This is a genomic window from Roseofilum reptotaenium CS-1145, from assembly GCF_028330985.1.
Taxonomy (GTDB): Bacteria; Cyanobacteriota; Cyanobacteriia; order Cyanobacteriales; family Desertifilaceae; genus Roseofilum; species Roseofilum reptotaenium.
Genome location: NZ_JAQMUE010000079.1, coordinates 115,344 through 230,686, shown reverse-complemented (window position 1 = coordinate 230,686; position 115,343 = coordinate 115,344). Strand labels below are relative to the sequence as shown.

The following is a 115,343-nucleotide window of genomic DNA, read 5'->3' as shown; positions in this document are numbered from 1 at the left end:
GTCGATCGCACTGGAACTTACGTCATCGATCCCCAACCCGATGAAGTCTCTTCGTTCTCCGAGGGACGAGCCTGGATTGTCCAGGAAATCGAGCCAGGAAAGCCCCGTTACGGCTTTATCGACAAAAATGGCAAAATTGTCATCGAACCCGTTTATGAGGAAGTAAAAGCCTTTTCTGAAGGGCTGGCGGCGGTTAAAATGGATGGACTTTGGGGATATATTGACCCCTCTGGAACAATGGTCATTGCACCCCAATTTCAGCACGCTCAACCCTTTTCTGAAGGTCTTGCAGGCGTTCAGGGAGAAAGCACTTGGGGCTATATTAATCCCCAAGGAACCTGGATGATTGAAGGGGGATATCATGTGCCCGAATTTGCCCAAGTTCAGCCGATAGAACCGTTTGCCAATGGGTTAGCACTTGTGCGAATTGGCGATCGCGCTACTCTACAAGATCGCCAAGCTAATTTTATTCTTCCCCTAGAATTTGTCAACATTGCTGGCGTTGGTGATGGTTTAGCATTTGTGAATCTTGGAGGACGGTGGACAACGGAGGTGGCGGGTACAAATCGTCCCGCGAATTATCCTCAGCGCTCCGTGATGACGGGAGGCCGTTGGGGTTATGTGCAATTGCCCAGGGATTAAACCCCGTTTGGGAAAGGGGCAACTATACTGGGTGTCCAACTTGCCCCTCTTTAACCTCTCCTTGAAAGGTATAGCAGTGAAAGAGTTGATTAGGACAGTGAGGTTATGGTTTGAGGCAATAGGCAATAGGCACGAATCGCAATAGAAAATGTCCTAACTCTCCCTTTCTCTGCTATAGTATGGAAACTGCCAGGGGTTGACTCTTTTGACTCCATTTCATCCAGCAATTTCTGAGCAGCCGCTAGAATTTCCCGATCCCAATCTGCTCCTGCTTCGAGTAACTTTTTCTTCAAAGGTGCTTCGTAAATTTCTGGATTGCGCTCATGTTCTTCTAACACTATTTCCGCCTTCAGTTCCCCAGCAAACTTGCGCTTAATCAACGCCTTCAGCCCTTGATAAGTATCGGGTGCAACATCACCGCCGCCTTCGCTGTACTAGCCACTAACGCTACCATAATTAAAGTAAGAGGCTCCATATTTTCTCTCCCATCAGATTAATTATCTACAATTCGCTGCTTCTCCCATTCTGCTCGTTCTGTCATCTAAATATCCCCATCTTCTCCATCACATATAACTGTAGGGTGCATCAGTAATGCACCCCTTGAACAGATTACCGCTTACGGAAATTAACAAAACCGCCGCCATCACGCCATCCATTGCGCCATCCGCCATTGCGGAAACTACCCCCATTGCGCCATCCACCATTACGGAAACTGCCCCCATTGCGCCATCCACCATTGCGGAAAACATTGCGAAATTGTGCCAGATCTTGGCTCCGTTGTGTCTCAGATGACAGGGGATTGCTTTCTAAATCCAGTTGGTGTTCTCTATTTTGCAAAGTTTCGGTTAATCGGTTTAATCGCTGTTCGAGATCAACGTTAGCGCTAGAGAATTCAGATAAATTACCGGTAGCATTGGCTGGTGAAGCACTTAACGTGGATAACGCTAACAAAAACCCGACTAATCCAGTGGTTGTTGTGACTTTCATACTCTCCTCTGGGTAAAGATTAGACTTCTTGCAGAAGTCAGGGAATAGGTATAAGAATACAAGATTACTGTATTAGCATTCATTTTATACTTACTTATTCGAGGGGGCTATCGCTTACGGAAGTTAACAAAACCACCACCGTCACGCCACCCGTTACGCCATCGGCCAGTATTGCGGAAATTGCCCCCATTGCGGAAACTATTGCGAAACTGGGCAAGATCTTGAGGATAGTCGAGAGTAGAAGATAACGAGTTTGTTTCTAACTGTTGTTCCCGATTTCGTAAAGTATCCGTTAATCGATTTAAGCGCTTTTCCAGGTTAGGGGACGTGCTGGAAGATGAGGATAAATTTCCTGTACTCTGAGCCGGTAAAGCACTTAATGTGGATAGGGTTAATAAAAACCCAACTAATCCCGTGGTTGTGCTAATTTTGATGAATAACTCCTTTGCATAGAATGCTTTGAAAGGATAGTATTGGCTAGATTAGGGGGTAAACTAAGACGCGATAAGACTCTGCATTGCTTGCGCGATCGCATAAATTAACGGTGCTAACGCCAGTGCAGGCAAAAATGATGCAATTCGCAGTTTACCAATATTGAGCAAATTCAAGCCTAAGCCTAACATGATAATTCCGCCGACTCCAGTCACCAGGAAAATTTGCGGGTCGTTGCTTGGGTCAGGTAAGATTTGAGTCAGGCTACCCGCTAGTAAGGAAATGCCCCCTTGAAAGATGAGGATGGTGATGATGGAAAACCCTACTCCAATCCCATAACTTCCGGTGAGTGCAATCGAGATTAACCCATCCATCGTTGCTTTGAGCGCCAGCAAGCTATCGTCACCCGTGAGTCCATTATTAATCGATCCAATCAACGTTAAAGGACCGACACAAAAGAGTAAACTAGCTGTAACAAACCCTTCTGTAAACCGTCCCCCTCCGCGAAACCAAATCTTGAGTTGGGAACCAATGGCATTGAGTCGCTCTTCAAGTTGCCACCATTCTCCCAATAAGCCACCCGAAGTTAAACTAAGCACCGCTAGCACGACCCCATCAACCTGTCCCGCTTGCGCTTGAGTTAAACTTCCAGCCATACTCATCCCCAAATACAGGGTAATCAATCCCATACCTTGAGTAATCGTGGATTGAATGCGTTGGGGCAATTGATTTTTCAGCAGTAACCCTAACCCAGTTCCCACCAATACGGTTGCCACATTCATCCAGGTTCCACTGGTTTTTAGCCAAAAATCAAACATCAGATTTAACTAACTCACTGACTGTCCAATTAAGATATCATGACTTGTAGCAATTACCCATTACCACGTGAAGCGCGGTAATTAATTTGGCTGGCGTTGCCAAATCAATATCTCGTTATTCAAACCTCCAGAAATGAGTCTTTGGTCGTTGGCACTCAGACCGAGAGAAATGACATAATCTGAATGTTTCTTTACGGTGGATTGTAACTGACCAGTCTGTACATTCCAAAACCGAATTGTCTTATCCCAACTGCCACTAATAAGGGTTTGGTTATCTTCTTTGAGCGCTAAAGACCAAACGCCATCGGTGTGACCTTTGAGGGTTCGTTGTAATTCCCCTGTGGCTAAATTCCAGATACTGATGTCTCCTTCTCCCCCTGCACTAGCGAGGGTTTGACTATTGGCACTAATGGCTAGAGCGAGAACAGATAAACGATGGTTTTCAAGAATATTGACTAACTTGAATGTGGGCAACTCCCATACACGAATGGTGGTATCTTGGGAGCCACTAATCAACCATTTGCCATTGGGAGAAATGGCTAAGGAACTAATTAATCCTTGATGACCGGGAAGGGTTTCTATGGTTTCATAGGTGTTCAAATTCCAAATGAGAATCTGTTGATCCCATCCTCCAGAAACAAGGGTTTGACCATCGGGCGTTATAGCTAAAGCAGAAACGGCATCTCGATGACCGGTGAGGTTTTTTTGTAGCTCTCCAGATTGGAGATCCCAGAGCTTAATGGTGCGGTCTTCACTGCCACTGATGAGGGTTTTACCATCAGGGGCGATCGCCAAAGCATTGATGGCTTTTTGGTGACCTGTTAAGGTGTTAATTGGCTCTCCAGTGGTTAAATTCCAGAGAACGATCGCCCCATCACTATGGCCACTGACCAGGAGTGCATCCCCTAACGAGGCGATCGCTACTGCACCTAAAAAGCCCCCCTCCCGTTGTAGCGTTTGGCTTAACTGATACCCTCCTGCAACAATAGCTTCAGTCGCTGGAGCTGGGGTTTCACTCAGCACTGCCCTAGAATCAGATGCTGTCGGAGTCGGTTTTTCCGCGCTCTCCCACCAGGTTAAAACTTTATCCAGTTTAATCCCTGTGGCCACTACTTGATCCGTATCTTCGACTAATTGAACCAACCGGTTAATACCAATCACTTCCCCTCGTTGATTTAAAACCGGGCCGCCACTCATGCCCACCCGCACCACATTAGTATAATTTAATGGTAATTGTGTTTGATCCACCCCTTGTAGCAATTGCACAAATTCCCCTTCGGTATTCACAAAAATCCGTTGACGAACCGATCCCCCAGACCGTGGCCAACCGGCTACATAAGCTAGATTTCCTACTTCTACTGCTTGCGGGTTACCGATGTCTGCGGTGCGATAGGTCATTTCACTATAGAAGGCCAGCACGGCAATATCTTCTCCAGGCATTCGCAACCGATGGGAGGGCCCTACCTGATAGCGATCGCCATCGGGAGTAATAATGGTATAGTCTTCCGGTTGATCCACCACATGGGCATTGGTGACCACATAATAAATCTGATTTTCAGTAGCGAAAATCACACCGCTTCCGCCCTGGGGGCCTTCGATGCGAACCGTAATTTCTGAAGCAATGCGGTCAATTACTGGGTTGGCAAGACTGGGAAGGCTAAGAGTTAGGCTAGGGGCGAGACTCAGAAGAGCAGCAGAGAGAAAACGAGTATACATTTCAATTAAAAATTTTTGTAGTTCAGGTGGGAAATTATCGTAGGTGGGCAGGAGAATAAGCGATAGAATTCAACGTATATAACCCAATTCTGCCCACCCTACCTGGTATTTAGACGCTGTTGGAAACGGATAATTACAGCTTGAAAAAATGGCCATTGATAATATTCAAACATGAGCCAAGCCACCAGGAATAGATGGGTAAAGAAGGTTAGCCCAGTCCAAAACAAGGGAAACCATGCGCCGCTACTTTCGGGATCGGGCGGAAAGAGATAAGAGCCTAATCCAATTAGAATGGGAGGTAAGAGGATTAGGGGAACACTTAACAGCCAGAGAATTTGCGATTGATCGCCCGATCGCATCATCGCAACGTTAATCCAATTTTGACCCGTCCAGTACCAGGAAAAGGGGCGATCGCCATCTGCCAACTGAAGGGTTTGCTGTTGCAGATTTGCACTAAAGATATGACGGCAAAAGTTACAGGCAAAGGCATCCATCAACGTCAGTGCAGAAATCCTTCCATGGCGACACAGAGGACAGGTGTAGGAGTCATGAGTATTGAGCATGGCAATTAAAAGTTTTTGGCTTTTCTGGTTCACTAGGGGATCAGTAAACGGGTAAACGCGAGTTACATTAGAGGTAATGGGTAATTCTAGATATTTATGGAGTTTGAGTCTGGGTGATTACGGGCGATCGCTGATAGTTTTGATAAATTCCTTACCATTTTCTTCTAAGACCACAATTGGATTACCACTAGAGGCAATTTCAATTCGTTTCACTCGTATTGTGCCATTCGATAAGGATTCTCCAGCCACCACATAGCGAGAGGTCGGTTCATCAGGAGCCTTAAGAATTGCCCGCATTCCATCCGGCAGCTCTGCCACTCCTGTTACTTTTACAGATTCTGCTCCCGATGGTGTTACAGGACTCGGAGTTGGGATAGGCTGCACTTGAGCGACTTCAATCGTTTGGGGAATGGCTTGGACGATGGGATTGGGTTGTACCGTCGGCAATTGGGGGGATGGAATTGGGTTGGGAGCCGGTAAAGGAATAACGGGTAAGGGTTGAACCGGGGAGGGGGCTGGGTTGGGTTTGACTGTCACTTGTGGGGTTGGAGTCGGTGGAGCTTGTGTTACGGTAATCTGACCCGGAGTCACAATAGGATGGGTGTCTAAGGGGCTGAAGGGGTCCCGCTGTCCTTCTTTGAGTTGTGCTAACCGTTCCTCAGCCGAGGTTGAAGGGGTTAATTGGGGAATTTGGGCTAAGATTTGGCTCTTCTGTTTGGGCGTAACCTGGGGAGAAGGAGGAGGAGTAATAGCAACTTCTGACTCGATTACAGCATCCTCTTGGGATACCTTGGGCCCACTACAGCCCACTGTCCAGAGTAAAGAAATGCTGATGGTACTCATCCACAGGAAGCGATTCATTGTTAGATCTCCCAATCTTGCTCTTCTCATTCAGAATACCGCCTCTTGCCTGAATTGCAACGTAGTGGGGAGCATGGGGGAAGACGGAGGCACGGAAAGGTTCCCTATTGCCCTTTCCTATAAGTTTTGTAACGATTTCCCCAATTTTGCATAAAATAGCCGTCTTTTTTCTGAGATCTCTTATAGAGACCCTTGTTAATGCTCTGAAATCCCATCCGAGGAGGATGGGATTTTTTCTACTCAAGAGGAGGTAGTTCCATGTTCTGGCCGATCGCCCTTTTTGCTATCATTGTCTTTTTCTGGACACAAGAAACCTTAGTTGAGAAACCGCAGAAGAAGAAAACCCCAGAAGAAAAACTGGGAGAGGCGATCGGCGAATATCTCCAGTCAGGGATTAGAATTCGCACAGAAGAATCTCAAGATAAATAGTCCGTAGTAATCCCCTGTTCTTGGAGAAAGGTTTGTACCTGTTTAGCCGTCGGCTCAGGCGCGATCGCTCCAGGTTCGACAGTAGTTAGAGCGCCAACGGCTGCTGCATAGGTCACAATTTCCTTAACCTTCTGGGGATCTTGTAAGCTGGAAATCTGGTATCGATTCAGTTGATGAATCCAACCCGCTACAAATCCATCTCCTACTCCGATGGTATCCTTTACCGATACGGCAAAAGCCGGTACACTTCCTTCTCCTTCTCCGATCGCATAATGGATCGGTTTTTCTCCCCCGGTAACCACCACACCCTCTAAATCAGGAAATCGGTCTCGGATAGCCAATGGATCGGTCATATCCAATAAAAACTCGGCTTCTCGATCGCTAACTTTTACAAAATCTACTTGAGCTAATAAATCATAAATTAAGGGTTTGGCTTGCTCGGGATCGGGCCAAAAAACTGGTCGCCAATTCACATCGACGACCAGTTTCAGGTGATATTGATTAGCAATCTCTAACGCTTTATGGATCGCTTCCTGGGTTTGGGGATAAGCCAGCTCTAGGGTTCCCAGGACTAGATATTGAGCGTCTCTAAATAAATCTATAGGGAGCAGGGCAGCATCAAGATAGGCATCCGCGAAGGCGGTTGTATCTGTCTCTCCAAAGCCCGCAAAATAGCGATCGCCATTATAGGAATGAATTACATAAACCTGTCGGGTGGGGGCACTAGCATGTCGTTGAATGCCTTGGATATCAACCTGCTGTTCTTGGAGAAAATTCACCAAGCTATCTCCCGCCTCATCCGATCCAACACTCCCAATAAACGCTGATGGCGTACCCAACTTGACTAACCTACACGCTACATTAGCAGGAGCGCCGCCTGGATATGGAGTCCAGGACTTAACTTGATCGTAGGGAAGTCCAGCTTTGTCAGCCAGACAATCGAATAAAAGTTCACCTAAGCACAGAACCTGAGCTGTATTCATAGAAAATTTTGCCGTAAGCCTAGAACCCTCAGTGTACTACTATTCCCGGTTATTATCACCAGGAGGATTTTTCCTCTAGCGGGGATCATAAGCTAGTTCTAGCGATCGGACTGATGAAGATTTTTCTGTTGCTGGGCAAACCATCAAAAATGGTTCAGCTTAATCATCAATCAAGATCGCAATAGCAAAGATAGAATCTAAGTTATAGTTTAAGTAGATATACTAAAGCCAATATGCTTTCCCTTAGTAGAGATCCATAATCACTATGACTGTTAGCGAACCAATGAAATCCATATCCCTCTCCGACCGTGAAATTCAGGTGGTAGAACTGGTGGCCATGGGATTAGCCAACCAGGATATTGCCGAAAAACTCGAAATCAGTAAGCGCACGGTAGATAATCATATTAGCAATATCCTCAAAAAGACCAAGACTGATAATCGGGTGGAATTAGTTCGATGGGCAATGAAATGGGGTAAAGTATGCATAGATGAGGTCAATTGTTGCATTTTACCCGCTGATCCGACACAATCCGAAGACGTATAAATGTCATCTTTACCTATGAAACCCCAATCTGCATCTATCCTGGATTCGGCTGTAAATCAGAAACGCAGAAACCTGAGTTGGCCGAAGTTGCCCCTAGCGGTATACCGTGAAGTTGCAGCCCATTTACGTCAAATTGATGGTGTGAATACGGGGCTGTATTCCCAATCTAGCTCGGAGTTTAATTATTATTTAAGCCAGGTTGGGAGTATGTGGCTCGAATACCCGGAAGATCTCGGAGCTGAGGATTTGGCCCGTATCGATCAAATTTTGGCGTACTATAGCGATCGCTATGGTGTCTGGAAATCAATTGACGAAAACTAATGGCACAACTGCAAGGTATACGAGGAACCCGCGATATTCTGCCGGATGAGGTAGCCAGATGGCAGTGGGTGGAAGCAATCGCCCGGAAAGTTCTGGCTCAGGCTAGATATCAGGAGATTCGCACGCCTATTTTTGAGCAAACGGAATTGTTTGCCAGGGGAATTGGGGAAGCGACGGACGTGGTAGGCAAGGAAATGTATACCTTTACGGATCGCGGCGATCGCTCAATTACCCTGAGACCCGAAAATACGGCAGGAGTGGTGAGATCCTATATTGAGCATAATCTCAGCTCGAAAGGCCTTCAGCGTCTTTGGTATATCGGGCCCATGTTCCGGTATGAACGGCCACAGGCTGGACGACAGAGGCAGTTTCATCAATTGGGTTTGGAGGCAATAGGGAGTGCCGATCCGAGGGCAGATGCTGAGGTAATTGCCATTGCCACCCAAATCCTTAAATCTTTGGGTCTAAAGTCCCTCAAATTAGACCTCAATTCTGTCGGCAACCGGGAAGACCGCGTTCAATATCGTCAAGCCCTCGTTGATTATCTTACGCCCTATAAAGAAGAGCTGGATGCAGATTCCCAAGATCGTTTAAACCGCAACCCTCTGCGGATTTTAGACAGTAAGGACAAGCGCACCCAAGAAATTATCCAAGATGCGCCCAGTTTATTGGAGTATTTGGGGGACTTCTCCCGCAATCATTTTGGGCAGGTGCAAACCCTACTGGCTGATTTAGGCATTGACTATGACATTAATCCTCGTCTCGTCCGAGGACTCGATTACTATACCCATACCGCCTTTGAGATTCAATCCGACGATTTAGGGGCCCAAGCCACTGTTTGTGGAGGCGGACGCTATGACGGATTGGTCACGGAATTAGGCGGCAAAGAGACCCCAGCAGTCGGTTGGGCTATGGGATTAGAGCGATTAATGATCTTGGTGGAAAAACTGGCTCAAGTTCCAGAATCTACCCTAGATTTTTACCTGATTTCTAAGGGAGAACTAGCCCAGCGCCAATCCTTGAAACTGGCTCAGGGGTTGCGCGAAGCTGGATTTTCTGTGGAACTAGACCTGAGTGGCGCAGCGTTGAAAAAACAAATAGCTCGTGGCGACAAAAGTGGCGCGATCGCCTGTCTGATTTTAGGCGATCGAGAAGCCGAACAACAAGAAGTGCAACTCAAGTGGATGTCCGCCAAAGAACAACAAACCCTGGAACAAAGCGATCTGTTAAACAATACGCCTTATTTACGTCAACAACTCGATAAGCATTGTTAGGGGCGATCGGAACCCGATTAAACCCGTTGTCGTCGTTGTTTTTTGAGGATCTCAGGATTAAACTCACTAATCCTGATAATACTTTTATATACTATAAGCATCGCCTGTTCAGTCAACTGAAAGAGGTACAATGGAGAATCTAAATTCAATAGCAAAAGAAGAACAGTACATCAGCAATGTAAGCTCAGGTTCTGAATGGAATCGAGAAGAGCAAATGATCAAAAATCAAAAAGCGATGGAAAGTCTTAAAGCGATGATGGCTCGGAATCGTCGAAAGGAAACAACTAAGAAAGGTTTAGAATTTTGGCGATGTGTTTATCAAACCATCAAGAATCATCGTCCTGTTGGACAAAAGCTATTTTCTGAGAATAATGGAAATTAGATGATAGTTTTTATAAATATAGCGTTTCTCTCTTCTATGAGGTACAGCTTGAAGCCTTAGAACCTAAGCCATACAAGCTATTGCAAAGCAAGCCTATTGCCTATTGCCTAGCGCTTCGCGCTATAGTTCTATCTTAAGTGTGCTTTAGATCTGTTATACAGAGCAGTAAAAATTGGGTCAGAGGCTCAGTCTCAAGGATAGCCGACAGCGCCTCGCGAAGCCCTAGATATCGATCTAATTATTGCCGCTCACTACAAAATATTAAAAGAAGAATATCCTGGGCATTATGTGGTAATTTCCACTAAAGACATTAAACATTTGAGTCTTTTTTCTGAAGCAAGAGATTGGAGAGTAATAAAATTATAATATAAGGTGTTATTGCCATTTGAAATAACTATATTTTTGAATTATTCATTACTATGTCTGTGATTCCTCCGTACCTGATCATCTTTACCATTGCCCTAGTGATCCTTCCTTCTCTAGGTGCAATTCTCTTAAGGATGGCACTCCATCTCCATCTTACCGTTCTTGCCCAAAAAGTTCGGCGACTGATTCACTGGCAACCTCTCAACCGTAAACCAGAAATTATTGAATATGTAGAACAACGGTATGCAGAATCGATTGCTCGGTTAGAACACGTCAATACTGGAGCGCTGATTGACCAAGTATATAGTCAAGAGCAAATTCTGTTTTTATCCTGCGATCAAATTGAATATTTAGGGCGAATTTTACCCAACTTGTTATTATCTGTTGGTTTGCTGGGAACATTTATTGGGATCACCTTAAATCTGACGGCTTTAAGTGAAACCATCAGTAATACCACGGCCATTGATATTAACAGCTTACTGGAAGCTCTGCAACAACCCTTACAAGGCATGGGAATTGCCTTTTTTACTAGCCTAGTCTCCATTTTGTTTAGCGCCGTCTTAACCGTCGTCAATGGACTGTTTAATACCGCGATCGCCAAAACCAAATTTGTTGATTCCCTTGAAGACTATCTCGATAATGTTTATCTGCAAACCTTAGAAAACAATACCCGATTTGACCGCATCATTCAAGGAATGAATCACTCTTTTGAAGGATTTCTTAACCGATTTGGTCAAATGGTGAGTGCTTCTGTAGAATTAGCCCTCAAAGAAAAAATGGAAGAGTTGGCGATTGAAAATCATCGTGCCACAGAACTGGCAGAAAAAGTTTATAGTCGCTTAACGGAATCTACGTTAACCATTAGTCAAAGTACCGAAGAATTTAAGCAATCGGCCGATCGCTTCTTAATCGTCGCTCAACGATTAGAAAACAGTCCTTTCCCTCAAAGTCTCACTGCAGCCACGAATACGTTAGGAGCGCTTCAGCACAGTTTTGATCAATCGATTAACAGTTTAACGACTTCTGTACAAACCATTGAAATTGCTGCCTTAGAATTACAAAGTTATAGCAAACGATTAGCAAAATTTGGCGATCAAATGAGCCAAAGCTATTCTACGTCCCTAAAAGTACTGGAAAGCCAACAACAGAGTCAGCAATCTATTCAGAATATGATGGCTCGATTACAAACCGGAACTCAGGGATTTGAAATGGCGGTAAAAGCAGTGGATCAACTGCAACGACGCACGATTGCGAAAGCGGAAGATTTAGATGAGTTGCAAGCGGAACTGAAACAAGTGGTCATTGCTTTAAATCAAGTGACTCGTGTTATTCAACAAGGATTGGAAAATTTTCGCACTCAGGTGACGACTTCAGCACAGATTCAAGATAATATTCAACAAATGAAAGAAACGCAGACCGAGCTGCTGAGACTGCGCCGCGCTTTAGAAAGTACAGGGAATAGGCAATAGGCAATAGGATAAATTTGGTTGTACCCATTACCAGCGCGAAGCGCTCTATATTATGACTCGTCGTAAATATCGCAATATAACGACTCAAGAAGATCTGAAAATTTGGACAGCGTTTACGGATTTGATGTCCAATGCCTTTATGATCTTAACGTTATTTTTGCTCTTAGCGTTAATTAAATCATTCTTTCTGAAGTCAGTTTCTGATGCCAATGTTACCCGTTCCCAAGAATTAGAGTCCCAATTAGCGAATTTGCAGTTAGAGTTAGATAGCCGAACCAGTGCAGTACAAGGGTTAGAAGGTCAAGTTGCGAACCTGCAAGATCAATTGCAACGACGGGAAAATGTGGTGCAAAAACTGCAAGGGGAAATTGAACGGTTAAAATCGCCTCCGGTGATTGTTTTACGGGAGTCGCAATCGAGAAGTTTTCCGTCTGGTAGTGCAGAACTTGCGCCAGATTTTCAACAGTACATTTTAGAGGGTTTGGTAACGCAAATTGAAAGTTTTGCCCAAAATTATCAGGGCTATGTGGTGGAGGTGATTGGTCATACGGATGGTCAAGAAAATAGTGGCAGTGCGAGTAATTTAGACCGAGTTTTAGAGGATGTGGTGGAAGGAAGTGCGTCGGTTTCTCGGTTGAATCCGGGATCGAATGCCGATTTAGGGTTGATGCGTGCGGTTGCGGTGGTGAAGGTGTTGCAAAGTAATCCCCGTTTGCGATCGATGGGGTTACAGTTTAAGGCGTATTCTGCGGCTCAATTGTATGGGGTTTCAGGGAATTTTTCGCCGACGAATGGTGGGGATAATCCCAGTCGCAGACGGATTGAGATTCGGTTTACTCCTCCTGCGGTGGAGCGGTGATGGGGAGATGGGGACGCTCCCTTCGACTCCGCTCAGGGAGCTGACTGGGACAGGGGGCGTTTTAATGATCGAGTGGGCTTTTTTCAGGTTTCCGTCACAATAGAGGGGGAAGCGTGTTTGTTGAGCATAGATGGAGATGAAGGAAATGGTAACGACAACGACGGAATTTAAGAGTGTGTATGGACCGGTGGTTTCTTGGCGTTATGGGCGATCGCTAGGCATAGACCCGATTGGTCAAACTTCGGTTTGTTCATTTAATTGCGTCTATTGTCAGTTGGGAGAGATTGAGATTGTGACGCAAAAGCGAGATATTTATGTACCTACAGAAATGATTTTGGGGGATTTACAAGAGTTTGCACCTTGGGATGTGGATGTTGTGACGCTCAGTGGCAGTGGTGAACCGACATTAGCGTTAAATTTAGGGGAAATTTTGCAAGGGATCCAGGAAATGACCCAAAGACCGACGCTGGTGTTAACTAATGGTACGCTGTTGGACGATCGCCAGGTACAAGCAGATTTACGATATTGCGATCGCCTTTCCCTTAAACTAGATGCTGTTACTGCTAAACCTCTCAACCGCGTCAATCGTCCCGTAGACAGCTTGAATTTAGAACAAATGTGGCAAGGAATGCTCGACTTTCGCCAACAGTATGCCGGTGAAATTGGCGTACAAACCATGATTTTGACTCTTTGGGATGCAGAAACTCGCCATCAGTATATCGAGATGATGAAAGCCTTATCTCCCGTAGAAATTCAACTCAATACTCCGTCTCGTCCAAAACCGGTCAAACGGCAATTAGATGGCCGGGGAAATCATTATGATGAACGGTCTTATGAGGTGAAACGCTTCAAATGTGTGGAGCAGGACGTCTTGCAAGCGTTTGCTGAAGAAATCGAGCAAGAGACGAACATTCCCGTGCGCTATCGAGGGTAACGAGGATTATCTTGTCTGATATTCAGTTCACAATGGGTTATTCAAATTATAGGAAAGCAATTACCAGGATTTGGGGGGATTGCTTTCCGTCCGAAACAGTAAGTTCTAAAAGTTTCTACTTGGATCGGCCATTAAATCAAACTTGACGAATATAGTACGCCATTCTTTGACCGTGAGGTTACCTTTTTGAGCGAGGCTATACTCTTGCTATGCGGTACATAAATGGCGGTTTTTAATGATAGCCAGAATAGCTCAAAGCTAGATTGAGTATGCTATTCACTCACCCCATTCCCCCATTCCCCCATTCCCCCACTACAGCGCTCCGCGCTGTAAAAAAATGCCCTAGGGAAGAACCATCACTCCATAGCGATCGCGCACATCTTGAGTATCATTGATTGCCCAACCTTGCCATTCCACCCAAGCATGGGCGGCGAATTCTCCCTGTTGCTGTTGTACTCCAATGCGTAATTGGCTTTCAATTCCCTGGTGACGTAATAAACTCCAGAGGACGAGGGACTGTTGCAAGCATTTTGCCCAAGGTTGGCAATACTTAGCAGCTAATCGTACAGCCTGATTTACTTGTATGACGCGATTGACTAGATTATCCCCAGTTTCCACATTCTCTGTTAATGGGAAGAATTGGAATAAACGGGTTTGAGTGGACTTAAATCCCCACCATTTTAGGGAAAGGGTAACCACAGGTAACCAGAACAGAGCCTGCAATAAGAGCGATTTTACTGCGCCATCTAGACTCCAGAAACTGGAAAATTTCTGCATCCCTAACTTCAACACATTCATCTTTCTAGCACCTAACCTAAAATCTATTCTTCTCCCATCTCTTGCTGCAATAGTGTCTCTAGCATGGGAACTACAGCAGGTAAGTGATTTTCAATTGTATTCCAGACTAACCTTTGCTTGACTCGAAAGTATTCGTGAGTCATCACATTTCTCATATCCCCCATTAAACGCCAGGGAATTTGAGGATAGCGAGACTTGATGCTATCGTTAACGTTGATTGAAGCCTCACCAATTATCACAAAATTGTAAAGAATTCCGTGTAAAACAAGATCTTCCATGTCTTCAAACTGCTCATAACTCATGCCCGCAGTTGCTTGTTGAATGCGGGCGATCGCATCTAGAATATCTTGTATCCGTAGTGGCCATGCTCTAGAAGGCACGAATCACCTCCTGGAGAACCGGTTCTCGCAAATGTTCTCTCAAGGCATCTTCTGTGCCTAAGTCTATATCACAACCAAACAGATCTTCTAGATAGTGTTGCAGGCGAAATAAGTCAAACAAACTCGCTTCTATAGAAAAGTCTACGAGAAAGTCAATATCGCTATCGGGTCGTGCTTCGTCTCTAGCGACTGAGCCAAATAAATCAAGAGACTTGACTCCTAATGCCTCTAGTTCTTGCCGATGATTGGCTAAAGTTGCCAGTACCTGTTCTTTATTCATCCTGAGTTAAAGTATGGGTATATCTATTGTCTTAGCACAATCTTTGCTTTACGCTAGGCCAAGGTTCCCCGATTCTCGACAAAACCGATACAATCAAGAGAAAATCTTTGCCCACAAGCCAAACCAATTTTTAATTTTTTCGGCTGTCGCTGACATGAAAATTTTTAATTTTTAATTGATCTTATGAGCCAAAGTCCCAGAAGTTTAAGCGCGATCGCCATTCGTCGGCATATCGGAACCTTGATGTTAACCGTTGCGGTTATCGTTGTCGGTTTTTTTGCCCTCAGTCAGCTCCCCGTTGACCTCCTCCCTGCCATTACCTATCCCCGGATTGGGGTGCGCGTTGATACTCCTGGTCTGGCTCCTCAAGTAGCGGTAGATGAGGTGACTCGGCCCCTAGAAGAAGGATTAGCTGCCACTGAAGGGGTCGTGCAAGTGTTTTCAGAAACTCGTGAAGGTCGGGTTTCCCTCAATCTCTACTTCGACCCTGGTAGTGATATTGACCAAGCTCTCAATGATGCTACGGCGACTCTGAATCGCACGATTAACCAACTGCCAGACGACTTGGAGCCACCGCGCATCTTTAAGTTTGACCCATCCCAACTACCGGTGTATGAATTTGCGCTGACTTCTGAGGGATTACAAGGAGTAGATTTACGGGTATTTGGCGATCAGGAATTGGCGCGGGAACTGACCGTAGTCCCTGGAGTTGCTGGGGTAGATGTCTCTGGAGGACTGCAAGAGGAAGTGCAGGTGAATCTGGACTTGAAACGGATGACGAGTTTGGGCATAACCATTAATGATGTGTTGGATAATTTGCGCGATCGCAATTTAGACAGTTCTGGAGGACGACTACGAAATATCCCTACCGAGAGCCTCACCCGTACCATCGGTCGCTTTGCAAACGCCCAAGATATCCTCAATCTCTCCTTTGAACTGAGTGATTCTCCCTCATCTCGCCAAGTCTATCTACGGGACTTTGCCCAAGTGATTGATGGCACAGAACGACAACAGGTATTGGTTTCCCTGAATGGGATTCCAGCCGTTAAAGTGAGCGTGCAAAAACAGCCAGAAGCCAATACGGTACAAGTCGTTGACGCAGTGAAAGCCAGGATTGAGGAACTGCGCTCTGGGGGCATTATTCCTGATGATATGATTTTGACCTCGACATTGGATGAATCCCGATTTATTCGCCAATCGATTCGCAATGTGGTGATTGCGGGATTAACCGGATCGGGTCTAGCGGCGATCGCCGTTCTCCTATTCCTAGGTTCCCTCCGACAAACTCTGATCGTCATCCTCGCTATTCCCCTGGCAACCCTCACTGCCATTATCCTCATGTTTGCCTTTGGTCTCTCCCTCAACGTCTTCAGTTTGGGAGGACTTGCTTTAGGGGTGGGTATTGTCGTAGACAACTCCATCGTGATGCTGGAAAACATGGTTAGCCAACATCAGGCTCTTCGACTGCGCTCAGAGCGTCCCCTGAGCGGAGTCGAAGGGGACATCGATCTCCCCATTTCCCCCTATCTGGAAGCGCAAAAAGCCGCCTCACAACTCGAATCTGCGCTCTTAGCCTCCACTTCAACTAACCTGGTTGCCGTCTTACCCTTCGTACTCATTGGGGGATTCTTCTCATTGCTCTTCAATGAACTGATCCTCACCATTAGTTTTTCCGTTGCCGCGTCCCTGATTGTGTCCTTAACCGTGGTTCCCATGCTCACTTCCCGGTTATTGCGCGTGCGACGCTCCAGCGGTTTAGACAAAAGGGGCCCCTTACGCTGGTTTAACCAGCAGTTCCTGTTGATTACAGGGGGCTATGGACGGATATTAAGAGGGGTGATTCGAGTCCGAATTCTGGCGATCGCGTTAGCGGTATTGATTCTCGGTTATGGTAGCGTTCGCCTCGCTGCTGACATTCCCCAAGAAATTCTTCCCAGAATCAACACCGGACAAGCGCGTTTATTTGCCCAATTTCCCCCTGGAAGCAACCTAGAAACCAACCAGAAAGTGATGGAAGCGGTCGATCGCATTCTAGTCGAACAACCGGAAACCGAATATGCCTTTACCACCACTGGCGGATTTCTGTTTGCCAATCTCACTATTGAAAATTTACTGCGATCGAGTAGTACCATTACCCTCAAACCGGGCAGTAATGTCCAGGCGTTTGTCGAAAACGTTCAACGCGAACTCAATCAACTGAATCTCGTTAATATTCGCCTACGCTTATTTCCGGATGCAGTGCGGGGGTTAATTTTAAATAATTCCCCCGTGCGCGGCGATATTGATGTGGCGATCGCCACATCTCTCGGCCCCGATGGGATTGAAGACCCAGATATTCTTGCTCAAGCCGGTCGCCAAGTTCTGAAAGCCTTAGATGAAAACGTGACCTTAGCCCGATTTCGCCCCGATGCTGACCCCTCGCAACTAGAAGTCCAAATTCGTCCCGACTGGGAAAGAATGGCCGATTTTGGGGTCACTGCACAAGAGTTAGGGACAACGTTGGAAACGGCTATCTCAGGAACCGTTCCCACCCGGCTACAACGGGGTAATCGTTTAGTGGATATCCGCGTACAACTCAACCGAGAGGCGTTACAGAGGATTGATGAACTCCGGCAAATGCCCCTGTTTTCACAAAATAATGGTTCGACTCCGCTCACCAACCCCCGTCCCATTCGTCTACAAGATATAGCGAGTTTGGATAAGGGAACAGCACCGGCAGAAATTCAGCGCGTGAATGGGCGATCTGTCTTTTTTCTAGTAGGAAACTTGAATCAGGGGGAGAGTTTAAGTGACGCTCTAGCGGAAGTTGACACAGCTTTAGAGAATCTAGAACTCCCTCCAGGGGCGCGAGTTTTGCCGTCGGTTGCCGCCGAATCGAATCAACAACTGCAAGAGGCGATCGCTATTTTGGGCAGTTTGGCGGCGTTCCTGGTGTTTGTGGTCATGGCAGTTCAGTATAACTCTTTAATCGATCCCTTGGTGATTATGCTCACGGTTCCCCTGGCTCTCGCGGGGGGAATTTTAGGATTGTACCTGACGGAAACGGCGATCGGGGCTACCGTATTAGTCGGTGGCGTTTTATTAGTGGGAATTGTGGTCAATAATGCCATTATTATGGTTGAATTAGCCAATCAAATTCGCGCCGAATCGGGATTAGATTATCGTAGTGCCATTTTAAGAGCCGCTCCCCAACGATTACGGCCGATTTTAATGACGACTATTACCACAGTGTTAGGTTTATTTCCCTTGGCTGTAGGTTCAGGAGAAGGGGGAGAATTTTTGCAACCATTAGGCGTGGTGGTGTTTTCGGGCTTATCCTTGGCCACCCTGTTAACCTTATTTATGATTCCCTGTTTCTATGTGCTGTTGCACGAAGATATTGGCGAGAAATTGTTGAGATTGCCGAAAAAGTAGATTATTATGAACCATAGTTCAGTCCCTTGATAGATAAGGAGGTAAGAGCCAATGGCCGATCTGAATGATTCTCTGCTCTCAAGAATTACATTTGATCGCCAGATTTTTGGCAGTAAGCCCATTATTCGAGGAATGAGAATTTCCGTGGCTATGATTTTAGAATTGTTGGCAAAAGGGGCATCAATACCAGAGATTTTAGAGGATTATCCTGACCTGGAAATGGCTGATATTTATGCTGCTCTGTTCTATGCCTATCGTCTCATCAATAGCGAAGAAATAGTGGAGCGATCAGTAGCATCATAAATCATGAAATTTTTGCTCGATGTCAATGCCAATGGTTCTTTATCCGATTTTTTGAAAGATTTGGGATATGATGTTGCTTGCGTTCGGGATGTCGATCGCAGTATGAGTGATGGTGACATTTTGGATTGGGCTGTAAGAGAACAGCGTATTATCATCACCACAGATTCTGATTTTGAACAACTGATATGGCTACAAGATTAACGTCATTGTGGAGTTTTACGGTTAGAAAATCTCCCGCGTTCCAAAAGACTCTCTCTACTGCAAGATGTTTTAGCTAATTACGATCAAGAGTTAGAAGCGAGATCAATTGTTATTGCTACTGAACACAAAATTCGGATTCGCAAGAAATTAAGCTTCAAGGAGGAATCCTGAATAATATAGAGTCCGAATAATCGGTTATGATATCAAGTCCGAACTATTCCCTAATGCGCAGCACTGTATGCTCCGGGTTCGGGTTGGAAGGGAGCAATTTTTTCCCTTACATTTACTCCTAATTGCTCTAACATTGTTCGGAGTACCGGGTCAACTTCTAAACGTAAGTAGTCTGGAGTGATTTCGACAGGAATATGACGATTTCCGAGATGATAGGCTGCTCGCAGAAGACCGATCGCCGTTTCCGAGGTCACTTCTAATACGGGTTCCGGTTTGGCGATCACTTGCACCAGGGTATCGGCGATCGCCGTTTGTAAAAGGTCGCCATTTTGGAGAACCGTTCCCCTCGGTAATCGTAACTCAACCGTTACCCCGTCCGGAGTTTCCGTCTGATAGCGACTGCGAGTACGCTCCCAAGCAGTTAAGGGAAGGGTAAAGGCAATTTGGGAATCATCCAACTGCAAACAGCGCTGGGTCAGGGTAATTGAGGTCATGGGGGAGTGGGGGAGTGGGGGGATAGGGAGATGGAGAAGCCTAATTGTGAATTCTAATATCACATCCGTTTATTTAGGGCGATCGCATCACAACCATTGTAGAGACAACCCACGCCTTATCTCTACAGTACGCATTTGTAGGGGTGATTCATGAATCACCCCTACATTGAGGATTTTATATAAAGTAGTTGATCGCGGCTTCGGCGATCGACTCGCTGCCGGTTTTATCCAAAACTACATCCGTTCTGGGAGGCGTAGGCACTTGGTGTAAAAAGCTCCAATCTCCGCTAAAGAAAGCTTCTGGATCAATAATCTGATGTCTGCCGTAATCTTGCAATCCTTCCATTAAAACCGGGGTTTCGGCAAAGCCGTCTCGTGTTAAAGAAGCAATGGGAGTTCCTAAGCGCAAGGCCTCCGCAAATGTACTATATCCCGGTTTAGAGATCAGGCGATCGCAAAGGGGCATAAAATCGACTGGCCGATATTCATATCCCCTCGCTTTAATCAAATTGGGTAGATCGGGAGCTTGGGCATCGAAGGTGATAAACCGCCAGTCGGGAAACCCCTTGAGGGTATCATAGGGAATCGCTTGCAAGCTTAACCCGCCAAATGTTAATAATACCGTGCGTTCTTTGGGAGCAGAAATTTGGAACTGTTGGCGCAATTGCTCCACAGTCGATCGAGGCATCCCCCCGGTTAACCCTACATCAACCATTTCCAGAAATGCACTCATGGGTTCATGAATCGGTAGCCGAAACAGGCGATCGCACTGGCGATAACTATTGCTAATCCAATCGGCGATCTCAAGAAATTCACCTCCCCAAGGACGATAAATAAAATCCCAGCCAAAATTACCCATCATCCAACAAGGAATTCCGGCACTATGGGCAATCTCTATGGCTAAATGGGGCAAATCAGCTAATACTAAATCAACCCGATTTTGGCGAATGAAATTCACTTCTCCGGCAATAATGGAGTGTTCATTTTTGCGAATCTGTTTCAGTTTCTCTAGAGTCTGTTCTTTATCCATGGTCAAGCTGTCGGACTGAATCACCCCCACATCAAACCCCCTGGGACGGTGGATAAAGTCAACCGAAATATAGGATTCGAGTAACCATCGGGGAACAGTAGTCACTAAAATGAGGAGAATTTCAGGATTACGTTGCGCGATCGCGGCGGCAACTGAGGCCATCCTCACGGCATGACCAAAACCATGATTGGTGATTGCCAGATATAAAGTAGGTCGAGACATGGAATCAATGAACAATGAACAATGAAATAATTAACAATGATTGCTCGTTCTATCCTAAGATTCTCAGGGCAAGTTTAGAGGGATTTGAGTTAACTTACCCTGAGCGAGTGTGACTCAAGAATAGGGGGTTCAGGTTGGCTCGGATAGCAGGGGTTTGTCTTGGACAATGAACACGGAACAGGAAGCACGATGAACGACATAATTACTGACACTACCGAGTAGTACCTCAGCAACTTCATGTCTTCCCCTACGTCCCACGACAATTAAATCTGCACCCCAGCTTTTGGCTAGATCGCAGATCCAACGTCCAGTATCACCCATTTTCCATTCCCATTCACAGGAAACACCTGCTTCTTGAGCGCGATCGCAATAGCAAGTGAGCCATTGACGAGTCTGTTCCGTTTCCTCTGCCATCTGTTCTTGTACTGCTTGGGAAAAGTTAGTTAAGGTATGGCCATAGGGACCAACGTAGGTAAACAGACTACTTTCTTCCAAGCCGAGACGGTGAAAGAGCATCATTTGAGAAGAAAACTGTTGCGCTAGAGCTAACCCTTTCTCAAAAACGGTTTCTGCTTGAAGGGAGCGATCGAGGGCAACTAAAATCTTTTGATAAACCATTTTTAAATCTGTACTTAAAAACCTTCATTTAGATCATGGCACTGTTTCAGGTACAATACCAAGGGTCAGCTACAACAATTAACCGCTCACCTCTAGAAGCAGTGGAAAGGAAGTACGCAAAGAATTGAAAGAATTGAAGGAATGACCCATGGCTAACCCGCAACTCCGTTTGATGATCCTGTCCTTTCCCCTTACAAGTTATCTTTTGCTAGGACGGCTCTTATTAACGCTGATCGATCTGAGTTCTCACCTGAGTGCAAAATTGTGGAATTGGGCGATCGCCGATCGGCAACAGTACTCTTACTCTCTCAAAAATGACCGAGGATTGATTTTAGGGTTTCCCCTGGCATTTCCCTTACTCTCTCTTCTAGCGCTCAGTTCCCTGTTATGGTGTACGGTTTTGGTACTGTTGAAGGTGGGTAAGCGCGATCGTCTCTTGGAGCAGGTACAAAAGTTGCTTGGCGATGAATCGCTGTTTGTGATTGCACTTCCGGCTGAGTGTTATCACTGGCTCGAAGGATTGGTAACGGGAGTGTTTGAGGCGATCGAGGGGTTGATGACTCCGGGAATATCAGCCGAGTTCTTGGAAGTCGTGCCTGTGGAAAATAGTGTTGTTCCTGAACCTGCTGTTGTGGAAGCGGTTGAAGAGTCAACACCAGAACCCCAAGCTGCTGTCTTATCTTCTGCTGCTCCAGTTTATCCAACTAACCCGAATGTTCCCTTGCGTTCAGAAAGTGGTATAGATTATACTCGACTTCAGGATTTACTCGCGGATCGTAAGTGGAAAGAAAGCAATCAAGAAACCCTCGGTCTGATTTTACGGGCAACTCGACGAGAAAGTGATGGTTGGTTAGATGCCCTGAATTTAGATGAGTTACCTTGTACAGAATTAGACACTATAAATGAACTTTGGATGGCCTATAGTAAAGGCAAATTTGGCTTAAGTGTGCAATCTCGGCTCTATGAACAGGTGGGAGGAGATTATGGTCAGTTTTGCGATCGCATTGGCTGGCGTAAAGAGAGTCAATGGACAAAGCCGACTGAGTTAAACTATACGGATAATGCGCCTCCAGGTCATTTACCTTATCTGGGATCGGCGATCGGTTATTCCCTACTCAGTCATAAACTCAAAACCTGTGGTATTCAATAAAGTCAGCGATATGGTTATTGCAGCACCAGAACCTCAAGCAACCGTACAACCCAAGGGCGAACAACGGGTTGTTTTTCGTGGTATCACGTGGGAGAACTATGTACACATCCTCGATCAACTGCCTCAATCCAGAGGTTCTCGTCTAATCTATGATGATGGAGTTCTAGAGATCACTATGCCCTTAGAAGACCATGAATTTGCCCGGTGTTTAATTGAGCGATTTATTGTGGTTTTGGTTGAGTTGTTGGGTCTTTCCATTAAGACCATGGGATCGACAACCATGAATTATCCCCTGTTAAGAAAAGGAGCAGAACCGGATAGTGCCTATTATTTTCAAAATCAGCCGTTGGTGAAAGGACGCAATGTGAATTTTGCCCAAGATCCGCCCCCAGATTTGGTGGTTGAGGTAGATATTACCCACACGGATATTGCTAAGAATGAATTTTATGCTCGTTTGGGTGTGCCAGAGTTTTGGCGTTTTGATGGGCAGGTGTGGCGGATTTATACTCTGAAGTCTGGGGTATATGTGGAAGTGGAGCAAAGTCCAACGTTTGCCGAAGTGCCGAAGGAGTGGTTATACCAGTTTTTAGCCACAGCAAAAGAAGATGAGATCGGGGCAATGCGAGAGTTGAGGGGACGCTGGCAGGAAGCAACCAATTCCTAGAGAACACGACTATGATGAACCTAAGAACTAGGTCTATTATGGTAATGGGTAATGGGCATGGGTCACAAGTTAAGGTGGTAATATCAAATCTAAAAAATAACGCTACACATCACAACCATTGTAGAGACAAGGCATGCCTTGTCTCTACACTACGCATTTGTAGCAACCATTTAACGATTTGATATTCCCCATTCCCCATTCCCTATTCCCTTATAAGAGATATTCCGAAAACCCCGTGAATTCATTCCGGGGATGAAGGATGAGAGCAGGTTAAAAGCAGCCTGTAAAACTTGATTCTTACACGAGAGCGTGATAAGATTAATGTATTGGTGCGCTCAGAAGAAATAATAGTTTACGAATTCAAAATTAAGGCAAAACCAAGCCAATACACAGCCATCGATGAAGCGATCAGAACGGCCCAATTCATCCGTAACAAATGCCTATGTTATTGGATGGACAGATTAGGCAATTCAAGAAATGATCTAAACAAATATTGCGCTGTGTTGGCTAAAGAATTTAGTTTTGCTAAAAATTTGAACAGTATGGCTAGACAGGCTTCTGCTGAACGTGCCTGGTTTGCGATAGAACGTTTTTACGAAAACTACAAGAAGAAAAAAACCGGCAAGAAAGGATATCCTAAATTTAAGAAATATTCTCGCTCAGTCGAGTATAAAAATTGTGGATGGAAGCTCCTTTCTCCCAAGCGAATCAAGTTTACCGACAAAAATGATATTGGAGAGTTAAAACTCGTAGGAACTTCGGACTTGGGGCATTATTCTACCGCTCAAATCAAACGCATTAGATTAATTCGGAGAGCAGACGGATACTATTGTCAATTCTGTATTAAGGTAGATCTCAAGATTGAATTAGAACCGACTAATCAAATGGTTGGGTTGGACGTAGGGCTTAAATATTTTCTGGCTGATTCAAATGGACATACTGAGCCGAATCCTAGGTTTTATAGAGAAGCAGAAAAAATGCTCAAAAGGGCCAATCGCCAGAAGTCCAAAAAATACCGTAAAAACAAGAAACCTCAATCCAAAAATTATCACAAGGCTAGAAAAAGGTATGCTCGGCAGCATTTGAAAGTAAGTAGGCGGCGAGAAGAACATGCAAAAAGAATTGCCGGTTCCGTTATCCACTCTAACGATGTGGTTGCCTATGAAGATTTGAATATCGCCGGCCTGGTTAGAAACCATAAACTAGCCAAGTCGATAAGTGATGCAGGATGGTCGCAGTTTCGGCGGTGGTTAGAATATTTTGGGGGTAAATACGGAAGAGTAACGATTGCAGTTCCTCCCCACTATACCTCTCAGGAATGTTCCAATTGTGGCGAAATTGTCAAAAAGACCCTATCAACTCGTACTCACATTTGTCCACACTGCCAATATGTGGAGGATCGTGACATTAACGCGGCGAAAGTAATTCTGCAACGTGGATTAAAAATACTCTGGGGCACAGAGGAATTTACGCTTCAGGAGAGAAGCCCTCTTGGTGAGTTGGAGAAATCCTGCCCTCTTACGGCATCTCGATGAATGAAGAATCCCCGCGTCTTCAGACCGGGGAGTGTCAAATTTCAGCATCTTTGTACCATTCTTCCAACTGTTGTTGTTGGGTACGGCGGGAGGGACGGCGATATTTTTTGGTATTCAGTTTAGGCTCGTAAGTATTGTGACCTTTACGCTTCAGGGTAGATTCAGGATCGGCTTGGCGATCGCGCTGTTCTTGACGGGCGATCGCCTCTTGCAAAAACATGAGATAATGTTCGTAGCGCTCCCAGTCTCCTCGAATTGCACAATCCGGTTCTTCCCGATGCAAACAGTCACTAAATTGGCAATGATCGACCTTCATGAGCGCCCGCACTTCTGGAAAATAATCTCCTAATGCTTCTGGAGGATAGTCTACATCCGGCTGATTAAATCCGGGGGTATCCGCCAAAAGTCCGCCACTAGGTAACTTAAATAACTCCACATGACGAGTGGTGTGTCGTCCCTTTTGGAGCTTTCCAGACACTTTCCCTACCCGCAAATGGGCATTGGGAATCAAAGTATTAATTAAACTTGATTTTCCCACCCCAGAAGGCCCTGCAACAATCGTGACTCGTTGCGCTAGCTGTTGCTCGAGTTCTGCTAACCCCTGTCCACTCACCACACTAATGAACAGAGGCACATAACCCCATTGTCCTAAGCGGTGACACCATTCTTCTTTCCACTCAGTTGAAACCAGGTCACTCTTGTTTAAACAGAGACATAAACTCAATGATGTTGATTCGCCTTTGACGAGAAACCGGCTGAGTTGATAGGGGTCGAGACTGGGTTGATCGACAGAAAAAACCAGTAACAGTTGATCCGCATTGGCTACAGGAGGCCGGGATAACTCGGTAGTTCGGGGATAGACTTGGGCGATCGCCCCCCGCAAACCCGACCAATCTGGATCTTCCACCCGCACGCGATCGCCCACCATCACCCGTTGACCAATCTTCTTCAGGCGCGATCGGCGAGTACACAACAAAGGAGTTCCTTCTTGCTCATCAAGCTGAACTTGATAAAAATTGGCTTGAACTGCCAACACCGTACCCACCCAAACCTGATTCATTGTGGAGGCAGATTTTCCGGATCTGATCGCCGAACTTGCAGCCGGAAAAACGGCTCCTCTTCATCCTGGGTTGACTCTTGTAGTCCTTCAATCGGATAACCTGCCATTTTCAGGCTATCCGGAACCTGCTCAATGGGTTCCCCTGCATCTAACCACACTTCCAATAGGGAACCGGGAGCCATTTTTTCCAGTTGTAGCTTCGTGCGGACAAAGTTGAGGGGACAAGGTGTCCCCCGTAAATCCAGTTGAACATCAGGAGTACCTAAATCAGTCTGGGGACTCATTTATTAAAAATCCCTCCGAACAACCCACCTCCCTTATCTTGGCGATCGCCTCTTAGGCGTTCCAACTCCTTCAAATGCTCCTTCTCATCTGCACTCAACTGTTTAGGATTAGGAATGTCCACCACCACCGTAATTAAATGATCTCCACGGCTTACGGGATTTCCCAGCCGAGGAACTCCTCGATTTTCCAGCGTCAACACCGTATTCGGTTGTGTTCCTGCCGGAATAGTCAATTCTTCCGTACCATCAACCGTTGTCACCTGGACGCGAGCACCCAGGATCGCCTGTAAATAACTCACCTTCATTTCCGAAAGCACATTAATACCATCCCGCCGGAAATCCGCATCCTCATTTACAAACAAATAAACATACAAATCACCAGGAGGTCCACCCTGCTGTCCCGAATCTCCCTCATTAGACACCCGCAGTCGAGTCCCATTATCCACCCCAGCAGGAACATTAATCTTCAACTTCTTCGTAACCTGCTTATTCCCGCTACCACCACAGTCATTACACTTATCCTGAATCACCTGTCCTTGACCATTACAAGCCGGACAAACCGATACCTGAGTAAAGCTACCGAAAGGCGTGCGAGTCGCTCGGCGGATTTGACCTGAACCGCCGCAGGTTTGGCAAGTCACCGGTTTAGTCCCCGGTTTCGCTCCCGAACCGTTACAGGTTTTACAGGTTTCTAAATGATTAATCCGAATCTCTTTCTCACCACCAAAAATGGCTTCTTTGAAGTCCAACTTCAAATCCAATCGTAAATCATCACCTCGGACTGGGCCTCGTCGTCTTGCCCCTTGGGTTCCTACTCCACCACCAGAAAAGCCATTGAAGAAGCTCTCAAAGATATCTGCAAAACCCATATCGCCAAAGTCCCCAAAACCAGGGCCTCCGGCTCCACCACTTACACCTTGTTCACCAAAGCGGTCATATCGAGCTTTGATCTCTGGTTCAGAGAGAACTTCATACGCTCGGTTAATTTCTTTGAACTTGTCTTCAGCTCCGGCTTCTTTGTTAACATCCGGGTGATATTTTCGCGCCAACCTACGGTAGGCTCGCTTGATCTCTTCTTTGTCTGCTTCGCGGGAAACACCGAGAATTTCATAGTAGTCGGCCATAGGGCGCTCTGTCTTTCGGGGATCTCTCAACAAGTGGGCATATAGAACTGCACACTATTATAGCGGTCTCTTGGGGTAGAGACCGCTTAGTTTTCTCTGAATTTTAAGGAGGAGGTGGAAAAATTTGAGGCTTTACTCAATTTCTTCATAATCCGCAGAAACGGTTTCATCTTCCTCATCAAAGCTAAAATCCTCTTCTTCTTGCTCCGATTCTACCGAACTTTGCAGGGTTTCTACTGCCGAATCAATCACCGTTTCCCCTTGGGTGAAGTCCTCGACAGCACCTGAACCTGCATATACGGATGAACCAATGGTAAATAGAATTTGTTGTAGGGCATTCATTTGCTCTTTAACTGCTTCCACTGAGCTATCTGGAGCCTCTAAACTCACCCGCAGTTGCTCAATCCGTCCTTGAGCTTCCACTTGCAGATCTTCGGGAATTACGTCTCTATTTTGTTCTAAGGTGGAATAGTAACTCTGGAATAAACCCTCAGCTTGGTTTTTTAGTTCAGCTAATTGGCGGCGCACCCGGTCAGATTCGGAATAGACTTCCGCTTCCATGCGCATTTTTTCTATTTCGGTCTGACTTAAACCACCCGTATTGGTAATTTCGATACTTTGTTCTCGTCCGGTTCCTTTGTCTCTTGCTGATACTTTGAGGATACCGTTGGCATCAATTTCAAAGGAGACTTCAATTTGAGGTACACCTCGCGGTGCGGGAGGAATACCGGTCAGTTGGAATTTCCCCAGGCTTTTATTATCAGCGACCATGGCTCGTTCCCCTTGTAGCACATGGATTTCTACTGAGGTTTGGCCATCGGTGGCGGTCGAGAAAATTTGGGTTTTACTGGTGGGAATGGTGGTATTGCGTTCAATAATTTTGGTGAATACTTCACCCAGGGTTTCAATGCCCAGAGATAGGGGGGTGACATCCAGGAGCAGGAGGTCTTTAATTTCTCCTCCCATGACTCCTCCTTGGATGGCAGCACCCAGAGCTACGGATTCATCGGGGTTAACGGAGCGGTCTGGTTTTTTGCCACCAAAGTATTGGGAAAGGGCTTCTTGAACGGAGGGGATGCGAGTGGAACCGCCGACTAAGATGATGCGATCGATATCTTCTTTGGTTTTATTGCCATCTTTAAGGGCTTGTTCTACCGGTTCTAAGGTTCCCCGAATCATGTCTTGGGCTAACTCTTCAAATTTAGAGCGGGTTAGCTCCATTTCTAGATGTTTGGGGCCAGTTTCATCAGCCGTGATGAAGGGCAAGTTGATGGAGGTTGCCGTCATATTTGAGAGTTCGATTTTGGCTTTTTCAGCGGCTTCTCGCAACCGTTGGAGGGCCATTTTATCTACCGATAGATCGATCCCTTCTTGGTCTTTGAATTCTTCGATCATCCAGGTGACGATGCAGTTATCGAAGTCGTCGCCGCCTAAATGGTTATTTCCAGAGGTGGCGACGACTTCAAAGATGCCATCACCGAGTTGGAGAATGGAGACATCGAAGGTTCCGCCACCGAGATCAAAGACGAGAATGAGTTGTTCTTGGTCTTGTTTGTCAAGACCGTAGGATAGGGCAGCAGCAGTGGGTTCATTGATAATGCGTTGGACTTCTAAACCAGCGATGTTCCCCGCGTCTTTGGTGGCTTGCCGTTGAGCATCGGTAAAGTAGGCAGGAACGGTAATGACTGCTTCGGTAACGGGTTCTCCCAGGTAGTTTTCCGCGTCCTGTTTGAGTTTTTGTAGGATCATGGCGGAAATTTCTTGGGGGGTATAGTTACGCCCTCGCACTTGCACATCGACCGTGCTATCGCGACCTTGGATACATTTGTAGGGGACGCGGGAGCGTTCCATTTCCGTGTCGTCCCAGCGCCTACCGATAAACCGTTTGATGCTATAGATACTGTTTTCGGCGTTGGTGACAGCTTGGCGTTTGGCCAGTTGACCGATCAGGCGATCGCCAGCTTTGCCAAAGCCGACCATACTGGGGGTAGTTCTGCCACCTTCTGCATTGGAGATCACAACAGGTTGACCTCCCTCTAATACCGATACACAACTATTGGTTGTGCCTAAATCAATCCCAATAACTTTTCCCATGTTAAGCTGCCAGATGTTGAAGTTAATAACGGCATAATTGGTGATTTATAAAGGGATCACCGATCAAGTTGGATATGGACTTGACATTGATGTGATTTCCCCTTTCTTTACCGATTACCGTTAATTTTAGATCACGGTTTTAGCTCTCACTCTCTTCGGCTTCCGGTTCGTTCGTTTGTTCGGTTGCGTCCTCGACTGGGAGTGCCGGTTCGTCTTCTGGTGCAGCGGCGACCTTAACCATGGCGTGGCGTAATACTCGGTCATTGAGAAGATAGCCTCGCATCAATTCTTCAGTCACCGTGCCTTCAGCATATTCTGAGGTTGCCTCTCTCATCACCGCTTCATGGAGATTGGGGTCAAATTCTTTCCCTTCTGCTCGCATAGGAGAAACACCAATGCGTTTGAGACAGTCTACTAATTGTTTGTAGACACTTTGATAACTTTTGTGAATTGTCATTTCCCCCTCATTTTGGGGTTTAATTTGCGATCGCGCCCGCTCAAAGTTATCAACCACTGGTAGCAATTCTTGTAGGGTCTTACACTTGGTCTGATCTTCTAATTCCCCCTTTTCTTTTTGTGTCCGTTTGCGGAAGTTATCAAAGTCAGCTCCTAAACGTTGGTATTGAGCTTTAACTTCCTCGTAACTCTGTTTTATACTGTCTAATTCCAATTCCTTACTGGCTAAGACTTCGGCTAGCAAGGCCGCTTGTGCAACATCCGCTTGATGGGCTGCTGGATCAGGTGTCTCTGAAGGGGGTTCTGAAGATGGATCTATTCCTTCAGAAGCACTATCTTCCTGAACTTGGGCCGGTTCTGTTCCATTGTCCACTTCCGGACTAGAGGTTTCTGGCTCTTGTGCAGAAACACTAGCTGGATTTTCTGCCTGATTCAAGAGGTCTTCGGGGTTGGGATTCTGAGAAGTTTCTACTGGCTTGGACTCATCGATCATTGGGGTTAACCTAATCTGACTCGCTACATCATGCAATCATTACTCCGGGAAAGATGCTGAATCTTCATCCATCACGGAGCTTAGTTTTTTAGCTTATCCTGTCTTTTGACGGTTTGACGGGACGATGGAAGAAATATTTGGCTTAAGTTTTGTTCCAGAAGCAGATCTCAAGCTGGTCGTTTCCTTTCACCATTGGGTAACATGCATAATAGTAGCATGGAAGGATTAGCTGCAAGCACTCTCTATGCTATTCCTCAGAAATCCGTAGTTTCTTGATGAGGCTATCTTAAATTAATTCATATTTAGAGGAGATCTCCACCCCCCATGACCAAATCCCCCATCTCGTCACGCCGACAGCAATCTAAAGCCTTAATGGCTGTTGCGAATAATCTCTCTCCCTTTGGCAATAAACTGGTACAGTCTGGCTTTATTGAGAAAGATGATATGGAAAAGGCTCTGGTGGAAAGCCGGAAAAATAAGCGATCGCTGACCGATTTAATAGAACAACTCACCGGTAAGCAACTTTCCCCCGATCTAATTCGCCAGTACAAAAAGCAACAGCTTTTTGAACTTAAAATTCTATACGGTGTTGATTCCCTCGATCCGGAAATTAATGAAATTGATACGAATCAGGTCAATGAACTCATTGATACCTTGATTCCGTTGGATCTGTGTCGCCGTTACCAATTGGTTCCCCTATCTAAAAATAATGCCAATCCACCTGCTGTATTAGTGGCATTGGTCGATCCAGATAACTTAGCCGCTCAGGATGACCTGAATCGAGTCTTGCGTCCCCAGGGACTCACCATGAATCGCATGGTGATTACCCCAGAAGATTTTCAAGCAATTATCTCCAAGTATCTAGACGAACAAGTTAAAAAAGCACCCGATCCCAAAAAAGTAGATTCTAAACAGTTAGAAATTGATATTAGCCAATTTGGGGATGTCGATCTTGAAGAGGGTGAGAATGATGAAGTCTCGGATGCTGACTTGAATAAAGCACTCGGAGATGCCGAAAGTGCCCCAGTGATTAAGGCGGTTAACCAGATTCTGGCGAAAGCGCTATCGGATGGAGTCTCCGATATTCATGTAGAACCCCAGGAGGAAAACCTCCGGGTTCGCTTTCGTAAGGATGGGGTCTTGCAACAGCCCTTTCCTCCCTTTCCGAAGAAGATTGTCCCAGCCATTACATCCCGATTCAAAATTATTGCCGATCTTGATATTGCTGAACGACGTAAACCCCAAGATGGTCGGATTCGGCGGATTTTCCAAGGTCGTAAAGTAGACTTCCGGGTGAATACCCTGCCAGCTCGTTATGGTGAAAAAATTGTACTGCGGATCTTGGATAACTCCTCGACGCAGTTGGGTTTGGATAAGTTGATTACCAGTCCAGAAACCCTAGAAATGGTGCGAGATATGGCTTCTCGGCCCTTTGGATTGATTTTGGTCACGGGGCCCACTGGGTCAGGTAAATCCACCACCTTGTATTCGATTTTAGCTGAACGTAACGATCCTGGAATTAATATCTCAACCGCTGAAGACCCAATTGAATATGCCCTGCCAGGAATTAACCAGGTGCAGGTAATTCGGGAAAAAAATATGGACTTTTCCGCTATTCTGAGGGCGTTCTTGCGGCAAGATCCGGATGTGATTCTGGTGGGGGAAACGCGGGATAAGGAAACGGCGAAGACAGCAATTGAAGCGGCACTCACAGGACACTTGGTATTGACGACATTGCATACTAATGATGCGGCTGGTGCGATCGCCCGCTTAGATGAAATGGGAGTAGAACCGTTCATGGTCTCTGGGGCACTTCTAGGGGTCGTTGCCCAACGGCTGATGCGACGGGTCTGTAGTGAATGCCGTATTCCCTATACCCCAACTCCAGAAGAACTCTCTCGCTTTGGTTTATCAGCAGCTAAAGAAGGAAATTTAACCCTCTATAAGGCCAACACTATCGCTCCCGATGAACGAGCTGCCTTAAGAGAACAAGGAGAACTTTGTCCTAAATGTAACGGTGTGGGCTATAAAGGACGCTGTGGGGTCTATGAACTCCTGCGGGTAACCGAAAATCTACAACTGTTGATTAACCAAGGCGCACCCACGGAACGCATTAAAGAAGCAGCCGTTGAAGAAGGTATGGTCACCCTGTTAGCCTACAGCTTAAACCTGGTGCGTGAAGGATCGACTACTCTGGAAGAAGTAGAGCGGGTAACCTTTACCGATAGTGGTTTAGAGGCAGAACTCAAGGCCAAACGAAAAGCGGGGTTAACCTGTCGAGTCTGTGGAGCTGGACTTCAACAAGAATGGATCGACTGCCCCTATTGTATGACCCCGCGTTTTAGTGATTAATCTTACTCTTTTCTAGCCAGAGAATTCTGGCTTAATGTTAAATTTTACCAACAATTGAGGAAAAAAACTGATGAGTTATATGATTGAAGATGTGATGGAATCCTTGGTTGAACAAGGAGGCTCGGATATGCACATTCAAGCGGGTGCGCCGATCTATTTTCGCATTAGTGGTAAATTAACCCCCCAGCCTCAGTTTGGAGAACAGCTTGATGGCCCAGATTGTCAGCGGTTGATCTTTTCGATGCTCAACAATAACCAGCGTAAAGATCTAGAACAAACCTGGGAGTTAGACTGTGCTTATGGGGTCAAAGGACTATCTCGGTTCCGGGTGAATGTGTATCGCGAACGGGGCTGTTATGCGGCTTGCTTGCGGGCATTAGCGTCCAAAATTCCTAATTTTGAGAAGTTGGGCGTTCCGGAAATCATGCGGGAAATGTCAGAACGACCTCGGGGTATGGTTTTGGTGACCGGACAAACTGGATCGGGTAAAACAACAACTATGGCAGCGATTTTGGATTTGATTAATCGCACCCGTGCTGAACATATTCTGACGGTAGAAGATCCGATTGAGTACGTCTTTCCTAACATTAAAAGTTTGTTTCACCAACGGCAACGGGGAGAAGATACGAAGAGTTTCTCTAACGCCCTTAAAGCCGCTTTGCGGGAAGATCCAGATATCATTCTGGTGGGAGAAATGCGGGACTTGGAAACCATTGGTCTAGCTGTATCGGCAGCAGAAACGGGGCACTTGGTCTTTGGAACTATGCACACTAACAATGCGGCAGGTACGATTGACCGGCTATTGGATGTGTTCCCTCCGATTCAACAGCCCCAAATTCGGGCCCAAATGTCGGGGTCGATGGTGGGGGTTTGTTCCCAAAACTTGGTGCAGAAAGTTGGTGGTGGACGCTGTGCAGCTCAGGAGATTATGGTGAATACGCCGGCTATTGCCAACTTGATTCGGGAAGGAAAAACGACTCAAATTTACTCAGCGATTCAAACGGGTGGGAAAATGGGGATGCAAACCATGGAGATGGCTTTGGCAAAACTGGTTAATGATGGGAAAGTCTCCTACGAAGATGCGATCGGTAAATGTAATAAAGTCGATGAGTTAATGCGTTTGGTTCAACCGGCCAAACAAAAACTCTAATCTTGCTTTGAATCTCAATGTGCCCACCCCAATGATTTCAAGAATAATGAACCATGCCTGAATTTGTTGCTGATGTTCGAGACTCGATGGGAAATGCCAAGCGAGAAACTGTTAAAGCAGCCTCTCTTGGTGCAGCGCGTGCTGAATTGCTCAGTCGAGGTTTAGAGGTAGGCGAAGTCAAAAAAGCCCCACTGTTTGGCATTGACTTTGCTAACCTTGACATGGATGAGTTAAACGAAAACTTTGCTGCAGCGACGGCTAGTGTCACCGTAAAAGATAAAGCTATCTTTTCCAGGCAGTTTTCCGCGATGGTTAATGCTGGCGTGGGAATGGTACGCTGTCTAGGCGTTTTAACCGAACAATGTGAAAACCCTAAACTCAAAAGGGCATTGAAACAAATTTCAGCGGAAGTGCAAGAGGGGTCAAGTTTATCTGAGTCTATGGGTAAACACCCGGATTGCTATGATGACCTCTATGTAGCCATGGTTTCAGCCGGGGAAGTTGGGGGGGTACTCGATGATGTACTCAACCGTCTAGCAAAGTTATTGGAAGATTCGGCTCGGTTGCAAAACCAAATTAAATCAGCCATGTCTTATCCAACAACGGTAGGGACTCTTGCTGTGATTATTTTTGTTGCCTTAACGGTATTTTTGATTCCTACATTTGCCAATATCTTTGCCGATATTGGGGTGGAATTACCGGCATTTACACAGATGATGCTCCACATTAGTGCATTTCTAACTTCTCCGGCAAAGTCAGTGACCCTATTAGTCATCTTAATTGTTGCTAAGGTGTTGTACGATAACTGGTACAAAACCCCTCAAGGCAAAAAAATCATGGATAAGCAATTCCTGAAAGTGCCTTTATTTGGGGATTTGATTAAAAAAACGGCAACGGCTCGCTTTTGTCGCACATTTGGAACTCTATCCCGTGCAGGCGTTCCTATTCTCACTTCTTTGGAAATTGTTCGGGATACTTCTGGAAATCAAACTATTGCCGATGCAGTGGAAGCTTCCCGCCAAGAAATTCAAGGGGGAGGGATGATTAGTACAGCTCTTGACCGCTATAAGGTATTTCCTGCCCTAGCTATTCAAATGATTAGTATTGGGGAAGAAACGGGACAAATTGACCAAATGCTGATGAAAGTCGCTGACTTCTATGAAGATGAAGTCGAACAAGCGGTCAAAGGGTTAACCAGTATGCTCGAACCCGTTATGATTGTAGTGATCGGGGGTATGGTAGGTTCAATTTTGTTGGCAATGTACCTACCCATGTTTAAGGTGTTTGAAACCTTGTAATGTCTGGAATGATAACGGGGAAGGCGATCTGCATGATGGGTTAATTTCCTGTTATTTATTATACTCAATATAATTATAAGACGATGCCAATTAAAAAATCCCATTATGAAGCCCTATTAGCAGAATACAGTAATCTCAAGTCGGCGATCGCCTTGTTGCGCCAGTATCGCCCCTATGTAGAATTTCTGCCGAGTCTCCGACGACCAGAAGAGAGCTTAATTTCTATCCCCTTTCCTATTGTGGATTTAAAACCGAGAGAAATCATCTCTCAAGGGATTCATCAGCCTCCAATTGGATTAACACGGCTCCCCTGCGATCTGGGTTTCTTAATGTGCGATCCAGAGTGGAAAATTAAGACTGGGGTGGAAATTTTTGTCTTTATTCATCGGCCAGGTGAAGATTTTTCCGATCTCTTGGGACGATGGCGACAAACTCAAGTTTGGTTAGATGGGGATTATCAGTGGGTTATGCCTCTGAATTCTTCTCATATTATTAGTGAAGGTGCGGACAAGATTTTGCCTATTTTTCTCCTATTTCTAGAAACACCTGAACGAATTAAACGGGGGTTGAAAGGTGCTGGACTCCCGTTTTTAGTCCAGAATCCTTCCCTTTTACTTGAAGAAGATTCAATCGAACTTCAACTGGAGAATTTAGATGCACAATCTTATGATATTTAAGCTCGGACTTGTTAAGCTGAATTATTCGATAATTTTGAGCAAAATAGGGACATAATCTTCTCCTGGAAAGATTACAGTAATGTTAGGAGGTATTTTACTGGGTAGATTCCGTTGAGCGAGGAGTAAATGATTGCAACTTTGAAGTAGCATTAAATTAAGTCCCCAGTCATCTCCAGTTCCCCTAAAATCTGTCCGTAAACCTACAATGGGTAATTTCTTAGCGTAGGCGAATCCAACTTCAAAGCAAGTCCCAGAATCTGCGTCTGCACCATCTAAAATAACTAAGACTAGATGGGAATGATTCAGTCCATATAAACAGCGCTTAAATATCTCTTCAGTTTGAGTCAAGTCTTTGGCTTCTTCTTGAGGTAAGAAGACAGCATGTCCTGCTGATTTTAATCGTTGGGCTAATTTAGCGTTAAAGTCTTGCTCTGCTTCTGTAAATAATGGGGCAGCAATGTAAATCCAAGAGGGTCGATCAAGCATGAATGTGAAAAAATATTTAGTTAGGGTAGTTTATCATTGATTCAGGGAATTGGATATCAGTCTCTGCTACTTTTCAAAGTCCTATCAAGTAGGACGTTTAACCCGATTTAAAAGAACAGTCGAGACTTGAAAACTGCATAGTCATTGAGTAGATAATGCCTTGATGATGGGTTTGACTGGGGATGAAAATGAGGCTAGCATTGAATTGATTTTTTTATATCTTTGAGAATAGATTACAACATTTTATCCTCTTTTTTTCGAGATTAAGCGAACTTTCAACACTTCTAGCTCATCACCATGTCCGATCAACCCCGTACCCGCCAAGAACTCTACGATCGCATTCGCAAAATGGGTCGTGAAGCCTTCATCCTTGAAGAAATGATTCGCTATGGATTTTGGCCCGAACAGGGAGAACTCCCCCAAGATCCAGCCGATGAAATTCGCCGTCGTTCAGAACTGTATCGGCAACTGACTGAGCTACGACAAAAAAACCGTCAACTGCAAGATGAACAAGCCATCCGTCGGCAGTTGCGAAAACAACGGTTAGCAGAATCTCGCCGGAAACGGGAAGAAACGAAACAAAGACGGGAAGAGGAAAGACAAGCAAGGGCACAAGCTTGGCAAGAGCGTCAACAACAGGAGATTGTTTATTTAGGGGAAGAGGTTTCTGGGGGTTTAGGAGAGCAGCAGAGCAACCCCTCAGAACTCGATCGCCATGGACTACCTCAACTAGCAACAGCCGCCGATATTGCCCAAGAAATGGGGATTACATTGGGCGAGCTAAGGTTTTTTGCCTTTGACCGGAAAACGGCGACTGTATCCCATTATATCCGCTTCAAAATGCCTAAAAAGACGGGGGGTGAACGATTGATTTCTGTGCCCATGCCTCGATTAAAACGGGCGCAATACTGGATTTTGAGTCAGATTTTAGAGAAGATTCCGGTTCATGAGGCGGCCCATGGCTTTTGCCGCGATCGCTCCATCATTACGAATGCCAGCCACCATGTGGGAGCAGAAGTGGTGATTAATTTAGACCTTAAAGACTTTTTCCCCTCTATTTCCTATCGCCGGGTGAAAGGTTTATTTCGCTCCTTGGGCTATTCGGAAGCTGTGGCAACTATTTTGGCTCTAATCTGTACCGCCCCAGATGTGGAAGAAGTGAGCTTAGATGGCCAAACTTATTATATTGCCCTCAATCAACGGCATCTTCCCCAAGGATCTCCAGCGAGTCCTGCTATTTCTAATCTCATTTGTCGTCGTTTAGATAAACGCTTAACCCAGATGGCGGATGAACTGGGCTTTACCTATACCCGCTATGCCGACGATCTGACCTTTTCGGCTTCTGGTGATGTCCTCAGAAATATCTGTAGAATTTTGCGCCGTACAGAATCACTTATTAATTACGAAAGTTTTACCCTCCATCCTGAGAAAACGCGGATTTTGCGCCGTAAATCTTGCCAACTGGATGTTACGGGAATTGTGGTCAACGAAGGGTTAAATATAGACCGCAAAACCCTCAAGAAATTTCGCGCTACCCTACACCAAATTGAAACTCAGGGGTTAGAAGGTAAACATTGGGGACATTCTAGGAATGTGTTGGCTTCAATTCAAGGATTTGCCAATTTTGTGGCCATGGTGAATCCAGAGAAGGGCGCTCAATTTCAAGAGCAAGTGGGTCGCATTCGTCAAAAGTATGGACGAAATTGACGCTCATCCAGCTAACGCGGAGCGTATAGCTGGAGATTTCCCATTCACAGACACTTGACTAGCTCAAGGGGTGACAAAGCAGCTCCCAGATCGCTATAGCAACCTTTTTTGATAGCATTTTGCTCAAAACGTCAACTGAAATGAAAGGTCGCCATCACATAAGCATAACATTAGCTTATCCCTCTTCTGTCAAACTGGGAAAACATTTGTCTTGAGTGAATTCTAGAACTCTTGCAGTATCGGCGATCGCGACAATTTTTCCTAACAGAAGCTCAAAAATCCAGTCAGATCAGTACATCTCTCTCTCCATAGGGGATACAGCGATCGCGATTTCCGAAAGTGACAGAAGGGGGATAATCTAACTGTCCTAACCAACTCTTTCTCTGCTATATTTATGGCAGAGAAAGAGTTGGTTAAAAGTGAGTATCTCAGAAACTGTGGGGAACTTCAAAAGCGCTTAAGCAAGTCAAAAAAAGCCAGTGAAAAGGAAGGGTGACAAATGCTATATTGGCTAAAAACAGGTAAATTATCGACACGAAAAGAACTGAATAAAAGGCTATACAGAAATGAAGCAACAATTCTCGTCGGTTTAAAAAAAGTATAGAAAGGGTGGAACAAGGGAACTATTAGAAGTCAAAAAAGTATCAGGAAAAGAAAGAAAAAGCAAATCAGCCTTAAAAGTCAAGCTGAGACGGCAGAACTGTAAAGACCTGAAAAGCCTACAGAAAAGTCTTTCACAAGTCCTTGAGGACTTCGATAAGGTAAAGATCACCTCGATTACTGGATGGGACTACTTGGTTGATGCCTTATTAAGCTACGCTTAATAGAGAAATGGTATCAGTGAAAGCAGGCTATTATATAGCCACAGAAAATATCTGAGCCGATCGCCCCAACGATCCGGATACAATGTAAATTTGCATCCGATCGCCAAATGCTGATATGACCACCCTAAACCCTTCAGCGCAACAAAAAATTGCCTCACTCCAACATCAAGCGGTTTCCCTACTTCTCTATCAAAATGTACTTCATAATGAAGTCGGGCAAGCCTTTCTGAGCCTCTTAGACCAACTCAATCAACCCGAACCCAATGCCCTGGAGTGTCTCAAGGCATACGGTCATTGGTTTAGAACCCTAGCGCATGTGCAAAAAAGTTGGTCAGATTATCTGCTGGCGCAAATTGTCCGAGACCATAACCCCTTTACGAGCCAAGTGCAACACCTCGCCTTAGCTAAAATTCCCAGTCCTCTGATCGCTGCAGCAAGACAGGATTTACAGACACTACAAACTCTCTGTCAAGGAGAACCTCCAGTGCTGGAACAGATCGGGTTGTGGGTGCAATGGGTAGCCGATCTGCCAGAACCTCCAGTTTCCTGGATCATGGACTCTTCTGCTCACCCTCTGCTGGGAAAAACTCAAAACTGGCCGGATGCCCTGCCGGAATTCATCCGTTATTATCAAAACCATGGAACTGGAATCTTCGGTGAATATCGAGCCTTGCGCTGGCAGTCGGGAGAATTAAAAGGTATCTCTTATCCCGATCGCATTCAACTCAAGGAATTAGTGGGATACGAAGAACAAAAACAAGCCCTCTTACAAAACACCAAAGCCTTACTTGCTGGTTCTCCGGCGCTTCATGTCCTCTTATATGGCAGTCGCGGCAGTGGCAAATCGTCTTTAATTAAAGGATTACTGCATCAGTATGATAGCTTACGCTTAATTGAAGTAGCCAAGTCCGACCTGAAAGACTTACCCGACATTGTCGAACGGCTGCGGAATCTGCCGCAAAAGTTTATTATCTTTGTTGACGATCTCTCCTTTGAAGAAGATGATGATGCCTTTAAGTCTCTAAAAGTTGTCTTAGAAGGCAATTTAACCGCCAGACCCGATAACGTCATTGTTTATGCCACCTCCAACCGTCGTCACTTAATTCGGGAATTTTTTGGAGATCGCCCCCGTCCTCAAGATGCCGAAGAGATTCACTATTGGGATACAGTACAAGAAAAGCTATCGTTTAGCGATCGCTTCGGCTTAACCCTCACCTTTGAACCTGCCGATCAAAGAACCTACCTGCATATGGTGAAACACTTAGCTGCCCTCAATCAAGTTTCTCTCACGGGTGCAGAATTAGAATACCAAGCCTTACAATGGGCAACCCGCCATAATGGGCGCTCTGGCAGAACCGCACGGCAGTTTATTGACTTTATTAAATCCCAAGGCAATAGCACGAGCAATTAGATCGCCAATAATAACGTTGCTTGATTTTCTTGGCCTCCGTTACCGTCAAAAAAGCCAACAAAAACGGCCCCTTGTCCGGACAGCAGCGAATAGGAGATAGTGATAGGCAGTTCATTCACCAGTCATCAACCCAGACAGGCCACAGTATGCTCTTTTCTCTACTTACTCGGCTTTTGCTGTGGCTGCTGATTGCAGTCATTGCTTACGCGATTCTCCTGCAATGGATTCCCAAGAAATATTATACCTGGTTGGGGGGAATCCTGATTTTTACCCTGATTATCCTTACCTTCTTCAATCCCAGTGCGGTAGTGGTGGCCGACATTTGGAGGTTGTGTGTCTTTCCCCTCACGCCCCTAGGACTCTCTATTACCCTAGTTTTATCGGGGATGTTGCATTTCAAAGGTAACGAAATTGCCAAACCCGGAAAAACACTGCTCTGGTCTGGGTTCGCTATTTTGGTCCTCTTTAGCCTGCCCTTGGTTGCCTATACCTTGGCGTATCAGGCAGAATCAGAATCTGTCAGAAGTACGCAACAACGCTATCTGAACTGTCAAGCCGCTTGTCCAGTTCCCCTGATGGAACAAGCCCGAATTATTGTTCTCTTGGGTCAAGATACAACCCAAGCCGTGACAACCGAAAAGTATCGCCATGTGCAATTGAGCGATCGCGGTAACCTGATTTTTCATACTCTAGAAATATTTTGGGCCTCCGTTTCCCAAAATCAAGACCCACAAATCATTGTCACCGGACGCTCTAGAGTAGAGAGTCTTACACTTACCGAAAATACGAATGAAGCCCAAGATATTGTCAACTTACTCCAGCGTTTTGGAGTCCATAATTCTAATCTCCAACCCATTTCTCAAGGAGATAATATCTATCGTGCTGCCCTACAAGTGAGCAAAATTCTCGAAGTTCAAGGATTACAAGGAACCCCGGTTATTCTAGTCACCTCTGCCTTACAAATGCATCGCGCAGAGCTAACCTTTGCCGAGTTAGAAATCAAAGTAATTCCCAGCCCTACAGACTTCATTACTATTCAAAATGCCCCGATGTGGAAAAAAATCACCTTAGCCGATATTATTCCCAGTTCCCAAGCCCTCACTTTAAGTACGAAAGTCACCAATGAATACTTGGCTCTGATCTACTACTTTTTACGGGGATGGCTCTCCCCCTTTATCTAAATGGAACTTCTCTCCTCTGGAGGAGTACAGCTTGAAGCATTAGACCCTAAACAATACAGGCTATTCCCTATTCCCTATTCCCTAGCGCTTTGCGCTAATCCCCTATTCTGTCTCGTCGTGTTCAAAAATAGCTCCTCTTTGCAACAGGGAATCGTGCATCGCTTCTGTTAATCCTGGATTATCCTTAAATCGGGTATCGTGAACCTTGGCTTGATCGAGGATAATATTAGTCAGATCGGATAGCACAATACCTGCACCAGTTAAGTCAGCTCCAGTAAAGTTTGCACCTGTTAACTGGGTATCGCTGAGGTTAGCATTACTGAGATTAGCCTCAGTAAAGTCAGCGCCGCTTAAGTTAGCTCCACTGAGGTTTGCGAGAGCTAAACTGGCGCGGTGGAAGTTTGCCCCTTCTAAATGAGCATCACTAAGATAAGCGCCACTTAAGTCTGCACCACCAAAGTTGGCATTTTGGAGATTGGCACTACTCAAATCGACATCACAGAGTTCTGCTCCGCGCAGATAGACGCGGCAAAGATTAGCTTCGCTCAAGTCCAAACCGTTTAGGTTAGTGCCTAAGAGTTTGGCTCCGGCTAAGTCTTGAGCGAGGTTTAAGCCAGCAATTTCGGCAAGTTCTTGGAAGTTGTCGGTGTTGGCGGTGGTAATTTGGGTAATGAGAGCTAACGCAGTTGCTCCGTCAAAGCTAGGTTGATGGCTCGGTGGCATCTCCACTGCCCCTTGAGATTGCCAGAGGGTACGACTGATGTAGGGTTGCAGTTGTGATTCTAGTAGTATGAGGGCCAATTTTTGTTCGGCGATCGCCACTTGATTCGGCGTTACTTGATGGAGCCATAACCCTTCTGCCCCCATAATTTGAAGATCCGTAGCCTTCAGAGAAAACGTAGCTTCCAGCACTCCCTGACTAGAAGTGAATTGAATGCGCCCCCACTTACATCGAGCGATCGAACCGGCTAATATCTGTCCTGATTTCAGTGGAGTTAACGTCCAGATGGGATTTTCGGGGGTTCCAGAGGCGATCGCCTGCGCTCCAATACCGCTCAAATCTGGCTCCTGCACCGCTTCTGAACACCAAATCCCTTCTTTCAATCTCAGCGCTAATTCACCCCCCGTCAAGCCAAATTTCAGTTGGCCATTTCCCAAAGGTTCCCATCGATCGCCGCAGGTTATACTCAAATACAAATCATACTCTTGTCCCTCTCCCGTAGACTCAGAAAGGGACACAACAGACCACTCTATACATAGAACTTCTGGATATCGATTCTCAGTCAACGGTTGGGACATAAAGCTTGCTCTTACTCATTCAACCTGTCATTGTCTCACGCTTTGCTCCTCAATTTACTATTCCCTATTTCCCATCACCTTACTCAGCACTGCCTCCAATACATCGATCACCCGATTTAAGGCAGACTCATCTTGTAAACTAGATAAGACAAAACTGGTTAACCTCGGTTCCACAGGATCAACCGGGAGAGATAGCCCAATTGAACTAAACTGATTTCTTAAATAATTCCATTCCTTCTTTTTATCAAAAGGGGGTAGGATAGCATAGCTTCTAGACGACACCTGAAGCACCCCATCAATACTAATACTAAAAAACTCACTCATCTGAGCATTGGGAGCATTCGATGGACACACCCAAACCGAAAATCCACCATAGGTATCTCCCATGCCCCATTTAATTCGCAGGGGCTTATCTTGGATTACCCAATCATACAACCGGCGTACAATTTGCGCCTCTTCCTGACTCTGTCGGGCCCCATATTCATAGAAAAATGATGTTTGATCCCAACGCCTGCGCTCTAGCGCCGTACTGGACTTTTTCTGCTGGGATTCGGCTGTTTTACCAATCACGCGGGGAACCAAGGTTTTTAAACCCGTTTCACTCACATATTGCTTCACTTCTAAGGCTAAAATTTCCAAGGGTTCCATTTGGGGATTAAGAAACTCAATCATCACCCGAAACTCTGGAGAAACTTCATCCGAGACAAAAATCAATCTGACTTTGCCAGCTTGTAGATGGGTTTTGACTTTCTGCCAGAATTTTTCTTCATCCACATCGGTTCCTAAGAAAGATTCAAACACCTGTTCTGGATCTCGCCCTTGCTCGCGACAATTGAGTTCAAATTGGGCAATGACCGATTCTACGGGCCAGTGTAAAGGCAGTTGGGCAGCATACTCTAACATTTTGCCCATCATTTCCCGGCGCGATCGCTTGCTATCCTCTTTCTGAATGGCAACCAAAGTAGGAATACCATCTTGATCCACAAATAGGTGATCTAAAGACCAGCTATTATCATCTTCCTCGTCTAGGGTGGAGGTGATTTCACGAGTAATCCCTAACCACCATCTAGGGGTAGATCGATCGATCTGATCGCCTGCTAAAAGATTAGGATATTTTTCAATTAACTCTTGCAGGCGCTCTTCTGAATCATAGGATTGTTCCATCATCTCTACTAAATGATCCTCATCCTGAATCAGATAAATTCCCCCACCCATGAATTGTCCTCTTTAGATTACAACTTGGCCAGTAAACACCGATTGAGCCGGCCCGGTCATGTATAGTCTATCGTTTACAGCCCACTCAATGTCGAGATCGCCGCCTGGCAATTCTACTGTCGTGCGGCGATCGCACTTCTTAGAGAGTACTCCAGCAACCACCGTTGCACAAGCCCCTGTTCCACAAGCTAAGGTGATCCCAGCACCTCGCTCCCAAACGCGCATTTTCACCCGGTTGGAGGCTAGAACCTGTACAAATTCCGTATTAATCCGTTCTGGGAAAACTGGATGATGTTCAAATTGGGGGCCAATTTTCTCTAAGGCAATTTTCTCCACATCCTCCACAAACGTCACGCAATGGGGATTTCCCATACTCACACAGGTCACTAACCAGGATTGTCCCGCCACTTCCAATGCCTGATCTACCACCGGATCGCTCCCCGATCCCAAGGTAGTCGGAATCTGTGCCCCTCCTAACCGAGGAATGCCCATATCCACCGTTATCTGACCCTGTGACCCCAGTTTAGGAACCATTACCCCGGCTAAAGTAGAAATCTGATATTCCTGCTTTCCAGACCCATCTAGCTGGGCTACAAACTGGGCAAAACAGCGAATCCCATTGCCACACATCTGGGGTTCCGAACCATCGGAATTAAAAATCCGCATGGTGTAATCCGTCCCCTCCTGTCCAGGAAGAGCAAAAATCACTCCATCAGCTCCAATGCCAAAATGGCGATCGCACAATTCAACCGCTTGCTCTGGTGTAATCAAAGGTTCCTGAGTTCCCCGATTATCCAGCAAAATAAAATCATTCCCCAATCCCTGATACTTCGTAAATTTGAGTTCCATAACCTTACCCTACTCAATGTTCATTATGGTAATTGGTAATGGGCAACAAGGGATCTTCTCCATCTCCGTGTCTCCCTACTCCCCCTCTCCCATTTTCAGACATCCCTTGTTAAACTTTGTTCGGGAGGCCATGATTCCCAATTAAACCTTCATTTTCCCTCTAACTATGTCCGAGTTCGATACGAGTTTACCCAGTGTTCGCAACATCCAGAACTTCATCCAAGAAAAAAATGAAGTTGAACTCAAATTAGTCACCGACGATCTAATTGTAGGCAAGATTGTTTGGCAAGATGTCAACTGTATCTGCTTGATGGATCACTATGAACAACCCACTATCGTCTGGCGACAAGCAATTGTTTTTATAAAACCTAAACCCTAAGTCCTTATCCTTACACTTGAGTTCCCTAAACCCCCGATCGCTCGATGAACATCTTCACCCGATATCAATCCACCCTGCTTACCCTAGTCTCTTGGGCAGCCCTCAGCCAGCCCCTCCAAGCTTTACAGGTTCGGGTTAATCCCCAATCTGCCCAACTTGGAGATACCATTTCTGTACAAATTCAGGTTACCAGCCCAGACTCCCCCACCGTACAGATGGGAAATACAACTTACCCCGTATTTCCCTTAAGTTCCAATCGATATCGGGCCTTAATTCCATCGAGTCCCTTAGATAATCCTGGGACTTGGTCGATTCAGGTTCGAGGAGATGGAAAAACCGAAACCGTTAGAGTAGGAATGGGCAATCGCACCTTTCCTACCCAAAGCATTTGGTTATCCGAAAGCGATGCTGCTCTTGAAGGAACTGACCACGAATTTGACAGCGTAGATGCATTCAAGAGCCTGGTTACTCCCCAAAAATTCTGGAACGGACCCTTTTTGCGCCCCAGTTCAGGGTATGTTTCCACGGTCTTTGGCGTTCAACGCTACTATAACGGCGAATTTGCTGACAATTACTACCATCGGGGCGTTGATTATGCCGCAGCTACCGGTTCTCCGGTCATTGCCCCTGCTGCGGGCATCATTTCCCTCGTGGGTAGAGAAGTCGATGGGTTTGAAATCCATGGAAACACCATTGGACTCGATCATGGCCAGGGAATCTTGAGCATTTTTATCCATCTCCACACCATTAACGTGCAGGAAGGACAAAGGGTGGAAGCGGGTCAAGTCATTGGTACAGTAGGATCTACCGGGGCTTCAACTGGCCCTCACCTACACTGGGGACTCTATGTAAATGGTGTGGCTGTCGATCCTGTGCCTTGGCGCTATGAAGGCATTGAATAAATCCATTAATCTTCAGAGGTTAGAATATTTCACAAGATTAAAGGGATCCGGATCGTAGAAATTCTTGGGGCAAACTGGGGGAAGATGGATGAAAAGTGTATCGTTAATGGTGAGCAAGGAAACTGTGGAGTAGATCAGCCTTATGAGTATCCAAGAGATTGTGGAACAGGCCCTCAAGGATGGCTATTTAACCCCAGCCATGGAAGCTGAGGTGGGGAATATTTGTGATAATGCCTCAGAGCTATCCATTGAGGAATACATGGCTTTAGACCGGTTAATGGGATGTTTATTGACTGGTGAAGTTGTGGCGGTTCCCCGGAAGCAATTCATTAATGTGATGGAAGAATTAGTGCTAACCGAGTCCATGACTTGTGTAGCGGCGATCGAAGAAAAAGAAGGAATTAAACTAGATTTGGGAGATGTGGCGGCCTATGCTCTCAACCGCCTACCTCCTCTATATGCTACGACCGAAGAAGGGGCCCGCTATCAACGGGATCGAGCGAAACAAGAGCTAATGGGTTTAATTAAGCAACAAGTTGGTGCGGCTATTTCTAAGAACCAAGAAAAACCTCAAGAACCCGAACGGCAAGCCCTGGGTAAAACGGATAACGTTCTTTCTCAGGTCAGCCATTTGTTACAAAATTATGCACAGACTTACGAGAAAAAGCCTCAACCTTTGGAGTAATCTGTGCTTTAATCCTAGGGATAATGCCCTGTTTCAGGTAAACTAGGGAGAGATTGAACGGGAACTTAGAGCAAAACCTCACGTCATGTCTAGACTGGAGTGTTTAAGCACTAATTCTGTCCATGAGTCAATCTGTTTCTTTATCCTGGTCAACGGTTGGGGCAGGAGTTCCTCAAGCACCTGTGCAGCCCGAAAAACTCTCAAACACTGATCTTATTGTGCGCTGTCAGGCCGGTCTTCGCCCTGATAAATTGGCATTTGCTGAATTGGTCAGGCGATATCAATCCCATGTCAATCGGATGCTCTATCACTTGGCTCCAGATTGGCAAGACCGGGCAGATTTAGGTCAGGAAGTCTGGATTCGGGTCTATCGTAATGTGAAGCGTCTGAACGATCCGGCTAAGTTTCGCGGATGGTTAAGTCGGATTACGACCAATTTGTTTTATGATGAACTCCGCAAGCGTAAACGGGTAAGACCCCCAATTTCTTTAGATGCCCCACGCCGGTTTGATGATGAGGAGATCAGTTGGGAGCTTCCGGCTGACGATCCAGGCCCAGAAGAGAGTCTAACCACAACCGAGTTTTACGAACAATTGCAACAGGCGATCGCCGATTTGCCAGAAACGTTCCGCACAACGATTATCCTGCGGGAAATCGAAGGGATGGCCTATGAAGAAATTGCTGACATTACCGGTGTGTCTCTAGGAACGGTAAAATCTCGGATTGCTAGGGCGCGTCAACGCTTACAAGTCCAACTTCAGAAGTATCTCAATAGCTAAGAAGAAAAACTGACCCGTTCAGACTTTGTGTTGAGAAATCTTAAGATTAATTGGAAACTTAAATACCCCTTTTAGGATCATTAGGTGTACACTATCTTGGGTTAGTCACTAAGTGTGATCTTGAGTTTATCAACTTGGTAGGTGACCCCCTATGACTCCTCACTTTGATTGTCAACCCCATTCCCAGAAGGAGGGATATTTATCCCATCTGACTTCCTGGAATGACACCAACCCCAATTCACATATGGGTGTACCTGATATGTTAAAACGCGATCGCTTTGAACTGCTCAGTGCCTATCTTGATGGCGAAGTCAGTGCTTCGGAAAGCAAACAGGTGGAAGAATGGCTAGACAATGACCCTACGGTTCAATGTCTCTATCAACGCCTGCTTAAACTTCGTCAAGGCTTTGAACTGTTGCCCACTCCTCCCCAAGAGCAACCCGTGGAGGATATGGTTACTCAAGTGATGGGCCGCTTAGATCGACGACCCAAACGCACCGCCCTTTTATGGGGGACAGGGGCGATCGCTGCTGCTGCAGTGGCAGCCCTATCTACAACCTTTGCGAATTCTAACCAACTGTTCCCCCAAATAGCGGAAACCCCGACCTCGCCAGCTCTGATGCGTATTGCCCTCGATCAACCCCTAATTGATATCCCTAAATCGGATAACAATCCTTTGGGAATGCCTAATGCAACAGGCGATCTTCATCAAATGCTCCAGAATGACCGCTAATCAGATACGGGAGACCAAGAGCCATTGAGTAACTCCACTCCCCCGTATCCCTCAATCTTCTCTACACTCATCACGTAGACTAAAGCATCACCCAGAGGTTCACCCGTTGGTCGAAAGACAGGCATCAACTGGCGTAGATATCGATTGTCCTCTAAGGGTGAGTCGGGGTGATAGCCCTCTAATTGATCGAGCTGATTGAGCAGGTGTGAATCCTGAAAATGGAGTACATATCCTTCAATCCGGTTCGTTCCTACAGTCAGGCCTGGATAACCCATGGGTAGCAAAAATAAACGACCCCAGGCGATCGCCTGCTCTTCTTTGACGATACGCCCTTCGCAATAGCGCTGGTAATTCACTTCACCGGGCTTGAGGGTCCCATAAACGAAAACTTTGAACATTTGCTTGAGCTAAGTATTAATACACTCCTTTCTAGTACAGCATATTTAACCACACGAGAACGATGTCCCCTATAGGGTTCTCCGTTGAAATCAGCCATTCTTATGCAAATGCTCGGAAATTGTTACATTAATTTACATCAAGAATAACCTACAATGAGGGCATATTCGCCCATTCAGTAAGGATAAAATACCATGTCAGTTATCGCCGTCATCGATTACGATATGGGTAATTTGCACTCGGTTTGTAAGGGACTGGAGAAAGCCGGTGCAACCCCCAAAGTAACCGACCTAGCTACAGAAATACACCAAGCAGACGCTGTGGTGTTACCGGGGGTAGGGGCCTTTGATCCAGCCGTGGAGCATATTCGATCGCGGAACTTAGAAGAGCCGATTAAAGAGGTGATCGCCAGTGGGAAACCTTTTCTTGGTATTTGCTTAGGATTACAAATCCTCTTTGACTACAGCGAAGAAGGACAGCAACCCGGTCTAGGTATTCTCCCTGGAGCCGTCCGTCGTTTTCACTGGGAGCCGGGAATCACTATTCCTCACATGGGATGGAATCACCTCCACTTTACCCAACCGGATATTCCCTTATGGGCGCATTTATCGACCACTTCTTGGATGTATTTTGTCCATTCCTACTATGTCGATCCCCAGGATAAAGCGGTCTGCGGAGCAACAGTGACCCATGGAACTCAATGTGTAGCAGCGGCGATCGCCAAAAACAACCTCATGGCTGTTCAATTTCACCCCGAAAAATCCGACCGCGCTGGACTACAAATTCTCTCTAACTTTGTCGAACATGTCCGGTCTCAAAGCCCAATTTGCGTTTAATCTCACTAATCTTCAAGATTAAGAACGCACTCACGTATTTTAGTCTTGAAACATCACATCTAGTCTGTTGATTTTACAGCCAAACTATTGTGTTACCTCTGGTCGTTAAGGAAAACACCCTTTTTACCTTTAAATTCTGGTTAAATGACCAGATTCAAGAGGGAATGAACTACAAACAGGAAATGTTTTGTCGGTTATACACTCTCCGCCCCCAATTCCGGGCCCAACTCTATCAGTTTGGCTGTAAACTCACTTACAATGGAACCCGCGTAGTGATTAGTATTACAGAACAGCATTGCAGTTTGTGGGTGAGCTTACGAGACCCCATTGTCAAAGCTGTTCTCATTGATGGACTCTCTTTGGATTTGCCCAGTCCCCTGAAAGAGGATGACTTCCCCGATACCCTACCGCCATCCTAGAAGCCAAGAGAACAAAGCTTGCCGCTAAAACGTTAATTTTGTCAATTAACTTAACCTAATTGCCCCTCCCATTTCAGGCAAAGTGAGTTAACTTAACAGAAAATAGACTGCAATTGAGACCATTAACTGAATCCAATTGGTAGTTGAGTCTGATATTCTACCCTAGTAGAGTTCACTTACAAAAACCACTACATTTTCGTGTTTTTGTAGTATGGCAAAGCCAACCCTAATTTTTCCTCCCCTTGATGTCACGCTCTGGTTAAAATCCAGTACTGAGATCATTGATCCAACCTCTAGCTGGAAGTGTCTTACTCTCCCAGTTCGCTGGTGTCGGATCATTAGGGGAACCTCACTAAGAGGAGGTTCCTTGGTCCTCCTCTTAGTGAATATGGGGTGCTACCCCCCATACTCATTTGATGAGAGAAAACGATCTAATTTTCTCCAATCTGACCCACAGATCCCTCAAGTATTGTTAAACTTGAAAGGTTTGTTGGTAGATAAGGGTGAACAAAAACTCACCAACACAATTTCTCAATTTCATTTCTTAAGATATTTATAAGGAGCATGAGGAACGCGGCATGACCCAGGCTAAAAACCTACTCCCAACCCTCGAACCCCCCGAACTTGAAGAGGAACTGTATGCAATAGAGGAGGACGAACTAGAAGATTATCTAGATACTACTCCGGATGAGGAAGACGGTAAGTCTGGCAAAGTTCGCTCGATACGTCGAAAGACCCAAGTCAAGAAAAAGCATTATACAGAAGACTCTATTCGTCTGTATTTACAAGAAATTGGTCGGATTCGATTGTTAAGGGCTGATGAAGAAATTGAACTAGCCCGTAAAATTGCTGATTTATTAGAATTAGAGCGTCTGAGAGACGATTTAGAAGATGGGCTAGAACGAGAACCGAGCGATGCAGAATGGGCGGAATCGGTGGGAATGCCTTTGCCCCAGTTTCGCTATCGTTTGCATCTGGGAAGACGAGCTAAAGACAAGATGGTACAGTCCAACTTGCGTCTGGTGGTTTCGATCGCCAAAAAATATATGAATCGGGGTTTATCTTTCCAAGATTTGATTCAGGAAGGGAGCTTAGGCTTAATCCGAGCAGCCGAGAAATTTGACCATGAGAAAGGATATAAGTTCTCGACTTATGCCACTTGGTGGATTCGTCAAGCAATTACGCGGGCGATCGCCGATCAATCCCGTACGATTCGCCTTCCGGTTCACCTCTACGAAACCATTTCTCGGATTAAAAAGACCACGAAACTCCTCTCCCAAGAAATGGGACGCAAACCCACCGAGGAAGAAATTGCAGAACGCATGGAAATGACTATCGAAAAACTGCGGTTCATTGCCAAATCTGCACAACTGCCCATTTCTCTAGAAACTCCCATTGGTAAAGAAGAAGATTCTCGTTTAGGAGACTTTATTGAATCGGATGGGGAAACACCAGAAGACGAAGTTTCTAAAAGTTTACTGCGGGAAGATTTAGAAGGAGTTTTGGGAACTCTTAGTCCTCGTGAGCGGGATGTCTTGCGTCTGCGCTATGGCTTAGATGATGGACGCATGAAAACCCTTGAGGAAATTGGACAAATCTTTAATGTGACACGGGAGCGGATACGGCAAATTGAGGCGAAAGCCTTGCGTAAATTGCGCCATCCCAACCGCAATAGCATTTTACGGGAATATATCGGCTAGATCTAGACCTTAATATTCACTCTGACAGACGGCAAGTATTAACCTGCCGTCTTTGTTTATATAGCCACAGCCAAGGGGGTTAGGGCAGACCTCAAGCGATCGACCCTAGCATCCATAATCTATAAATCTATTGCTTATTCCCTATTCCCTAGCGCGTAGAGCTATAGCCCCAAAATCCCCAGAACTCCATCACTAGAAACCAATTGAATTCCTAGAGCAACCACAAAGCCAAGCATGGCTAAACGGCCATTCCAGATTTCTGCTTGGGGGGTGAAGCCGACCTTCCAAGCGTTACGGTTGGGTAAAGTTTCACGATCTTCCATAAATTAAAGTCCTCATTGACGCTCAAATTGTTGGTGTAAATAAATATTAACAAAATGAGAAAGAGTTGGCTGTACTTTTGATTTAGATTCAGAAGTTCTTATGGTTTTGATCGTCAAGGGGGAAAATTGCTAATCCCGTTTGGACAGAAAATAGGTGCATTTGTTCAGGAATCATAGAAAACCAGAGGGTTTCCCCGATCTTGATGGAGCGCGGTTGAGACAATCTCAGATTAAGAATTTGAGTTTCTTCTGGGAGACTTCCCGAAAGTAAGGTTTCATGACCAAGTTCCTCGACTGCTTTCACCTGAATCGGTAAATTTTTAGGTGCGGGAGCGCTTTCCTGAAGGTGTTCTGGGCGAATGCCTAAAATTAGGGAAGACTCCCCTAATTTCTGTAAGGGGTATTGCCACCTTTCTGGTAAGGTCAAGCGAAATTGGGGATGCCGTAATAGAAGGGGGGCAGACCACTCGACGGGTATAAAATTCATGGATGGAGAACCAATAAATTGGGCGACAAACTGATTGGCGGGACGATGATAAAGTTCTAAGGGTCGAGCCACCTGTTGCAGTTCTCCTTGATTCATGACTGCGATGCGATCGCCCATTGTCATTGCTTCTACTTGATCGTGAGTTACATAAATTGTCGTTACTCCGACCTGTCGCTGTAATTCCACAATCTGCGATCGCGTTTGTGTCCGTAACTGAGCATCTAAATTAGATAAGGGTTCATCCATGAGGAAAACATGGGGATTTCTGGCGATCGCCCGTCCCAAAGCTACCCGTTGCTTCTGTCCCCCAGATAACTGCTTCGGTAAGCGCTCCAGTAGAGTTTCAATTTCCAATAACCTCGCTACTTGTTGCACCTGCGCTTTAATCTGACGCTCTTCTAGGGAAACATAGCGGAAACCGGGAGGAAGCGATCTTGTTAGGGCAACTCCCCCTCGTTTCATCCATTGTTCTATCGATTGTCCCGAATTCCCCCGCCTCAAACCAAAGGCGATGTTCTCATAAACACTCATGTGGGGATAAAGGGCATAATTTTGAAACACCATGGCGGTATTACGAGCTTTCGGGGGTAAGGTATTGACTTGGCGATCGCCAATCCAAACTTGTCCCCCTGTCAAACTCTCCAAGCCCGAAATAATCCGCAACAGGGTACTCTTACCACATCCAGATGGCCCTACCAGCACCAAAAACTCCCCATCCTCCACCGTCAAATTAATATTCCGCAAAACCGGAGACTTGGGTTTACGAGTGCTTTCACCCTCGCCATTTCCTGCCACCGACTGCTGCTGAACTTGGCCAGCAGAAGCGACAAAACTCTTATAAAGATTCTCTAAGACTACCTTGGTCACAGAACTTCAAACTTTGATAATTCCCTTGATATAGAACCATTTTAGTTCTGGATTGGCTTTCCATTCAAGTAACTGGGTTTTACTCATAGACAAAATCGGGGCGCGATCGCACTTGAGAAAAGAGTTTGATCGTCTTACCAAATGAGTGGCGAATAGAAACCAGCTATTTTTCGACCTGCGGTAATAATAGCAGCATTATTTTTTTGAGCAACTGCAACAATGACCCGATCTGCCGGATCTCGATACTCCCATGATAATCAAACACTTTCTAGCCAAATTTCTTCATCTATTGGGACAATACGAATAACATCGGACTTTTTCAACACCGAAAGATACTCATCAATATCCACACCCAAATCTAATTTATTATTTTTAACTTTAATCGCGATTTCCCAAATCGATATTGAGGCAACAAGACCATTTTCCTCTTGTTCCATACGATCACTGGCTTCTTTAGCTTTGAGAGAAAGGCGAGCAGGATCTAAACTGCACCCAATCAAAGCACAAGTATCCAGAACAATTTTTATATTTCCTGCCATTCTTCAGTTGTTGGGTTGGTCAAGTCTTCCAAATATTTAACTTTTCCTCGCATATCTTTAAATAGATCTGAAGTCGGGATCAATTTTTGATAGGGGGACATTGTAATAATCGGCCGATTCCCATCTGTGACCAAAACTTCTTCACCTTCCAACTCAATAAGTTGCAATAAGTTGGACAAATCACCCATTAATTGACTTTTACTGATTATTTTCATAAATAAAACCACAAAGACATATACCCAATTTTAGACATCACCCATATGTTTGAAAACTTAGTCATTCTGCATTATTTTTTGCGATAATGTGAGCGATCACTCAACACCTTATAGGGAGAGAGCATTCCAGCTTAGATCCCCAAGACCGCTCAAAGCCAAACCTAACTTTAGATTCAAGCCTGTTGTCACCCCCTATGTCAAGGCATTTACATGTCAAGGCATTTACGTGACATTTGATTAACCCTTTACATAGATGATGATAAAATAAGGAATAATAAATAAATATCCCTGAAGCGTTTAAAAGTTTAAAACAAAAGCCATTAAAACCCCGGAAAAAATTGATCAACCCGGTCAATTATATTTAGACACCCCACTTCAATGGAAGTATCAAGCCATGGAAATTTTGATCTAGTTAATTTTTTAGTCAATTCAGGAGCCGATCCTAATCAAATTGATATAATGGGATTTTGTGCATTACTTTATGCAGCACAAGAAGAATATTGGGATATTTTTGAATATTTATTCGACTTGACCAATCAAGACTTAAAAGAGGTATCTTTATTTATGTCTACAGTAGATGGAGAATTAAAAGTTCTTCAAGCCCTGATAGATCAAAAAGTTAGTGTAGATGCATGTCGGCAGAAGGGGGTATGGAGTAATAATGGTTGTACCGCTTTGATCTCAACAGTTCAAGAAGGTCGTGTTGATATAGTAGAAATTCTACTAAAGGCCGGTGCAAATCCTAATTTAGCTGAAGAAGATACAGGTGGAACTCCTTTAATGTATGCAGCAAAACATGGGTACTTAGAAATCCTTAATCTATTGTTAGACGCTGGTTCAGATCCAACTATTAGAGATTATTATAATGAAACTGTCCTAATGAAAGCCGAAAAAATTAATAATATAAAAATTTGGCGGACTTTATATAACATAATTGCAAACTTTTGACGGCGACTAACGAATCCTTATATCATGCGATTTCTATTTCCTAGTGATGCGATCAAATCCAAGAAACCTGATAGTGCTTTTATCGATAGCATAGCAATATTTCAAGAGATGGAATACCAAATTTCCTTTGTTTCTTTAGAATCCCTTCATCAAGAAAAGTATCAGGTCTTTCCTGCCATCTCTGAAAACGAAATTATTCTTTATCGGGGGTGGATGATGACCCATGATGAGTATACGACTCTGTATAATGGGATCTCTTTTCATGGGGCAACACTGTTGACTAATCCTGAAACCTATCTTCGGTGTCACCATTTGCCCAATTGGTATCCTCTGATTTCAGAATTTACCCCAAAAACTGTCTTTTTTCCTCCTGATGTTGATTTGAAAACTGAACTCGATGCCTTAAATTGGCCGTCTTACTTTATTAAAGATTATGTGAAGTCGCTCAAAACAGCATCAGGGTCTTTACTCCAGTCTACCGATGATCTCCCGCAGCTTGTTGCGGATATGATTAAGTTTAGACAAGGTATCGAAGGCGGTTTCTGTGTACGAGAAGTCGAAGACTTTGTCCCTCATTCAGAAACCCGATATTTTGTGGTTCAAGGCAGACCTTATGCTCATGAACCTGAACATCCTATCCCCAAGATAGTTAACCAAGTTGCCGATCGCATTAATAGCCCCTTCTTCACTATTGATGTCGTTCAACACAGAGATGGACGCGATCGCGTGGTAGAACTAGGTGATGGACAAGTCTCAGATCTCGTCGGATGGACACCTCAGAGATTAGCCACTATTATCGCGTCTATCTTCCCTCCCACTTATTGACTTTTATCATCTGGTAAAAAACGTTGCAAGAGGTGAACAGTCTTGAGCCTTTCCTGGGACTGAAGCTTCAACAACCGATCGCCAGTTCCATCCTTACCCATCTCTTGCACCTTATCCACCTCTAACCGCCAAAACCGTTGACTGCTACTGACGACTTGTACTTTTCCACCCGCAGGCGCTAACACCATGCCTACCATGCGATCGCGCGAGCGATCCATAGCATTATCGCTATGCTGGGTAAATTGTAGAGCCTGAGTGCCAATATCCCCGCGATTTCCTTGGCGAATGACCTCCACCGGAACCCGTTTTCCAAATCCCATCTCGGACATCAACAGCACCCGATCCTGGGGACGCGCTACCACACAACCGACTAACTGCTCCTGTTTTCGTAATCTCAAAGCTTGATATCCTTGAGCAGTGCGTCCTAAAACGGGTACTTGTTCCGAATTCATATCCAGGCGTAAGATCCGTCCTCCCGATGTTCCCAACAATAATTGTGACCCCGGCTGCGATAAATATACATAGTTTAGGCGATCGCCCTCCTTCAACTTCAGCGCCGTTAACCCACTGGCTCGCAGATTGGCAAATTCCGCCAAAGGCAAACGTTTAATCCGTCCTTCCTCAGTTACTAATACTAAATCGAGATTGTCCCCATACTCCGTTAACACAAACTGAGCCACCACATCCGGTGGTTGTCCCGTGCCACTATGGGGCACTAAACTATTGAGGGGAATACCTTGGGACTTACTACTGGTCGGAACCTGACCCACCTTCACCCCATAGCCTTTGCCGTCAACCGTTAACAGTAATAAATCGGCATCCGCTCTTGCTTGATAGGAACTTAAGGTTGAACTCATCCCCTCACCCCCATCTGGACTGAGCTCAGGGACTCGGCGAATATATCCCCCATAGCTAATCTCTAGATAACTGGTTTCCAGAGATAACGATAATTCCTCGATCGCCTGTTGCTCGATAACAGAAGATTTAGCCTTCTGGGCACTTTTTGAACGCCTCGACGATCCTCCAGATTCCCCAGACTGACTTCTCGAACTCCCACGCTGCTTAGGTTCAGAGGCAGTCTCATTGGCGATTTGAATGCGCGTACGTCGGGGATTATCATAGCGACGTTTGAGGCTCCGCAGTTCTTTTTTCAACGACTTCAGCAATTCCGATCGCTGATTGAGCAACTGCTCCAATTCTTGAATTCGTTGAGTCAGTTGGTCGAACTCAGTTTGTAAGTTTTGCTGCTCTAACCCCGTCAACCGACGCATCGGCATCGCTAACAGAGCATCCGCTTGGGTGGGTTGTAGGTCTAACTGTTCTTGAAGTTGGGCTTTAGCTGTTGTACCATCGGCGGCATTTCTGAGAATAGAGATCGCCCGATCTAAATTCGCTAAAGCTAATAACAATCCTTCCAGAATATGGCAGCGTTTGCGCGTTTGTTCCAACTCATGGGTATATTGCCGAGTTAAAGTTTGTTCCCGAAAACTCAGGAATTCTTGCAGCACTTCACGCAAACTCAACTGCTGGGGAGTCCCATCCACCAGAGCCAAGAAAATAGCCCCAAAATTAGTTTGTAAAGGGGTTTGATGATAGAGATGAGCTAAGACTTTACTGGGTTGGGCATCCGTTTTCAACTCCAATACTACCCGCATTCCGGTGCGATCGCTCTCATCTCGAATATCCGAAATGCCCTCTAACTTCCCATGATTGACCAGATCGGCCACTTTCTCAATCCATCCCGCCTTATTCACCTGATAAGGTAACTCCGTCACGATAATGCAATCGCGGATACGCTTACGTTTCCCGGGTTGAATTTTCTCAATCGTTGCCACCCCGCGCATGGGAATACTACCTTTTCCCATCCGATAAGCACTCTCAATTCCCTCTCGATCCACAATTACCCCACCCGTAGGAAAATCAGGTGCAGGAATCTTCTGCATTAACTTCTCATCCGACAGTTCTGGATGATCAATTAAAGCAATCAACCCATCGACTATTTCGCCCAAATTATGGGGAGGAATATTTGTCGCCATCCCTACCGCAATACCCGAACAGCCATTGAGCAGTAAAATCGGCAATTGCGCCGGTAGCACGACCGGTTCTGCTTGAGAGTTATCGAAATTAGGAATAAAATCCACCGTAGACTCACTAATTTCTGCTAATAGACTTTCATGACTAATCGCAGAGAGGCGCGTTTCCGTATAGCGCATAGCTGCGGGCGGATCGTTATCCACCGAGCCAAAATTCCCATGACCTGCCAATAACGGATAGCGACAGGAAAAATCTTGTACCATCCGCACCAGAGCATCATAGACCGCCTGATCTCCATGGGGATGATATTTACCCAATACATCTCCCACCACCCGCGCGCATTTACGATAGGGGCGATCCGGGGTTAATCCCAATTCATGCATAGCGTATAAAATACGCCGATGAACTGGTTTTAAGCCATCTCGGACATCTGGGAGGGCACGGCCAACAATGACACTCATGGCATATTCAAGATAAGACCTCTCCATCTCGGTATGTAAGGCAGTCGGAATAATTTGTTCGCTCTGGAAAAGTCGCAGTTGTTTAGCCATGGGTTGAATGAAGGTAAGGGTTAACTCAGGGGTAAGAATGCTCTATAACTGTAGGTTTCTAGGGTACACCTGACGGAGGATAGATGGGCAAAAAATGGCAAGCGATCGCCCCATCAATTCAGGTTTGTCGTCTTTCTCTTGTAAAATAAGAGAGAAAACCTAAATACCAAAAGTAACGGATGTGAGGCAGAATGAATCTAGATGAGATAGTGCAGGTGAGCATCATTGGCATCAGCTCGGTAAAAGTAGAACACAGCAATTAGGGGGAGATGGGTAGCTCAATCTATTCCTCATTCCTCTCTATCTATGCAAGAGTAGGGCTTGTCTCATACACTCATACAGGTGTATCTAGACAGTAGTATCTAGCCAAGCATATGGCAACTGGGAATCTGAGCCTTTATCTATCCTGGAGTTGAAAACTAAGAGAACCTATTATGAAAACTGTTCTAATCGTAGAAGATGATCCCATTAATGCACGGGTTTTCTCTAAAATCCTCACCAAACGTGGTGGACTAAATGTTAAGCATACCGAAAATGTCGATGAGGTGATGGAGATTGTCAGCCAAAAAGCAGCAGATATTATTCTGATGGATGTGTCCTTATCCAATAGCGTGTATCAGGGTAAATCAGTGGATGGCATTAAGATTACCCAAATGATTAAAGCAGACACGAATACATCAGCAATTCCGATTATCCTCGTTACGGCCCATGCGATGCAGGGCGATCGCGAGAACTTCCTCCAGCAAAGTGGAGCAGATGCCTATATCTCCAAACCTGTGATCGATCATCAGGAGTTTGTCGATAAAATTAAATCCTTACTACCCGAGGATTGAGACCCTGGTATTCATGGCTTTGGGAGGAAGTTTGAGTGTTCTCTTGGCTCAATCAAAGAAAGACTAAAATCATCCTGAGTTGGCTAATTGGTTGGACTTTAGTCTGCTTTTGGGGCGTGTTTCCAGTGACTGGGCAGACTCCCCCTATACCTGCAACAGAATTGCGTGGGGTATGGTTAACCAATGTCGATAGTGATGTCCTGTTTTCGAGCGATCGCCTCACGGATGCTCTAGAAAAACTCGATCGGCTCCATTTTAATACGGTTTATCCGACAGTTTGGAATGATGGGTATACCCTCTATCCCAGTGCAGTCGGAAAGGAGGTAACCGGCCGTTCAGTACTCAAAATCCCCGGTTTACAGAAGAGGGATATGCTCGCCGAAGTCATCGAGCAGAGCCATCAACGGGGCATGAGTGTACTACCGTGGTTGGAATTCGGCTTTATGGCTCCAGCCGAATCTGAGTTAGTCAAGCGTCACCCCGATTGGATTACCAACCGTGCAGATGGTTCCCAAGTCGTGATGCAAGGAATTCATCCACGGGTATGGTTAAATCCCGTTCATCCCCAAGTCCAGCAATTGATAGTCGATTTAGTGACTGAATTGGTGACACACTACGATATTGATGGCATTCAGTTAGACGATCATTTTGGTTTGCCCGTAGAGTTGGGCTATGATGCCTATACTCGGCAAGTTTATCAATCAGAACATAACGGCCAACTGCCACCAGAGAATCCAGAAGATGAAGCCTGGATACGCTGGAGAGCCGATCGCATCACCACAGTAATGGCGCGGATTTTTGCGGCTGTTAAAAGTAAACGCCCCGATGCCATTGTTTCCCTCTCTCCCAATCCCCAGCATTTTGCCTATAGTCGCTATCTTCAAGATTGGTTTAGCTGGGAGCGACAAGGGTTTGTCGAAGAATTGTTGATTCAAATCTATCGAGATGACCTAGAGCGGTTTCAAGCCGAGCTGAAGCGACCAGAAGTACAAGTTGCCTTAGATCATATTCCCGTAGGAATTGGGGTGCTAACGGGGCTGAAAAATCGCTCAGTTCCCATGAGCCAAGTTCAAGAACAGGTGGCTGAAGTCAGAAACGGAAAATTTGCTGGGGTCTCTTTCTTTTTCTATGAAACGCTCTGGAATTTGAGTCAGGAGTCTCCCCAAAATCGACAAGCCGACTGGAAAAGCATCTTTCCCCAGTCGGCTGCGCGTCCCAGCATTTTGCACTGCTGGCGATAATTAACAATTAATAATTGTTATCAACGTTGCTGGTGAAATTCTGCCTCAGAGAGTTGTGCAAGAGTTTCCTGTATTCTCGGAGTTTCCAAAAAGGTTTTCGTATCGGCTAAGAGACGATCGCCCCAAAGATTAGCTTTCAGAAACTCCAGATCCGCATAAGCTGGGTCAAGTTCGAGAGCGGCGGCTCCCATTCTCAGGCCTTGTTCGCGATCGCCGTTTATATACAAAGCAACGGCCAAAGCCAACTGGGGTTCAGCCGCATCGGGTTCAATGCTCACCGCTTTACGCCAAGAGGCGATCGCCCGATCGACCTGACCCTGTTCATACTCAATCAAGCCAATATTGTTAATCCCTGGCCAAAACTCCTCATCTTGGCGAATTGCCTTTTCATATTCGGCGATCGCATCACTCCAGCGATTGAGCTTATAGTAAGCATTCCCCAAATCAAACAGGGCCGCCAGTTGATCGGGTTTAATCCTCAATCCTTCTTTTAGATAATCAGCCGCCCTTTGGTAGTCCTCATTTTGGAAATGGGCCGAACCTAACGTAAACAAAACTAACTCATTCTTCGGTTCGAGCGATCGGGCCTTCTCTAACGTCTCAATTCCCCGCCCTACATCATCCGTTTGCAAATACAAACGACCGAGCAAAAACCAAGCCCGGATATCATCCGGTAAAAGCTGAACTGCCAACTGAGCGCGAGGAAGAGCAGGTTCATATTGTTGGAACTGGGCCAGTTGTTCCGCTTGTCGAGCTAACTTAATTCCCTCTTCCTCCAACTCTTCCCGCTCTAACTGTAAAGTATGGGGAACGATCGCCTGACCCCAGGCTGGTTGCAGACTACCCCACCCACTCCACAAGCACACCAACAAAGCATAATAAATCGGTTTTGGCACAACACAAGCCTCAGACAACATAACTCACAGACCACTCTTTACAATTTTAACTAAGATTGAGGGTTTGCCCAACTTCCAGTTGAGATCTCTATTGCTCTTTACGAGCATTTGTGAACCCATCTAGAATAAAAACAAATTTATTTCTTCTAGGATTGAGTTGCTCTTGGATGTCTTTCTCCTCCAATCTGCTCAGTTCGGATCTCAATGGGTGCCCTCTCATGGAGCGTTATCTCCGGCAAATCTACCACCAACAAGCCACTGGTGAGTTAATTGTTACCGCTCAAGATCAAACTTGGCACTTATTTTTTTATCTAGGTCATCTACTCTATGCTACCGGGGGAATGCATCGCAGCCGCCGATGGTATCGCTATATTAAGCTGTTTTCCGTTGATTGGAGCGAGATCGAACTCAAAAAGCCCACAGGAATGTGGGAATATTATCTCCTCCGCTATGCTCTACAGCAACACCAAATCAACCTCAATCAAGCTCAATCTGTGATTGCCTATAGTGCCATTGAAATTTTATTTACCCTGCTCAACCAACCCTCTAATGACGTTTCCAGTCGTTGGAAACCCAGCCAACGGTTATCGGGCAATACAGCGACTACTCCGCGATCGTCCCTAGCCTTAAAAATTCCACCCTTAATTGAAAGAACTCAAAGCTTATCGAAGCAATGGCAGACCATGGAATTAACGTCTCTGTCTCCCGATTTAGCTCCCATGTTAAAACGGGAACTTCCTAAACGAGTGAATGCTCAAACCTCAACCAAGTTAATTGAGCTATTCAATGGGGAAAATCCCATTTGGGATATTGCCTTGGAAATGAAGCAATCCCTCTATACCTTATCTCGCAGTATCCGCCATTTTTGGAAACAGGGAATTATTGAGTTTCAATCCTTGCCCGATCTGAATCCACCGGTTTCTTGGACAACCCCTAGGATGGATCAAACCCTCAATGGGGAATCCGATACCTCCATTTCTGGCCCCCTAGTTGCCTGTATTGATGATAGTCCCTTAGTTGGCCATGCTTTAGGCCATATTTTGATTCCTGCTGGGTATCAATTACTCAAAATCCATGACCCCATTTCTGGCATTGCCCAATTGGCCAAACACAAGCCAGATCTGATTTTATTAGATGTAGTGATGCCCACGGTAACCGGCTATAATTTGTGCAGTTTTTTGCGGCAAACGTCTTTGTTTAGTGATACTCCCATTATTATTCTGACCAGTCGGGATCACATCATCGATCGCACTAAGGCGAAGTTGGCAGGGGCAACGGATTTTTTGACAAAACCTGCTAAACCGGAGCAACTGCTAAAGTTAATCGAAAAACATATCAACCCCATTTCCCCCGTAACTGAATCATGAATAAACCGGCGAAGTGGTGGTTGGGATTGGTTTTGGGGTTTGGCGTTTTAACGATCGCCACTTCGGCTGTCTTTATCCGCTTGTGTCTTGAGTCTGCGGGAATGGCAGGAGCTGGATTTAGTTTGGTGCTGGCTGCTTTACGTTTGGCAATAGCTTCAGTTCTTTGTCTTCCCCTGTGGAAAGGCATTCAGCACAATAAAGCTTCACGACAAGCTTGGCAATGGGCGATCGCCGCTGGACTTTGTTTGGCCATCCATTTTTCCCTATGGATCGCGTCTTTATCCTATACCTCAATTGCAGCTTCTACCACCTTAGTTACCACCAACCCCATCTGGGTCGCCTTAATTCTCTGGGTTTGGCAAGGCAAACGACCCACTCAACTCACAGTTATGGGCATTCTCATTGCCTTAACTGGGGGAATTCTGATTGCGTTTGGAGGAGAAAGCACTACCCCAACTGGCTCCCTGTCTCTTCTGGGTAATGCCTTGGCCTTAATGGGCGCTTGGTCAGCCAGTTTTTATCTGATTCTCGGACAACAAGCCCAACAGGAAGGATTAGGTTTGGGTCATTATATCGCTACTGTTTATACCCTAGCGGCCCTGTGTTTACTCCCGCTCCCCTTGTTTTTGGGCACTCCTTATGCCGGTTATCCCGTTGATGTGTATCTCTATATTGCTCTGATGGCTATCCTTCCCCAACTCATGGGTCATACCTCCTTGAATTGGTCTGTGCGTTGGATTTCACCAACCACCGTTGCTCTGGCTATTCTCTGTGAACCCATAGGGGCAACTTCGCTCGGTTATTTAATCTTTGCCGAAGTACCCACCCCATTGGTGTTTGGGGGAGCCGTAATTTTGCTATTTGGTGTTGCCTTAGCCATTTGGGGAGAAGGGAAAAGGAGCCAAAACTATTGACCAAATTCAAGGCGAGCTTGTTCGACTAAATCAGCAGTAACGATCTCCGAGTCAGACTCGCGGGCAAGTTGTTCAATGCGGCCTCTGGCTTGCGATCGCACAAAATAAGGAATATTTTTCAGTTTAACCTCAGCCTCAGCCGTCCATTCTAATTCATACATTTGCTCTACCTCTACCATCAGTCTCCTCTATTTTAAGCTGTTTCACCCATGCAGGAGCAAAAATATGCCAGCCTCTACCAATCTCCATCGCAGTGCTCCACCACAGGAAATAATGCAGTACGAAGGCTATAGTTAGTCGATTTAATTAAGATTGAGACAATCATGATTGGTCTATTGTAGAGGCAAGTTTCAAACCCGCCTCTTACCATTTCTTTATGAAGCTGCACTTCATAAAATAAAACGAAGATATAATGGGTAGAGAAAGAGGCAAAAAAGAGGAGGTAAAGAAGTGTTAAATCTTGACATAAAATTTACATTCAACTGAAGAAGAGTCCCGAGCGAACTAAATGAGTGTTTCTGGGATCAGATCGTAGCTCCAATGAATAATAGAGGAGCGTTAATTCTAGGGATTTAAAAACTCAAGTAAATTCCTAAAATTTCAAGAATTATCTTCCTAATCTCCCTATCCTCTATCCTCTCTTAAGCTTCCTTGAGAAAAGTCACCAAATCCTGCACTTTATCCCAGGCAGCACCACTCTTGAGAATGTCCAAGGCTTTCTCAATTCCTTGGCGATGCTCTCCCCAAGGAGTCACTTCACCGACTTGCAGGGCAAACGAGGCATTGAGCGCAACGACTTCTCGCTGTGCAGTTGTTCCTTTCCCTTGGAGAACATTACGCAAGATGTCTGTATTTTCTTCGATTTCACCGCCCCGTAGTTCGGAGATAGGCGCAGGAGAGAGTCCTAACCCTTGAGTCAATCTCTCTGCATAATTAAGTTTAGATGGATAGCGTCCCTTTCTTGTCATATAATCCAGCAAAACACCATGGCTGACATTACCTTCACGAACTGAAGAGAAAACAATATCATCTCCTAACCCTGCTTCATCTAATCCTTCTTTTCCGTGTAAAACAATGGCTCGCTGTACACCTCCTAATTGCAGAATAGCGTTAGCAACAATGGGAACCAAATTGGGATTATAAACTCCCAGCACTTGCCCTGTGGGTTTGAGAGGGTTCACCAACGGCCCCAATAAATTAAACACCGTCCGCATTTTCAGCGTTTTGCGAATGGGGACAACAGCCTTCATTGCCGGATGCCAACCGGGAGCAAACAGGAACGTAATTCCCACCTCACCCAAGGCAGCAGAAATGGTATCTGGGGGGGCTTTCAGGTTCACGCCCAGCGCCTCTAAAACGTCCGCAGAACCGACTTTACTCGACGCTGACCGATTTCCGTGTTTTGCCACTTTTATCCCGGCTGCTGCGGCAACAAACGCCACTGCGGTGGAGATATTGAAGGTGGATGCACCATCGCCACCTGTGCCACAGGTATCAATTACGGGTTCAGTAGGTAAGAGTGCTTCCGAAGGACTAGCTGCTTGAGCTTGCAGCACTTGAGCCATACCTGCTAATTCCGTCGGCGCAACTCCCTTAGCTTGAATGGCGGTTAAAATGGCTCCAGAGAGGACGGGGGGAATGTCTTCATTAAGCCACCCCTGCATGAGTTTGACGGCTTGAAAGCGAGAGAGGGACTGTTTGTCCATCAATTGTTGCAGTAAATCGGGCCAACTGAGAGAATCGGATGGGGTTGTTTGGGCAGAATCTACCATGAATCCAAGGTTGATAAAGGAATAGGAGACCATTACCAGTTACCAGTTACCAGTTACCAGTTACCAGTTACCAGTCACCAGTTCATGAGGGTCAGTTAAGGTAATCTTATCACTATCAGGAAACTTGGAGTCAACGACCCACCGCTATATTGCTTTAGCAATTAGCAGGGACTTGAAAGAGTCCATAGTTGACCAGCTTAAGTTCAAACAAGAACTACGTTTTTAGAGCTATCACACCTACGAATGCGTCGCTAGTTTGCAGCTCTGTGGTTGACAGTTAAACATCTGTAATTGGGTTAAGGAAGTGCTGTCAGCGTCACAAACTCTAAAAACATTAGCGAAGCGAACTTTACCCTAGTAATAGGAGCCTGACTCATGCGAGTTTTCGTATTAGATAAGAACAAAAAGCTACTCAATCCCACCCATCCAGGGCAAGCAAGAAAATTGCTTTGTTCAGGACGTGCTAAGGTTTTCAAACGCTTTCCTTTTACGATTATTTTACAAGATGTAGAAGGAGGAGAAACTAATAGTTGCCAATTAAAGAGCGATCGGATATTAGGGCAAGCTAAACGATCCTTAGCTGACAGTACGGCTGTCAATTCAACTCGATGGACGTTGTACGAAGAACTAAAAAAGACTCGATTGCCTGTAGAAATTGGAACGGGAGGTTTGACCAAATACAATCGAACTTGTTTAGGTCTGTCCAAGAGTCACGTACTTGACGCGGCTTGTGTAGGCAAGTCTACGCCGGAGCAATTAATTGTTGAAGCCCAAAAAACTCTTTTAATTGCGGTCAAAGGTCACGGAACGAGACAAATGTGTAGAACTGATAAATATGGATTCCCGACTCGTTATGTGCCTCGTCAAAAGTTGGTCAAAGGATTTCAAACAGGTGACATTGTAAAAGTAGTTGTCACCAAAGGAAAAAAGATTGGAACTTATGTCGGCCGTGTTGCTGTGCGCTCCACAGGGAGTTTCAATATTTCAACAAAAACTGGACTAGTTCAGGGAATTTCGCACAAATATTGTACTTTAATCCATGGTAAAGATGGTTATGCTTACAGCTTTTAGATTGCCTCTTTTTGGGCCATCGAACCCCAAAAAGAAGCCCCCGCTTCCTCTCGCCACCAACTCTTCGGGTATGCTGGGAGTCTCCACAGGGAGGCTGAGATGAGTATGCGCCGGTCTTTACGTCCTTTACGTCTGTGGTACGAACGAGCGATCGCCTTAATTATTTTGCTCAATGTAGGCTTAGTGTTGTTTGATGCCACCTATGTTCGATCTCGCAATCAGCATTTATGGCTGAATTGGAAGGTTTTTGAGTGGAAGGATATCCCTCAAGAAGAGTATGTAGCCTTGGTGGATCGATTAAATGAGGCGATCGCCAATGAAGGTTTAGAATCTTTAGCGGTTCAGTCGTTACTCTCCCAAGTGCAAGCCCGAAGCATGGATATATTCGTGGAGAATCCCCCATTTCGACTACTGGGTAGATATAGTAATTTACATCAAATTCAGGAAAGAATTATCGAGAGTACAGGCTTAACGGATTTAAATGCGGCGATCGCCCAATATTGGAGTCGTGACTTTATTGCCCGTCGTGGTTGGGGAAGCCATTGGAGTGAGTTTAATATCGAAATTCGTCCTTTTCTACTCTTGTATGAACCAGTTCTCGATTATGACATTATTAAAGGCATTGAACCCGATCGAGGGGCGCAAGACTATGTGCGAGAAGTGGCTCAATTAAAAGCTATTTTAGAATTTGAAGGCCCAGACTCTGCCCTGGTTGAGCCACAATTAGAGCGATTAAAAGAGTTAACCGATCGGATGATCGATGAAGAATATGCCATTAATTCAGTTAACAAATCAGGCAAAGTTAACCGAATGAAAACAATGATGAAAAATTATATCTATAGTGACGATAATCAAGCCAACCGAGAAATGATTCAATCTCGACTGAATCTTTTCCGGAATCCAAATTTAATTCAGGTCATTGCCCCTGAGTTATTGTGGGCAGATTTATCGGCTAAAGATGCATTTTATGAATTCTGGTCTAGGGAGAATTTCCAGGAGGATAATTGGCGAGAATCGATAGACTTTCTGCGGAATAATTTTTACTTTTTAGTGGAATCAATGTACTATAGACACTTAGATAGTACAGGAGAATTTGCCAATCGCTTTCTGCTGATTGATTTTCCATTTTTATTAATTTACTGGGTCGATTTTATCGTCAAGGTTTTGGGTCGATTTTATCGTGAGAAAGGGATCAGTTTAGGACTGGCGATCGGTACTCGTTCTTATGATTTACTCTTACTGCAACCTTGGATACCTGGCTTGCGCGTGATTCCCTTAGTCATTCGCTTTAACCAGTCCGATTTAATTGATTTAGAACCAGTACAAAAGTATTTGGGCTTAAATTTTATTGCCAGTTTTAGTCAAGAACTAGCTCAAGTCGTGGTTAATCGTGGAATTGGGCAACTGCAAAGTCGAATTAGTGATGGTTTAATTCAGAAAGCTTTTACTAAAACTCCTCGTGATGCGAATCCTGAAGCTGAAGTTACCATAGAAAATGGAGAACAAAAACAACGTAGCTTTGGCAGTATTACGGGACGAGTGTGGGAAGTCACGGCTTGTAATGTACTGCCGGAAATTTCCCCCGATCTCGAAGCGTTCTTACGCTACGAAGTGGATAAAACACTGCAAAAGTCAGGTTGGTATCAGCGACTGCAAAAAGTTCCTGGTGTACGCCGTTTTCCCGATCAAATTGCCGAAAAACTGGTACAACAAATTATTCAGGCGCTCACCCTTAATCCTCGTAAATCTTATCTGAAGGGACAAAGCCAAGCGCCCGATATGCTGGAACAGCAATTGAAAGAGCGTTTGGGGGAAAATTTCCGCCTAAAATTACAAGCAGAACTCCAGAAAAATTATACGTTTGAGGAAATGGATTTATTGCTTATTGAACTCTTGGAAGGTGCAAAAATTGGGGATCGAAATGACTCTGTGCCCCAAGCCCAATTAAATCCTGCTGAGGGGAATAGGTAGTGGGTAATGGGTAATGGGTAATAGGTAATAGGTAATAGGTAATGGGAAGACCAGATTTTGAAGAATTGGAAGTTTATCGGTTAGCGGAAGAGTTAGCCAATGAGATTTGGCAAATGGTGATTTCATGGGATAGTTTTGCTAAAGATACTGTTGGGAAACAATTGGTTAAAGCCGCAGATATAGGCTTTCTCGAATAAATGAGGTACTCTCGGAGCTAGAACTTATCAGGCATTAGATAATGCGATCTCTGTAGCCTTCAGTCAAATTTCTGAGTCAGATCTTCACAACTGATTTACCTCAAGGGGTGACAAGGCGGCTCAAGGGTAGGGAGTGAAGGGGGTTGAGCTGGCGATCGCTAAAAGAGTAAAGTGGTCTGGTAGAGACCACCAAAAATCTAAATGTTCCCTGAATTATACCAGAAAATCCTCAAAGCCCATTTAAGTCTGACACAATATTTAACGTTAAATCTGCTAGTATTGGTAGTGCAAGGGTGTCGAAATGTAGCCCTATCGAAACTAGCAGAAAGATTTCCTCAACCGATAAAAGTAGCCAGTCGAGTTAGAAGTATTCAAAGGTTACTGAGTCTGAAAAGCCTAAATGCCAAGAAAGTCTGGTTTCCGATAGTGAGAGAATTATTAAAAAAAGAAAAAGAAGAAAGGGAAGGGAAGAAAAAGAAGAAAGGATTATTTCACCAAGAATATCTGCTATTGGTGATAGATAGAACTCAATGGAAAGAAAGAAATGTGATGATGTTAAGTCTAGTGTGGGGGACTCATGCCCTGCCGGTATATTGGGAAATGTTGAGGAAAAAAGGCAGTAGTAGTCTCGAAGAACAAGAAAGAGTATTAAGTCCCGTCTTGGAGCTACTGAAAGAGTATAAAATAGTAGTAATAGGAGACCGTGAATTTCAGAGCGTCAAGTTGGGTGAGTGGCTATATTCAAGGGGTGTAGACTTTGTACTGCGTCAAAAAAAGAGTACCTGCATCGCGGAGAATTCATCTTTATATGAGTCCCTAGAGAGCCTAGAAATTAGACCAGGAATGAGCCGATTTTACCGAGAAGTCTATTGTGGAAAATCTCATCAGCTAGGGCCCTTTAATCTAACGGCTTATTGGAAAAGAAAGTATAGAGGGAAGGGGCCAAAAGAAGCCTGGTTTATCCTGACGAGCTTAGATGATATGGAATTAGCTTTATCATTTTATTCGGCTCGATGGGGAATAGAAACCCTGTTCAAAGATTGTAAAACAGGGGGCTATAATCTAGAAGAGACCAGGGTAAATGAGCAACGGTTATTAGCTACTATATTAGTCATAGCAATGGCTTATACTTGGGCCACATTACAAGGGATAGCTTGGGGAAAAATGTCCATCAATTCTTATCTTGCCCGCCCCACAGAAAAGGAACGTAAAGTAAAACGTCACAGTCATTTTTATATGGGCTGCTATGGATTGTTGTGGGTTCACGCCTTTCAATCTTGGTCTTCTTTGGCTCAAGAACTAATGGAGTCCAAACCTCATAAACGCTTGTTTTTTCAGAAGGGTTTAAATTCCCTATCCCTTATACAGTCTACTCTTTAGCCCCCTTGTCACCCCTTGAGCTGATTTACACACTGTTGTTATTGCGCTTTATCTATTGTAGTATGGCTACACTAACTTCCATCTAACCCTTGCCCTGCATCCTTTTCAACTTCTTTGTCCTCTACTAAAAATCTAACTAACTATGTCTAGCAATAATAGCACTCTAACTCCGGACTCGAGTTTTCCTATTTCTCGGCTGCTGGCAACGAATAGTGATGATATTATTGTCCTCAATTCTACAGCCGGTGCCAGCTCTCTCATTAACTTTCCAGGAGGACTCTGGGCCCTCGATGGTAATGACATCGTGACTGGCTCATCCTTGAGTGAAGTTATTTTAGGCAATCAGGGTAATGATATCTTAGACGGAGGTGGAGGAAACGATCGCCTTATAGGCGGGCAAAATGGTGATATTCTCAATGCTCAAGACGGCGATGACCTCTTACGCGGCGACCTCGGTGACGATATCCTCAATGGAGATGGGGACAATGATAGCCTTCGAGGGGGACAAGGTAACGATATCCTCAATGGGGGAGCAGGGCAAGATCTGCTCATTGGCGATCTTGGCATCGATATCCTCAATGGTGGGGCAGGTGCAGATACTTTGATTTTCCGTACTGATGAAGCCAATGACAATCCCATCCTAGTTGACCAGATTGCTGATTGGAATAGTACTGAAGATCTCATTGGCCTGACAGATGGTTTAACCTTTTCTGCTCTAGTGTTTGATACGAGTCAAAATGTAGCAGGCAACATGCCTAATGATACCTTAATTCGGATTCAAGCAACGGGGCAAATTTTAGGCATTTTGGTCGATTTCTCTTCTGGATTAAACAATAGTAATTTCATCTCGATATCAGCAGCTCAAATGCAGATCGGGTCTGACGTTTTTTCTCCTTCAATACCTTAGTATAGCCTTTCTCTATTCCAAGGGACTATATAAGCCCTCTCCCCCAACCCCCTCTCCCCTGGGAGAGGAGGCTCAAGATTTATCTCATCTATTTGAGAAAAACTATAGCATCTGTGCTAATATCACTGAGGGTCGAAGAAGGTGGCATTTTAAGGATAACCAACGGTTTATTCGTATTGCTAGAGGATCGCTATATGAAACAACGAGCTTTTTACGATTGGTTTATATAGCAGAGAAAGAGTGGGTTAGGACTCCGGTTCAATACTGAAACCTAGCTACCATAACCTATTCCCCATTCTCCATTAGAATGTATAACGACACGCTAACCAGGCAATGACTACGCCTAACAGTAGTCCCATAATCACTTGAAATGGGGTATGGCCGAGTAGTTCTTTGAGACGGTCTTCATTAAATTCTGGGTTTTCCTGAAATAACTCATCAATAATTTGATTAAGGATACGAGCTTGTTTACCGGCGGCTTGGCGAACCCCTGCGGCATCATACATAACAATGATGGCAAAAATGGTGGCGATCGCAAATTCTGGACTTGACCATCCCGTCGTCATACCAATGCCAGTCGCTAAGGCAGATACCAGGGCAGAATGGGAACTGGGCATTCCTCCCGTGGTGACTAAAGCTCGAATATTGAGCTTTTGATGTTTAATCAAATCAACGACTAATTTAAGCGCCTGGGCACTCAAACAAGCAATCAAAGCGATGATTAATATCCGGTTCCCCAGAATCTCATTCACAACCTGCATTCCTCTTCTCTAATAACTTCGGGCAGTAATAAAGTCCGCGATCGCCAGTAGGGGTTTCGCCGCTTCTCCATACCCCTCTAACTGAGCTTTTGCTTGTTCAATTAAGGACTTACTTTCTTGTTTGGATTTCTCAATTCCCCAAAGACTAGGGTAGGTAGCTTTTTGGGCTTGGGCATCTTTACCACTGGTTTTTCCCAGTTCTTCAGAAGTCGCCGTAATATCGAGGATATCATCGACAATCTGAAAGGCGAGACCAATATTTTTGGCATATTGACTTAAACGCTCTAATAAGTCTGAGGATGCCCCCGCAAGCATGGCTCCAGAAACGACGGAAGCTTCGAGTAATGCGCCGGTTTTGTGGGTATGGATATAGTTTAAAGTGGAGATATCAACATCCGATTTACCTTCAGATTCGAGATCGACCACTTGTCCCCCAACTAACCCCGCCGCACCAACGGCAGTGGAAACTTGGATAATGACCTGTAATAAGCGATCGCTCCCCACTCCTTGAGTCTGACGGGCAATATGTTCAAAGGCGTAGGTTAGCAGTCCATCCCCGGCTAAAATAGCGATGTCTTCCCCATAGACTTTGTGGTTGGTGGGCTTACCCCGACGATAATCATCATTGTCCATGGCAGGTAAATCATCATGGATCAAAGACATGGTATGCAGCATCTCTAAAGCGCAGGCAGTCGGCATTGCCATGTCTATGGTGCCCCCAGATAGCTCACAACTCGCCAGACAGAGAACAGGACGTAGACGTTTACCTCCAGCTAAGAGGGAGTAGCGCATGGACTCATAGAGGGTTTCTGGATAGAGCAGGGGGAGCGCTTGATCTAAGGCAGCTTCTACTTGGCGCTTGCGATCGCCTAAATAAGAGTTTAAATCAAAGGCGATCGCTGATCGAGGAGATTGCATGTCGTTTGTTCGTACCATTCTGAATGGGATTTGGGTTAAGGTTAGATCTTTAAATTTATGCGATCTTTTGACGGTAACTCCATACTGTATTTTGCAATAATAGGGCCACGGTCATCGGCCCAATCCCACCAGGAACAGGGGTAATGGCGCTACAGATAGGTTTGACAGATTCAAAATCCACATCTCCGACTAATTTCCCTTTGCCCTCATTACTAGGAATACGATTAATTCCCACATCAATGACCACCGCACCAGGTTTAACCCATTCAGCGGTAATCATCTGGGGTCGGCCTACCGCAGAAACTAGGATATCAGCAGAGCGGGTAATTTCAGATAAATTTTGCGATCGCGAATGGGCAATCGTTACGGTAGCGTTGGCTTCGAGTAACATTAACGCCATCGGTTTACCGACTAAAATACTGCGTCCGACCACAACGGCATTTTTTCCAGAGATCTCAATGTTATATTCTTTCAGCAGAGCCATGACTCCTTCAGGGGTGCAACTGCGCAGTCCCGTTTCTGAGCGCACCAATTTTCCCAAGTTGGTTGCATGAAGTCCATCCACATCTTTTTGAGGGTCAATCCGATGCAAGAGGGCAACCGCATCTAAATGTTTGGGTAGGGGGAGTTGCACTAAAATACCATCCACTCGCTCATCTTCGTTAAGCGCTGCAATAACTTCTTCAAGTTCAGCTTGCTCGGTGGAAGCGGGGAACAGGCGACCAAAAGACTCAATGCCAATGCGCTCGCACGCTTTTTGTTTATTTTTTACATAGATGGCACTAGCCGGATCATCTCCCACCAAGAGTACCGCTAACCCTGGAGGACGGCCCATTTGGGGTTGTAAGGACTCAATTTCAGCTTTTAACCTTGCTCTGATAGTGCGAGCCGTTGCTTTACCATCGAGAATTTGTGAGATATCGTTTGCCATGCCAAAAATCAATTGAGAAAGGGACAGAGAATTATAGCGCGAAGCACGGATAATGGCCAACGGTGAGAGTTTCCCCATTCCCTCCTGCCAACTTTCGCTAGAATCAAAACGTAATTTTGAGTAGAGTCCACAATACTCTCATGCACAAGCGAAGGGTTAGGAGGTGGAGATTGATTAGCCTAGTGTTGATCGCCAGTTTATGGGGATGTAGTCTAGAATTGCCCTTTAGTTTACCCTCTGATGGGATTACCCCCATTGAGAACTTAGTGCCCACTGCTTCCGGGACGGTTGAGATTCAAGGTCAGGTGGTTAAGTTCATTCCCCTGCTCAATGGCTATGCCTATCAGTTAGAAGATGATACGGCGATTGTAGTGGTGGTTGCTACAACAGAAGCGCAGCCAGTGGCGATCGGTGATTCAGTTAAAATACGGGGAGAATTGCGCTATCAAAGTATTCCCATTCAAGGACAGGAATTAGGGGAGGTCTATGTCGTGGAGTTAGAGCGACTGTTGAATTAATACCTATTCCCTATTCCCATTAATTATTTCAACTGCTTGTCCCAAACGGCGACATAAATACGGTCATTGCTTTCTCGTTCAATTACACCCCTCCAGTTCTGGTGGGAAAATTCATAATATCTGGCTTGACCTCGGTGTACTCGCTCAAATTCATCGATCACGGCTAGGGGAGCGTTACTGCCTAACATACCATTAACCATCACCCGACTGATAAATCGATCGATGGTTGGGTCAAAAGAGACTTCCGTTTGTCGAATTGTGCCAGTATTGGGATCGAGTAAATATCCCAATTTAATCTTGCCTAAATCATAACTGATGGCTTTGGTTCCCCAGAGTCCGGGTGTTGTTTGGCTCGGTTCTCCAAGAGCCGCTAGCACGAGTGCTTCTGAGGTTCCAGGCGGAAAACCTCTCGCCACGGGAGGGGGAGTGGGTTTAGTCGGTTGGGGGGTGGGAGTTGGAACGGGTGCGGGGGTAGGTACGGGGGCAGGTGCGGGTGTTGGTGTGGGCGAGGGCGTGGGTTTAGGTGGGGGTTTGGGTGAAGGTGCTGGTGTCGGAGTGGGCGAGGGTGGAGGTTTGGGTGTCGGAGTGGGCGAGGGTGATGGAGAAGCTTGTGGCGTTGGAGTGGGTGATGGAGAGGGTTGGGGACTGGGGGACGCAATGGGTTCAGAGGGACGGTTAGCCCGTTGTAGGGTGGCGGTTACTCCTCCGATTAAACCAGCGATCGCCACTAAAATCACTATCGGCAGCCAAAGCCATGGCCGAGGTTCAGTCGTACTACTCGGTTTCACAGTTCCCGATGTACCTGTAGTACTCGGACGAGGCACAGACGGCGGAACCAGGGCAATAGTGGCGGCTTGGCTGGTGGATGAAGGGGTGGGGGTAGTGGCTTGAGGAGTAGTCGGAATAGCCGTAAGTGATGTTTGGGGCAATAAATCCAGCCATTCCCGAATAGTTTGGGGTCGGTCTTCAGCATTCAGCGCCATGCCCCGTAACACCGCTTGGTTCACCGCAGGACTCAGATGGGGTTGGAGGTCTCTGGGGCTTGGCATTTGGTGGCGATCGCGTAAAATAGAAGCCACGGGTATTCTGGCCGTCAGTATCGTATACAGGGTAGCCGCCAGTCCATAAACATCACTGGCAGCACTGCGACGCTGCGATCGCATATACTGCTCGATAGGAGCATAGCCTTCTGAAACTAAACTGGTATGGGTTTGGGTTAAATTCTGCTCATATTCTCGGGCAATACCAAAATCAATCAGCACCACGTCCTGAGTGCCTTCGTGCAACAGAATATTTTGGGGCTTAATATCTCGATGCAACACACCCTTCTGATGGACAACCTCTAGCGCTGCTCCAATTTGATGGATATAATGAATCGCGAGATCCTCATTTAAGGGGCGATCGGGATACACCAACTCAGCTAACGTTGGCCCTGGAATATAATCCATCACCATATAGGGCATCCCATCTTCCGTAAAGAAATCGCTCACCCGCACAATATGGGGATGCACGCACAACGCCAAGCGGCGAGCCTCATCCTGAAACTTCTGCTCAAACTCCTGAAAATTAGGCTGTTTCCGAATCGACTCATTCAAAGTTTTAATCACCACTATCTGATGCAGATAATGATGGGTCGCCTTAAACGTTAATCCAAACCCACCTTGACCCAGCTCTTCATCAAGGGTATATTTTCCTCCTTGCAGTGTTTTGACCATAGTTTCAGATATGTCGCTGTTGTCTAAAAAGGATTTCAAGGTGAGATAGTTCGATTGTAATCCAAAGAAAGAGTTGATTAGAAAGGGGAAAACCACGGCCCATTCCCAACCCCCCATTCCCATTTAGCACCCTCTCAACCAAAGCTTAACCTGAAGATTACCTGTTTATGAATGTAACGTCCTAGACTAGCAAGGGAACCGACATTAACTCATACACTAGGACTTTTGTATGGTTTCCTCACTTCTGCCTACCCGTGATTCTCAAATCCAATTCCGTGAACTGCTTGAAGACCTCTATCAAGGTCGGAGTTTAGTAGACTTTGTTGGTGGGCAAATGATTCCCCTCAATTCTAGTGATATTTGGGTGGTCTGTCGGGGTGTAGTGAGTTTAAGTTCCATTCAGACCAATGGTGAAGAATCCTTATTAGGCTTCGCAGTCCCTTCTATGCCCTTTGGTTTACCCTTAACTCGGATTGAAAGTTATCAAGCTATTGCTCTATCGAATGTGGGGTTAATGCGCTTTACCCTGACCGAAATTGAAACATCTCCCATCTTATGCAGCAGTTTATGGGAGCAATTGAGTCGTCGTTTACGGCAAACTGAATCAATTCTGGCTTTAGTCAGTCATCGACGTGTAAAAGAGCGCTTAGAACAATTATTGTTATTATTAGCTCACGAAATGGGCCAATCCACCGAAGACGGTCGAGGAATACGCTTACCGGTGAAGTTAACCCATCAGAATTTAGCCAAAACCATTGGTACAACTCGGGTAACCGTCACTCGGTTAATGAAAGAGCTGCGCCAAGATGAGTGGTTAACCCTAGACCCGGAGCGTCATATTACTCTCCAGAAGGATTAGTTGTGCTTGAGTTCTGGAGTTGGGCAAGAAACCAAGTGCCGACCGTGGTATTATCGGAAGTGCGATCGCGCTCCAAACCCATTTCCAGCAGTCCAATTGCTAACCCCGGTAACCGCATCGATTCTCGGATTCTTCGACTCCCACCATTGCTCATCATTTCAAAAGCAATAATTTCAGTTTTTTTCACATCCACTATCCAATTACCCATTACCGCGCGAAGCACTATATTGCCCAGAAGGTTGATAATCAAACAACCACTTAAACTGTAAATCTCCTAACCAAGTCGGTGTTAACCGGTAAATCCAGTTCCGCACCTGACAACTCAGAGGATTTTCTAATTGACCCAAAGAACTGATTTGGCGCGAAGATTCAAACACTTGGGTAATGCGTGGTGTACGGTATTGCTCAAATTGTCGTAGAGTTTGAGCAAGTTGGGATAAATCTGCACAAGTTTTAATTGAGTACACTAATTCATAGGCATCTTCAATGGCCATGCATCCCCCTTGACCAATACTCGGTTGCACAGGATGGGCAGCATCTCCGATTAAGGTAACTCGATTTTTGCCCCAAACTGGGGTTAGAGGTAAACGGTCATAAATGTTATCTTCATAAATATCGGTTTCTTCAAGGGCTTCAATAATTTGAGGCACTGGTGAACTGTAGTGTTTAAACAGTTGGCGCAAGAGCGACTTTCGGGTTCCGGGTTGACTCCTAGGACTCTCTAGAGGCACATTATCAAAGGCATAAAAAGAGCGTTGACCGTCGCCTATGGTAAAATAAGCGAGGCGATCGCCTTTTCCCCAATATTCCATCCAAGTATACTCTGGATTAAAATTAATTCCTTCTGGGTTAAAATATCCACGCCAACATCGCATCCCACTATACACAGGGGGGTCTAGTACCTTGTCTGCATTCAAAGATACTCGAACTTGAGAATAGAGTCCATCCGCACCAACCAAAACATCACCCCAGGTTGTATCCCCATCCTCAAAACAAACCTCGATTTTTTCCTCCTTTTCCTTAACCTCCACAAACTTCTTGTTGGTTTGCACAATACCTGACGGCAGTGCATCATATAACAGTTTCTGTAAGACAGGACGACCCAGACAAACCCCTAAATCCGAGCAATTAACAAACTCAGGAGAGTTAATATATAAAGGCTTTCCTTGTGCATTGCTAAAGCCCCCTTTCTTAATTTTCCCCCCTTTTTCATACAGTGCTTTAGCCAAGCCCAATTTCTCATAGACACTCATGGCATTGCGTTGGATAAAAATACCTCCCGGCCCCGATACCATGCCTTCCCATGTCCGTTTTTCATAGAGTTCTACCTCTAATCCAGCTTGCACACAGGCAATAGCACAGGTTAATCCACCAATACCACCACCAATAATAATTACTTTTGGGGTCATGACTGATACCCTATAGATTTAAGGAATAAAATAATTGTAAATCACAATCCGATCGCCGTCTAAACCCCATGAATCCCACTCCCTTACCTCCTATCTGTGGCTCAGAAGCAGAAATTACCGCCATTGTCCAAGAACAAACCCCCATTTATCGCTCTAAAACCTGGAATATCAACCAGATTAGTGCTGCCTTTGCTTGTGCCCTGCATATGCACCAACCTACAATTCCGGCAGGAGAAAATGATGCATTAATCAGCAATTTACAATATATGTTTGAGCATCTCCAAGAAGGAGATAATCACAATGCAGCTCCCTTTGCTTGGTGTTATCAACGGATGGGAGAATTTATCCCAGAATTGATTAATCAAGGCTGTCATCCACGCATCATGTTGGATTATTCCGGTAACCTGCTTTGGGGATTACAACAAATGGGGCGCGAGGATATTCTAGCCTCTCTAAAAAACTTGACAAAATCCCCTTATTCTGATTGTGTAGAATGGTTGGGAACGATGTGGAGTCATGCCGTAGTTCCCTCTACGCCCATTCCCGATCTTAAATTGCATATTCTAGCATGGCAGCATCAATTTAGAGCAATTTTTGGTACAGAAGCTCTAAAGCAAGTTAAGGGATTTTCGCCACCAGAAATGCATCTTCCCAACCATCCAGATACCCTCTATGAATATATTAAAGCCTTAAAAGAATGTGGCTATCGCTGGTTATTGGTGCAGGAACATTCAGTTGAGCGTTTAGATGGCAGCCCTCTGCATCAGGACGATAAATATGTGCCCAATTGTTTAATCGCTCGCAATTCCCAAGGGCAAGAAATCAGTATTATTGCTTTGATTAAAACTCAAGGTTCAGATACGAAGTTAGTCGCACAAATGCAACCGTATCATGAAGCGAAAACGCGCTCTAGAAGAACCTTGGGAAATGTAGATCTGCCCAGTTGTATCACTCAAATTGCCGATGGTGAAAATGGGGGCGTGATGATGAATGAGTATCCCCGTGATTTTAATCCAGTATGGCATCAGATTAAAGGCAATGGTCAAGAAAGTAATGGAGTTGTTGGCTTAAATGGGACAGAATATTTAGAATTACTCGAAAGCGCCGGAGTAAAGCCGGACGATTATCCCGTTTGTCAAGCTGTAGAGCAACATAAAATCTGGCACAAATTGGGGGATGATATGACTCCAGAGAAAGTGCAAGGGGTGTTAACTCAATTAAAGGAAAATGACCCCAATTTTCATCTGGATGGAGCCTCTTGGACAAACGATCTGAGTTGGGTAAAAGGGTATGAAAATGTGTTGGAGCCGATGCATCATTTAAGTGCTTTGTTTCATCAAAAGTATGAGGGTTTAGTAGCCCAAGATTCAACCGTTACTCAACAGGAAGATTATCAACAGGCGCTGCTCTATGTTCTACTGCTGGAAACCAGTTGTTTTCGCTATTGGGGACAGGGAACTTGGACGGATTATGCAAAAATGTTGTACGAGCGGGGAATGGAGATCCTACATGATTAAGAGCGATCGCGCTTTTCTGAACAGATGTTAATATCAAAGCAGTATAACCCGATCGCTTGTAAGAATAGAGATTGCCTATGAGTTCTTTTGCCATCTCTCCTTCTATCCTCCCCACTGCCGAACAACGCCTAGTTTTGTCAGGAGTCAGTTGGCGGCAATATGAACTCTTGTTAGCCACTCTGGGAAATGATTTTCCTAACTTGCGACTGAGTTACCTAGAAGGAGTCCTCGAAATTATGGCGACTTCACGAGAGCATGAAGAACTGAAAACGATGATTGGAATGCTTTTGGAAGCCTACTTTCAAGAAGCGCGGATTCGTTTTCATGCTATCGGTTCAGCGACGTTTCGTAGGGAGATGGCGCAAAGAGGACTGGAACCCGATGAGTGTTACTGTCTGGATCATAAGAAAGAATTCCCGGATCTAGCGATCGAAGTGGTCGTCACAAGCGGTATGGTGGATAAATTGCAGATTTATCAAGGTTTGGGAGTCCAGGAAGTGTGGCAATGGAAAGAGGGGAAGTTTTCGTTGTATCGCTTGCGTTCTACAGGATATGAGGCGATCGCCAAAAGTGAGCTTCTCCCCAACTTAGATGTATCTCTCTTAGCCAGTCATGTCAAACCTAGCGAACAATTCGATGCAGTCATGGATTTTCGCGATCGCCTTCGCCCATCGAGTTAAAGCCCTAGTCTACCACTAAAAAACCCGCCGTAGCGGGCAAAACAAACAACAGAGAACAGACAGAGATGAATGATCTTAACTCATACTCAACACCATACCCATCAAGGTCTCTAAATGACCGGTACAAGCTTGTACCATCTGATGGGTCATGGGGAGGCTATCGATCACCATTCCCGTACACAATACCATCATATACAAAATCGAATACTTAAACATGGACTTGGCTAACGGCAGATCCTTGGGATTTTGGTATAAAACCCAAGCTTTTTGGAGGAAAATTCCTCCTAAAACCAAAGCAAACCCGCCATAGACTGCTCCACAGACTCCCAAGGGATAAATCAACATCAACGAAACGGGAACCACCAATAAAGAATAGATCCAAATTTGCTCGGTGGTCACTTCTTCCCCTTCTACCACAGGTAACATGGGCACGTTTACGCTGGCATAATCTTCCCGAATCATCAGAGCTAAGGCCCAGAAATGGGGTGGAGTCCAAAGGAAAATTAAGGCAAATAATAACCAAGCAGCCCAACTTAATTCCCCAGTAACTGCGGCCCAACCGACTAAGGGGGGGATTGATCCAGCCGCTCCACCAATCACAATATTTTGGGGGGTATTACGCTTGAGCATGTGGGTATAGACGACCATGTAAAAGACAATGCCCATCATGGCCAAAAGAGCAGCTTGCAGATTAGCAAATCGGGTTAATAATCCAAAGGATAATCCAGCCAAAATTAAGGCAAAAATTAGTGCATGTCGCGGTTGAACTTTTCCAGAAGGAAGGGGACGCTTGCGCGTGCGTATCATCGCATAATCAATATCCAGGTCATAAATGCAGTTGAGGGTTTGGGCGGACGCAGCAGCTAAGGTTCCCCCAGTAAGGGTAACAAGTAAGAGGATGGGATCGATTTTGCCTTCTGAAGCAATCCACATACTGGCGGCTGTGGTAATCAGGAGTAGGGGGATAATACGAGGTTTAGTGAGTTGATAGTAATTGCGCCAGGTCTCCAGAAGAGCATGTTGAACAGAAGAGATGGAAAGTCTTGCGGTGTCTTGCATAGATCAATATGGCGCTTTGCGCTGATATAGGGCATTAGTGATCGAAGAAATGTTTTTCCTACTGGAGATCGGGGAGAATGCGGCGATCGCGAAGCGAAACGGAGTTTTATCGCCTCAGTGATTCGGAACATTATCGCGCCATGCTAAAACTGAAAAGGCAGTTAAAATCCCCAATAAACATGCGCCAATAGTTTGATGGGCAACGGTTAGGGGTTCCACTTGTAGATGTAACCACAACGTCCCCACTCCCAGCAGAATTTGTAAGACTAAAAGACCTGCTGCATAGTGAATTAAGCGCCGTAGCAAGGGGTGCAGCGCAGGAGTGCGCCGGGCCCAGATAATCAGAATAGCAGTGGTAATCAGGGGAGGAAGTACGCCAGCAATATGGCTATGCATAATTGCACAGAGCTGATTTCCGCCTAAGCATTGATGAACGGCCCATTGGGACGCGACGAGCGCTCCTAAAATACTTTGAATGTAGACCAAGCTGGCGGCTACTGTGCCCATCCAGGGCAGTTTTCCGGTTGCTCCTGTGCCGTTATAGGGGAGCAACAACATCCAGATGATGACCAGACTGAGGAAAAATAAGAGAGCAGTTCCCAGATGAGCGGCCACAATATCAAACCGCAAGAGTTGAGTAACCGTGAGGCCTCCAAGCAGTCCTTGGAAGACTACTAACCCTAAACTCCCCGTTGCGGCCCAGGGTAACCATCGGGGGAGTTCCTGACGATACCACCAGGACAAACCCATGAGGAAAATTGCCCCTAAGCCAATTAAACTGGCATCCAAACGATGGAACCATTCCAGAAATACCTGTAGATTCATCTGTTGGGTTGGTACTAAGGTTCCGTAACACAGGGGCCAATCTGGACAAGCTAAACCCGCATTCATCACCCGAGTCGCGCTACCCACTGCCATTAAAAGCACTGTGGCTACTACAAGCTTGACGACTAAATTGAGGATTCTTTGTTTAGGGTGAACTTGATGCTTGGATTCTATTTGTTCATGGAGAGTGAAATTAGCCATGTCCATACTCACGCTCGTTTATGCAATAAATTATCAATCCATGTTAAACAATTCGTGAGCGAATGCTCACCAACCGAAAATAGAGGGTAAGACCATTTGGCCTAATGCCACTGGTCTACTACTGTAATCAGGCGATCGCCAATCCCAGCCAGGCTTTTGTTTTTCTTTCGATTCTCAATCATCGGTAATGGGTACGTGACTCTCTTTACGTCTGGAGTGTCTCCCCATTCCTGAAAAAAGTATTAAGGATAGCTTAGGATAACGCCTGGATCGAGAAGACCTGCTCTAACGTAAGTAGAGAAGTGAAGATTCTTTTCTCTGAAAAAGGGATCTCATTGTTCAGAACCGCGTGGCTCGCGGGAATAGTCTGTGGAGCGAACATAAGACCATAAACTCGCGACTAGGGTGGAGGCAGTTCTCAGACGCAGAAATCTAAAGCCTCCTGCGGAGGGTAGCTCTCGCTAACGTGAGGTTTCCGCTTCGCGGACATGAATTAGGAATCACCGTGGCAACAGCGCCCGGTGAGGATGTCAAACGTTCAACCCCTTGAAGATGGATCAGCATAATCACTGTGAATATTCCGAGTAACATTATCACCCTAATTGCTGGTATTCTCTTAACTCTGATCAGCCTCTGGTTTGGTCAACATCATGGTTTAATGCCTGTGGCTGCTTCCGAGGAAGCGCCCTGGATTGATGGACTATTTAATACTATGATGACCATTTCCATTGGTCTGTTCTTACTGGTTCAGGGTATTCTGATCTTTTCGATCGTGCGCTTCCGCCAGCGACCGGGAGACGAAACGGATGGCCCCCCTATTGAAGGCAATATTCCCCTAGAAATTGTCTGGACAGCAATTCCAGCGATGATTGTTTTAGGCTTGGGGGTCTATAGCTTCGATGTGTATACCAATATGGGCGGACTCGATCCGATGGCATCCCACGATCATGGTCAACAGGTAGCGCATATAGAGGGAGCCGCGATCGCCGCGCCCCTGTCACAAGAAGCACCGACACTGGAAAAAGCAAATCGTCGAGTGGCGATCGGTATCGGCGCAGATCCCAAAGAAGTGGGTAAAGCCCCCGATCTCGTTGTGGATGTTCTCGGCCTCCAATATGCTTGGATCTTCACCTATCCAGAAACCGGGATTGTCAGTGGAGACCTACATATGCCTGTAGACCGGGATGTACAACTGAACATTAAAGCTGCTGACGTGATTCACTCCCTGTGGATACCCCAATTCCGGGTCAAACAAGATGCCATCCCCGGCCGGGAAACAGAACTGCGCTTGCGCCCCAGAGAATTGGGAACCTATCCCGTTGTCTGCGCTGAATTGTGCGGTTCCTACCATGGAGGGATGAGAACCCAAACCATCGTTGAATCCGCAGAAGACTTTGACCAATGGGTAAATGAGCAAATTGCCTCAGTGGATGGGGACAATCTGGGAACTCCAGTGGCCAACCTCTCCTCCGAAGAATATCTAGTGCCTTATACCCAAGAAATGGGTATTGATGAAAACGCCCTCAAAGCCATGGGTACTATGGGCCATGAACACCATCATGCCTTGTAATCTTAGGTCTAGCTCATTCCTTAAAAGGGGGATTTTTAAGGGAAAAATTGGTTTCCCTATTCCCTATTCCCTATTCCCTATTCCCTAATATCTATGTCACAACCACAAGAATCAGCCGCTGTTGAAGCCTATCGTCCCAGTTGGCGAGATTTCTTAAGCTTCAGCACCGACCACAAAATAATCGGGATGCAATACCTGGTTACCTCCTTTGTTTTCTACATTCTCGGAGGACTCTTAGCCGTTGGTATCCGTACTGAATTAGCCACTCCAGAAGTGGATTTTGTCAGCCGAGAACTCTATAACGGTTTGTTTACGGTTCATGGAACTGTGATGATTTTCCTTTGGATTGTTCCTGCTGGTGCCGGTTTAGCCAACTACCTGGTTCCTCTGATGATTGGGGCGAAGGATATGGCCTTTCCTCGGCTCAACGCTGTTGCCTTCTGGTTAATTATTCCAGGGGGCATTTTGTTGATGTCAAGTTTCTTTGTTGGCGCTCCTGGAGCAGGCTGGACTGCCTATCCGCCCTTAAGTACGACAGGCGATAAGGCCGGGGAATTCATTTGGATTATCAGTGTGCTGTTGTTGGGAACCTCTTCCATTCTGGGGGGGATCAACTTCATGACCACGATTGTGAACATGAGAATGCCTGGCATGGGGATTTATGATATGCCCCTATTTTGCTGGGCAACTGTCTCGGTTTCCATCTTGATTTTGATGTCTACCCCAGTTTTAGCGGGCGCACTGGTCCTGTTAGCCTTTGACTTAATGGCGGGGACTTCCTTCTTTAATCCCACGGGGGGCGGCGATCCGATTGTTTATCAGCACCTGTTCTGGTTTTATTCCCATCCAGCGGTGTACATCATGATTGTCCCCCTGTTTGGTGTAATTTCGGAAATTATTCCCGTGCATTCACGTAAGCCAATCTTTGGGTATAAGGCGATCGCCTACTCCAGTCTCGTCATCAGTTTCCTGGGTCTCATCGTTTGGGCGCACCATATGTTTACCAGTGGCACACCCGGCTGGTTACGCATGTTCTTCATGGTTGCCACTATGATCATCGCCGTACCCACTGGAATCAAAGTCTTTAGCTGGATCGCCACCCTTTGGGGCGGCAAAATTCGGCTCAACAGTGCCATGCTATTTGCCCTCGGCTTCGTTTCCCTCTTCGTGGTGGGTGGCTTAAGCGGCATCATGTTAGCTTCTGCTCCCTTTGATATCCACGTTCACGATACCTATTTTGTCGTCGCTCACCTGCACTATGTCCTATTTGGTGGCAGTGTCTTCGGCATTTATGGCGCGATTTATCACTGGTTCCCCAAAATGACCGGCAGAATGCTCAATGAAACCTGGGGTAAAGTACATTTTGTACTAACATTCCTCGGCTTTAACCTCTGCTTCCTCCCCATGCATTGGTTAGGCTTACAAGGAATGCCTCGCCGGGTAGCCGAATACGATCCTCAATTTGCCACCATTAATATGGTGTGTACAGTGGGTTCAATTCTTCTGGCGATCTCCACCTTACCTTTCTTAATTAATGCCACTTGGAGTTGGTTAGCTGGCTCTCTTGCACCGGCTAATCCTTGGAATGGCTTAACCCTAGAATGGTTAACCGCTTCTCCACCGCCAGTGGAAAACTTCTTAGAACCCCCCGTTCTTTGGTCTGGTCCCTATGATTATGGGATTGATACTGAAGAATCAGAAGAGGAAAAATCGGTGGATGAATTGTTAGCAGAAATGAAACCCTCTGCTTAGTTGGGCACGGAAACTAGAAACCGGGTTTCTACGAAAATCTGGCATAGAATCGCAAAACTTGCCAGAAACCCGGTTTATCCCAAGCCCCATTCCCCATTCCCTATTCCCTAAATTGGAGGATTTTTGTATGCAAAGTTCTGCTGAAGCCACAGCAACTGTAATGGGATATGCCGAAGAAACTCACGGGGTATCCCATCATGAAGAACATCCAGATCATCGCATATTCGGGATTCTGATGTTCCTGATTGCGGAGTCGATGATCTTTTTGGGATTGTTTGCCGCTTACCTTACGTTTAAGCTCACCTCACCCGACTGGCAACCGGAAGGCACAGAACTGGAATTGCTTCTACCTGGCATTAATACCATCATTCTGATTTCCAGTAGTTTTGTCATTCATAAGGCTGGGGATGCGATTAAAAATAAAGGTGATGAAAAAGGACTCCGACTCTGGTTTGGAATTACTGCCCTGATGGGAGCTGTGTTTCTCATCGGACAGTTGTATGAGTATTTCCATCTCAGCTTTGGCTTAACTGATAATGTGTTTGCCAGTACGTTTTATGTACTGACGGGCTTCCATGGTTTGCACGTTTTGTTCGGATTAGTGTTAATTTTGGGCGTATTGTGGCGATCGCGCGTTTCCGGTCACTATTCCCAAGAGTCCCACTTTGGTGTAGAAGCCGCCGAGATTTACTGGCACTTTGTTGATGTGGTCTGGATTGTCCTCTTTACTCTGTTATATATCCTGTAGATAATCCACTATTTACCCACATCATGTTGGAAAAACAGGGTTTTTGCCAAAAACCCTGTTTTTCCTTTTTCCTATTGCTATTCGTGCCTATTGCCAAATCATAACCTAATCGTCCTTACTCGCTCATTCACTGCTATCGTAAAGAAAAAAGGCTAACATCAACCCTTCGTATAACCATTGATCAATTGAATAATCCCTTGATCGTCAAATTCATCCAGTTTTTGCATGATTTGCTGACAAAATCCATGATAACCGATATTGTTTTTTTGAATCGCTTTTACCTCTATTTCAATAGCCTCAATATCGCCAATTTTCGCCACTTCAATAATTTTTTCCAACGATTCTAGAGGCGGGATTTCTTGTGATTTTGGAAGATTGATCGGTTCAACAGCCGGGTTGGAAGGGACTAGAGAACGAGTTTCCCAGTCCAAATATAGATACTTTTTCAACAGAGAAAACAATTGCTGAAAATCAATCGGTTTACTCAAGAAATCATCACACCCAGCCTCAAGACTGGCGACTTGATCTTGACTTAAGACGCTGGCACTCGAAGCAATAATCGTAAGTCCTTCAAACTGAGGTTGAGTGCGAAGTCTACGGGTCATTTCAAAACCATCTAAAACAGGCATGACTAAATCGGTAAGAATCAGATCGGGATGGAACTTTTCTGCTTGAGCTAATCCGATTTCTCCATCGGCCGCTTCGCAACAGTCAAAACCTAGAGAGAGTAACACTTCTCGTAGCATTTGTCGATTGACTTCCTTATCATCAACAATCAGCACTTTGCGTCGATGGCCAACATAACCTACAATTTCGTTTTGTTCTTGATGAATAATGGTTCCCCAAGATTCAGCCATGGGCAGTTCTAAGTCAAACCAAAATTGACTCCCTTGACCAAGAATACTGGTGACTTGAATTTCGCCACCCATTAAGCGCACAATTTGCTGGCTTATGGCTAAACCCAGTCCAGTCCCTTGGGCTTGTTGACTTTTCGAGCCGACTTGTTCAAAGGGCAAGAAGATTTTTTCCACTTGCTCTAAGCTCATGCCCACTCCAGTATCTTGGATACTAAATCTTAACCAGATGTTTTTTTCGCTAGTCGTCGGTAAGTCTTCAAGGGGATAAACTTGTAAGATAGTGCGCCCTTGATGGGTAAACTTAATTGCATTTCCTAATAGATTTAAGAGGACTTGACGCAGGCGTTTGTCATCTGCCATTATGGCCTTGGGTAGTCCTGGGTGTTCGCTATATTGAAATTGAATTCCTTTGTTATCTGCACGAACTCTAGACATTTCTGCAATACCCGAAAGAAAGGCTGGCAAATGGAATTCTTGGGGAATAAGGTCGAGTTTACGGGCTTCAATTTTGGCTAAATCGAGGATATCGTTGATCAGATTGAGTAAGTGAGTTCCACATTGTTCAATAATTTCTATTCCGTGCCGTTGGGTATTGAGGTCTTGGGTACGTTCCATGATTTGGGTATAGCCGAGAATGCCGTTGAGGGGAGTTCGCAGTTCATGGCTCATGTTGGCGAGAAATTCACTTTTGGCTTGATTGGCTTCATCAGCAGCGAAGCGAGCTTGTTCGAGTTCCTGGGTATAGATACTGATGCGTTCTACCAGTTGGTTAAAGGCTTGGGCAACGGTGGCGACTTCATCTTGGGTGGTGACTTGGCAACGGAGGTTAAAGTTAGATTCTTGGGTGATTTGGGTGGCGACTTGTTCTAGGGACTGGAGGGGACGAGCGATCGCCGAACTGGTTAAGAAAACCAGTAAACTAGAGAGGAGGAGAGAACTGGCAATACTGACAACAATAATCCACCGCCGCAGATATTCGGCTTGTATGCGTTCATGTTCTGCTCTGTGATATTGGTTATCAATGACTTCTTCAATCCAAACCAAATTTTCGAGCAAGCGGTCAAATTCAATTTCAATTTTTGTGGCTTCTTGGGAGGTGAGAGTATTGATAATTGTTTGCCGTGCGGGTGCAATTTGGTTGGCGGTGAGACTAGGGGGGTCAAGTTGTTGCCAAAGTTCGAGAATGAGATCTTTATATTGTTGGGTTACCTGACGGTATCTAGCTAGGGTGTCTTGCAATTTTGGCAGATCAACATCGGAAGCATAAGCATAGTTTTGCAAAAACTGCTCAAAGGCTTGGTTGGCTTGTTCTACCCGGTCGATATCAGCAATAAATTTATCCGCTTCATAGCTAAACCAAATGGTGTCTCCGAGGATGCCAATGAGTCTTTGGGGATGTAAACGGATGGCGAGGATGGCATTTTCCTGATCTTTTAGGAGAAGTTGTTGGCGCGAGGCGATCGCCAATTCTTCGTTTGCTCTATGCTGATAATATTCTCCAATAAACAGCCCAGCTAAGGAACCACAAATGGCAACTCCCAAGGAGAATCCATATCCGATCGCAATTTTCTGACCAATACTCAGATGATTGATCTGCTCCACCACCCGATCCCTGAAGGATGAGTTAGTCCACCACTGGTTTAATCGATCAATCATCGTCCAACGTAGGGAGTTACTGACCATTGCTATACTCAAACCTTCTGAGATCGAAAAAGACCAATTACCTTAGAGGAAATTCCCTTCTCCGATCGCGCGATATACATTGCGTATCATATCGTAATCTTGATCGTCTACAGCAATTAACGTAGATGCTTTGTACTTGCTTTTGTTGGCTGTAGTAAACCCTAACGCTCTCACGATGGACTCTTGATCGGCTAAGATGCGATCGCGCAGATTTTCTACTTCCTCTGGTTTCATCCGACTATTAACAATTAATACATCACTGGGTAGAGCAGGCCCCTTAGCTAAGAGGCGAAACTCACTAGGAGAAACCCCTTCTGCTTCTAAAAAGTCTTCATAATCGGTAATTGGCCCCGCCCAAGCCTCTACTGCCCCATTTTTTAGTGCGGCTAAGGAGCCTTCTCGACCTAACATTTTGACTTGATAATCGGTTTTGGGATCGAGTCCCGCACTGACAAACATATCAGTTGGCCCTAAATGACCGCTAGTAGAACCTACTTTGATCATGGCAATGGTTTTCCCTTGTAGATCTGGGATCGATTGTACTGGCGAGTTGGGGGGAAGGGCGATCGCTGCATGATAATTCGGTCGAGTAATGCCAATCACAGGAATAGCATTCGTCCGAGCGCGAATTAACACATATTCAGACGGCCCAATAATTGATAGATCTACTGCTCCTGCTTGCAAAGCTGAAGCGACTTCTGTATAGCTATCAACTGGATAAAATTCTATCGACTTCCCAAAGCTTTCCTCTAGCGCCGCCCGAAAGGGTTCATAGTCTCTTTTGAGGTCTTCAAGTCCTTGAACATCGCTGATGGCTAATTTTAAGGGAGCTACAGAAGTATTGTCCACAGGGGTGGTATCGTCTGAAGTCTGCCGGTTTGCGGCACAACTAACTAACAGTCCGAGGGAGAAGGTTAGGAAATAACGTCTTTTCATGGTCTTCAACCCAGTTATCCTCTTAAGGAGAAAAAACGAACATAGATGACCCCAGTATAGAAGATGGATTCTCTGAGTGAGGTTATCGTTTGGATAAGAGATGGATAGGGTATGGGGGAATGGGGACGTGGGGGGAGGGAACGGCTATAAGTACTAAGGATTAAGGGTTAATTGCTTTCGTCCATAGGCACTGAGGGCATCGATCGCACTCACCATGGCTAAAATCAATAACAAAATTGTGGTTAAGCGGGAAAAATCCAACAGTTTCAGGCTCACCAGCACTTCATAACCGATTCCTCCTGCACCGACAATACCGAGAATGACAGAGGAGCGCACGTTAAATTCCCAGAGGTAGAGCGTAATACCAATGAGTCCAGGGAGGGCTTCGGGAAGAACCGCAAAAATAAATGTCCGCAGACGATCGGCTCCTGTTACTTCGATCGCCTCTATCGGCTCTAATGGCAAAGTTTCTAGAACTTCAACATAGAGCTTGGCCATTGATCCAGTTGTATGAAAAGCGACTCCTAAAACCCCAGCAAAGGGGCCTAATCCGACAATGGAGACGAAAAAGAGGGCAAAGATCGCTGTATCAATACCCCGCAGAAGATTGAGTAGCAAACGCAAGACGGGAGCGAGTTGGGGAATGGGAGAGAGGGGTCGAGCGATACAGACAGAGAGGGGAATAGCGGCGATCATGGCGGTGAGGGTTCCCATAATGGCGATCGCCAAGGTTTCAGCCGTAGCGATTAAAAAATCGGGTAATTCCGCAAAATCCGGGGGCCAAAGTCGCGTTAACCAATTCCCCAAGCGCGGTAAACCCGTCCAAAAGTCTGCTGGAGAGATTTCCGATAACCGCCAACTAGCGATTAAAACGGCGATCGCCACGACTCCCCAAAATCCTCGTTTCAGCAGTCGTCCTAAACTGCGCTGCTCTTGCTCATGGGTATTGAGAATAGACTCCCACTTGGAGAAAGAATGGAGCGATCTCGGTTCGAGTTTAGTCATTAGGGAATAGGGAATAGGGAATAGGCAAAAGGCAAAAGGCATAGAGGGCAACCCATTACCCATGACCCATGACCAGCATTAGAGCTTACCGACTGATTTACCGGCTGCTTGGATGGGTGAATAGTTACTGCCATCGGAAGGTACAAACCCGGTATAGTTTTCTGGCAATAGGGTTTGTGCTTCTTCTACTGAAAGATTCGCTAACTGTTGTTGCAATTGAGCTTTAAGCTCTGGAGACAGTCCACCACGCACGGCAATCGGATCATTGGGGAGAGGATCGGATTGCCAGATGATTTTCAGTTGGGAACGGTCGATGCGTCCGGTGCTATTGAGGACATCTATATTCCGGTCATAGTCAGAGGCAATGTCAACTTGACCTTCTAAAACGGCGATCGCCTGGGCTGCGTGAGATGCCCCTTCATTGTAGTCAAATACAGCTTCTGGATCGATACCGCGTCGCTTAAATTCTCCTTGGGGAATCAGCCAGCCGGATGTAGAGCCAACGTCGGCTAAACTGAGTTTAAGTTTGGGACCGTTCTGACTTTGGGCGATCGCTTCATCGAGGGTATCAAAGGGCGCATCCGCTTTAGCCATGAGAATAGAGTAATAAACCGGTTGTTCTTTATATTTTACGGTGGCGATCGCTTCAATCGACGGATCATTATGGTTGGCCAAGACATAGCCCCACGGGCCTAACCAGGCTACATCTAGGGTCCGCGATCTCAAGGCTTCGGAAATTCCCACCCAGTCTTCCGTCACCGTCACATCAGCTTTAAGATTTATCCCTTCTGCCAGTTGGTTAAATAACGGTTCAAACTGGCTTCGGTTTTCACCAGGAGTCGGAAAATACGGCCCAACTCCAAATTTCAATTCTGTCAGTTGAGCATTATCAGGATTAGATTGACTACAGGAGATAATGGTGATTAGGGTTAAGCACCCCAGTAAAATCTGTTTGATCCAGCGTTGCATACAATTGATCGGTTTGTAGGACATCATTTAGACCAAACCTACTTAACCGGTCTGGTCAGGAATTAATCTATTCATTTAATACCTAATTTTCCTGAGTTTACGCTGAGAATACCATCCGATCAAATCCCCAGTCCTCCGTGAAAATTTTGCCCATGTCCCTTTTTCTTGTAGAAGGTTGATGGAGTAATTTCCTAGTTATAATTAACCAGGCGACTAGTATAATCATTTTTGACATTGCTTAATGTTTCTTCGAGTTCAGAGCATTGCTCATAGATCATGGCTCGATATCCACTATTAATGGGCATAACCACAGCCTTAAATCCTTCACCTTTGACCGTCACTTTTTGGCATCCTTCTAAACCCAGAAAAGAAGCCATCAACAGTTTCAGAGAGATGGTCTGGAAAATGACTCTGGCCCAATCTACCTTGAGACTTTTGTTGAGTACAACATAGTCATTCAGGATGCCATGGCGGTCAAAATAAGCAACAATGCTGATGTACCGCTTTTTACGAGGAGACTGTTGGTAAATGTCAAACTTCCTTAATGGATTTTGATGAACAATCATGGCGTTAAGTTAAAAAAAGTTAAGTTTTTAGGGAAAAAAATTTCAAAGGTTGAATTTTAAAGAAACTGAGACTCCTGACACCCGTTTTTTCTAGGACAAAGGAAGCTCTTAATATTGTCTCTCTTTTAGCATACAGTATTTTTTAGATTCAGTTCAGTTTTCAGGAATAACTATACAGGGAAACCAAGAGTCACTAATATTCTTTAAGTTTTCCTACATATTTTATTTTTTGAAGAGTGAATGTACTGAAAACTCTAAATATAAATTGATTTCTTGCCCTATATAATAACCAGGGGTTTAAGCCCCTTGTCAAATGCAAGATCATACAGTAGTGATACAGCACTTCGCGCGGTAGTGGGGGAATGGGGGAGTGGGGGGAGTGAATAGCATACTCAATCTAGCTTTGAGCTATTCTGGCTATCGTTAAAAACCGCCATTTATGTACCGCATACCAGAGGAAACTGCTGTATCCCTCTTCTGTCAAACTGGGAAAACACTTGTCTTGACTGAATTCTAGAACTCTTGCCGCATCCGCGATCGCGACGTTTTTTCCTAACAGAAACTCAAAAATCTAGTCAGATCGGCAAATATCTCTGTCTATAGGGGATACAGCGATCGCGATTTCCGAAACTGACAGAAGAGGGGTATATGGCCCTTCGCGCTAGGGAATAGGGACAATAGCTTGTATTGCTTAGGATCTAAGGCTTCAAGCTGTATTCCTCCACAAGAGAGAAGTTCTATAGAAAGGGAAGAGAAAACTAAGACATTTTCTGTTCTCCATTGCCTGTTTCTTAAACCCACAATTTAGCGGTCCTAACTTAACGAGTTCCTTGCTAAATAAAAGCGATCGCTTCTAAGTTTAGCAAGCGATCGCTTTTCAGGAAAATACTCCAGTAGGGTCCGTTCATGATTCCCCCTACTGGCTAAGGTTTTGAGTCAAGTTAACCGGCTGTCGTGGCTGCACTTACGGCTTCCTTAAGTAATTCCACTTTATCGGTTTTTTCCCAGGGCAGATCTAAGTCATTTCGGCCGAAATGACCATAGGCGGCTACATCCTGATAGAAACGTCCTCCCCGTTCCTGGGGTAGGGTACGCAAGCCAAAGGTTTCAATAATTCCCGCCGGACGGAATTCAAAGACCTTTTGGGCTGCTTCTAACAATTGGTCATCATTGACCTTACCCGTGCCAAAGGTTTCAATCATAATGCTCACGGGACGAGCAACCCCAATGGCATAACCCAATTGCACTTCACATTTATCGGCTAACCCAGCCGCAACAATATTTTTAGCTGCATATCGGCAAGCATAGGCAGCAGAACGGTCTACTTTAGTGGGATCTTTACCGGAAAATGCGCCACCACCATGACGAGAATAGCCACCATAGGTATCAACAATAATTTTACGTCCAGTTAGACCTGCATCCCCTTGGGGGCCACCAACTACAAATTTACCGGTAGGATTAACAAAATATTTGGTTGCACTGTCGGGTTTGATCTCTAAATCAGAAAATGAAGGAAGTACCACGGCATCCCAGAGATCCGCTTTAATTTTTTTCTGAATTTCCGTGTTGTCAGTCACTTCACCGATGGTGGCTGCATGTTGGGTGGAAATCAAAACGGTATCAATAGCAACAGGCTTACCGTCTTCATAGGCAACGGTCACCTGGGTTTTACCATCAGGACGCAGATAGGAGAGTTGCCCTGTTTTGCGGACTGCGGCTAACCGACGAGAAATGCGGTGAGCCAAACTAATAGGCAGGGGCATTAATTCAGGGGTTTCGTTGCAGGCAAAGCCAAACATTAACCCTTGGTCTCCTGCACCTGTGGAGTCAAAGCGCTCTTCACTCGACATTTCCCGTTGTTCGGCTGCAGCATCAACCCCTTGAGCGATGTCAGGAGATTGGGCATCAAGGGCAACTAGGACGGAGCAACTGTTGCTGGTGAAGCCGCCTTCACTATGCACATAGCCAATTTCAGCAATTTTTTTCCGCGCCAGATCAATGTAGTTGACTTGGGCTTGGGAGGTGATTTCACCCGTGATTAAGACTAATCCAGTATTGACAGCGACTTCGGCAGCTACACGGCTGGCAGGGTCTTCGGCCAGCAGAGCGTCAATGATGGTATCTGAGATTTGATCGCAGATTTTATCAGGATGGCCTTCAGTTACAGATTCTGAGGTAAATAAATAGCGACGAACCAAGGAAAAATCTCCTTTTGTTTAATGAGGTTGAACTCGAATCAAGTGATTTTATCTCTTGTCTAAGAGAGCCTACAGAAACTAGGAACTGGTTTCCATAAAGTTGATTCAATTGTGTAGAGTCAGAAAATCCTTAACTCCAGCTAACATCCCAATTTAACCGATCGCTTGTATTTCGTCTAATTTGGCGATCGCTACATCCGCTTGGTCTAGATTCGGTGGTCGGCTCCATCCCCAAGCCACACCAATGCTTCCGGCGGCTTGGGCATTGCGCGCCATGGTAAAATCTCCCGGAGCATCACCCACCATCAGTACCTGTTGGGGAGAGACTCCCAACTGTTCGCAAGCAGACCAAAATACTTGAGGATTGGGTTTGGTTAAGTGGGGTTCTGCTCCTTGAATAATTTGAATATAGTCTCTGAGTTGATAAAAATCGAGAAATTGTTCTATATTTTCACGGATATCGGAGGAGACTACGCCTAATTTTAGATGCGATCGCCGCAAACGGTCGAACACTTCAGCCACTCCAGGCAGTACTACTGTTTCTTTGGCCTTATTCTGCATGACCTGATCTGCTTCCTGGAACGCTTGGTTAATTATTTCCAACGATTCCAGCCAACACCGTCCCGTTTCAGCCACATAAGCCGCTGCTGCAATTTTATTTTCTTGACGACTCCCCACAGCCGTTAATCCGGCTGGATTAAACCCCTGTTCGTCCAACCCAAAGGCCATCAGTAGCGGTTCTCCGACTCCAGGGATTTGGGCATCAATAAGGCGCGCTCTTCGCTGGGCCAGATGGCGTAGATAAGGTTCTGAGTGGGCAAGGGTTCCATCCTTATCGAATAGGATAGCGCTGATGTTCTCAAACTGGCGATCGTGACATACAACGGTTACCATACTTCGACTCCCTATTCCCTAGCGCGAAGCGCCATAACAAAAAGTTGGGTGGGACTCGCCCACCCACACCAGGGTCTCATAGCTCCTTCCTTGGTTTCTATTCAGCAGCCGCTAACTGTTCTTCTGGGATGTCTGAAACCGTTTCTTCCGGCTCCGATGCCTCAGCCTCAGCCTCAGCCTCAGCCTCATTTTCTACCTGGGGTTCTGCTGGGGCTTCTTCTACAGCCTCAACCGACTCTTGTGTCTCTTCTGCTGTCCCTTCCTCTACAGGAGTTTCAGCCGTTGGAGTCGAGCCTTCTTGAGGAAGTTCAATCCCTTCAGCTTGAGCGCGGAGTTTTTGGCGATAGCGCTCTGCCATTTCTTCGGCTTTATCGTAAACCAAATCGGGATTCTTAACCATATCGCCCGGTTCAGGTTCGAGTTGCTTGGTAGACAGAGAAATCCGGCCTCGCTCGGCATCCAAGTCAATAATCATCACTTTGATCTCATCATTGACATTGAATACACTGTGGGGCGTATCGATATGGTCGTGGGAAATCTCGGAAATGTGCAGTAGACCACTGACTCCACCGATATCGATGAATGCTCCATAAGGTTTGAGACCGCGTACCATCCCTAAGACGACTTCGCCCACTTCCAAGCGGTTCATCTTACGTTCTACAAGCGCTCTTCTGTGGCTGAGAACTAAACGATTACGGTCTTCATCCACTTCCAAGAATTTTAAGGGCAACTCTTCACCCATTAAATCCTCTTTCGGTTTGCGAGTGCTAATATGGGAACCAGGAATAAATCCCCGGAGTCCTTCAATTCTCACTAAGGCTCCACCTCGGTTTGTGGCGAATACCTGGGCCCTAACTGTTGCATCTTCTGCTTGCAGTTGCCGGACTCTTTCCCACGCTCTCATATATTCGATGCGGCGAATGGAGAGGGTCAGTTGTCCATCTTCATTTTCATCGGTAAGGATAAAGAACTCACGGGTTTCGTTAGACTGTAAGACTTCATCTGGGGTATCGATGCGGTTAATGGACATTTCCTGAATGGGAATGTATGCTGCGGTTTTCGCGCCGATGTCAATCAGAGCGCCCCTTGGCTCCAGACTGAAAACCGTACCAGCTACGGTATCGCCGGGGCTAAAATGATAGTCATATTTATCGAGCAGTGCAGCAAAATCTTCGTGCGTAAAACCGATGTCTGTAGCCATTAATTCCTGATTGACCATGCGAATGATTTCCTAGTAATTATCTCCGTATCTTTTGCTGGGGTTTACAGTGGGGACGCATTTTCGCAGCCTCCAAACCTCTACAAGGGGGTTGTACCAGTTACCCTGGGAATAACCCGAATCTGCTTATAACACAGACATTCTATAATACCCTATTTTTGTACTTCAATACCAGTCCCCTAGTCTAAAACTTGTTGAGGGGGAGTCTGAGAAGAAGACAGGGGGACACGGGGACACTCCGGACGCGAAGACGATATGGGCGCGCAGATTGGGAAGAGGGTCAGTCTACTAGGATGGTTGAGACTTAGGGATTTGGCGCATGAGGGTGGCCATTTCTAGGGCATTCATGGCATAATTCCAACCCAGGTTACTTTTAATTCCAGCCCGTTCTAGGGCTTGTTGTAGGGTATCGGTGGTGAGGATACCAAAGATAACCGGGACTCCGGTTTGAAATCCAGCCGCAGCGATGCCTTTGGACACTTCAGCCGATACATAGTCAAAATGGGGGGTGTCGCCTCGGATCACGGCTCCTAAACAAATGATGGCATCATATTGATTGGCGATCGCCATTTGCCGAGCCACTAGAGGGATCTCGAAACTCCCCGGAACCCAGATATAATCGACTTGAGTCCCATTTGGATCGATATCTACCCCATGTCTTTTTAAGCAATCTTGACACCCAGCGAGTAGTTTTCCAGTTACGAGGTCGTTAAATCGACCAATAATAATGGCAAATCTTAGTCCCTCGGTCTGAGTAAATGTTCCCTCAAAAACGGTCATAGTTATAGCACTTTGCGCAGTAATCGGTAATCGGTAAGGGGAGAACTATGTTTAACGCTATAGTCCCCATTTCTAAGGCTTGCTCTCATCCAACTTTTCAAGTCATTGCCCTTGAAAAGGCTTATTTCTAGGGAGGGACAACAGTTAGTCTCAAAGATAACTAAGGATTGCCCCCTGCCCAGAATCTTAAACCACAAAAAAATTCAAGATGCCAACCAGGACAACTAGGATCGCCCAGAATCCAGAACCAACATACAGCAAGGGTTTAGATTGTTCCCAGTTTTGGGGAAGAGCATAGGCAACGGGAACAGCCACTACTAAGACAAAGGATAAAAGAACTAAGGCAAATAGGGATAGTTGAAATAGAATTGACATAATGTACTCTCCTAACACGAGCAAGCAAATGGGTTGAGCCAGGTATGGCCTTTGTTTTACTATAGTGCCTCATGGCACCAAGCAAAAGAGTTTTGGCGGCTGGGGCGATCGCATCAGTAGGCAATCTGTGGCCAAACTCGTCATACTAGAGTTTAGAGTGGCTCAACCCCGCTTCTCCCGTTCCTCTGTGCTAATCTAAAATTTATGACTCGAACCAGCTCAAGACGCAAATCAACCGGTAATTTTGGCCCCAAATCTTCTCCATTTAACTATACGTTGGTGGCTTTGATGGGAGGGATCTTTGTTCTGGGGATCGGGATTGGGATCGCCTTTAGCTCCACGACTACTCTATCCCCCGAAAATGTGGCTTCCCGTGATTTTATCGATCGCAGTGCCCCAGATCCAGAATTATGTGTGAAATTTGGAGCGAGTGCGATGGTGATGGATGCTCGCCTGTATGTTACCTTAAACCCCTTTAGCGTCTATATCTCTCAACCTGCGATGCAACCGGGATGTGTACTCCGGCGCAATAACTGGGTGATTTTGGAACAGCGCAATCTCCTGCCCCGTGATAAGTTTAATGATTGTAAGAATCGGATGAATACTTTTGCTTATACGGGCAGTATTGACAGTAATCCCAAGGTCAATTGTGTGTATCAAAATGATAGTGCTGAAAACTTCTTCCTCAGTCAGCCCGGACTCAATCCTGGAGGAACGGCTCCAGAGAGCGATCGCTTTTAAGAGACTTCTTGCAGAAGTCCTATCCAAGAGTTTTAATGATCTTTCTTAAGTACTGTGAGTGACGGAAGCTTAAAACAAACCTAAAAAATCCCTTCCCACTCAAAAAATATGATACCCCTGTCCGTAAATCAAGATTTATAGTACAGGGGTTTAAACATTGTGTCCTATGAAATTCGCTATAAACCCGCATTCGCGGCTGTGTTTGTCACCCTGAACCCTGGAGAACAAATCATTGCTGAAGCGGGAGCGATGACGAGTATGGATGCGGCATTATCCATGAAAACCGAGTTTTCTGGGGGCTTTTTCTCTGCCCTACTGCGGAAGTTTTTCGGGGGAGAATCCCTATTTGTCAATCGCTTTCAAAATAAGACCCAAAAGCCTTTAACTGTAGTATTTACTCAATCCTTAATTGGCGATATTGAATGTGTCAAATTAACGGGAAATGCCCTTTGTTTACAACCGGGGGCTTATATTGCCAGCGATCCCAACATTCAATTAGGGGTACGTTGGGCTGGTTTTGCCAGTTGGTTTGCTGGAGAGGGATTCTTTACGTTGAAAGTAAGCGGTAGCGGAAAAGTTTTTTTTGGTGCTTATGGTGGCATCTCTCAAGAGAGTGTATCGGGAGAATTTATTGTTGATAATAGCCATTTAGTTGCCTATAGTCCCAATATCAAAATGAGCATTGGTTTATCAGGGGGCATTTTTAGCTCAATCGCTTCTGGGGAAGGCTTGGTTAATCGTCTAAAAGGAAAAGGAGTGATTTACCTGCAATCAAGAAGTATGAGTGGTTTGGTCAGTTTTTTACGTCCGAAAGTCCGCAATTAAGAGATGATTTAATTATAGCTTATGGATATTCAATTACTAAAGCAGCCTGATAGTGCGATCGCCAAAGTGACGCTCAACAGTGGTGAAGAAGTCATTGCTCAAGCGGGAGCCATGGTGGCGATGAGTGCTTCTATCAACACCAGTACTACCCTTCGCCAAGGAAAAGGGGGCGGAATTATGGGAGGACTCAAGCGCATGTTAGGCGGAGAATCCCTCTTTTTAAGTGTATTTCGATCGCCCACTCCTAATGGTGAAGTTTTTCTGGCTCCTACACTGATGGGAGATGTCATGGTTTACGAGATGACAGGACAAGAATTAGTGGTACAAGCCGCCTCTTATTTAGCTTGTGCCTCTAATGTGATTATTGACCTTGGCTTTGAAGGCTTAAAATCCTTATTTTCAGGTGAAGCTATTTTTTGGTTAAAAATCTCAGGAGTCGGTCCCGTGATTCTTACCTCATTTGGTGGAATTTATGAGATTGATGTCAATGGCGAATATATTGTAGACACGGGTCATATTGTCGCCTTTGAACGGAGTTTGGACTTTGAAATTGGTAAAGCCAATTCCAGTTGGCTGGGTGCATTTTTTGGGGGAGAAGGATTTATTTGTCGATTCAAAGGCAAGGGAAAAGTGTACTGCCAAACCCATAATTCAGGTAGCTTTGGATTCACGGTAGGATCGCAATTGCCTGAGCGTAAATAATTGCCAATTATCGTAGGGTGGGCAGGGCAAGAGGGACTCTTGCAATAGCTTATATTGCTAAGGATCTAAGCTTTCAAGCTGTACTCGATAGAAGAGAGACTTGCTATAGAAGCTCAATCATATTACTTACAGCACTTTGCTTGCGTTATGAGGGACAGTGTTGAATCCCCAAAATCATGTATCACAATCCTATTCCCTATTCCCTAGTGCAAAGCGCTATATTTTCCTGCCCATCCTACTCACTGACCTTTTATTACCCATTACCCATTATCATGTCACAATTTACTTATCAAATTGACCATTCCCCAGCTTATGCCTCCCTGGTGTTGAATTTACGTCCCCAACAGAAGGTATTAGTGGAAGCTTCTGCCATGGCAGCCATGGATAGCAGTATCACTATGCAGTCAAAAATGAAGGGCGGTATGCTCAAAAGTGTGGGCAGAATGTTAGGGGGTGAGTCTCTGTTTATTAATGAATTTACAGCCGAAAAAGCAGGAGGATCGTTATATATTTCTCCTGGAGTGCCAGGAGATATTCAGTATTATGCCCTCGATGGCAGTAAGGGGTTGATCGTACAATCTTCTGGGTTTGTAGCTTGCAGTGAGACGATCGACATAGACACGGAGTTTCAAGGGCTAAAAGGCTTTTTTAGCGGTGAATCTTTGTTCCTGTTGCGAGCCAGTGGAACCGGTGATTTTTGGTTTAGTTCTTATGGGGCAATTATCGAAATTCCGGTGGAAGGAGCTTATGTAGTTGATACGGGTTATATCGTTGCTTTTGAGGACACTTTGCAGTATAATGTGGAGATGATTGGCGGATTAAGTTTTAAGAGTTTGAAAACGGGAATTTTAGGGGGAGAAGGTCTAGTTTGTCGCTTTAGTGGACAAGGACGATTGTGGATTCAAACCCGTGGAATTTATCCGTTACTAAACTTTTTATATCCGTTTCGTCCGGTTAAAAGTAGTAGCTAACGATGAGAGATCGCAATCCTCCCACCAGCAACCGTCAGTTACTGATTCTCGCCGGTCTATTTGTGCTGGCGATCGCCTGCCGGACTCCGGACGCATTTATATTGCTGGTTACAAGGTTACGTTATGGCCAACCCAAAAACGAGCTAAAAAGATTCCAACCCCTCAAAATCAACGATCAGAGGAGTTCGATCTCTCAAGCCAGGCTTGCTCATCCCGCTCTCCACAGATTTCTTCATTCATCTCGCTTAAGGTCTCACCCCGTGCATCACTTGTTTCCAGCATATACTGCTGGATTTCTGTAGGTAGCATCCAGTGCATACCATCCACTGGAGCTTTTTCAAGAGTAAACCAATAAAAATCCTGAGGAATACCCATCTCGCTGTAATAGTCCAGATAGGGTTGATGCACATCTGCATCACGAGGGAAGTCTCGGCCGTCAAGGCTATCACCATCCCCCCAGGAATGCACGCCGAGACAAGCTCCCTGCTGAATATCTCTTTGCACACCTGCTAGAAATAGATCGGTACCGCCTGAAGACACTAGTCCATCTTCTGGAACTACGGTTGTAAACCCCATATCTCGCACCATTCTCGCCAGCTCTAGATTAGCCGTATCATCAATGGAACCAGGCACCCACTGCAAAACCAGTGTTTTGATCGCTCGATTGTCCTTGGTTGCCATCTCAAACGTGGAAATGGCACTGCGGTCTATAACGCCATAGGCAACGAAAGAGCCATCATTCACTTCAATTTCAAGGAGGGGAATGTTAGATTCTGCGCAGCCAGTAAGTATTATCAGTCCTAGAGAGACTATTGACGATAGGCTGTAGATGCTTCTGTTATCTGTCATGATGCATTTAAATTTATTATTGGCCAACGGCTGTTCGCCCTTGTTTCCCGAGGCGAATCAGGAGAAAATAGCTCAGATAAGCCGTATAAATCAGCAATCCTAGGATACCCACAAAGCCTAAGAAACGTTCGCTGGTGGCATTGTGGAATAATAGTTTATAACCCCAAGGTGCTTCTAACCAGAGTCGGCAAAAGTCATTTTGGATTAATTCTTGCGTAGGCAAAAAAGCGCATTGTAGCGAGGGTAATTGGGCGATCGCCCCAATCCCCATCAATATCGTTACCGCCCAGCGCCAAGCCGTAAAAGCCAGTTTCAGGGCACGAGACGGGGGCATATCCTCAATTTCCTCATTCAAGTCAATCCAAAACCAGAGGGATATAGGAATCAAAATCCGGGCGGATATAGAACTGACAAAGCCAATGGGCGCTCCCCCAATCATCAAATAAAGGGAGATAATCAGTAAACTAGCCACCCGCCAATAGATAATCATCAGGCGGATCAGGGCGGCAGACTGTTTCACCAGCGACCAAATCAGCAGTACCAAGGGAATACCGATCCCCACCAGTGCCACTAACCGATAGTCCATCCAAATCAGCGATCGCATCCAATCCATTCCCGCTTTGCCTCAATCTCAGAGCAGCCACATTTAACCATACCAGAACAATCTGTTTCTCACCCCATCTCCAGGGTGCAAACATTGACAAACCGATATTAAGTCTCAATAATACCATGCAAATTGAGTAGGGTGTGGGCAGTGGGGAGCAGGAAAAACCGGTTGTGCCTCTTGTTTGTTGTCTCTTGCCCCTTGGACTGTAGATAGGCATTATGATTTGAAAGGCACAACTGCTAGATGCAAGCCCTCTGCTCGACTTTCGGCATCACAAAGGCTTATAACTGTACATTTTCTGGACATTTTTCCACCGAACTGACTGGATCTTACCTATGGGACATATTATTTCAACTGTCAATATGAAAGGAGGGGTTGGCAAAACCACCCTCACGGTTAATCTAGCGGCGTGTCTTGCCAAATACCACGACAAGCGGGTTTTGATTGTCGATTTAGATACTCAAATCAGCGCCACCCTCAGTATGATGTCACCCTCCGACTTTGCTAAACTCAGGCGAGATCAACGCACGTTAAGAGAACTGGTCAAAAAAGCAATTAATCCAGCCGCTAAAGCTGCTTTTCCGATCCAAGATATCATCATTCCCTATGCCTGTAACGTCCCCAAACTCCATTTGCTGCCTGGGGACATTGATATGTATGATGAATTTTCAGTTTCAGAAATGATTTATGAAAAAGCCGTTTATCGGGAACAAGTCAGTTTTGAAACTGTGTGGAATCGCTTTGAGAGAGTCTTGGTTGAGGGGATCTTAAAACCCATCATCGACGAATATGATTACATTATTTTAGATTGTGCCCCTGGCTATAATCTCTTAACTCGCAGTGCCCTGACTGCCAGCGATTTTTACTTACTCCCCGCTCGTCCAGAACCCTTATCATTAATCGGGATTCAGCTTTTAGAGCGTCGGTTAGCCAAACTGCGAGAAGTCCATCAAGATGAACATCCCCTAGATATTCAAATGCTTGGCATTGTCTTCACCATGGCTGGCGGATTTATCGGCCGCTATTATCGCCAAGTCATGAACCGGGTACGTACAGATTATAGTGAGGCGAAACTGTTTAAAACTCGCATCCCTTCCGATGTAAATGTCTCGAAATCTGTCGATAGTTATTTACCAGTGGTCATAGCTCATCCCCATAGCCGTGGCTCTAAAGCCTTTCAAAAATTGACGGAGGAATTATTAGATAAACTCAGTACCACCATTTCCCGTAAACAACAACAATCTTCGGTTAAAATGTCAGATTTATAGTTTGGGTAATCGGTAATCTGTAATCTGTAGAATAGGCAAGGGGCTTAAGCCCCTTCTTCAGCATACGATTGCTTATTTTTGATAAATAAATGCTTCTGGTTTTACACTGGAACCATTCATTAATTTTCGATGCTCATAAATGATATTCCCACGACAATTCAAACGAGCATTGATCCACTGCAAAATCTCCATTCTACGCCTGTCATTCTGATTATTAGTTAAATTAAAAATAAGATAACTAGACTCCTGTAATAAATCAAGATAGCTCTCATAATCAGAAATTTCTAAGTGATTCGCACCTCCACTAACAATCAAACAATTAAACTGCTCTTCTTTTAAAGCATCCTGTTTATATTGTCCAACTATATAGGTCTGGTCATAAATGTGTGGATTATCTCGATGCAGTGCTGTAATAGCTATAGGTAAAATATCAATACCAATCAGTAGTTCAACGGAAATAGAACTTTGAGTCTTTAAAAATTTACCCATCAATCCACTACCACAAGCAATATCTAAGATCCGCCATTGTTTGGTATCTTTGATAGAAGACAAAAAGTCTTCTAGGACTAAATAGACTTTGCATTCGAGTTGTTCTAAAATTAGATACTCATATAAATGAGGATAGGAATATAAAGTAGAGTAATCCCAAATATTTACTGTTTTCCGCTCTCCATCAGCTAGTTCAAGTTCAAAAAATTCATCACCTTGTTGGGAACCATATAGTTTTTTGATTTTATACATAATTCAGTTTATTCCAAAATAATTTGACTTTCTCTTAAAAACTCAGGGTTGTATATTTTCGATAAGTATTTAATACCACTATCACACAAAACTGTAACGACTACAGATTCCTCATCCAGTTGTTCGGCGATACATTTACTCGCAAAAACGTTTAATCCGCTACTCCCACCAACAACAATGCCTTCGGTTTGCAGTCATTTATGACACATCGAAATTGCTTGTTCATCGGAAACTTGAATAACTTTATCAATCAGAGAAAAATCCAAGCATTTTGTTGGTTTATATTTGCCTGCTCCTTCTATAATATAAGGCTGCTTTTTATTCACAATATAATCGGATTGATGTTGACAATATGCATGATAATAATACTCATAAATATTGGAATGTAAAGGATCGGCTAGAATAACTTTGATTTGGTTATTTTTTTTCTTTAGAAACTTGGCTGTACCAGTAATACAACCAAAAGTAGATCCAGTCATTACAAAATGAGTAATTCTACCATTCGTTTGTTCCCAAATTTCAGGCCCTAATGTTTTATAATAAGTTTCCGGGTTGTTGGGATTATTATATTGATCGACCTTAAAATACCCATTTTTGTCAGCTAATTGATGGGCATATTCCATATAATCATTTCCTTTACCTACCACTATCAATTGAGCATTGAAAGAACGAATATGCTTTTGCTTCTCTAGGCTGCATTTTTCAGAAGTAACAACAATAATATTATATCCTTTCAAACTTGCCAACAGAGCAAAACTACATCCAGTATTTCCACTAGAAGCACAAACAATAGTATCTCCCTTGGTTAACTTTTCATTGGCTTCAGCTTGGTTGAGAATGTATTGGGCAATGCGGTCTTTCATGCTATACCCTGGATTCAAAAATTCGCATTTTGCATACAATTTTGCTGAATTAGGATGGCAGCAATCACTCAAATCTACTAAAGGAGTATGGCCAATAGAATCAATGAATTTTATGGATTTTACTGTATTCATTTGTGTTCAACAATTGAGTTAAAAAATTAGCGTTTTGATTTGAATTCCAAAATGTATATTTTTTTGTAGAGAATACCATCTTGAAATGTTATATCTCTAGCATCTTTTTCATTTTGTGACATGGCTGTAACTACCGGATACAATATTTGACGCACAGGAACTATGTTTTCATATTTTTTGGTTCCTGAAAAAGCAAATTGTTTCTCTATAGTCTGCAAAAAAGAGTCGATCGCTAATACTGAAGAAACCCCCAGTTGAATACTAATATTGTAGGTATCTTGTCCTGATAACCATTCAAAAAAACGGTTAATCACCGCTTTTCCATCTTTGCCTCCATCTCTAAATTTTTTCTCTCCTTCTTCTTTGAAAATATCAATATTTACCCAATCTGTTGGTAGTTGGGGAGGATTAAACGTAATTAAGTCAATAGGATATTTTGATAAATCAATGGATTCAAAAGTCCCTTGAAGGATATGATATTGTTCTGAGGAAATCTGCTCTTCATTGAGATTATACTGCGTCAAGTGAATGGCTTCTGGCTGAATGTCGTTAAAATAGACAAAAGGAAGATGATTTAAAAGACTATAAATACCAATAATACCACTTCCACACCCAACATCTAACAGACACTGGTATTGTTGAGGATCAATGCCTTGACACATGGCTTCACTAAAAGGTGTTTTGGCCGCAATTCCATTACTACTAGCTAAGTTTATATTTTCAATTAAATATCTTGGTTTTTGATTCATTTAATGATTGATTTATGATTTTTTTGATTTGATCGTGGGATATCATATCATTTGCATTATTCAACTGTCTTGCGAATTAATACTCAAAAAACAAGTATCAATAAAATCTAAAGGTCTAATTCGTCCAATTCCAACTCGGACTCTGGTAAATTTTCGGAGGGGGGTTGTACGGGAATGACAGAGACAATGGCATCTAAAACTCGCCCCACCAGGAGAATGATTAACCCTAAGTCAGGTAAAGATTGCCCTTTGGGAACGATCGCCCGTTTAAAGCCGAGCTTCGCCGCTTACGCTACAGAATTAGTGACATGGCGATTTTTGGGGCGAATAAATCCTAAAACAATATCTTCTTGAGGAATGCCTAACTCCATTAATTCTAAGGCAATTCCTTTTTCTGTACCATCGACCTCAATCCAGATTTTATTATCAAGAATCCTCAGATGAAAAAACACTGCATGAACCCGTCCAGTGCGATCCCATCCAGCATCGAGTAATAAGTAGTTATTCGCTAGTATATTCGGTCAACTAAAATAGTGAATGAGGTTGAAGCGTTAAAAAAGATTAAGTATTATGACCGTTCAGATTGATGAATGGGGACGCATCCAACTCCCCGAAGCAGTACAAGAACAACTCGGTTTAGGGGTTGTTACCTCTCTGAGTTTAGAAGTACAAGATGGAAAAATTATCTTAACGCCCATTCACGAAGAAACAAACCTTTCTTATGAAGGGAGTGTGCTAGTAGTGAACTCAGAAAGAACGGATAATCTTGACATTATCCATTATTTGCGAGAAGAACGAATTCAGGAGCAAATTAAGGAGAAGAAGATATTGTCGAATACCTGGATCTGAGCCAAGCACGACGGGGCGAGTTGACGCAGACAAGGGTAAATGTTGATTTTCCAGAGTCGATGATTCAAGCACTCGATCGCGAAGCAAAACGGTTGGGAATCACCCGACAGTCTTTGATTAAAGTGTGGATTGCTGAACGACTGGAAAAAGTATTGTAATATCAAATCCTTAAATGCTTGCGACAATGAATCGCAGGGAGGCAAGGGGCTTAGAGCCAATTGTCCAGTGCATGTATATAGGGAAATGATATAACTAAAGGTCTAATTCGTCCAATTCTAACTCAGCCTCTGGTGAACCTTCGGAGGGAGGTTGTACCGGAATAGCAGAGACGATCGCATCCAAAACCCGCCCGACAGGGATAATGGTTACGCCTAAGTCGGGTAAAGACTGACCTTTGGGAACGATCGCCCGTTTAAAGCCGAGCTTCGCCGCTTCTTTTAATCTCAGTTCTAATTGCGACACGGCTCGCACCTGCCCCCCCAATCCTACCTCGCCAATAATCACCGTGCGCGGATCGACGAGGCGATCGCGGAATGAAGCCACCACGGACACCGCAATTCCCAAATCTGCCGCCGGTTCCTCCACCCCTAACCCGCCAGCAGAAGCCACATAAGTATCGAGCTTGGATAAAGGAATACCCACCCGCTTCTCCAACACCGCCAAAATCTGCAATAAGCGATTATTATCCACTCCAGTCGTCGCGCGACGGGGAGAACCGTAGCTCGTCGGACTCACCAGCGCTTGCAGCTCCACCACAATCGGACGCGTCCCCTCGCAGGCGACAATGGTACAAGTTCCCGACACCTTCTCATCCCGATTCCCCAAAAACAACTCCGAAGGATTCGGTACTTCTGCTAACCCTTGAGCGACCATTTCAAACACGCCAATTTCATGGGTAGCGCCAAAGCGATTTTTCATCGATCGCAACAACCGATGGGAGGCAAAGCGATCGCCCTCAAAATACAATACCGTATCCACCAAATGCTCCAACACCCTCGGCCCCGCCAAAGAGCCATCCTTCGTCACATGACCGACAATAAAGAGGGTAATATTTTCCCGTTTCGCCACCTGCATCAGTGCCGAAGTACACTCGCGCACCTGAGCAACCGAACCCGGAGCAGAGGACAAAGACGGAAAATAAATGGTTTGAATACTATCAATCACCGCTAAACGGGGTTTCAGCGCTTCCAACTCCCGTAAAATTTCCTCTAAATCGGTTTCGGGTAACAGAAAAAACTTCGATTGTGGCTCTTCCGACTTTTCCCCTTTTTTGCTCTTCGGTTTCGGTTCGATGACGGCATCAAATCCATGTTTCAGTTTCGGTGTCTCCTCTTCTTCCTCTTCCTCTCCCACTCCTAACCGTGCTGCCCTTAATTTCACCTGTTGTCCCGACTCTTCCGCAGACACATATAACACCGCATGACGTTGGGAGAGCTGATTAGCCATTTGCAACAGGAGCGTCGATTTCCCAATCCCTGGTTCTCCCCCAATGAGTACCAAAGACCCCTGCACAATTCCACCACCGAGTACCCGATCTAACTCCGAATATCCCGAATCCATGCGTAAAACCGCTTGGTCAGAAATCGCATCCAGGGTAATGGCAGCACGAGGCTGACCGCTCTGGGTCGGCGATCGCCCCCCATCCTTTCGCCACTCCTGATTGAGTAACCCCAAACGGTTATTGGTGGTCACCGGGCCGCTCACCTGTTCAATCAGAGAATCCCAACTGTTGCAAGCAGAGCATTTACCGAACCATTGCGAAAATTCTGCCCCACATTGATTGCAAATGTAGAGGGTTCGAGACTTGGCCATAACTGTGATTTTACTCTTCTTGTTTGCATTATGGCAGATCTTGCCCTTATCCCTCATCAGAGCAAGAAAGTACTCCCTCAGAACAGCCAGAGCTGATCGGGACTTGATGTTACCATATAATTCAGATTCTTGACTGCAAACCGATTCCTATGCCTCTAACGCTCCAGCTCCAACAACTCGATATTCCCCCGGGTCAAAGACTCCTCATTCATGACCTAAACTGGGAAGAATTTGAGCAGTTTTTAATTGAACTGGGAGAAAAACGTGCCAGTCGCATTGCTTACAGTCACCCTACTTTAGAAATCAGAATGCCCCTAGCAAAACATGAACGAGCTAAATCTTTCATTGGAGATATGGTCAAGATTTTGTTAGAAGAACTTGAGATCGATTTTGAATGCTTTGGATCGACTACATTCAAACGTAAAAAAATGGGATTTGGACTTGAGCCTGATGATTGTTTCTATATCGACCATCATCAACAAATGATTGGCAAAGATCGGATTGATTTAGCTATCGATCCGCCTCCTGATTCGGCGATTGAAGTTGATGTTACCTCTAAAACTCAGACCGATGCTTATCTCCGCTTAGGGGTTCCAGAATTGTGGATTTATGGCGAAAATGAACTAAAAATGTATGTTCTAGAAGATGGGGAGTATAAGCCAATTGAACAGAGTAAAAGTTTTCCAGAGTTTCCAATAGCAGATTGGGTGAAAGAGGGGTTGAAAAGAAGTTATGAGATAGGACGAAGTCCTGCCTTACGGGAATTTCGGCAACAGATTCGACTTTTGGAGAATTCCAACGATCTCAACTCATTGGCATCCAACTCGATCGCCATGTTAACATAGAACTCAACTCTCTCCTTTCTGGGGCCACAAGCGAGATCGTCAGCTATGGCAACTAAAACAAAAACCCAAGTTCCGGTCACTCCCACTCCCGCAGTTCCGGCCAAAAATGCTCTCCCTACACCGAAACCCTTTACTGAGCATATTCCCTTACTGGAAACCGATACTGAGAGTGCGACTGTACAAATGACGGCGATGAGCGAGCCGCCTCCTAACGAGCAGGGGAAAAGTCCAGTGCTAAACTATCAGGGGACAGGCGATCGCCCCACGCTATCTCCCCTAGGGTATCAATTTAGTCAAATTGATGTAGCTCCCAGGAAAATTAATCCGGCTTTGTTGCAATCTCAAACCGAGGATGAAGACCGACATAAATTGCGGCAAGATGGAACATTCGAGACCAGTCAAACAGTAGAAAAACGGATTCAAGCCAAACGGGGAAAAGGACAACCCTTACCCAATGGGACGCGATCGTTTATGGAAGATCGCTTTGGCAATGATTTTGGCCAAGTGCGAATCCATACCGATAGCACAGCCGTCCAGTTAAGCCAAGACCTGCAAGCCAAAGCCTTTACCCACGGTCACGATATTTACTTTAATTCTGGGCAATATAACCCAGGTTCAACGAGTGGGAAACGGCTTTTAGCCCACGAATTAACCCATACTATTCAGCAAAAAGGGGCGAAACTCAAGCCCAAAAAAGTCGATCAAAAAACGACTAAATCGAATAAAATCTCTTCGGAAACTGCCCAATCAACAACCGAGAAGCCAATTAAACGTAAACCCTTAGCCCAAAAGATTCAACGAAAACAAACAGCTAAGGGGATTGAAGTGAATTTAAAGCCTTTAGAGGGTCAGATTCAGCGTAAAACATCCATGAGTGGCATTGATGTTAACCTCAAACCCCTGGGCAGTAATGTGCAACCGAAACAAGAGTACAGTGGTATCGATGTTAACCTCAAACCGCTGCCGAAACAAATTCAACAGAAACCAGAAAGTGAGGGGAATGGAATTGACGTTAACCTAAAACCCCTCACCCCTAAGGTACAACCGAAGGAAGAATACAGTGGGATAGATGTTAACTTAAAACCATTGGCAGCTAGAATTCAACGAACACCAGGAAAGAGCATTAAGATCCAACCTGAACTGATAGTCGGTGCGCCAGGCGATCGCTACGAACAAGAAGCCGATCTCATGGCCGATCGAGTCATGAAGGCTTCTACTCCAGTACAGCGAGACGAAGAACCCGAACAACAACCCGATAACACCACCCTACAATCTTCCCCGGAAACCCTGCAACGGATCAATGGTCGCCCCAACCGTCGTCGCACCAAAGCCATACCCTATGCAGCCATATTAGGTAACCAAGAAGAAAGCGAAGACGAACAGAACGTTAATATCACTCTGAAACGGGAAGAGGAGGCAGAAGAGTCTCCTGCACCACCCCCAGAGCCTCAATTTCCACAAGTGAATACCGATGAACAGAATGTTAATATTACTCTCAAACCCGAACCTAACCCAGCCATTGAATCCCCTGTAGAAATCAATGATTCACCCGCTACTGTGCAAGCCGATAGCGATGGGTCATTTCAGGCCAGTAGTGGCATAGAAAGCAAAATCAAGAGTAAAGAAGGGGGCGGTTCCTCCTTACCCACAGAGACCAAAGGCTTCATGGAATCCCGCTTTAATAATGACTTTAGTGGGGTTCGGGTGCATACCGACAGCGATGCGGTGCAAATGAACAAAGACCTAGGAGCCAAAGCCTTTACCCACAAGAAAGATATTTATTTTAATTCTGGACAATATAACCCCGGTTCTACCAGTGGGAAACATTTACTGGCCCACGAACTCACCCACACCATTCAACAAACGGGCCCCAGTGTGAAAACTCAGCCGGATGTTCAGAAAGCAGACGATCAAGACACGGAAGATGAAACCGAAAACAAAGATACCAGTACAACGCCAGTAGAGCAGAAGACTGAGATCACTGAAGAGGACATGGATGAAAATGAACGGGAAAAACTGGCTAAGAGGGCAGAAAAGACAGAAAAAGATGTAGAGAAAGGCAAGAAAGACGAGCAAGGGAAGGAAGAGGGAGACAAGGAAGGGAAGGATAAGGAAAATCAGCAAGAAGATGTCACCCCGAAGGATGAGAGTGAGTTAACGACACCCGATATTAAAGATGAACTAGAACAGGGCCTGCAACCTCCAGTGCAAGGGCCTCCGATGCCGATTATGGTGCCACAGGTTTCTTCGGATCAGGGTGATTTTAGCGACCCGATGCAAAATCCGGCCTTTAATGCCGTTAAGCAACAAATTGAACAACAGGGCGACCAGTTTTCGAGCCATGACGATCCGCAAAAGGAAGTGGTGGAAACCCAGGAATCGGTGGTTGACCCGAATAAACAAGACCGGGATGCGAAGGGGAAGAAAACGGACACTTCATCGAGTTTAGACCCGGAAACGTTCGATCGCGAAGCCTTTGTGCAACAACTTTTAGCCGCATTGGGTATTGAAGAACCCAAGAACATGAAAGATGTTGAAGGTGGGGGTGGAGTCGGATCGGAAGTTGAGGGAACCGTTAAAGATGAGGTAGGAGGGGCGACGACAAAAGCGGGAGGAGGGATGCCGGAGTCTACCCAAGTGCCTCCCGATCCTACGGTGGAAACGCCCAAAATCGTTAAGGAAATGCCGCCTGTCGAGGACAAGATAGCGGTTGATGAGCCGCCGGTGAATCCAGAACTCGCAGTTCCACCAAAGACTTCTAACAAGGATGTTGAAGAGCCGTTGAAGGAGCAAACGGAGAATTTAGAAGATACCTTTGGCCCCATTCAACCGAAGTTGAGGGTTGGAGGGCCTCAAGATAAGTACGAGAAGGAAGCGGACTCGATGGCGGATCGGGTGATGCAAATGGGCGATCGCCAAAGCGATCCGCAGCCGAAAGTGCAGCCGGAAGTTGAGCCAAAACGAAATAAGTTAAAGCAGGCCAAACTAGAGCGAACCGTCGATCCCCATGTGATGCGGGCAAAATCCTTAGCTGAGATGATCCAGCGATCGCCCCAGTGGATCATCCAGCGCAAAAATTCTGTTGAACCCCAAACCATCGAGCAGCCCAATAGAGAGATTACCCTGACCACCGAGAACATGGAAACCTTCGGGGATATGGGGGGCGATAAGGCGATCGATAGCTTGAAAGAGTCCAAAGACTTTAGCGAAAAAGGGCCCGAAAAGTTTCGCGAAGAGGAACAGGGAACCCTCACCCAGACGAAAACCAAGAACAAGGAAAAAGCCCAACAGACCAAAGAGCAACAAAAAGGCGTTCGCACCCAAACCATGGTCGATATGACCACCAAAAAACAAGAAACCAAGGGTGCAAATGAAGCGGCTCGCCTCAAAATTACCGCCAAACTGAATAAGATTTACGAAGAATCCCAAGCCAAAGTAAATGGTATCCTGGCGGAAATGGATGCCGGAGTCCAAGCACGCATGAAGAGCGGCTTAAAGTTAGCTCGTCGAGCCTTTGAAAGGGTGCAAAAAGCTGCGTTCAAAAAATGGCAGAAAAATTATTACTATCATCGCCACGGTATTAAGATTAAAATTCTCTGGAAAAAATTCAAAATCTTCAATATCTTTCTCTGGGCGAAAGAAAAACTGTTTACCGGTCTACCTGATGAAGTCAATGAGATCTATAGCGATGCCAGAGAAGTCTATGTCGGTTTCTTAAGACAATCCATTGGTGGCACAGGAGACTTTAACCCAACCATAAAAACGAAGGAAGTTAAAAGTGTCCTGAAAATCACCAAAGGGTTGTATGACCAACTCGACCCCATTGCTCCGTTTGTGGAGAAGAAAATGATCGAAGCCAAAACTGCCATTGATGAAGGAAAAACTAATTTTCAGGCAGCCGTGGATGAGTTGGGGCCAGAAGAAAAGCAACTGGCGGAAGGTGCGATCGCGAATATTAAAGGACAGTTTGATGGTTTAGAAAATAACGTTAAAGCTTATCAAGACAACTTAATTAATGATATCACCGAGAACTACAAGCAAGGTCTGCAAGAAATTGATGACCGCATTGAAGCACTCAAAGCTGCCAATGAAGGATTAGTCAAGAAAGCCCTCGCTTTTATTGGGGATTTAATGATCGCCATTATCAAAGCCCTATTGGCTCCCATCAAGTGGATACTATCCAAGTTTGGCATTGATACCTCGATTTTAGATGCCATTATTGAAGACCCCGGTGGATTTATGAAAAATCTATTTACCGGACTCAAAGATGGTTTTCTCAATTTCGCTAAGAATTTCCCCAAACACTTCCTCAATGGGATGGTTGAGTGGCTATTTGGTAATCTTGGCCCGATTACACTGCCGAAAAAATTTGATATTCAAGGCTTTTTCCAGATCTTCATGCAGATCATGGGTCTAACCGTTGACTCGATTTTTGACGTAGCGTCTGGCGTTTTTGGCAGCGACCTGATTGGTGCAATTCGGAGCGCGATCGAAGGAGCCGATATTGAGGGAATAATTGCCGGTTTAGATGAAAAAGTGGGCATGGTGGTTCAGTTGTTTTATACCTTGGTTAAAGATGGTATTGGCAAAGCCTGGTCATTCCTGATAGATATCTTTAATGAGATGAAAATGGAGTTCATCAAAGAACTGACCATTATGGCAAGCATTGAAGTAATTAAAGCGGCAACCACTTGGTTGATTGGGATTTTGAATCCAGCCGCCGGAATTGTGAAAATCATTAAAGCGATTGTCGATGTAATTATTTGGTTTGCCCAGAACTATGAACAGGTGGTTGAGTTAATTAAAACGATTTTTGCGGGAATGACGGCGATCGCCAATGGAGACACGGCAACCTTCTCTCTGTCCGTGGAAATGGCTTTGGCTCGGATTATTCCCATTGCCTTGGGATTCATGGCAAGTCTGATTGGTCTGGGAGGTATTGTTAACAAGATTCGTGGTATTCTAGAAAAAATTACCGGATTTTTCCGCAGAAAATTAGAGAAGCTATTCCAAACTGTGGTTGCTCCCATCAAGAAAAAAATTGATGAGTTAAAAGCCAAGGCGAAGGAAAAATATGAGGCGGCTAAAGCCAAGGTGAAAGAGAAGTATGAGTCAGTCAAGGCTAAGGTGAAAGAAAAGTATGAATCGACTAAAGAGAGAGTCAAAAGTGCGTTTAAGAGCGATAAAGAGGAAACAGAAGAAGACCGGGAACGCAAGCGCCAAGAAGCAGAATATAAGCGCAAACTAGAGCAGCAAAAAGATGAAGTCAAGGACATGGTTTCCGAGGGGGAAACCAGCGGCGAACGGTTAATTAAAACGGAACGCAATCCCAAGGAGGTCAAACAAGGGCTAGGCGGACTCGAACAATCGATAGAACAAGGTAAAGAGTTTGCCACGGTTGGTAGTCTCAAAGTTAAACAAGGGTTCTTTGATTGGAATGAGTATAAACTGGTTGGAACGATCAAGAAAGAAAAAAT

At 45.3% G+C, this 115,343-nt stretch carries 110 protein-coding genes and 5 pseudogenes (2 of these 115 cut by a window edge); 59 read left to right on the top strand and 56 right to left on the bottom strand.

Going from position 1 to position 115,343, the window contains the following annotated elements:
- On the top strand, positions 1-642 hold the 3' portion of the coding sequence (locus PN466_RS15970; RefSeq protein ID WP_271940861.1) for a WG repeat-containing protein. The gene continues 1,071 nt to the left of window position 1, outside the view; the window shows 642 of its 1,713 coding nt (coding positions 1,072-1,713); its start codon lies off the left edge, out of view; it ends in the stop codon at positions 640-642.
- 89 nt (positions 643-731) lie between these two features.
- On the opposite strand, the gene PN466_RS15965 is transcribed toward PN466_RS15970, so the two are convergent.
- The 6 genes from PN466_RS15965 to PN466_RS15940 all read right to left on the bottom strand — a co-directional run bounded on the left by PN466_RS15965 (position 732) and on the right by PN466_RS15940 (position 6,019).
- Complete coding sequence (locus PN466_RS15965; RefSeq protein WP_271940859.1) at positions 732-980, bottom strand: hypothetical protein; 249 nt, start codon at positions 978-980, stop codon at positions 732-734.
- A 271-nt stretch (positions 981-1,251) separates the two neighbouring features.
- Positions 1,252-1,629 (bottom strand): GrrA/OscA1 family cyclophane-containing rSAM-modified RiPP, encoded by a 378-nt coding sequence (gene grrA, locus PN466_RS15960; RefSeq protein WP_271940857.1) that lies wholly within the window; start codon positions 1,627-1,629, stop codon positions 1,252-1,254.
- A gap of 494 nt (positions 1,630-2,123) precedes the next feature.
- Positions 2,124-2,879: a DUF554 domain-containing protein gene (locus PN466_RS15955; RefSeq protein WP_271940855.1), complete on the bottom strand. Its 756-nt coding sequence runs from the start codon at positions 2,877-2,879 to the stop codon at positions 2,124-2,126.
- A gap of 81 nt (positions 2,880-2,960) precedes the next feature.
- A complete protein-coding gene (locus tag PN466_RS15950) occupies positions 2,961-4,595 on the bottom strand; it encodes a trypsin-like peptidase domain-containing protein (RefSeq protein ID WP_271940853.1) in 1,635 nt (544 codons plus the stop codon).
- A gap of 98 nt (positions 4,596-4,693) precedes the next feature.
- Positions 4,694-5,191 carry a hypothetical protein gene (locus tag PN466_RS15945; protein ID WP_271940851.1) on the bottom strand — a complete coding sequence of 166 codons (498 nt, stop codon included), beginning with the start codon at positions 5,189-5,191 and terminating at the stop codon, positions 4,694-4,696.
- A gap of 84 nt (positions 5,192-5,275) precedes the next feature.
- On the bottom strand, positions 5,276-6,019 hold the full coding sequence (locus PN466_RS15940; protein WP_271940850.1) for a hypothetical protein: 744 nt from the start codon (positions 6,017-6,019) through the stop codon (positions 5,276-5,278).
- 258 nt (positions 6,020-6,277) lie between these two features.
- On the opposite strand from PN466_RS15940, the gene PN466_RS15935 reads away from it, so the two are divergent.
- Complete coding sequence (locus tag PN466_RS15935) at positions 6,278-6,448, top strand: hypothetical protein (protein ID WP_271940849.1); 171 nt, start codon at positions 6,278-6,280, stop codon at positions 6,446-6,448.
- Here PN466_RS15935 and PN466_RS15930 read toward each other — a convergent pair.
- The gene (locus tag PN466_RS15930) at positions 6,436-7,431 is read right to left on the bottom strand and encodes a carbohydrate kinase family protein (protein WP_271940848.1); all 996 of its coding nucleotides are present in this window, start codon (positions 7,429-7,431) and stop codon (positions 6,436-6,438) included. The two genes, PN466_RS15935 and PN466_RS15930, sit on opposite strands and share 13 nt — an antisense overlap.
- Positions 7,432-7,696: 265 nt before the next feature.
- Between PN466_RS15930 and pedR the strand changes: the two genes are divergently transcribed.
- The 7 genes from pedR (at position 7,697) to PN466_RS15895 (ending at position 13,580) form a co-directional block, all read left to right on the top strand.
- On the top strand, positions 7,697-7,975 hold the full coding sequence (pedR, locus tag PN466_RS15925) for a photosynthetic electron transport-dependent transcriptional regulator PedR (protein ID WP_271940846.1): 279 nt from the start codon (positions 7,697-7,699) through the stop codon (positions 7,973-7,975).
- Complete coding sequence (locus PN466_RS15920) at positions 7,976-8,296, top strand: hypothetical protein (protein WP_271940843.1); 321 nt, start codon at positions 7,976-7,978, stop codon at positions 8,294-8,296.
- Complete coding sequence (gene hisS, locus PN466_RS15915; RefSeq protein WP_271940841.1) at positions 8,296-9,570, top strand: histidine--tRNA ligase; 1,275 nt, start codon at positions 8,296-8,298, stop codon at positions 9,568-9,570. Before PN466_RS15920 ends, hisS begins: the two co-directional genes overlap by 1 nt.
- A 130-nt stretch (positions 9,571-9,700) precedes the next feature.
- On the top strand, positions 9,701-9,952 hold the full coding sequence (locus PN466_RS15910; protein WP_271940838.1) for a hypothetical protein: 252 nt from the start codon (positions 9,701-9,703) through the stop codon (positions 9,950-9,952).
- Between the two features lie 419 nt (positions 9,953-10,371).
- On the top strand, positions 10,372-11,787 hold the full coding sequence (locus PN466_RS15905) for a hypothetical protein (RefSeq protein WP_271940837.1): 1,416 nt from the start codon (positions 10,372-10,374) through the stop codon (positions 11,785-11,787).
- 52 nt (positions 11,788-11,839) lie between these two features.
- A complete protein-coding gene (locus PN466_RS15900; RefSeq protein WP_271940835.1) occupies positions 11,840-12,646 on the top strand; it encodes a hypothetical protein in 807 nt (268 codons plus the stop codon).
- Between the two features lie 145 nt (positions 12,647-12,791).
- Positions 12,792-13,580 carry a radical SAM protein gene (locus tag PN466_RS15895; protein ID WP_271940832.1) on the top strand — a complete coding sequence of 263 codons (789 nt, stop codon included), beginning with the start codon at positions 12,792-12,794 and terminating at the stop codon, positions 13,578-13,580.
- A gap of 342 nt (positions 13,581-13,922) precedes the next feature.
- Here the strand turns inward: PN466_RS15895 and PN466_RS15890 are convergent, their stop codons facing one another.
- Genes PN466_RS15890 through PN466_RS15880 form a run of 3 tightly spaced genes read right to left on the bottom strand, consistent with a single transcriptional unit; the run spans position 13,923 to position 15,038 of the window.
- Positions 13,923-14,378, bottom strand: coding sequence for a lasso peptide biosynthesis B2 protein (locus PN466_RS15890; protein WP_271940829.1), 456 nt, complete (start codon positions 14,376-14,378; stop codon positions 13,923-13,925).
- 23 nt (positions 14,379-14,401) lie between these two features.
- The gene (locus PN466_RS15885; protein ID WP_271940826.1) at positions 14,402-14,758 is read right to left on the bottom strand and encodes a HepT-like ribonuclease domain-containing protein; all 357 of its coding nucleotides are present in this window, start codon (positions 14,756-14,758) and stop codon (positions 14,402-14,404) included.
- Positions 14,748-15,038 (bottom strand): nucleotidyltransferase family protein, encoded by a 291-nt coding sequence (locus PN466_RS15880; RefSeq protein WP_271940823.1) that lies wholly within the window; start codon positions 15,036-15,038, stop codon positions 14,748-14,750. The genes PN466_RS15885 and PN466_RS15880 overlap by 11 nt, the downstream gene beginning before the upstream one ends.
- A 183-nt stretch (positions 15,039-15,221) precedes the next feature.
- Between PN466_RS15880 and PN466_RS15875 the strand changes: the two genes are divergently transcribed.
- Genes PN466_RS15875 through PN466_RS15865 form a run of 3 tightly spaced genes read left to right on the top strand, consistent with a single transcriptional unit; the run spans position 15,222 to position 18,956 of the window.
- The gene (locus tag PN466_RS15875) at positions 15,222-18,452 is read left to right on the top strand and encodes an efflux RND transporter permease subunit (protein ID WP_271940820.1); all 3,231 of its coding nucleotides are present in this window, start codon (positions 15,222-15,224) and stop codon (positions 18,450-18,452) included.
- A 51-nt stretch (positions 18,453-18,503) separates the two neighbouring features.
- Positions 18,504-18,755, top strand: a complete 252-nt coding sequence (locus PN466_RS15870; protein ID WP_271940818.1) for a DUF433 domain-containing protein — start codon at positions 18,504-18,506, stop codon at positions 18,753-18,755.
- A gap of 3 nt (positions 18,756-18,758) precedes the next feature.
- Entirely contained in the window at positions 18,759-18,956 is a 198-nt protein-coding gene (locus PN466_RS15865) for a DUF5615 family PIN-like protein (RefSeq protein WP_271940815.1), read from the top strand.
- A 221-nt stretch (positions 18,957-19,177) separates the two neighbouring features.
- On the opposite strand, the gene ureE is transcribed toward PN466_RS15865, so the two are convergent.
- From ureE to PN466_RS15850, 3 genes are all read right to left on the bottom strand, one after another.
- Complete coding sequence (ureE, locus tag PN466_RS15860) at positions 19,178-19,621, bottom strand: urease accessory protein UreE (RefSeq protein WP_271940812.1); 444 nt, start codon at positions 19,619-19,621, stop codon at positions 19,178-19,180.
- A gap of 175 nt (positions 19,622-19,796) precedes the next feature.
- Complete coding sequence (locus PN466_RS15855; RefSeq protein WP_271940811.1) at positions 19,797-20,873, bottom strand: glycosyl transferase; 1,077 nt, start codon at positions 20,871-20,873, stop codon at positions 19,797-19,799.
- 129 nt (positions 20,874-21,002) lie between these two features.
- Entirely contained in the window at positions 21,003-21,491 is a 489-nt protein-coding gene (locus PN466_RS15850) for a universal stress protein (RefSeq protein ID WP_271940809.1), read from the bottom strand.
- Between the two features lie 148 nt (positions 21,492-21,639).
- Here PN466_RS15850 and PN466_RS15845 point away from each other — a divergent pair, with 148 nt between their 5' ends.
- The 3 genes from PN466_RS15845 to PN466_RS15835 all read left to right on the top strand — a co-directional run bounded on the left by PN466_RS15845 (position 21,640) and on the right by PN466_RS15835 (position 24,840).
- Positions 21,640-22,641, top strand: coding sequence for a GUN4 domain-containing protein (locus tag PN466_RS15845; RefSeq protein ID WP_271940808.1), 1,002 nt, complete (start codon positions 21,640-21,642; stop codon positions 22,639-22,641).
- A gap of 10 nt (positions 22,642-22,651) precedes the next feature.
- Entirely contained in the window at positions 22,652-23,305 is a 654-nt protein-coding gene (locus PN466_RS15840) for a Uma2 family endonuclease (RefSeq protein WP_271940805.1), read from the top strand.
- A gap of 344 nt (positions 23,306-23,649) precedes the next feature.
- Positions 23,650-24,840, top strand: a complete 1,191-nt coding sequence (locus PN466_RS15835; RefSeq protein WP_390890018.1) for an RNA-guided endonuclease InsQ/TnpB family protein — start codon at positions 23,650-23,652, stop codon at positions 24,838-24,840.
- 34 nt (positions 24,841-24,874) lie between these two features.
- Here the strand turns inward: PN466_RS15835 and rsgA are convergent, their stop codons facing one another.
- The 5 genes from rsgA to grpE form a co-directional block, all read right to left on the bottom strand.
- The gene (gene rsgA, locus PN466_RS15830; RefSeq protein ID WP_271940802.1) at positions 24,875-25,900 is read right to left on the bottom strand and encodes a small ribosomal subunit biogenesis GTPase RsgA; all 1,026 of its coding nucleotides are present in this window, start codon (positions 25,898-25,900) and stop codon (positions 24,875-24,877) included.
- Entirely contained in the window at positions 25,897-26,184 is a 288-nt protein-coding gene (locus PN466_RS15825; protein WP_271940800.1) for a sulfurtransferase TusA family protein, read from the bottom strand. The genes rsgA and PN466_RS15825 overlap by 4 nt, the downstream gene beginning before the upstream one ends.
- Positions 26,181-27,308 carry a molecular chaperone DnaJ gene (gene dnaJ / locus PN466_RS15820; protein ID WP_271940798.1) on the bottom strand — a complete coding sequence of 376 codons (1,128 nt, stop codon included), beginning with the start codon at positions 27,306-27,308 and terminating at the stop codon, positions 26,181-26,183. Before dnaJ ends, PN466_RS15825 begins: the two co-directional genes overlap by 4 nt.
- A 132-nt stretch (positions 27,309-27,440) precedes the next feature.
- Complete coding sequence (gene dnaK, locus PN466_RS15815) at positions 27,441-29,402, bottom strand: molecular chaperone DnaK (RefSeq protein WP_271940795.1); 1,962 nt, start codon at positions 29,400-29,402, stop codon at positions 27,441-27,443.
- Positions 29,403-29,541: 139 nt separating this feature from the next.
- On the bottom strand, positions 29,542-30,351 hold the full coding sequence (grpE, locus tag PN466_RS15810) for a nucleotide exchange factor GrpE (RefSeq protein ID WP_271940792.1): 810 nt from the start codon (positions 30,349-30,351) through the stop codon (positions 29,542-29,544).
- A gap of 324 nt (positions 30,352-30,675) precedes the next feature.
- On the opposite strand from grpE, the gene PN466_RS15805 reads away from it, so the two are divergent.
- The 4 genes from PN466_RS15805 (at position 30,676) to PN466_RS15790 (ending at position 35,828) form a co-directional block, all read left to right on the top strand.
- Positions 30,676-32,703, top strand: coding sequence for a GspE/PulE family protein (locus PN466_RS15805; protein ID WP_271940789.1), 2,028 nt, complete (start codon positions 30,676-30,678; stop codon positions 32,701-32,703).
- Positions 32,704-32,773: 70 nt separating this feature from the next.
- Positions 32,774-33,853, top strand: coding sequence for a type IV pilus twitching motility protein PilT (locus PN466_RS15800; RefSeq protein ID WP_271940787.1), 1,080 nt, complete (start codon positions 32,774-32,776; stop codon positions 33,851-33,853).
- A gap of 53 nt (positions 33,854-33,906) precedes the next feature.
- Positions 33,907-35,151 (top strand): type II secretion system F family protein, encoded by a 1,245-nt coding sequence (locus PN466_RS15795; protein WP_271940784.1) that lies wholly within the window; start codon positions 33,907-33,909, stop codon positions 35,149-35,151.
- Between the two features lie 83 nt (positions 35,152-35,234).
- On the top strand, positions 35,235-35,828 hold the full coding sequence (locus tag PN466_RS15790) for a hypothetical protein (RefSeq protein ID WP_271940781.1): 594 nt from the start codon (positions 35,235-35,237) through the stop codon (positions 35,826-35,828).
- 21 nt (positions 35,829-35,849) lie between these two features.
- Here the strand turns inward: PN466_RS15790 and PN466_RS15785 are convergent, their stop codons facing one another.
- Positions 35,850-36,314: a nucleoside 2-deoxyribosyltransferase gene (locus PN466_RS15785; RefSeq protein ID WP_271940777.1), complete on the bottom strand. Its 465-nt coding sequence runs from the start codon at positions 36,312-36,314 to the stop codon at positions 35,850-35,852.
- Between the two features lie 297 nt (positions 36,315-36,611).
- Between PN466_RS15785 and PN466_RS15780 the strand changes: the two genes are divergently transcribed.
- The 3 genes from PN466_RS15780 to PN466_RS15770 all read left to right on the top strand — a co-directional run bounded on the left by PN466_RS15780 (position 36,612) and on the right by PN466_RS15770 (position 41,437).
- The gene (locus tag PN466_RS15780) at positions 36,612-38,021 is read left to right on the top strand and encodes a reverse transcriptase family protein (RefSeq protein ID WP_271940774.1); all 1,410 of its coding nucleotides are present in this window, start codon (positions 36,612-36,614) and stop codon (positions 38,019-38,021) included.
- A 939-nt stretch (positions 38,022-38,960) separates the two neighbouring features.
- Positions 38,961-40,256, top strand: coding sequence for an ATP-binding protein (locus PN466_RS15775; RefSeq protein WP_271940771.1), 1,296 nt, complete (start codon positions 38,961-38,963; stop codon positions 40,254-40,256).
- Positions 40,257-40,402: 146 nt separating this feature from the next.
- On the top strand, positions 40,403-41,437 hold the full coding sequence (locus PN466_RS15770; protein ID WP_271940769.1) for a YdcF family protein: 1,035 nt from the start codon (positions 40,403-40,405) through the stop codon (positions 41,435-41,437).
- A 102-nt stretch (positions 41,438-41,539) separates the two neighbouring features.
- On the opposite strand, the gene PN466_RS15765 is transcribed toward PN466_RS15770, so the two are convergent.
- The 3 genes from PN466_RS15765 to dapF are packed head-to-tail and all read right to left on the bottom strand — an operon-like array spanning position 41,540 to position 44,800.
- On the bottom strand, positions 41,540-42,736 hold the full coding sequence (locus tag PN466_RS15765; RefSeq protein WP_271940767.1) for a pentapeptide repeat-containing protein: 1,197 nt from the start codon (positions 42,734-42,736) through the stop codon (positions 41,540-41,542).
- 57 nt (positions 42,737-42,793) lie between these two features.
- Positions 42,794-43,951, bottom strand: a complete 1,158-nt coding sequence (locus PN466_RS15760; protein WP_271940764.1) for a hypothetical protein — start codon at positions 43,949-43,951, stop codon at positions 42,794-42,796.
- Positions 43,952-43,963: 12 nt separating this feature from the next.
- Positions 43,964-44,800: a diaminopimelate epimerase gene (gene dapF / locus PN466_RS15755; RefSeq protein WP_271940761.1), complete on the bottom strand. Its 837-nt coding sequence runs from the start codon at positions 44,798-44,800 to the stop codon at positions 43,964-43,966.
- A 166-nt stretch (positions 44,801-44,966) separates the two neighbouring features.
- Between dapF and PN466_RS15750 the strand changes: the two genes are divergently transcribed.
- From PN466_RS15750 to PN466_RS15730, 5 genes are all read left to right on the top strand, one after another.
- On the top strand, positions 44,967-45,179 hold the full coding sequence (locus PN466_RS15750) for an Hfq-related RNA-binding protein (RefSeq protein ID WP_271940758.1): 213 nt from the start codon (positions 44,967-44,969) through the stop codon (positions 45,177-45,179).
- Between the two features lie 44 nt (positions 45,180-45,223).
- Positions 45,224-46,081, top strand: a complete 858-nt coding sequence (locus tag PN466_RS15745; RefSeq protein WP_271940755.1) for a M23 family metallopeptidase — start codon at positions 45,224-45,226, stop codon at positions 46,079-46,081.
- Positions 46,082-46,223: 142 nt separating this feature from the next.
- Positions 46,224-46,766, top strand: coding sequence for a late competence development ComFB family protein (locus tag PN466_RS15740; RefSeq protein WP_271940753.1), 543 nt, complete (start codon positions 46,224-46,226; stop codon positions 46,764-46,766).
- 122 nt (positions 46,767-46,888) lie between these two features.
- Entirely contained in the window at positions 46,889-47,545 is a 657-nt protein-coding gene (locus PN466_RS15735) for a sigma-70 family RNA polymerase sigma factor (protein WP_271940750.1), read from the top strand.
- 151 nt (positions 47,546-47,696) lie between these two features.
- Positions 47,697-48,278, top strand: coding sequence for an anti-sigma factor family protein (locus PN466_RS15730; protein ID WP_271940747.1), 582 nt, complete (start codon positions 47,697-47,699; stop codon positions 48,276-48,278).
- On the opposite strand, the gene PN466_RS15725 is transcribed toward PN466_RS15730, so the two are convergent.
- Positions 48,275-48,676 carry a gamma-glutamylcyclotransferase family protein gene (locus PN466_RS15725; protein ID WP_271940745.1) on the bottom strand — a complete coding sequence of 134 codons (402 nt, stop codon included), beginning with the start codon at positions 48,674-48,676 and terminating at the stop codon, positions 48,275-48,277. The two genes, PN466_RS15730 and PN466_RS15725, sit on opposite strands and share 4 nt — an antisense overlap.
- 192 nt (positions 48,677-48,868) lie before the next feature.
- Here PN466_RS15725 and hisH point away from each other — a divergent pair, with 192 nt between their 5' ends.
- From hisH to rpoD, 3 genes are all read left to right on the top strand, one after another.
- The gene (gene hisH / locus PN466_RS15720; protein ID WP_271940742.1) at positions 48,869-49,510 is read left to right on the top strand and encodes an imidazole glycerol phosphate synthase subunit HisH; all 642 of its coding nucleotides are present in this window, start codon (positions 48,869-48,871) and stop codon (positions 49,508-49,510) included.
- Between the two features lie 164 nt (positions 49,511-49,674).
- Positions 49,675-49,929 carry a hypothetical protein gene (locus tag PN466_RS15715; protein WP_271940739.1) on the top strand — a complete coding sequence of 85 codons (255 nt, stop codon included), beginning with the start codon at positions 49,675-49,677 and terminating at the stop codon, positions 49,927-49,929.
- Between the two features lie 578 nt (positions 49,930-50,507).
- A complete protein-coding gene (gene rpoD, locus PN466_RS15710) occupies positions 50,508-51,629 on the top strand; it encodes an RNA polymerase sigma factor RpoD (RefSeq protein ID WP_271940737.1) in 1,122 nt (373 codons plus the stop codon).
- A gap of 161 nt (positions 51,630-51,790) precedes the next feature.
- Here rpoD and PN466_RS15705 read toward each other — a convergent pair whose 3' ends face one another.
- From PN466_RS15705 to PN466_RS15690, 4 genes are all read right to left on the bottom strand, one after another.
- Entirely contained in the window at positions 51,791-51,952 is a 162-nt protein-coding gene (locus PN466_RS15705; protein ID WP_271940735.1) for a chlorophyll a/b-binding protein, read from the bottom strand.
- 88 nt (positions 51,953-52,040) lie between these two features.
- Positions 52,041-53,306, bottom strand: a complete 1,266-nt coding sequence (locus PN466_RS15700) for an ABC transporter ATP-binding protein (protein WP_271940732.1) — start codon at positions 53,304-53,306, stop codon at positions 52,041-52,043.
- Between the two features lie 257 nt (positions 53,307-53,563).
- Positions 53,564-53,845: a type II toxin-antitoxin system VapC family toxin gene (locus PN466_RS15695; RefSeq protein ID WP_271940731.1), complete on the bottom strand. Its 282-nt coding sequence runs from the start codon at positions 53,843-53,845 to the stop codon at positions 53,564-53,566.
- On the bottom strand, positions 53,830-54,060 hold the full coding sequence (locus PN466_RS15690; RefSeq protein WP_271940728.1) for a type II toxin-antitoxin system Phd/YefM family antitoxin: 231 nt from the start codon (positions 54,058-54,060) through the stop codon (positions 53,830-53,832). Before PN466_RS15690 ends, PN466_RS15695 begins: the two co-directional genes overlap by 16 nt.
- 378 nt (positions 54,061-54,438) lie before the next feature.
- Here PN466_RS15690 and PN466_RS15685 point away from each other — a divergent pair, with 378 nt between their 5' ends.
- Positions 54,439-55,008: an ankyrin repeat domain-containing protein gene (locus PN466_RS15685; RefSeq protein WP_271940725.1), complete on the top strand. Its 570-nt coding sequence runs from the start codon at positions 54,439-54,441 to the stop codon at positions 55,006-55,008.
- 24 nt (positions 55,009-55,032) lie between these two features.
- On the top strand, positions 55,033-55,833 hold the full coding sequence (locus PN466_RS15680; RefSeq protein ID WP_271940722.1) for an ATP-grasp domain-containing protein: 801 nt from the start codon (positions 55,033-55,035) through the stop codon (positions 55,831-55,833).
- Here the strand turns inward: PN466_RS15680 and PN466_RS15675 are convergent.
- On the bottom strand, positions 55,827-58,418 hold the full coding sequence (locus tag PN466_RS15675) for a DNA gyrase/topoisomerase IV subunit A (protein ID WP_271940719.1): 2,592 nt from the start codon (positions 58,416-58,418) through the stop codon (positions 55,827-55,829). The genes PN466_RS15680 and PN466_RS15675 overlap by 7 nt on opposite strands.
- Before the next feature lie 434 nt (positions 58,419-58,852).
- Between PN466_RS15675 and PN466_RS15670 the strand changes: the two genes are divergently transcribed.
- Positions 58,853-59,251 carry a response regulator gene (locus tag PN466_RS15670; protein ID WP_271940715.1) on the top strand — a complete coding sequence of 133 codons (399 nt, stop codon included), beginning with the start codon at positions 58,853-58,855 and terminating at the stop codon, positions 59,249-59,251.
- 35 nt (positions 59,252-59,286) lie between these two features.
- Entirely contained in the window at positions 59,287-60,492 is a 1,206-nt protein-coding gene (locus PN466_RS15665) for a glycoside hydrolase family 10 protein (RefSeq protein ID WP_271940713.1), read from the top strand.
- A gap of 20 nt (positions 60,493-60,512) precedes the next feature.
- Here PN466_RS15665 and PN466_RS15660 read toward each other — a convergent pair whose 3' ends face one another.
- A complete protein-coding gene (locus tag PN466_RS15660) occupies positions 60,513-61,388 on the bottom strand; it encodes a tetratricopeptide repeat protein (protein ID WP_271940710.1) in 876 nt (291 codons plus the stop codon).
- A gap of 167 nt (positions 61,389-61,555) precedes the next feature.
- On the opposite strand from PN466_RS15660, the gene PN466_RS15655 reads away from it, so the two are divergent.
- Positions 61,556-62,755, top strand: a complete 1,200-nt coding sequence (locus PN466_RS15655; protein WP_390890012.1) for a response regulator — start codon at positions 61,556-61,558, stop codon at positions 62,753-62,755.
- Entirely contained in the window at positions 62,752-63,669 is a 918-nt protein-coding gene (locus tag PN466_RS15650; protein WP_271940705.1) for a DMT family transporter, read from the top strand. The genes PN466_RS15655 and PN466_RS15650 overlap by 4 nt, the downstream gene beginning before the upstream one ends.
- Here PN466_RS15650 and PN466_RS15645 read toward each other — a convergent pair.
- Positions 63,663-63,848 carry a PCP reductase family protein gene (locus PN466_RS15645; RefSeq protein ID WP_271940702.1) on the bottom strand — a complete coding sequence of 62 codons (186 nt, stop codon included), beginning with the start codon at positions 63,846-63,848 and terminating at the stop codon, positions 63,663-63,665. The genes PN466_RS15650 and PN466_RS15645 overlap by 7 nt on opposite strands.
- 462 nt (positions 63,849-64,310) lie before the next feature.
- Complete coding sequence (gene trpD / locus PN466_RS15640) at positions 64,311-65,441, bottom strand: anthranilate phosphoribosyltransferase (protein ID WP_271940700.1); 1,131 nt, start codon at positions 65,439-65,441, stop codon at positions 64,311-64,313.
- Between the two features lie 375 nt (positions 65,442-65,816).
- On the opposite strand from trpD, the pseudogene PN466_RS26385 reads away from it, so the two are divergent.
- The 7 genes and pseudogenes from PN466_RS26385 to PN466_RS26380 form a co-directional block, all read left to right on the top strand.
- Positions 65,817-65,981: pseudogene (locus PN466_RS26385) on the top strand (RRXRR domain-containing protein); the annotation flags it as partial.
- Positions 65,982-65,990: 9 nt separating this feature from the next.
- A pseudogene (locus PN466_RS15635) lies at positions 65,991-66,512 on the top strand (RNA-guided endonuclease IscB); the annotation flags it as partial.
- Between the two features lie 99 nt (positions 66,513-66,611).
- Positions 66,612-68,483 (top strand): hypothetical protein, encoded by a 1,872-nt coding sequence (locus PN466_RS15630; RefSeq protein WP_271940694.1) that lies wholly within the window; start codon positions 66,612-66,614, stop codon positions 68,481-68,483.
- Between the two features lie 41 nt (positions 68,484-68,524).
- A pseudogene (locus tag PN466_RS15625) lies at positions 68,525-68,662 on the top strand (four helix bundle protein); the annotation flags it as partial.
- A gap of 219 nt (positions 68,663-68,881) precedes the next feature.
- On the top strand, positions 68,882-70,060 hold the full coding sequence (locus PN466_RS15620) for an IS4 family transposase (protein ID WP_271940692.1): 1,179 nt from the start codon (positions 68,882-68,884) through the stop codon (positions 70,058-70,060).
- 142 nt (positions 70,061-70,202) lie between these two features.
- A complete protein-coding gene (locus PN466_RS15615; protein ID WP_271940690.1) occupies positions 70,203-70,967 on the top strand; it encodes a calcium-binding protein in 765 nt (254 codons plus the stop codon).
- A gap of 106 nt (positions 70,968-71,073) precedes the next feature.
- Positions 71,074-71,193 (top strand): annotated as a pseudogene (locus PN466_RS26380) (four helix bundle protein); the annotation flags it as partial.
- A gap of 76 nt (positions 71,194-71,269) precedes the next feature.
- Here the strand turns inward: PN466_RS26380 and PN466_RS15605 are convergent.
- The 3 genes from PN466_RS15605 to folD are packed head-to-tail and all read right to left on the bottom strand — an operon-like array spanning position 71,270 to position 73,577.
- Positions 71,270-71,728: a divergent PAP2 family protein gene (locus PN466_RS15605; RefSeq protein WP_271940687.1), complete on the bottom strand. Its 459-nt coding sequence runs from the start codon at positions 71,726-71,728 to the stop codon at positions 71,270-71,272.
- 9 nt (positions 71,729-71,737) lie between these two features.
- A complete protein-coding gene (crtE, locus tag PN466_RS15600; RefSeq protein WP_390890011.1) occupies positions 71,738-72,664 on the bottom strand; it encodes a geranylgeranyl diphosphate synthase CrtE in 927 nt (308 codons plus the stop codon).
- A gap of 37 nt (positions 72,665-72,701) precedes the next feature.
- On the bottom strand, positions 72,702-73,577 hold the full coding sequence (folD, locus tag PN466_RS15595) for a bifunctional methylenetetrahydrofolate dehydrogenase/methenyltetrahydrofolate cyclohydrolase FolD (RefSeq protein ID WP_271940887.1): 876 nt from the start codon (positions 73,575-73,577) through the stop codon (positions 72,702-72,704).
- A 170-nt stretch (positions 73,578-73,747) separates the two neighbouring features.
- On the opposite strand from folD, the gene PN466_RS15590 reads away from it, so the two are divergent.
- Complete coding sequence (locus tag PN466_RS15590; RefSeq protein WP_271940683.1) at positions 73,748-74,095, top strand: hypothetical protein; 348 nt, start codon at positions 73,748-73,750, stop codon at positions 74,093-74,095.
- Positions 74,096-74,118: 23 nt separating this feature from the next.
- On the opposite strand, the gene PN466_RS15585 is transcribed toward PN466_RS15590, so the two are convergent.
- Positions 74,119-75,810 carry a serine/threonine protein kinase gene (locus PN466_RS15585; RefSeq protein ID WP_271940681.1) on the bottom strand — a complete coding sequence of 564 codons (1,692 nt, stop codon included), beginning with the start codon at positions 75,808-75,810 and terminating at the stop codon, positions 74,119-74,121.
- 229 nt (positions 75,811-76,039) lie between these two features.
- On the opposite strand from PN466_RS15585, the gene PN466_RS15580 reads away from it, so the two are divergent.
- The gene (locus PN466_RS15580) at positions 76,040-76,669 is read left to right on the top strand and encodes a Crp/Fnr family transcriptional regulator (RefSeq protein WP_271940678.1); all 630 of its coding nucleotides are present in this window, start codon (positions 76,040-76,042) and stop codon (positions 76,667-76,669) included.
- Here the strand turns inward: PN466_RS15580 and PN466_RS15575 are convergent.
- On the bottom strand, positions 76,650-76,856 hold the full coding sequence (locus tag PN466_RS15575) for a hypothetical protein (protein WP_271940675.1): 207 nt from the start codon (positions 76,854-76,856) through the stop codon (positions 76,650-76,652). The genes PN466_RS15580 and PN466_RS15575 overlap by 20 nt on opposite strands.
- Positions 76,857-76,869: 13 nt before the next feature.
- Positions 76,870-78,078 carry an FAD-dependent monooxygenase gene (locus PN466_RS15570; protein WP_271940673.1) on the bottom strand — a complete coding sequence of 403 codons (1,209 nt, stop codon included), beginning with the start codon at positions 78,076-78,078 and terminating at the stop codon, positions 76,870-76,872.
- Between the two features lie 68 nt (positions 78,079-78,146).
- Here PN466_RS15570 and PN466_RS15565 point away from each other — a divergent pair, with 68 nt between their 5' ends.
- Positions 78,147-79,595 (top strand): glycosyl hydrolase family 57, encoded by a 1,449-nt coding sequence (locus tag PN466_RS15565; RefSeq protein ID WP_271940670.1) that lies wholly within the window; start codon positions 78,147-78,149, stop codon positions 79,593-79,595.
- Between the two features lie 77 nt (positions 79,596-79,672).
- A complete protein-coding gene (locus PN466_RS15560; RefSeq protein WP_271940667.1) occupies positions 79,673-80,275 on the top strand; it encodes a Uma2 family endonuclease in 603 nt (200 codons plus the stop codon).
- A gap of 75 nt (positions 80,276-80,350) precedes the next feature.
- Here the strand turns inward: PN466_RS15560 and PN466_RS15555 are convergent, their stop codons facing one another.
- Positions 80,351-81,334: a heme o synthase gene (locus PN466_RS15555; protein WP_271940664.1), complete on the bottom strand. Its 984-nt coding sequence runs from the start codon at positions 81,332-81,334 to the stop codon at positions 80,351-80,353.
- 114 nt (positions 81,335-81,448) lie between these two features.
- The gene (locus tag PN466_RS15550) at positions 81,449-82,360 is read right to left on the bottom strand and encodes a COX15/CtaA family protein (RefSeq protein WP_271940662.1); all 912 of its coding nucleotides are present in this window, start codon (positions 82,358-82,360) and stop codon (positions 81,449-81,451) included.
- 571 nt (positions 82,361-82,931) lie between these two features.
- Here PN466_RS15550 and PN466_RS15545 point away from each other — a divergent pair.
- From PN466_RS15545 to PN466_RS15535, 3 genes are all read left to right on the top strand, one after another.
- Complete coding sequence (locus PN466_RS15545; RefSeq protein ID WP_271940660.1) at positions 82,932-83,930, top strand: cytochrome c oxidase subunit II; 999 nt, start codon at positions 82,932-82,934, stop codon at positions 83,928-83,930.
- A gap of 93 nt (positions 83,931-84,023) precedes the next feature.
- Positions 84,024-85,682, top strand: a complete 1,659-nt coding sequence (gene ctaD, locus PN466_RS15540; RefSeq protein ID WP_271940657.1) for a cytochrome c oxidase subunit I — start codon at positions 84,024-84,026, stop codon at positions 85,680-85,682.
- Between the two features lie 127 nt (positions 85,683-85,809).
- Entirely contained in the window at positions 85,810-86,430 is a 621-nt protein-coding gene (locus PN466_RS15535) for a cytochrome c oxidase subunit 3 (protein WP_390890010.1), read from the top strand.
- A 158-nt stretch (positions 86,431-86,588) separates the two neighbouring features.
- Here the strand turns inward: PN466_RS15535 and PN466_RS15530 are convergent, their stop codons facing one another.
- From PN466_RS15530 to psbZ, 10 genes and pseudogenes are all read right to left on the bottom strand, one after another.
- The gene (locus tag PN466_RS15530; RefSeq protein WP_271940654.1) at positions 86,589-88,970 is read right to left on the bottom strand and encodes an ATP-binding protein; all 2,382 of its coding nucleotides are present in this window, start codon (positions 88,968-88,970) and stop codon (positions 86,589-86,591) included.
- 42 nt (positions 88,971-89,012) lie between these two features.
- A complete protein-coding gene (locus PN466_RS15525; RefSeq protein WP_271940651.1) occupies positions 89,013-89,906 on the bottom strand; it encodes a PhnD/SsuA/transferrin family substrate-binding protein in 894 nt (297 codons plus the stop codon).
- Positions 89,907-90,059: 153 nt separating this feature from the next.
- Positions 90,060-90,953: a phosphonate ABC transporter, permease protein PhnE gene (gene phnE, locus PN466_RS15520; RefSeq protein ID WP_271940648.1), complete on the bottom strand. Its 894-nt coding sequence runs from the start codon at positions 90,951-90,953 to the stop codon at positions 90,060-90,062.
- A gap of 36 nt (positions 90,954-90,989) precedes the next feature.
- A complete protein-coding gene (locus PN466_RS15515) occupies positions 90,990-91,880 on the bottom strand; it encodes a phosphate/phosphite/phosphonate ABC transporter substrate-binding protein (protein ID WP_271940645.1) in 891 nt (296 codons plus the stop codon).
- Between the two features lie 191 nt (positions 91,881-92,071).
- Positions 92,072-92,446 (bottom strand): hypothetical protein, encoded by a 375-nt coding sequence (locus PN466_RS15510; RefSeq protein ID WP_271940642.1) that lies wholly within the window; start codon positions 92,444-92,446, stop codon positions 92,072-92,074.
- A gap of 941 nt (positions 92,447-93,387) precedes the next feature.
- On the bottom strand, positions 93,388-94,644 hold the full coding sequence (gene metK / locus PN466_RS15505; protein WP_271940639.1) for a methionine adenosyltransferase: 1,257 nt from the start codon (positions 94,642-94,644) through the stop codon (positions 93,388-93,390).
- 153 nt (positions 94,645-94,797) lie between these two features.
- Entirely contained in the window at positions 94,798-95,538 is a 741-nt protein-coding gene (locus PN466_RS15500; protein ID WP_271940636.1) for an HAD family hydrolase, read from the bottom strand.
- Between the two features lie 97 nt (positions 95,539-95,635).
- A complete protein-coding gene (locus PN466_RS15495) occupies positions 95,636-96,757 on the bottom strand; it encodes a 30S ribosomal protein S1 (protein WP_271940633.1) in 1,122 nt (373 codons plus the stop codon).
- 309 nt (positions 96,758-97,066) lie between these two features.
- A pseudogene (gene ribH, locus PN466_RS15490) lies at positions 97,067-97,537 on the bottom strand (6,7-dimethyl-8-ribityllumazine synthase); the annotation flags it as partial.
- Between the two features lie 186 nt (positions 97,538-97,723).
- Positions 97,724-97,912, bottom strand: coding sequence for a photosystem II reaction center protein PsbZ (gene psbZ, locus PN466_RS15485; protein ID WP_271940630.1), 189 nt, complete (start codon positions 97,910-97,912; stop codon positions 97,724-97,726).
- A gap of 204 nt (positions 97,913-98,116) precedes the next feature.
- Here psbZ and PN466_RS15480 point away from each other — a divergent pair, with 204 nt between their 5' ends.
- The 4 genes from PN466_RS15480 to PN466_RS15465 all read left to right on the top strand — a co-directional run bounded on the left by PN466_RS15480 (position 98,117) and on the right by PN466_RS15465 (position 101,151).
- Entirely contained in the window at positions 98,117-98,653 is a 537-nt protein-coding gene (locus PN466_RS15480; RefSeq protein ID WP_271940628.1) for a DUF3172 domain-containing protein, read from the top strand.
- Between the two features lie 159 nt (positions 98,654-98,812).
- Positions 98,813-99,478: a TIGR00266 family protein gene (locus tag PN466_RS15475; protein ID WP_271940625.1), complete on the top strand. Its 666-nt coding sequence runs from the start codon at positions 98,813-98,815 to the stop codon at positions 99,476-99,478.
- 21 nt (positions 99,479-99,499) lie between these two features.
- Positions 99,500-100,180 (top strand): TIGR00266 family protein, encoded by a 681-nt coding sequence (locus tag PN466_RS15470; RefSeq protein WP_271940623.1) that lies wholly within the window; start codon positions 99,500-99,502, stop codon positions 100,178-100,180.
- Positions 100,181-100,452: 272 nt separating this feature from the next.
- Positions 100,453-101,151, top strand: coding sequence for a TIGR00266 family protein (locus PN466_RS15465; protein ID WP_271940621.1), 699 nt, complete (start codon positions 100,453-100,455; stop codon positions 101,149-101,151).
- Between the two features lie 168 nt (positions 101,152-101,319).
- On the opposite strand, the gene PN466_RS15460 is transcribed toward PN466_RS15465, so the two are convergent.
- Positions 101,320-102,027 carry a COG3904 family protein gene (locus PN466_RS15460; protein ID WP_271940618.1) on the bottom strand — a complete coding sequence of 236 codons (708 nt, stop codon included), beginning with the start codon at positions 102,025-102,027 and terminating at the stop codon, positions 101,320-101,322.
- Positions 102,017-102,613, bottom strand: coding sequence for a DUF3177 family protein (locus tag PN466_RS15455; protein WP_271940617.1), 597 nt, complete (start codon positions 102,611-102,613; stop codon positions 102,017-102,019). Before PN466_RS15455 ends, PN466_RS15460 begins: the two co-directional genes overlap by 11 nt.
- A gap of 329 nt (positions 102,614-102,942) precedes the next feature.
- Between PN466_RS15455 and PN466_RS15450 the strand changes: the two genes are divergently transcribed.
- Positions 102,943-103,875, top strand: a complete 933-nt coding sequence (locus PN466_RS15450) for a ParA family protein (protein WP_271940615.1) — start codon at positions 102,943-102,945, stop codon at positions 103,873-103,875.
- A 72-nt stretch (positions 103,876-103,947) separates the two neighbouring features.
- Here PN466_RS15450 and PN466_RS15445 read toward each other — a convergent pair whose 3' ends face one another.
- The 4 genes from PN466_RS15445 to PN466_RS15430 form a co-directional block, all read right to left on the bottom strand.
- Positions 103,948-104,616: a class I SAM-dependent methyltransferase gene (locus PN466_RS15445; protein ID WP_271940613.1), complete on the bottom strand. Its 669-nt coding sequence runs from the start codon at positions 104,614-104,616 to the stop codon at positions 103,948-103,950.
- 194 nt (positions 104,617-104,810) lie between these two features.
- On the bottom strand, positions 104,811-105,611 hold the full coding sequence (locus tag PN466_RS15440; protein WP_271940611.1) for a PLP-dependent cysteine synthase family protein: 801 nt from the start codon (positions 105,609-105,611) through the stop codon (positions 104,811-104,813).
- A 26-nt stretch (positions 105,612-105,637) separates the two neighbouring features.
- Entirely contained in the window at positions 105,638-106,360 is a 723-nt protein-coding gene (locus PN466_RS15435; protein ID WP_271940608.1) for a methyltransferase, read from the bottom strand.
- Between the two features lie 287 nt (positions 106,361-106,647).
- A complete protein-coding gene (locus PN466_RS15430; RefSeq protein ID WP_271940882.1) occupies positions 106,648-106,875 on the bottom strand; it encodes an element excision factor XisI family protein in 228 nt (75 codons plus the stop codon).
- Between the two features lie 55 nt (positions 106,876-106,930).
- Here PN466_RS15430 and PN466_RS15425 point away from each other — a divergent pair, with 55 nt between their 5' ends.
- Complete coding sequence (locus PN466_RS15425; RefSeq protein WP_271940605.1) at positions 106,931-107,209, top strand: AbrB/MazE/SpoVT family DNA-binding domain-containing protein; 279 nt, start codon at positions 106,931-106,933, stop codon at positions 107,207-107,209.
- Positions 107,188-107,367, top strand: a complete 180-nt coding sequence (gene brnA, locus PN466_RS15420) for a type II toxin-antitoxin system BrnA family antitoxin (protein WP_390890017.1) — start codon at positions 107,188-107,190, stop codon at positions 107,365-107,367. Before PN466_RS15425 ends, brnA begins: the two co-directional genes overlap by 22 nt.
- 94 nt (positions 107,368-107,461) lie before the next feature.
- Here brnA and radA read toward each other — a convergent pair whose 3' ends face one another.
- The gene (radA, locus tag PN466_RS15415; protein WP_271940599.1) at positions 107,462-109,021 is read right to left on the bottom strand and encodes a DNA repair protein RadA; all 1,560 of its coding nucleotides are present in this window, start codon (positions 109,019-109,021) and stop codon (positions 107,462-107,464) included.
- A 149-nt stretch (positions 109,022-109,170) separates the two neighbouring features.
- Here radA and PN466_RS15410 point away from each other — a divergent pair, with 149 nt between their 5' ends.
- Together PN466_RS15410 and PN466_RS15405 are read left to right on the top strand one after the other, a co-directional pair.
- On the top strand, positions 109,171-109,866 hold the full coding sequence (locus PN466_RS15410; protein WP_271940597.1) for a Uma2 family endonuclease: 696 nt from the start codon (positions 109,171-109,173) through the stop codon (positions 109,864-109,866).
- A 45-nt stretch (positions 109,867-109,911) separates the two neighbouring features.
- On the top strand, positions 109,912-115,343 hold the 5' portion of the coding sequence (locus tag PN466_RS15405) for an eCIS core domain-containing protein (protein ID WP_271940593.1). Its footprint extends 1,636 nt past the window's final position; 5,432 of the gene's 7,068 nt are visible here — the first part of the coding sequence; the start codon lies at positions 109,912-109,914; its stop codon lies beyond the right edge, outside the window.

Bases quoted from the DNA above. Each gene is read 5' to 3' on its own strand.
- PN466_RS15895 (WP_271940832.1), top strand. From the start codon at position 12,792: ATGGTAACGACAACGACGGAATTTAAGAGTGTGTATGGACCGGTGGTT.
- PN466_RS15685 (WP_271940725.1), top strand. From the start codon at position 54,439: ATGGAAGTATCAAGCCATGGAAATTTTGATCTAGTTAATTTTTTAGTC.
- PN466_RS15565 (WP_271940670.1), top strand. From the start codon at position 78,147: ATGAATCCCACTCCCTTACCTCCTATCTGTGGCTCAGAAGCAGAAATT.
- PN466_RS15955 (WP_271940855.1), bottom strand. From the start codon at position 2,879: ATGTTTGATTTTTGGCTAAAAACCAGTGGAACCTGGATGAATGTGGCA.
- PN466_RS15500 (WP_271940636.1), bottom strand. From the start codon at position 95,538: ATGGTAACCGTTGTATGTCACGATCGCCAGTTTGAGAACATCAGCGCT.
- PN466_RS15450 (WP_271940615.1), top strand. From the start codon at position 102,943: ATGGGACATATTATTTCAACTGTCAATATGAAAGGAGGGGTTGGCAAA.
- PN466_RS15705 (WP_271940735.1), bottom strand. From the start codon at position 51,952: ATGGAAGATCGTGAAACTTTACCCAACCGTAACGCTTGGAAGGTCGGC.
- PN466_RS15740 (WP_271940753.1), top strand. From the start codon at position 46,224: ATGAGTATCCAAGAGATTGTGGAACAGGCCCTCAAGGATGGCTATTTA.
- PN466_RS15845 (WP_271940808.1), top strand. From the start codon at position 21,640: ATGGCTAACCCGCAACTCCGTTTGATGATCCTGTCCTTTCCCCTTACA.
- PN466_RS15950 (WP_271940853.1), bottom strand. From the start codon at position 4,595: ATGTATACTCGTTTTCTCTCTGCTGCTCTTCTGAGTCTCGCCCCTAGC.
- PN466_RS15620 (WP_271940692.1), top strand. From the start codon at position 68,882: ATGTTCCCTGAATTATACCAGAAAATCCTCAAAGCCCATTTAAGTCTG.
- radA (WP_271940599.1), bottom strand. From the start codon at position 109,021: ATGGCCAAGTCTCGAACCCTCTACATTTGCAATCAATGTGGGGCAGAA.
- PN466_RS15695 (WP_271940731.1), bottom strand. From the start codon at position 53,845: ATGGCAGGAAATATAAAAATTGTTCTGGATACTTGTGCTTTGATTGGG.
- PN466_RS15730 (WP_271940747.1), top strand. From the start codon at position 47,697: ATGACTCCTCACTTTGATTGTCAACCCCATTCCCAGAAGGAGGGATAT.
- PN466_RS15690 (WP_271940728.1), bottom strand. From the start codon at position 54,060: ATGAAAATAATCAGTAAAAGTCAATTAATGGGTGATTTGTCCAACTTA.
- psbZ (WP_271940630.1), bottom strand. From the start codon at position 97,912: ATGTCAATTCTATTTCAACTATCCCTATTTGCCTTAGTTCTTTTATCC.
- PN466_RS15855 (WP_271940811.1), bottom strand. From the start codon at position 20,873: ATGTCTCGACCTACTTTATATCTGGCAATCACCAATCATGGTTTTGGT.
- PN466_RS15840 (WP_271940805.1), top strand. From the start codon at position 22,652: ATGGTTATTGCAGCACCAGAACCTCAAGCAACCGTACAACCCAAGGGC.
- PN466_RS15440 (WP_271940611.1), bottom strand. From the start codon at position 105,611: ATGAATACAGTAAAATCCATAAAATTCATTGATTCTATTGGCCATACT.
- PN466_RS15760 (WP_271940764.1), bottom strand. From the start codon at position 43,951: ATGGGTGGGGGAATTTATCTGATTCAGGATGAGGATCATTTAGTAGAG.
- PN466_RS15630 (WP_271940694.1), top strand. From the start codon at position 66,612: ATGAGTATGCGCCGGTCTTTACGTCCTTTACGTCTGTGGTACGAACGA.
- dnaK (WP_271940795.1), bottom strand. From the start codon at position 29,402: ATGGGAAAAGTTATTGGGATTGATTTAGGCACAACCAATAGTTGTGTA.
- PN466_RS15510 (WP_271940642.1), bottom strand. From the start codon at position 92,446: ATGATTGTTCATCAAAATCCATTAAGGAAGTTTGACATTTACCAACAG.
- PN466_RS15455 (WP_271940617.1), bottom strand. From the start codon at position 102,613: ATGGATTGGATGCGATCGCTGATTTGGATGGACTATCGGTTAGTGGCA.
- PN466_RS15445 (WP_271940613.1), bottom strand. From the start codon at position 104,616: ATGTATAAAATCAAAAAACTATATGGTTCCCAACAAGGTGATGAATTT.
- PN466_RS15800 (WP_271940787.1), top strand. From the start codon at position 32,774: ATGAGTTATATGATTGAAGATGTGATGGAATCCTTGGTTGAACAAGGA.
- PN466_RS15535 (WP_390890010.1), top strand. From the start codon at position 85,810: ATGCAAAGTTCTGCTGAAGCCACAGCAACTGTAATGGGATATGCCGAA.
- PN466_RS15880 (WP_271940823.1), bottom strand. From the start codon at position 15,038: ATGAATAAAGAACAGGTACTGGCAACTTTAGCCAATCATCGGCAAGAA.
- PN466_RS15790 (WP_271940781.1), top strand. From the start codon at position 35,235: ATGCCAATTAAAAAATCCCATTATGAAGCCCTATTAGCAGAATACAGT.
- PN466_RS15920 (WP_271940843.1), top strand. From the start codon at position 7,976: ATGTCATCTTTACCTATGAAACCCCAATCTGCATCTATCCTGGATTCG.
- PN466_RS15435 (WP_271940608.1), bottom strand. From the start codon at position 106,360: ATGAATCAAAAACCAAGATATTTAATTGAAAATATAAACTTAGCTAGT.
- PN466_RS15605 (WP_271940687.1), bottom strand. From the start codon at position 71,728: ATGCAGGTTGTGAATGAGATTCTGGGGAACCGGATATTAATCATCGCT.
- PN466_RS15770 (WP_271940769.1), top strand. From the start codon at position 40,403: ATGCTCTTTTCTCTACTTACTCGGCTTTTGCTGTGGCTGCTGATTGCA.
- PN466_RS15825 (WP_271940800.1), bottom strand. From the start codon at position 26,184: ATGAGTCCCCAGACTGATTTAGGTACTCCTGATGTTCAACTGGATTTA.
- PN466_RS15425 (WP_271940605.1), top strand. From the start codon at position 106,931: ATGACCGTTCAGATTGATGAATGGGGACGCATCCAACTCCCCGAAGCA.
- grpE (WP_271940792.1), bottom strand. From the start codon at position 30,351: ATGATCGATGAGTCCAAGCCAGTAGAAACTTCTCAGAATCCCAACCCC.
- PN466_RS15910 (WP_271940838.1), top strand. From the start codon at position 9,701: ATGGAGAATCTAAATTCAATAGCAAAAGAAGAACAGTACATCAGCAAT.
- PN466_RS15890 (WP_271940829.1), bottom strand. From the start codon at position 14,378: ATGAATGTGTTGAAGTTAGGGATGCAGAAATTTTCCAGTTTCTGGAGT.
- PN466_RS15555 (WP_271940664.1), bottom strand. From the start codon at position 81,334: ATGCAAGACACCGCAAGACTTTCCATCTCTTCTGTTCAACATGCTCTT.
- PN466_RS15560 (WP_271940667.1), top strand. From the start codon at position 79,673: ATGAGTTCTTTTGCCATCTCTCCTTCTATCCTCCCCACTGCCGAACAA.
- PN466_RS15745 (WP_271940755.1), top strand. From the start codon at position 45,224: ATGAACATCTTCACCCGATATCAATCCACCCTGCTTACCCTAGTCTCT.
- PN466_RS15495 (WP_271940633.1), bottom strand. From the start codon at position 96,757: ATGGTCAATCAGGAATTAATGGCTACAGACATCGGTTTTACGCACGAA.
- PN466_RS15530 (WP_271940654.1), bottom strand. From the start codon at position 88,970: ATGGTCAGTAACTCCCTACGTTGGACGATGATTGATCGATTAAACCAG.
- PN466_RS15875 (WP_271940820.1), top strand. From the start codon at position 15,222: ATGAGCCAAAGTCCCAGAAGTTTAAGCGCGATCGCCATTCGTCGGCAT.
- ureE (WP_271940812.1), bottom strand. From the start codon at position 19,621: ATGACCTCAATTACCCTGACCCAGCGCTGTTTGCAGTTGGATGATTCC.
- PN466_RS15585 (WP_271940681.1), bottom strand. From the start codon at position 75,810: ATGGTCAAAACACTGCAAGGAGGAAAATATACCCTTGATGAAGAGCTG.
- PN466_RS15570 (WP_271940673.1), bottom strand. From the start codon at position 78,078: ATGACCCCAAAAGTAATTATTATTGGTGGTGGTATTGGTGGATTAACC.
- PN466_RS15865 (WP_271940815.1), top strand. From the start codon at position 18,759: ATGAAATTTTTGCTCGATGTCAATGCCAATGGTTCTTTATCCGATTTT.
- PN466_RS15735 (WP_271940750.1), top strand. From the start codon at position 46,889: ATGAGTCAATCTGTTTCTTTATCCTGGTCAACGGTTGGGGCAGGAGTT.
- PN466_RS15680 (WP_271940722.1), top strand. From the start codon at position 55,033: ATGCGATTTCTATTTCCTAGTGATGCGATCAAATCCAAGAAACCTGAT.
- hisS (WP_271940841.1), top strand. From the start codon at position 8,296: ATGGCACAACTGCAAGGTATACGAGGAACCCGCGATATTCTGCCGGAT.
- PN466_RS15805 (WP_271940789.1), top strand. From the start codon at position 30,676: ATGACCAAATCCCCCATCTCGTCACGCCGACAGCAATCTAAAGCCTTA.
- PN466_RS15900 (WP_271940835.1), top strand. From the start codon at position 11,840: ATGACTCGTCGTAAATATCGCAATATAACGACTCAAGAAGATCTGAAA.
- PN466_RS15650 (WP_271940705.1), top strand. From the start codon at position 62,752: ATGAATAAACCGGCGAAGTGGTGGTTGGGATTGGTTTTGGGGTTTGGC.
- PN466_RS15870 (WP_271940818.1), top strand. From the start codon at position 18,504: ATGGCCGATCTGAATGATTCTCTGCTCTCAAGAATTACATTTGATCGC.
- hisH (WP_271940742.1), top strand. From the start codon at position 48,869: ATGTCAGTTATCGCCGTCATCGATTACGATATGGGTAATTTGCACTCG.
- PN466_RS15850 (WP_271940809.1), bottom strand. From the start codon at position 21,491: ATGGTTTATCAAAAGATTTTAGTTGCCCTCGATCGCTCCCTTCAAGCA.
- PN466_RS15580 (WP_271940678.1), top strand. From the start codon at position 76,040: ATGGTTTCCTCACTTCTGCCTACCCGTGATTCTCAAATCCAATTCCGT.
- folD (WP_271940887.1), bottom strand. From the start codon at position 73,577: ATGGCAAACGATATCTCACAAATTCTCGATGGTAAAGCAACGGCTCGC.
- PN466_RS15525 (WP_271940651.1), bottom strand. From the start codon at position 89,906: ATGAAAAGACGTTATTTCCTAACCTTCTCCCTCGGACTGTTAGTTAGT.
- PN466_RS15670 (WP_271940715.1), top strand. From the start codon at position 58,853: ATGAAAACTGTTCTAATCGTAGAAGATGATCCCATTAATGCACGGGTT.
- PN466_RS15645 (WP_271940702.1), bottom strand. From the start codon at position 63,848: ATGGTAGAGGTAGAGCAAATGTATGAATTAGAATGGACGGCTGAGGCT.
- PN466_RS15940 (WP_271940850.1), bottom strand. From the start codon at position 6,019: ATGAATCGCTTCCTGTGGATGAGTACCATCAGCATTTCTTTACTCTGG.
- dnaJ (WP_271940798.1), bottom strand. From the start codon at position 27,308: ATGGCCGACTACTATGAAATTCTCGGTGTTTCCCGCGAAGCAGACAAA.
- PN466_RS15930 (WP_271940848.1), bottom strand. From the start codon at position 7,431: ATGAATACAGCTCAGGTTCTGTGCTTAGGTGAACTTTTATTCGATTGT.
- pedR (WP_271940846.1), top strand. From the start codon at position 7,697: ATGACTGTTAGCGAACCAATGAAATCCATATCCCTCTCCGACCGTGAA.
- grrA (WP_271940857.1), bottom strand. From the start codon at position 1,629: ATGAAAGTCACAACAACCACTGGATTAGTCGGGTTTTTGTTAGCGTTA.
- PN466_RS15715 (WP_271940739.1), top strand. From the start codon at position 49,675: ATGAACTACAAACAGGAAATGTTTTGTCGGTTATACACTCTCCGCCCC.
- dapF (WP_271940761.1), bottom strand. From the start codon at position 44,800: ATGGAACTCAAATTTACGAAGTATCAGGGATTGGGGAATGATTTTATT.
- PN466_RS15480 (WP_271940628.1), top strand. From the start codon at position 98,117: ATGACTCGAACCAGCTCAAGACGCAAATCAACCGGTAATTTTGGCCCC.
- PN466_RS15780 (WP_271940774.1), top strand. From the start codon at position 36,612: ATGTCCGATCAACCCCGTACCCGCCAAGAACTCTACGATCGCATTCGC.
- PN466_RS15410 (WP_271940597.1), top strand. From the start codon at position 109,171: ATGCCTCTAACGCTCCAGCTCCAACAACTCGATATTCCCCCGGGTCAA.
- phnE (WP_271940648.1), bottom strand. From the start codon at position 90,953: ATGCCTTTTGCCTTTTGCCTATTCCCTATTCCCTATTCCCTAATGACT.
- PN466_RS15615 (WP_271940690.1), top strand. From the start codon at position 70,203: ATGTCTAGCAATAATAGCACTCTAACTCCGGACTCGAGTTTTCCTATT.
- PN466_RS15785 (WP_271940777.1), bottom strand. From the start codon at position 36,314: ATGCTTGATCGACCCTCTTGGATTTACATTGCTGCCCCATTATTTACA.
- PN466_RS15675 (WP_271940719.1), bottom strand. From the start codon at position 58,418: ATGGCTAAACAACTGCGACTTTTCCAGAGCGAACAAATTATTCCGACT.
- PN466_RS15765 (WP_271940767.1), bottom strand. From the start codon at position 42,736: ATGTCCCAACCGTTGACTGAGAATCGATATCCAGAAGTTCTATGTATA.
- crtE (WP_390890011.1), bottom strand. From the start codon at position 72,664: ATGGTACGAACAAACGACATGCAATCTCCTCGATCAGCGATCGCCTTT.
- PN466_RS15775 (WP_271940771.1), top strand. From the start codon at position 38,961: ATGACCACCCTAAACCCTTCAGCGCAACAAAAAATTGCCTCACTCCAA.
- rpoD (WP_271940737.1), top strand. From the start codon at position 50,508: ATGACCCAGGCTAAAAACCTACTCCCAACCCTCGAACCCCCCGAACTT.
- PN466_RS15750 (WP_271940758.1), top strand. From the start codon at position 44,967: ATGTCCGAGTTCGATACGAGTTTACCCAGTGTTCGCAACATCCAGAAC.
- PN466_RS15550 (WP_271940662.1), bottom strand. From the start codon at position 82,360: ATGGCTAATTTCACTCTCCATGAACAAATAGAATCCAAGCATCAAGTT.
- PN466_RS15725 (WP_271940745.1), bottom strand. From the start codon at position 48,676: ATGTTCAAAGTTTTCGTTTATGGGACCCTCAAGCCCGGTGAAGTGAAT.
- rsgA (WP_271940802.1), bottom strand. From the start codon at position 25,900: ATGAATCAGGTTTGGGTGGGTACGGTGTTGGCAGTTCAAGCCAATTTT.
- trpD (WP_271940700.1), bottom strand. From the start codon at position 65,441: ATGGTAGATTCTGCCCAAACAACCCCATCCGATTCTCTCAGTTGGCCC.
- PN466_RS15905 (WP_271940837.1), top strand. From the start codon at position 10,372: ATGTCTGTGATTCCTCCGTACCTGATCATCTTTACCATTGCCCTAGTG.
- ctaD (WP_271940657.1), top strand. From the start codon at position 84,024: ATGTCACAACCACAAGAATCAGCCGCTGTTGAAGCCTATCGTCCCAGT.
- PN466_RS15515 (WP_271940645.1), bottom strand. From the start codon at position 91,880: ATGCAACGCTGGATCAAACAGATTTTACTGGGGTGCTTAACCCTAATC.
- PN466_RS15655 (WP_390890012.1), top strand. From the start codon at position 61,556: ATGTCTTTCTCCTCCAATCTGCTCAGTTCGGATCTCAATGGGTGCCCT.
- PN466_RS15470 (WP_271940623.1), top strand. From the start codon at position 99,500: ATGGATATTCAATTACTAAAGCAGCCTGATAGTGCGATCGCCAAAGTG.
- PN466_RS15465 (WP_271940621.1), top strand. From the start codon at position 100,453: ATGTCACAATTTACTTATCAAATTGACCATTCCCCAGCTTATGCCTCC.
- PN466_RS15935 (WP_271940849.1), top strand. From the start codon at position 6,278: ATGTTCTGGCCGATCGCCCTTTTTGCTATCATTGTCTTTTTCTGGACA.
- PN466_RS15795 (WP_271940784.1), top strand. From the start codon at position 33,907: ATGCCTGAATTTGTTGCTGATGTTCGAGACTCGATGGGAAATGCCAAG.